Origin of the sequence: Acidovorax kalamii (assembly GCF_002245625.1) — a bacterium.
Classification (GTDB): Bacteria; Pseudomonadota; Gammaproteobacteria; order Burkholderiales; family Burkholderiaceae_C; genus Acidovorax; species Acidovorax kalamii.
Genome location: NZ_NOIG01000008.1, coordinates 227,035 through 339,390, shown reverse-complemented (window position 1 = coordinate 339,390; position 112,356 = coordinate 227,035). Strand labels below are relative to the sequence as shown.

Annotated in this window: 104 protein-coding genes (2 of these 104 cut by a window edge); 54 read left to right on the top strand and 50 right to left on the bottom strand. The window is 66.6% G+C overall.

Going from position 1 to position 112,356, the window contains the following annotated elements; all coding sequences use genetic code 11:
* Together CBY09_RS12915 and CBY09_RS12910 are read left to right on the top strand one after the other, a co-directional pair.
* Window positions 1-999, top strand: partial view of an acyl-CoA synthetase gene (locus CBY09_RS12915; protein WP_094290008.1) — the 3' portion only. 969 nt of this gene lie to the left of the window's left edge; only the last 999 of its 1,968 coding nucleotides appear in the window; its start codon lies beyond the left edge, outside the window; its stop codon occupies window positions 997-999.
* A 90-nt stretch (window positions 1,000-1,089) separates the two neighbouring features.
* The gene (locus tag CBY09_RS12910) at window positions 1,090-2,085 is read left to right on the top strand and encodes a Bug family tripartite tricarboxylate transporter substrate binding protein (protein WP_094290007.1); all 996 of its coding nucleotides are present in this window, start codon (window positions 1,090-1,092) and stop codon (window positions 2,083-2,085) included.
* A gap of 208 nt (window positions 2,086-2,293) precedes the next feature.
* Here CBY09_RS12910 and CBY09_RS12905 read toward each other — a convergent pair whose 3' ends face one another.
* Complete coding sequence (locus tag CBY09_RS12905) at window positions 2,294-4,369, bottom strand: acetoacetate--CoA ligase (protein WP_094290213.1); 2,076 nt, start codon at window positions 4,367-4,369, stop codon at window positions 2,294-2,296.
* Between the two features lie 107 nt (window positions 4,370-4,476).
* On the opposite strand from CBY09_RS12905, the gene CBY09_RS12900 reads away from it, so the two are divergent.
* The 5 genes from CBY09_RS12900 (at window position 4,477) to ubiM (ending at window position 10,587) form a co-directional block, all read left to right on the top strand.
* Entirely contained in the window at window positions 4,477-5,088 is a 612-nt protein-coding gene (locus tag CBY09_RS12900) for a TetR/AcrR family transcriptional regulator (RefSeq protein ID WP_094290006.1), read from the top strand.
* Window positions 5,089-5,488: 400 nt separating this feature from the next.
* Window positions 5,489-6,475, top strand: a complete 987-nt coding sequence (locus tag CBY09_RS12895; protein WP_240515710.1) for an alpha/beta fold hydrolase — start codon at window positions 5,489-5,491, stop codon at window positions 6,473-6,475.
* 471 nt (window positions 6,476-6,946) lie between these two features.
* Entirely contained in the window at window positions 6,947-8,482 is a 1,536-nt protein-coding gene (locus CBY09_RS12890; RefSeq protein ID WP_094290005.1) for a BCCT family transporter, read from the top strand.
* Between the two features lie 117 nt (window positions 8,483-8,599).
* On the top strand, window positions 8,600-9,031 hold the full coding sequence (locus tag CBY09_RS12885) for a hypothetical protein (RefSeq protein ID WP_094290004.1): 432 nt from the start codon (window positions 8,600-8,602) through the stop codon (window positions 9,029-9,031).
* Between the two features lie 236 nt (window positions 9,032-9,267).
* Window positions 9,268-10,587: a 5-demethoxyubiquinol-8 5-hydroxylase UbiM gene (gene ubiM, locus CBY09_RS12880; protein ID WP_094290003.1), complete on the top strand. Its 1,320-nt coding sequence runs from the start codon at window positions 9,268-9,270 to the stop codon at window positions 10,585-10,587.
* Between the two features lie 10 nt (window positions 10,588-10,597).
* Here ubiM and CBY09_RS12875 read toward each other — a convergent pair whose 3' ends face one another.
* The 4 genes from CBY09_RS12875 to CBY09_RS12865 all read right to left on the bottom strand — a co-directional run bounded on the left by CBY09_RS12875 (window position 10,598) and on the right by CBY09_RS12865 (window position 13,257).
* Window positions 10,598-11,518 (bottom strand): class I SAM-dependent methyltransferase, encoded by a 921-nt coding sequence (locus CBY09_RS12875; protein ID WP_094290002.1) that lies wholly within the window; start codon window positions 11,516-11,518, stop codon window positions 10,598-10,600.
* 191 nt (window positions 11,519-11,709) lie between these two features.
* Window positions 11,710-11,835, bottom strand: a complete 126-nt coding sequence (locus CBY09_RS24240; RefSeq protein WP_276208285.1) for a hypothetical protein — start codon at window positions 11,833-11,835, stop codon at window positions 11,710-11,712.
* Between the two features lie 17 nt (window positions 11,836-11,852).
* Complete coding sequence (locus CBY09_RS12870) at window positions 11,853-12,056, bottom strand: hypothetical protein (protein ID WP_094290001.1); 204 nt, start codon at window positions 12,054-12,056, stop codon at window positions 11,853-11,855.
* A gap of 457 nt (window positions 12,057-12,513) precedes the next feature.
* The gene (locus CBY09_RS12865) at window positions 12,514-13,257 is read right to left on the bottom strand and encodes a zf-TFIIB domain-containing protein (protein WP_094290000.1); all 744 of its coding nucleotides are present in this window, start codon (window positions 13,255-13,257) and stop codon (window positions 12,514-12,516) included.
* Window positions 13,258-13,404: 147 nt separating this feature from the next.
* On the opposite strand from CBY09_RS12865, the gene CBY09_RS12860 reads away from it, so the two are divergent.
* The 3 genes from CBY09_RS12860 to CBY09_RS12850 all read left to right on the top strand — a co-directional run bounded on the left by CBY09_RS12860 (window position 13,405) and on the right by CBY09_RS12850 (window position 17,664).
* Window positions 13,405-14,694: a solute carrier family 23 protein gene (locus CBY09_RS12860; RefSeq protein WP_094289999.1), complete on the top strand. Its 1,290-nt coding sequence runs from the start codon at window positions 13,405-13,407 to the stop codon at window positions 14,692-14,694.
* A 116-nt stretch (window positions 14,695-14,810) separates the two neighbouring features.
* On the top strand, window positions 14,811-16,361 hold the full coding sequence (locus tag CBY09_RS12855) for an acetyl-CoA hydrolase/transferase family protein (RefSeq protein WP_094290212.1): 1,551 nt from the start codon (window positions 14,811-14,813) through the stop codon (window positions 16,359-16,361).
* Window positions 16,362-16,512: 151 nt separating this feature from the next.
* On the top strand, window positions 16,513-17,664 hold the full coding sequence (locus CBY09_RS12850) for an ABC transporter substrate-binding protein (RefSeq protein WP_094289998.1): 1,152 nt from the start codon (window positions 16,513-16,515) through the stop codon (window positions 17,662-17,664).
* A gap of 42 nt (window positions 17,665-17,706) precedes the next feature.
* Here CBY09_RS12850 and CBY09_RS12845 read toward each other — a convergent pair whose 3' ends face one another.
* On the bottom strand, window positions 17,707-18,861 hold the full coding sequence (locus CBY09_RS12845; protein ID WP_094289997.1) for an ABC transporter substrate-binding protein: 1,155 nt from the start codon (window positions 18,859-18,861) through the stop codon (window positions 17,707-17,709).
* A 175-nt stretch (window positions 18,862-19,036) separates the two neighbouring features.
* Between CBY09_RS12845 and CBY09_RS12840 the strand changes: the two genes are divergently transcribed.
* On the top strand, window positions 19,037-19,459 hold the full coding sequence (locus CBY09_RS12840; protein WP_015011965.1) for a hotdog fold thioesterase: 423 nt from the start codon (window positions 19,037-19,039) through the stop codon (window positions 19,457-19,459).
* 198 nt (window positions 19,460-19,657) lie between these two features.
* Here CBY09_RS12840 and CBY09_RS12835 read toward each other — a convergent pair whose 3' ends face one another.
* Entirely contained in the window at window positions 19,658-20,227 is a 570-nt protein-coding gene (locus CBY09_RS12835) for a cob(I)yrinic acid a,c-diamide adenosyltransferase (RefSeq protein ID WP_094289996.1), read from the bottom strand.
* 245 nt (window positions 20,228-20,472) lie between these two features.
* Between CBY09_RS12835 and CBY09_RS12830 the strand changes: the two genes are divergently transcribed.
* Window positions 20,473-20,838, top strand: a complete 366-nt coding sequence (locus CBY09_RS12830; RefSeq protein WP_094289995.1) for an EF-hand domain-containing protein — start codon at window positions 20,473-20,475, stop codon at window positions 20,836-20,838.
* A gap of 147 nt (window positions 20,839-20,985) precedes the next feature.
* Here CBY09_RS12830 and CBY09_RS12825 read toward each other — a convergent pair whose 3' ends face one another.
* The 10 genes from CBY09_RS12825 to CBY09_RS12780 all read right to left on the bottom strand — a co-directional run bounded on the left by CBY09_RS12825 (window position 20,986) and on the right by CBY09_RS12780 (window position 29,433).
* The gene (locus tag CBY09_RS12825; RefSeq protein ID WP_094289994.1) at window positions 20,986-21,780 is read right to left on the bottom strand and encodes an amino acid ABC transporter ATP-binding protein; all 795 of its coding nucleotides are present in this window, start codon (window positions 21,778-21,780) and stop codon (window positions 20,986-20,988) included.
* A complete protein-coding gene (locus tag CBY09_RS12820; protein ID WP_094289993.1) occupies window positions 21,764-22,417 on the bottom strand; it encodes an amino acid ABC transporter permease in 654 nt (217 codons plus the stop codon). Before CBY09_RS12820 ends, CBY09_RS12825 begins: the two co-directional genes overlap by 17 nt.
* Window positions 22,418-22,420: 3 nt before the next feature.
* Window positions 22,421-23,095, bottom strand: coding sequence for an amino acid ABC transporter permease (locus CBY09_RS12815; protein ID WP_094289992.1), 675 nt, complete (start codon window positions 23,093-23,095; stop codon window positions 22,421-22,423).
* A gap of 68 nt (window positions 23,096-23,163) precedes the next feature.
* Window positions 23,164-23,985 carry a transporter substrate-binding domain-containing protein gene (locus CBY09_RS12810; RefSeq protein WP_094289991.1) on the bottom strand — a complete coding sequence of 274 codons (822 nt, stop codon included), beginning with the start codon at window positions 23,983-23,985 and terminating at the stop codon, window positions 23,164-23,166.
* Complete coding sequence (locus tag CBY09_RS12805) at window positions 23,982-24,779, bottom strand: GntR family transcriptional regulator (RefSeq protein WP_094289990.1); 798 nt, start codon at window positions 24,777-24,779, stop codon at window positions 23,982-23,984. The genes CBY09_RS12810 and CBY09_RS12805 overlap by 4 nt, the downstream gene beginning before the upstream one ends.
* A gap of 252 nt (window positions 24,780-25,031) precedes the next feature.
* On the bottom strand, window positions 25,032-25,454 hold the full coding sequence (locus tag CBY09_RS12800; RefSeq protein WP_240515709.1) for a DUF2752 domain-containing protein: 423 nt from the start codon (window positions 25,452-25,454) through the stop codon (window positions 25,032-25,034).
* Window positions 25,455-25,467: 13 nt separating this feature from the next.
* Window positions 25,468-26,040, bottom strand: a complete 573-nt coding sequence (locus CBY09_RS12795; RefSeq protein WP_094289988.1) for a hypothetical protein — start codon at window positions 26,038-26,040, stop codon at window positions 25,468-25,470.
* A gap of 100 nt (window positions 26,041-26,140) precedes the next feature.
* Window positions 26,141-27,670, bottom strand: coding sequence for a carboxylesterase/lipase family protein (locus tag CBY09_RS12790; protein WP_094289987.1), 1,530 nt, complete (start codon window positions 27,668-27,670; stop codon window positions 26,141-26,143).
* Window positions 27,667-28,665, bottom strand: a complete 999-nt coding sequence (locus CBY09_RS12785; RefSeq protein ID WP_094289986.1) for a Bug family tripartite tricarboxylate transporter substrate binding protein — start codon at window positions 28,663-28,665, stop codon at window positions 27,667-27,669. The genes CBY09_RS12790 and CBY09_RS12785 overlap by 4 nt, the downstream gene beginning before the upstream one ends.
* An 81-nt stretch (window positions 28,666-28,746) precedes the next feature.
* Window positions 28,747-29,433, bottom strand: a complete 687-nt coding sequence (locus CBY09_RS12780; RefSeq protein ID WP_094289985.1) for a TetR/AcrR family transcriptional regulator — start codon at window positions 29,431-29,433, stop codon at window positions 28,747-28,749.
* A gap of 170 nt (window positions 29,434-29,603) precedes the next feature.
* Here CBY09_RS12780 and CBY09_RS12775 point away from each other — a divergent pair, with 170 nt between their 5' ends.
* The 3 genes from CBY09_RS12775 to CBY09_RS12765 all read left to right on the top strand — a co-directional run bounded on the left by CBY09_RS12775 (window position 29,604) and on the right by CBY09_RS12765 (window position 32,402).
* Window positions 29,604-31,028, top strand: a complete 1,425-nt coding sequence (locus CBY09_RS12775; RefSeq protein ID WP_094289984.1) for an FAD-binding oxidoreductase — start codon at window positions 29,604-29,606, stop codon at window positions 31,026-31,028.
* Between the two features lie 177 nt (window positions 31,029-31,205).
* Window positions 31,206-31,574, top strand: a complete 369-nt coding sequence (locus tag CBY09_RS12770) for a DUF1801 domain-containing protein (protein WP_094289983.1) — start codon at window positions 31,206-31,208, stop codon at window positions 31,572-31,574.
* An 87-nt stretch (window positions 31,575-31,661) separates the two neighbouring features.
* Entirely contained in the window at window positions 31,662-32,402 is a 741-nt protein-coding gene (locus CBY09_RS12765) for a metallophosphoesterase family protein (protein WP_094289982.1), read from the top strand.
* A gap of 14 nt (window positions 32,403-32,416) precedes the next feature.
* Here the strand turns inward: CBY09_RS12765 and CBY09_RS12760 are convergent, their stop codons facing one another.
* Window positions 32,417-32,761: an antibiotic biosynthesis monooxygenase family protein gene (locus CBY09_RS12760; protein WP_094289981.1), complete on the bottom strand. Its 345-nt coding sequence runs from the start codon at window positions 32,759-32,761 to the stop codon at window positions 32,417-32,419.
* The gene (locus tag CBY09_RS12755; RefSeq protein WP_094289980.1) at window positions 32,758-33,102 is read right to left on the bottom strand and encodes an NIPSNAP family protein; all 345 of its coding nucleotides are present in this window, start codon (window positions 33,100-33,102) and stop codon (window positions 32,758-32,760) included. The genes CBY09_RS12760 and CBY09_RS12755 overlap by 4 nt, the downstream gene beginning before the upstream one ends.
* 79 nt (window positions 33,103-33,181) lie before the next feature.
* Here CBY09_RS12755 and CBY09_RS12750 point away from each other — a divergent pair, with 79 nt between their 5' ends.
* Both CBY09_RS12750 and CBY09_RS12745 read left to right on the top strand, forming a co-directional pair.
* The gene (locus CBY09_RS12750; RefSeq protein ID WP_094289979.1) at window positions 33,182-33,928 is read left to right on the top strand and encodes an ArsR/SmtB family transcription factor; all 747 of its coding nucleotides are present in this window, start codon (window positions 33,182-33,184) and stop codon (window positions 33,926-33,928) included.
* Window positions 33,925-34,248 carry a YnfA family protein gene (locus CBY09_RS12745; RefSeq protein ID WP_094289978.1) on the top strand — a complete coding sequence of 108 codons (324 nt, stop codon included), beginning with the start codon at window positions 33,925-33,927 and terminating at the stop codon, window positions 34,246-34,248. The genes CBY09_RS12750 and CBY09_RS12745 overlap by 4 nt, the downstream gene beginning before the upstream one ends.
* A gap of 95 nt (window positions 34,249-34,343) precedes the next feature.
* Here CBY09_RS12745 and CBY09_RS12740 read toward each other — a convergent pair whose 3' ends face one another.
* The gene (locus CBY09_RS12740; protein WP_240515728.1) at window positions 34,344-35,879 is read right to left on the bottom strand and encodes an ABC transporter substrate-binding protein; all 1,536 of its coding nucleotides are present in this window, start codon (window positions 35,877-35,879) and stop codon (window positions 34,344-34,346) included.
* Between CBY09_RS12740 and CBY09_RS24090 the strand changes: the two genes are divergently transcribed.
* Window positions 35,818-36,681 carry a hypothetical protein gene (locus tag CBY09_RS24090; RefSeq protein ID WP_240515732.1) on the top strand — a complete coding sequence of 288 codons (864 nt, stop codon included), beginning with the start codon at window positions 35,818-35,820 and terminating at the stop codon, window positions 36,679-36,681. The genes CBY09_RS12740 and CBY09_RS24090 overlap by 62 nt on opposite strands.
* A gap of 63 nt (window positions 36,682-36,744) precedes the next feature.
* Window positions 36,745-37,446 (top strand): hypothetical protein, encoded by a 702-nt coding sequence (locus CBY09_RS12730; RefSeq protein ID WP_094289975.1) that lies wholly within the window; start codon window positions 36,745-36,747, stop codon window positions 37,444-37,446.
* Between the two features lie 83 nt (window positions 37,447-37,529).
* On the opposite strand, the gene CBY09_RS12725 is transcribed toward CBY09_RS12730, so the two are convergent.
* On the bottom strand, window positions 37,530-38,057 hold the full coding sequence (locus CBY09_RS12725) for a BON domain-containing protein (protein ID WP_240515708.1): 528 nt from the start codon (window positions 38,055-38,057) through the stop codon (window positions 37,530-37,532).
* A gap of 207 nt (window positions 38,058-38,264) precedes the next feature.
* Between CBY09_RS12725 and CBY09_RS12720 the strand changes: the two genes are divergently transcribed.
* The 5 genes from CBY09_RS12720 to CBY09_RS12700 all read left to right on the top strand — a co-directional run bounded on the left by CBY09_RS12720 (window position 38,265) and on the right by CBY09_RS12700 (window position 46,998).
* Complete coding sequence (locus CBY09_RS12720; protein WP_094289974.1) at window positions 38,265-39,326, top strand: ligase-associated DNA damage response exonuclease; 1,062 nt, start codon at window positions 38,265-38,267, stop codon at window positions 39,324-39,326.
* On the top strand, window positions 39,323-41,020 hold the full coding sequence (locus tag CBY09_RS12715) for an ATP-dependent DNA ligase (RefSeq protein WP_094289973.1): 1,698 nt from the start codon (window positions 39,323-39,325) through the stop codon (window positions 41,018-41,020). Before CBY09_RS12720 ends, CBY09_RS12715 begins: the two co-directional genes overlap by 4 nt.
* Entirely contained in the window at window positions 41,017-43,809 is a 2,793-nt protein-coding gene (locus CBY09_RS12710) for a ligase-associated DNA damage response DEXH box helicase (RefSeq protein ID WP_094289972.1), read from the top strand. Before CBY09_RS12715 ends, CBY09_RS12710 begins: the two co-directional genes overlap by 4 nt.
* 5 nt (window positions 43,810-43,814) lie before the next feature.
* Window positions 43,815-44,522 (top strand): ligase-associated DNA damage response endonuclease PdeM, encoded by a 708-nt coding sequence (pdeM, locus tag CBY09_RS12705; protein ID WP_094289971.1) that lies wholly within the window; start codon window positions 43,815-43,817, stop codon window positions 44,520-44,522.
* A 241-nt stretch (window positions 44,523-44,763) separates the two neighbouring features.
* Complete coding sequence (locus tag CBY09_RS12700; protein ID WP_094289970.1) at window positions 44,764-46,998, top strand: NADP-dependent isocitrate dehydrogenase; 2,235 nt, start codon at window positions 44,764-44,766, stop codon at window positions 46,996-46,998.
* Between the two features lie 255 nt (window positions 46,999-47,253).
* Here CBY09_RS12700 and CBY09_RS12695 read toward each other — a convergent pair whose 3' ends face one another.
* Window positions 47,254-48,555 (bottom strand): hypothetical protein, encoded by a 1,302-nt coding sequence (locus tag CBY09_RS12695; RefSeq protein ID WP_338025252.1) that lies wholly within the window; start codon window positions 48,553-48,555, stop codon window positions 47,254-47,256.
* 260 nt (window positions 48,556-48,815) lie between these two features.
* On the opposite strand from CBY09_RS12695, the gene CBY09_RS12690 reads away from it, so the two are divergent.
* On the top strand, window positions 48,816-49,775 hold the full coding sequence (locus CBY09_RS12690; RefSeq protein WP_094289969.1) for a LysR family transcriptional regulator: 960 nt from the start codon (window positions 48,816-48,818) through the stop codon (window positions 49,773-49,775).
* Window positions 49,776-49,858: 83 nt separating this feature from the next.
* Here CBY09_RS12690 and ggt read toward each other — a convergent pair whose 3' ends face one another.
* A complete protein-coding gene (gene ggt / locus CBY09_RS12685; protein WP_094289968.1) occupies window positions 49,859-51,736 on the bottom strand; it encodes a gamma-glutamyltransferase in 1,878 nt (625 codons plus the stop codon).
* A gap of 229 nt (window positions 51,737-51,965) precedes the next feature.
* Between ggt and CBY09_RS12680 the strand changes: the two genes are divergently transcribed.
* On the top strand, window positions 51,966-52,427 hold the full coding sequence (locus tag CBY09_RS12680) for an Lrp/AsnC family transcriptional regulator (protein ID WP_063462278.1): 462 nt from the start codon (window positions 51,966-51,968) through the stop codon (window positions 52,425-52,427).
* Between the two features lie 37 nt (window positions 52,428-52,464).
* Here CBY09_RS12680 and CBY09_RS12675 read toward each other — a convergent pair whose 3' ends face one another.
* Together CBY09_RS12675 and CBY09_RS12670 are read right to left on the bottom strand one after the other, a co-directional pair.
* Window positions 52,465-52,977, bottom strand: coding sequence for a DUF1993 domain-containing protein (locus CBY09_RS12675; protein WP_094289967.1), 513 nt, complete (start codon window positions 52,975-52,977; stop codon window positions 52,465-52,467).
* 188 nt (window positions 52,978-53,165) lie between these two features.
* Entirely contained in the window at window positions 53,166-54,437 is a 1,272-nt protein-coding gene (locus CBY09_RS12670; protein WP_094289966.1) for an MFS transporter, read from the bottom strand.
* Window positions 54,438-54,502: 65 nt separating this feature from the next.
* Here CBY09_RS12670 and CBY09_RS12665 point away from each other — a divergent pair, with 65 nt between their 5' ends.
* The 3 genes from CBY09_RS12665 to CBY09_RS12655 all read left to right on the top strand — a co-directional run bounded on the left by CBY09_RS12665 (window position 54,503) and on the right by CBY09_RS12655 (window position 57,873).
* Complete coding sequence (locus CBY09_RS12665) at window positions 54,503-55,456, top strand: AraC family transcriptional regulator (protein WP_094289965.1); 954 nt, start codon at window positions 54,503-54,505, stop codon at window positions 55,454-55,456.
* 40 nt (window positions 55,457-55,496) lie between these two features.
* Window positions 55,497-57,080 (top strand): hypothetical protein, encoded by a 1,584-nt coding sequence (locus CBY09_RS12660; protein WP_133066285.1) that lies wholly within the window; start codon window positions 55,497-55,499, stop codon window positions 57,078-57,080.
* A 157-nt stretch (window positions 57,081-57,237) separates the two neighbouring features.
* Complete coding sequence (locus CBY09_RS12655; protein ID WP_094289963.1) at window positions 57,238-57,873, top strand: flavin reductase family protein; 636 nt, start codon at window positions 57,238-57,240, stop codon at window positions 57,871-57,873.
* On the opposite strand, the gene CBY09_RS12650 is transcribed toward CBY09_RS12655, so the two are convergent.
* From CBY09_RS12650 to mnmG, 15 genes are all read right to left on the bottom strand, one after another.
* Window positions 57,851-58,891 carry an alpha/beta hydrolase gene (locus tag CBY09_RS12650; protein WP_240515707.1) on the bottom strand — a complete coding sequence of 347 codons (1,041 nt, stop codon included), beginning with the start codon at window positions 58,889-58,891 and terminating at the stop codon, window positions 57,851-57,853. The two genes, CBY09_RS12655 and CBY09_RS12650, sit on opposite strands and share 23 nt — an antisense overlap.
* A 74-nt stretch (window positions 58,892-58,965) precedes the next feature.
* Window positions 58,966-59,928 carry a hypothetical protein gene (locus tag CBY09_RS12645; RefSeq protein ID WP_094289961.1) on the bottom strand — a complete coding sequence of 321 codons (963 nt, stop codon included), beginning with the start codon at window positions 59,926-59,928 and terminating at the stop codon, window positions 58,966-58,968.
* Window positions 59,929-60,126: 198 nt separating this feature from the next.
* Entirely contained in the window at window positions 60,127-60,744 is a 618-nt protein-coding gene (gene lpoB, locus CBY09_RS12640; RefSeq protein ID WP_094289960.1) for a penicillin-binding protein activator LpoB, read from the bottom strand.
* Window positions 60,745-60,786: 42 nt separating this feature from the next.
* Entirely contained in the window at window positions 60,787-61,200 is a 414-nt protein-coding gene (locus CBY09_RS12635) for a YcfL family putative periplasmic lipoprotein (protein WP_094289959.1), read from the bottom strand.
* Between the two features lie 35 nt (window positions 61,201-61,235).
* A complete protein-coding gene (locus CBY09_RS12630; RefSeq protein ID WP_094289958.1) occupies window positions 61,236-62,771 on the bottom strand; it encodes a COG3014 family protein in 1,536 nt (511 codons plus the stop codon).
* A gap of 343 nt (window positions 62,772-63,114) precedes the next feature.
* Window positions 63,115-63,861, bottom strand: a complete 747-nt coding sequence (locus CBY09_RS12625; RefSeq protein ID WP_094289957.1) for a class I SAM-dependent methyltransferase — start codon at window positions 63,859-63,861, stop codon at window positions 63,115-63,117.
* A gap of 20 nt (window positions 63,862-63,881) precedes the next feature.
* Window positions 63,882-65,240, bottom strand: a complete 1,359-nt coding sequence (locus CBY09_RS12620) for a hypothetical protein (RefSeq protein WP_094289956.1) — start codon at window positions 65,238-65,240, stop codon at window positions 63,882-63,884.
* A gap of 236 nt (window positions 65,241-65,476) precedes the next feature.
* Window positions 65,477-66,394, bottom strand: coding sequence for a ParB/RepB/Spo0J family partition protein (locus tag CBY09_RS12615; protein WP_094289955.1), 918 nt, complete (start codon window positions 66,392-66,394; stop codon window positions 65,477-65,479).
* Between the two features lie 42 nt (window positions 66,395-66,436).
* Window positions 66,437-66,733, bottom strand: coding sequence for a cupin domain-containing protein (locus CBY09_RS12610; RefSeq protein ID WP_094289954.1), 297 nt, complete (start codon window positions 66,731-66,733; stop codon window positions 66,437-66,439).
* A 25-nt stretch (window positions 66,734-66,758) separates the two neighbouring features.
* On the bottom strand, window positions 66,759-67,031 hold the full coding sequence (locus CBY09_RS12605) for a hypothetical protein (RefSeq protein ID WP_094289953.1): 273 nt from the start codon (window positions 67,029-67,031) through the stop codon (window positions 66,759-66,761).
* Window positions 67,028-67,573, bottom strand: coding sequence for an RBBP9/YdeN family alpha/beta hydrolase (locus CBY09_RS12600; RefSeq protein WP_094289952.1), 546 nt, complete (start codon window positions 67,571-67,573; stop codon window positions 67,028-67,030). The genes CBY09_RS12605 and CBY09_RS12600 overlap by 4 nt, the downstream gene beginning before the upstream one ends.
* Before the next feature lie 34 nt (window positions 67,574-67,607).
* A complete protein-coding gene (locus CBY09_RS12595; RefSeq protein WP_094289951.1) occupies window positions 67,608-68,420 on the bottom strand; it encodes a ParA family protein in 813 nt (270 codons plus the stop codon).
* A 24-nt stretch (window positions 68,421-68,444) separates the two neighbouring features.
* Window positions 68,445-69,059, bottom strand: a complete 615-nt coding sequence (locus tag CBY09_RS12590; RefSeq protein ID WP_094289950.1) for a LysE family transporter — start codon at window positions 69,057-69,059, stop codon at window positions 68,445-68,447.
* 117 nt (window positions 69,060-69,176) lie between these two features.
* A complete protein-coding gene (gene rsmG / locus CBY09_RS12585) occupies window positions 69,177-69,854 on the bottom strand; it encodes a 16S rRNA (guanine(527)-N(7))-methyltransferase RsmG (RefSeq protein WP_094289949.1) in 678 nt (225 codons plus the stop codon).
* Window positions 69,851-71,836, bottom strand: a complete 1,986-nt coding sequence (gene mnmG, locus CBY09_RS12580) for a tRNA uridine-5-carboxymethylaminomethyl(34) synthesis enzyme MnmG (protein WP_094289948.1) — start codon at window positions 71,834-71,836, stop codon at window positions 69,851-69,853. Before mnmG ends, rsmG begins: the two co-directional genes overlap by 4 nt.
* A gap of 150 nt (window positions 71,837-71,986) precedes the next feature.
* On the opposite strand from mnmG, the gene CBY09_RS12575 reads away from it, so the two are divergent.
* From CBY09_RS12575 to CBY09_RS12560, 4 genes are all read left to right on the top strand, one after another.
* Window positions 71,987-72,586 (top strand): Crp/Fnr family transcriptional regulator, encoded by a 600-nt coding sequence (locus CBY09_RS12575; protein ID WP_240515706.1) that lies wholly within the window; start codon window positions 71,987-71,989, stop codon window positions 72,584-72,586.
* A gap of 56 nt (window positions 72,587-72,642) precedes the next feature.
* Window positions 72,643-73,173 (top strand): anthrone oxygenase family protein, encoded by a 531-nt coding sequence (locus CBY09_RS12570; RefSeq protein ID WP_094290210.1) that lies wholly within the window; start codon window positions 72,643-72,645, stop codon window positions 73,171-73,173.
* 113 nt (window positions 73,174-73,286) lie between these two features.
* Window positions 73,287-73,904, top strand: coding sequence for an NADPH-dependent FMN reductase (locus CBY09_RS12565; RefSeq protein WP_094289946.1), 618 nt, complete (start codon window positions 73,287-73,289; stop codon window positions 73,902-73,904).
* Window positions 73,905-73,983: 79 nt separating this feature from the next.
* Entirely contained in the window at window positions 73,984-74,262 is a 279-nt protein-coding gene (locus CBY09_RS12560) for a YkgJ family cysteine cluster protein (RefSeq protein WP_094289945.1), read from the top strand.
* A gap of 37 nt (window positions 74,263-74,299) precedes the next feature.
* Here CBY09_RS12560 and CBY09_RS12555 read toward each other — a convergent pair whose 3' ends face one another.
* Both CBY09_RS12555 and CBY09_RS12550 read right to left on the bottom strand, forming a co-directional pair.
* The gene (locus CBY09_RS12555) at window positions 74,300-74,668 is read right to left on the bottom strand and encodes a VOC family protein (RefSeq protein ID WP_094289944.1); all 369 of its coding nucleotides are present in this window, start codon (window positions 74,666-74,668) and stop codon (window positions 74,300-74,302) included.
* Window positions 74,669-74,768: 100 nt separating this feature from the next.
* Window positions 74,769-75,185 carry a DUF4087 domain-containing protein gene (locus CBY09_RS12550; RefSeq protein ID WP_205734136.1) on the bottom strand — a complete coding sequence of 139 codons (417 nt, stop codon included), beginning with the start codon at window positions 75,183-75,185 and terminating at the stop codon, window positions 74,769-74,771.
* A gap of 184 nt (window positions 75,186-75,369) precedes the next feature.
* Between CBY09_RS12550 and CBY09_RS12545 the strand changes: the two genes are divergently transcribed.
* From CBY09_RS12545 to gstA, 4 genes are all read left to right on the top strand, one after another.
* A complete protein-coding gene (locus CBY09_RS12545; protein WP_094289943.1) occupies window positions 75,370-76,290 on the top strand; it encodes an RNA polymerase sigma-70 factor in 921 nt (306 codons plus the stop codon).
* 147 nt (window positions 76,291-76,437) lie between these two features.
* Window positions 76,438-76,899, top strand: a complete 462-nt coding sequence (locus tag CBY09_RS12540; protein ID WP_094289942.1) for a carboxymuconolactone decarboxylase family protein — start codon at window positions 76,438-76,440, stop codon at window positions 76,897-76,899.
* A gap of 173 nt (window positions 76,900-77,072) precedes the next feature.
* The gene (locus CBY09_RS12535) at window positions 77,073-77,846 is read left to right on the top strand and encodes a class II aldolase/adducin family protein (protein ID WP_094289941.1); all 774 of its coding nucleotides are present in this window, start codon (window positions 77,073-77,075) and stop codon (window positions 77,844-77,846) included.
* A 193-nt stretch (window positions 77,847-78,039) separates the two neighbouring features.
* Window positions 78,040-78,648, top strand: coding sequence for a glutathione transferase GstA (gstA, locus tag CBY09_RS12530; RefSeq protein WP_094289940.1), 609 nt, complete (start codon window positions 78,040-78,042; stop codon window positions 78,646-78,648).
* A 135-nt stretch (window positions 78,649-78,783) separates the two neighbouring features.
* Here the strand turns inward: gstA and CBY09_RS12525 are convergent, their stop codons facing one another.
* Window positions 78,784-80,019, bottom strand: a complete 1,236-nt coding sequence (locus tag CBY09_RS12525) for a YbfB/YjiJ family MFS transporter (RefSeq protein WP_094290208.1) — start codon at window positions 80,017-80,019, stop codon at window positions 78,784-78,786.
* Window positions 80,020-80,209: 190 nt separating this feature from the next.
* Between CBY09_RS12525 and CBY09_RS12520 the strand changes: the two genes are divergently transcribed.
* Window positions 80,210-81,313, top strand: a complete 1,104-nt coding sequence (locus CBY09_RS12520; protein ID WP_094289939.1) for an alkene reductase — start codon at window positions 80,210-80,212, stop codon at window positions 81,311-81,313.
* A 138-nt stretch (window positions 81,314-81,451) separates the two neighbouring features.
* On the opposite strand, the gene CBY09_RS12515 is transcribed toward CBY09_RS12520, so the two are convergent.
* The 3 genes from CBY09_RS12515 to CBY09_RS12505 all read right to left on the bottom strand — a co-directional run bounded on the left by CBY09_RS12515 (window position 81,452) and on the right by CBY09_RS12505 (window position 86,256).
* Complete coding sequence (locus CBY09_RS12515) at window positions 81,452-82,030, bottom strand: hemerythrin domain-containing protein (protein ID WP_094289938.1); 579 nt, start codon at window positions 82,028-82,030, stop codon at window positions 81,452-81,454.
* Between the two features lie 184 nt (window positions 82,031-82,214).
* Window positions 82,215-83,885 carry a methyl-accepting chemotaxis protein gene (locus CBY09_RS12510; RefSeq protein ID WP_094289937.1) on the bottom strand — a complete coding sequence of 557 codons (1,671 nt, stop codon included), beginning with the start codon at window positions 83,883-83,885 and terminating at the stop codon, window positions 82,215-82,217.
* A gap of 118 nt (window positions 83,886-84,003) precedes the next feature.
* Window positions 84,004-86,256, bottom strand: coding sequence for a heavy metal translocating P-type ATPase (locus tag CBY09_RS12505; protein ID WP_094289936.1), 2,253 nt, complete (start codon window positions 86,254-86,256; stop codon window positions 84,004-84,006).
* Between the two features lie 167 nt (window positions 86,257-86,423).
* Between CBY09_RS12505 and CBY09_RS12500 the strand changes: the two genes are divergently transcribed.
* From CBY09_RS12500 to CBY09_RS12485, 4 genes are all read left to right on the top strand, one after another.
* Window positions 86,424-86,627 carry a heavy-metal-associated domain-containing protein gene (locus tag CBY09_RS12500; protein WP_094289935.1) on the top strand — a complete coding sequence of 68 codons (204 nt, stop codon included), beginning with the start codon at window positions 86,424-86,426 and terminating at the stop codon, window positions 86,625-86,627.
* Between the two features lie 198 nt (window positions 86,628-86,825).
* The gene (gene cueR, locus CBY09_RS12495) at window positions 86,826-87,350 is read left to right on the top strand and encodes a Cu(I)-responsive transcriptional regulator (protein WP_240515705.1); all 525 of its coding nucleotides are present in this window, start codon (window positions 86,826-86,828) and stop codon (window positions 87,348-87,350) included.
* A gap of 136 nt (window positions 87,351-87,486) precedes the next feature.
* Entirely contained in the window at window positions 87,487-89,049 is a 1,563-nt protein-coding gene (locus CBY09_RS12490; protein WP_094289934.1) for a type I restriction-modification system subunit M, read from the top strand.
* Window positions 89,046-90,239, top strand: a complete 1,194-nt coding sequence (locus CBY09_RS12485; RefSeq protein WP_094289933.1) for a restriction endonuclease subunit S — start codon at window positions 89,046-89,048, stop codon at window positions 90,237-90,239. The genes CBY09_RS12490 and CBY09_RS12485 overlap by 4 nt, the downstream gene beginning before the upstream one ends.
* A 282-nt stretch (window positions 90,240-90,521) precedes the next feature.
* On the opposite strand, the gene CBY09_RS12480 is transcribed toward CBY09_RS12485, so the two are convergent.
* Window positions 90,522-91,985 (bottom strand): ATP-binding protein, encoded by a 1,464-nt coding sequence (locus tag CBY09_RS12480; RefSeq protein ID WP_094289932.1) that lies wholly within the window; start codon window positions 91,983-91,985, stop codon window positions 90,522-90,524.
* A 244-nt stretch (window positions 91,986-92,229) separates the two neighbouring features.
* Between CBY09_RS12480 and CBY09_RS12475 the strand changes: the two genes are divergently transcribed.
* Both CBY09_RS12475 and CBY09_RS12470 read left to right on the top strand, forming a co-directional pair.
* Complete coding sequence (locus CBY09_RS12475) at window positions 92,230-92,484, top strand: helix-turn-helix domain-containing protein (protein WP_094289931.1); 255 nt, start codon at window positions 92,230-92,232, stop codon at window positions 92,482-92,484.
* Window positions 92,481-95,951: a DEAD/DEAH box helicase family protein gene (locus CBY09_RS12470; protein ID WP_094289930.1), complete on the top strand. Its 3,471-nt coding sequence runs from the start codon at window positions 92,481-92,483 to the stop codon at window positions 95,949-95,951. Before CBY09_RS12475 ends, CBY09_RS12470 begins: the two co-directional genes overlap by 4 nt.
* Before the next feature lie 108 nt (window positions 95,952-96,059).
* Here CBY09_RS12470 and CBY09_RS12465 read toward each other — a convergent pair whose 3' ends face one another.
* Complete coding sequence (locus CBY09_RS12465; RefSeq protein ID WP_094289929.1) at window positions 96,060-96,902, bottom strand: TetR/AcrR family transcriptional regulator; 843 nt, start codon at window positions 96,900-96,902, stop codon at window positions 96,060-96,062.
* Window positions 96,903-97,058: 156 nt separating this feature from the next.
* Here CBY09_RS12465 and CBY09_RS12460 point away from each other — a divergent pair, with 156 nt between their 5' ends.
* The 9 genes from CBY09_RS12460 (at window position 97,059) to CBY09_RS12420 (ending at window position 106,389) form a co-directional block, all read left to right on the top strand.
* On the top strand, window positions 97,059-97,901 hold the full coding sequence (locus tag CBY09_RS12460) for an ABC transporter ATP-binding protein (protein WP_094289928.1): 843 nt from the start codon (window positions 97,059-97,061) through the stop codon (window positions 97,899-97,901).
* Window positions 97,898-98,788: a branched-chain amino acid ABC transporter permease gene (locus tag CBY09_RS12455; RefSeq protein WP_094289927.1), complete on the top strand. Its 891-nt coding sequence runs from the start codon at window positions 97,898-97,900 to the stop codon at window positions 98,786-98,788. The genes CBY09_RS12460 and CBY09_RS12455 overlap by 4 nt, the downstream gene beginning before the upstream one ends.
* Window positions 98,789-98,882: 94 nt before the next feature.
* On the top strand, window positions 98,883-99,920 hold the full coding sequence (locus tag CBY09_RS12450; protein WP_094289926.1) for a branched-chain amino acid ABC transporter permease: 1,038 nt from the start codon (window positions 98,883-98,885) through the stop codon (window positions 99,918-99,920).
* Window positions 99,921-99,937: 17 nt separating this feature from the next.
* On the top strand, window positions 99,938-101,119 hold the full coding sequence (locus CBY09_RS12445; protein WP_094289925.1) for an ABC transporter substrate-binding protein: 1,182 nt from the start codon (window positions 99,938-99,940) through the stop codon (window positions 101,117-101,119).
* 13 nt (window positions 101,120-101,132) lie between these two features.
* Window positions 101,133-101,951: an ABC transporter ATP-binding protein gene (locus CBY09_RS12440; protein WP_094289924.1), complete on the top strand. Its 819-nt coding sequence runs from the start codon at window positions 101,133-101,135 to the stop codon at window positions 101,949-101,951.
* The gene (locus tag CBY09_RS12435) at window positions 101,948-103,747 is read left to right on the top strand and encodes an AMP-dependent synthetase/ligase (RefSeq protein WP_205734135.1); all 1,800 of its coding nucleotides are present in this window, start codon (window positions 101,948-101,950) and stop codon (window positions 103,745-103,747) included. Before CBY09_RS12440 ends, CBY09_RS12435 begins: the two co-directional genes overlap by 4 nt.
* Before the next feature lie 107 nt (window positions 103,748-103,854).
* Window positions 103,855-104,655, top strand: coding sequence for an enoyl-CoA hydratase/isomerase family protein (locus CBY09_RS12430; RefSeq protein WP_094289922.1), 801 nt, complete (start codon window positions 103,855-103,857; stop codon window positions 104,653-104,655).
* A 218-nt stretch (window positions 104,656-104,873) separates the two neighbouring features.
* A complete protein-coding gene (locus tag CBY09_RS12425; protein ID WP_094289921.1) occupies window positions 104,874-105,623 on the top strand; it encodes a pirin family protein in 750 nt (249 codons plus the stop codon).
* Between the two features lie 16 nt (window positions 105,624-105,639).
* On the top strand, window positions 105,640-106,389 hold the full coding sequence (locus CBY09_RS12420) for a gamma-glutamylcyclotransferase (RefSeq protein WP_094289920.1): 750 nt from the start codon (window positions 105,640-105,642) through the stop codon (window positions 106,387-106,389).
* 51 nt (window positions 106,390-106,440) lie between these two features.
* Here CBY09_RS12420 and CBY09_RS12415 read toward each other — a convergent pair whose 3' ends face one another.
* Window positions 106,441-107,502, bottom strand: coding sequence for a recombination-associated protein RdgC (locus tag CBY09_RS12415; RefSeq protein ID WP_094289919.1), 1,062 nt, complete (start codon window positions 107,500-107,502; stop codon window positions 106,441-106,443).
* Between the two features lie 354 nt (window positions 107,503-107,856).
* Between CBY09_RS12415 and CBY09_RS12410 the strand changes: the two genes are divergently transcribed.
* Window positions 107,857-108,417, top strand: a complete 561-nt coding sequence (locus CBY09_RS12410) for a Spy/CpxP family protein refolding chaperone (RefSeq protein ID WP_094289918.1) — start codon at window positions 107,857-107,859, stop codon at window positions 108,415-108,417.
* A 1,047-nt stretch (window positions 108,418-109,464) separates the two neighbouring features.
* Here CBY09_RS12410 and CBY09_RS12405 read toward each other — a convergent pair.
* A protein-coding gene (locus tag CBY09_RS12405; RefSeq protein ID WP_094289917.1) for an EAL domain-containing protein crosses the window boundary here: on the bottom strand, window positions 109,465-112,356 show its 3' portion. Its footprint extends 1,992 nt past the window's final position; 2,892 of the gene's 4,884 nt are visible here — the last part of the coding sequence; its start codon lies off the right edge, out of view; it ends in the stop codon at window positions 109,465-109,467.

Below are 112,356 nucleotides of genomic sequence, written 5' to 3'. Positions count from 1 at the left end.
GCCGTGCCCACGGTGCTGGCTGCGCTGGCCAATGTGCCGCTGAACGGCGCCGACATTTCCACGCTGCGCTACTGCCGCACGGGCGCGGCCATCCTGGCGCCCGAGCTGGCGGCGCGGTTTGAGCGGCTGTTTGGACTGCACATCCACGAAAGCCTGGGCATGACGGAGATGGCGGGCATCTCCACCATCACCCCGCCCGGCGTCAACGCGCCCGCAGGCTGCGTGGGCTGGCGGCTGCCGTACACCCAGCTGCGTGTGGTGGCGCTGGATGCGCAGGGCAATGCGTCGGACCAGGACCTGCCACCCGGCCAGCCGGGCATGGTGCTGTTCCAGTCGCCCAACCTGTTCTCGGGTTTTCTGGACGCGGCTGACACGGCCAGGGCGTTCACGCCCGACGGCTGGCTGGCCACGGGCGACCTGGGCTTTGTGGACGACCAGGGCCGCCTGCACCTGAGCGGCCGCTCCAAGGACCTCATCATCCGCAGCGGTCATAACATCGACCCCAAGGTGATCGAAGACGCGCTGGGCGCCCACCCCGCCGTGCAGCTTGCTGCCGCCGTGGGTGCGCCCGACGCCTATGCGGGCGAGCTGCCCGTGGTCTACGCCACGCTGGTGCCCGGTGCACAGGCCGTGACCGAGGCCGAACTGCTGACCTTCACCGCCGAACGTGTGGACGAGGCCGTGGCCCGCCCGCGCTGGGTGCAGGTGCTGGAGACCATGCCCGTGACCAACGTGGGCAAGATCTACAAGCCCGAGCTGCGCCAGCGCGCCGCCTGCCACACGGTGCAGGCGCTGGTGGATGGCGTGTGTGCCGCCGAAGCCGCAGGCCAGCCCCGCCCCCAGGTGCAGCCCGAAGGCGACAACGCGGTGCGCGTGACCGTCCCCCCCGGTGCGCAGGCAGACGCACTGGCCGCCCGCCTGCGCGAGGTGCTTGCGCCTCTGCCCCTGACCGTGCGCATCACCACCGCCCCCGCCGCAGGGAGCCCCCAGACCGCATAAGCCCATGGCGTGACAGCCAGGCACCGGCCCGCCACCATGCATGCGGAGCCCGCTGAGTAAATTTTGATAACCATGACAGGAGACAAACCGATGCCCTTCCACCCCCTGATGTCCCGCCGCACCTGGCTCGGCGCCGCTGCACTGGCCGCTGCCTTCACCGGCACGTCGGCCTTTGCGCAGGCCTACCCCAACAAGCCCATCAAGATCGTGGTGCCCTTTGCCGCAGGTGGCGCCACCGATGTGCTGGCGCGGGTGCTGGCAGAAAAGATGGCCGTGGGCCTGGGCCAGCCCATGGTCATCGACAACAAGCCCGGCGCGGCCGGCATCATCGGCACCGACGCGGTGGCCAAGGCCGCGCCCGACGGCTACACCCTGCTGCTGGGCCTGAGCAACTCCATGCTCACCAACCAGTTCCTCTACACCAAGCTGCCCTACAGCCCCGAGAAGGACATTGCGCCCATCTACCAGATCGCGATTGCGCCGCTGGTGCTGGTGGCCCACCCCAGCGTGCCCGTATCCACCGGCCCCGAGCTGCTGAAGTACGTGGCCGCGAACAAGGGCAAGGTGGCCTATGGCTCGTACGGCACGGGCGCCTACCCGCACCTGGCCGGGGCGTACATGAGCCTCACGCAGAATGCCGACATGAGCCACGTGGCCTACCGGGGTGAGGCGCCCATGGTGCAGGACCTGCTGGGCGGCCAGATCCAGATCGCGTTTGCCAGCGCGCTGCAGGCCAAGCCCCACATCGAGGCGGGCAAGCTCAAGGCCATTGGCGTGAGCGGCGAGCGCCGCATGGGCACGCTGCCCAACGTGCCCAGCCTGGCCGAACAGGGCCTGAACGACGAGGCCTACCGCGTGGCGGGCTGGCTGGCGTTTGGCGCGCCCGCAGGCACACCGCCCGCCATCCTGGAGCGCATTGCCGACGAGGTGCGCAAGGCCACGCAGCTGCCCGATGTGGCCCAGCGCATTGCGGCCATGGGGTTCGATGTGCAGAGCAGCTCGCCCGCGCTCTTCGCCGCAGCGATTGCCAAGGAGCGGCCGGTGTGGGAGCGCTTGATCAAGGCGTCGGGGGCGAAGCTGGATTGACGGACGGTTGACAGACCGAGGGGCGGGGCAGCCGTCTACCGCCCCGCTCGGTCATGGCGCTCCTGAATACTCCCTCTCCCCTCGCGGGAGAGGAAGCCACACCGATGCGCCGCTGGTGCCCGAGTGGCTGGGGCCTGATTCAAAAGCGTGGCCATGCAAAAATTCAAGCAGAAATGGCCGTTACCGCGCGTCCAGCATGCCTGAATAGCTATGCATTTTGTAGCTTTTCAGCCCGCTGCGCCGCAAACGCCACATACCAGTCCAGACACCCCGGGTTGGCCATCGCGTCCTTGTTCACCACCTTTTCGATGGGCTGGCCCAGCAGCAGCTTCTTGATGGGCAGCTCCTGCTTCTTGCCGCTCAGCGTGCGCGGCACCTCGGCCACGGCAAAGATGTCGTCGGGCACAAAGCGTGGGCTCAAGGCCGTGCGCACGGCGCCGTTGATGCGGGCGCGCAGGGCATCGTCCAGCGCGTAGCCCGGGCGCAGCACCACAAACAGCGGCATGTAGCTTTCACGGCCCAGGTACTCCAGGTCCACCACCAGGCTGTCGAGCACTTCGGGCAGCGCCTCCACCGCGCTGTAGATCTCGCTCGTGCCCATGCGCAGGCCGTGGCGGTTGATGGTGGCGTCGCTGCGGCCGTAGATGACGCAGCCGCCATTGGCGCCGATCTTGAGCCAGTCGCCATGGCGCCAGACCGCACCCATCGCGGCGGGGCCGTCGCCACCGCCGGGCTGGCGGCCGTGGCCTGCGGGGTACATGTCGAAGTAGCTCGACAGGTAGCGGCTGCCATCCTTGTCGCCCCACAGAAACAAAGGCATCGACGGAATCGGCTGCGCGCAGACCAGCTCACCCACCGCGTCCTGCACGGGGCGGCCTTCCGCATCCCACGACTCCACTGCAGCGCCCAGCATGCGGCATTGCATCTCGCCGGGCACCTGCGGCATCTCTCGGTTGCCGCCGATGAATGCGCCGCAGAAGTCGGTGCCGCCCGAGATGTTGTTCCACCAGATATCGTGCGTACCAATGGCCTCGAACTGCCCCGTGCCCCATTCCTGCACCTCGGGCGACAGCGGCGAGCCCGTGGTGCCCAGCGCGCGGATGCGCGTCAAGTCGCCATAGTCCGCGAGCGTGATGCCCGCCTTCATGCAGTTGGCAAAAAACGCCGCGCCCGCGCCGAAGAAGGTCACCCCCGTCTCGGCCGCAAAGCGCCACAGCACGCCCCAGTCGGGGTTCTCCTTGCTGCCGCCGGGGTTGCCGTCGTAGATCACGCAGGTGGTGCCCGAGAGCAGGCCGCTGAGCTGCGCGTTCCACATCACCCAGCCGGTGGAGCTGTACCAGTGGTAGCGCTCGCCAAAGCTGTTGGGCTCGTAGCTGCAGCCGATGTCGTTGTGCAGCACCTTGAGTTGCAACGCCACCAGCACCGTGCCGCCGTGGCCGTGCACGATGGGTTTGGGCAGGCCGGTGGTGCCGCTGGAGTAGACGATCCACAGCGGGTGGTCAAACGGCAGCCACATGGGCTCGAACGCCGTGGTTTCAGCGTCATTTCGGGCCGTTGCGCCCGTCCAGCTTGCCCAACCAGCTATCGAAACAGAAGCATCCAGATTGCCCAGCAGCACCGCGTGCTGCACGCTGGGCAATGCCGCTCGCAGCTCGGCCAGCACAGCGGTTCGGTCGTGGTCGCGCCCCCCGTAGCTCACGCCGTCCACGCCAATCAGCACCTTGGGTGCGATCTGGCGGAAACGGTCGAGCACCGCATGCGTGCCCATGTCGGGTGCGCAGATGCTCCACACCCCGCCGATGCTGACCGTGGCCAGGAAGGCGACCATGGCCTCGGGCACGTTGGGCAGGTAGGCGGCCACGCGGTCGCCGGGTTCAAGCCCCTGCGCCTTGAGGTGCAGCGCCAGGGACGCGACCTGGCGGCGCAGCGCGGGCCAGGTCAGCTCGCGGTGGTTGCCCTTTTCATTGCGGCTGATGATGGCCGGCAGGCCCGCAGCGTGCGCCGCATCCACATGCCGCAGCGCCTGGCGCGCGTAGTTGACCTGGGCACCCGGGAACCACTGTGCACCGGGCATGGTGTTCTTGCCCAGAACGGCGGTGTGGGGCGTGGGCGACTCGATCCGGAAGTAGTCCCACACGCTTTGCCAGAACGCATCCAGCTCGGTGGTAGACCAGCGCCACAGCGCGTCGTAGCTGTCGAACTGCAGGCCGTGCTGGTCGCGCAGCCAGTTCTGGTACAGGCGGATCTGGGGGATGTAGGGCGGGGTTGTGTGTATTGTCTCCATGGCGACGCAGCGTACCAGTGGCACGGGGTGCAGGCCAGCCACCCCCGTCACCCGGTTGACAGCAGGGTGAAATGCGCATTTCGCACATTCGTGCTAAATTTCGCCCCATGGACGCCAAAACCCAGAAAGCAGAACTCACCCGCGCCGCCATTGTCGGCGCGGCGCTGGACTTGGCTGCGGCCGAGGGGCTGGAGTCGATCACGCTGCAGGCTGTGGCCGACCGCGTGGGGCTGTCCAAGAGCGGTGTGTTCTCACGTGCCGGCTCGCGCGAGGCGCTGCAGAAGGCGGTGATCGAAGAGTTTGGCCGCCGCTTTCTGGCCGATGTGTTTGTGCCCGCCATGCAGCACCCCAAGGGCCTGCCGCGCCTGCAGGAGATCATGCGCCGCTGGATTGCCCGCACGCGCGACGTGGAGGCTTTCACCGGCTGCATCTATACCGCTGGCGCGTTCGAGCTGGACGACCGCGAGGGCGAGCTGCGCGACCTGCTGCATTCCGAAATCACCCGTTGGCGCGCCGCCTTGCGCCGCACGGTGCTGCAGGCCATCGAGGCCGGGCACCTGCCCCCCGACACGCCGCCCGACCAGCTGGTGGCCGAGATGTATTCCCTGATCATGGGTCTGTTGCACGACGTTCGCTTCCTGCGCGATCCGCAGGCGGCGCAGCGCACCGAGGCGTCCTGGGCGCGCCTCGTCAAGAGTTACCTCCCCTCCCCCGCCTGAGAGACTGAGAGTCTTTTATCCATGTCCGCCTTGCACGCCAAAACACCCCAGCTCGTCGTTGCAAATGCTCGCCATAGCCCGAGCTATGGCTGCGCTTTGCGCCTAGAGCCGGGGTGTTTTGACGCACCTTTCGGGCACGGCTAAAAAACTCCCAGCCTCTGAGACGCGGTGGTGTGCCATGGAGACCTCTTGTTTTTTTATGCCCCAATTTCGCACAATCGTGCGAAGAAAGGAAACACCATGTTGATCATCCTGGGCATTGCCGCCATTGCGGCCGCAGCGGGCGCCATCCGGGCGCTGCGCAGCACCCTCACCAGCCTCCCGCGCAGCAACCGGGACTGGGTCTTTTTCTGAAGCGGGCGCCGCGCTCGCCCCACTCCATTCCTTCAGGAGCCCCACCATGAACACCTCCCCCTCCACCGCGCTGCAGGCCACGTCCAGCTTCTACGGCGAACACCCCGGCATGCGCCTGCTGCGCCTGGCGCTGGGCACCACCGAGCGCCTGTGGCCCGCGCTGGCCGTGCGCGTGGCCTCGCGCCTGTTTGGCACGCCGCTGCCCTTGCGCAAACCCGGCCGCCCTGCCGTGCCCCCCGGCCACTGGCGCACCGAGCGCCTGGCATTTGAAGACGCGGAGATCACGCTCTACCTGCCCCAGGCCCAGCCGCATGGCCCCACGGTGCTGCTGCTGCACGGCTGGGGCGGCCATGCGCGCCAGATGCTGCCGCTGGCCGATGCCCTGACCGCGCGCGGCCTGCGCCCGGTGCTGGTGGATCTGCCCGCCCACGGCGGCAGCCGGGGCCGCGTGAGCAACCTGCCGCAGTTCGCCCGCGCCATCGAATACACCACCGCCCGCCTGCACGCGCAGGACTCGGCGCCCCACGCCGTGGTGGCCCATTCGCTCGCGGCCAACGCTGCCGCGCACGCAGCCAGCCGGGGCCTGGCCACCGGGCGGCTGGTGCTGCTGGCGCCACCCGCCTCGCCGCACGAGTACACGCGCCTGTTCGCGCAGGTGTTTGGCCTGACCGAGCGCACCCGCGCGGCCATGCAGCGACGCATCGAGGCGCGCGAAGGCATCCTGATGCGCCAGTTCGAGCCCCCGGCCGTGGGCCCACGCATCGCCCTGCCCACGCTGGTGGTGCACGACCGGGGCGACCGCATCAACCGCTTTGCCGACGGCGAGGCCTACCGCGACCACATCGCGGGCGCCACGCTGCTGGCCACCGAGGGCCTGGGCCACCGCAAGATCCTGCAGCAGGCCGAAGTGCTGCAGGCCGTGGCGGACTTTGTGGCCGTGCCAGCGCTTGCAACAACGTTTGCACCAGCACATGCGCAGACACCCGCCAACGCAGGCCCCGCGCCATCACACCGCCCACAACCCCTGGCTTGACTGCGGTATTGCCGGTGCCGTAGCGCAGCCATTGCCTACACTGGCGCCCTTTTTCCCCGTTTGCGCCAACCCTCTGGCGCCGTCCACGGACGGTGCCGCGCAAACGCCCCGCCTTGCCGCGCCGCTGGCTCCCACGCGCGCATCGGCTCCGGGCCCGGCCTTCTCTTCATCCTTGCGATGCGGCGTTGTGGCAAGCCACCCCTGCGGTGGGCCTGCCATCCGCCAGGCCGGCCCGTCTTTCCTTCCGAGATGTGCAGCCACCGCTGCGGTCGGCACCTGCGTACCTGTGCTTCATTCGTGCATGGCGCACGGGTGCCACAGGCGCATTGACCGCCGGGCGTGCCCGGTGGCACGCTGCTGGAGCGCCAATGCGGCATGGCGTGTCTCGCACACCGCTCGCCGCACGCCAGGCAAAGCCCGGCACAAGGCTCCGCGCATCTCCTTGTCGATTCAGCAGAAGAAAGGTGATCCATGGAACTTCTCATCTCGGCGGGGCTGATCCTCGCCATCGTGCTCTGGGGCGTGGCGGCGCCGGACTCGCTCGGCGCCGTGTTCGACACGGCCCTGGCGGCCATCACGCGCAACTTCGGCTGGTTCTACCTGTGGGTGGTGCTGGGCCTGGTGGTGATGGCGCTCATCCTGGCGTTCAGCCGCTACGGCGACCTGAAGCTGGGCCAGGAGGACGACGAGCCCGAGTTCTCCATCGGCGCGTGGTTTGCCATGCTGTTTGCGGCGGGCATGGGCATTGGCCTGGTGTTCTGGGGCGTGGCCGAGCCCATCTCGCACTACGGCACGCCGCCGCCCGGCATCGCGCCGCACACGCCCGAAGCCGCCAACGCGGCCATGCGCTACAGCTTCTTCCACTGGGGGCTGCACCCCTGGGCGGTGTACAGCATCGTGGCGCTGGCGATTGCGTTCTTTCAGTTCCGCAAAGGCGGCTCGGCGCTGGTCAGCACCGCCGTGATGGCCCTGCCCTGGGCGCCGCTGCAGCGCATCGGCCCGGTAGTCAATGTGCTCGCGGTGATCGCCACTGCGTTCGGCGTGGCGGCATCGCTGGGCATGGGAGCGCTGCAGATCAACAGCGGCCTGGCCGCCACGATGGGCGTGCCGGTGAATGAAGCCTGGCAGGTGGGCATCATCGGGGTGACCACGGTGCTGTTCCTCGCCTCGGCGGTGTCGGGCGTGGCGCGCGGCATCAAGTGGCTGTCCACCTTCAACCTCATCATTGCGGCGCTGCTGGCGCTGGCGGTGTTCACGCTGGGGCCCACGGTGGTCATCATCGACACCTTTACCAACACGCTAGGCAGCTACCTGAGCGAGTTTGTGCGCATGAGCCTGCGCATGACGCCCTTCCGCGACAGCGGCTGGGTGAGCGGCTGGACGGTGTTCTACTGGGCCTGGTGGGTGAGCTGGTCGCCATTTGTGGGCCTGTTCATCGCACGCGTCTCGCGCGGGCGCAGCATCCGCGAATTCATCCTGGGCACGGTGCTGGCGCCCACGCTGGCGGCGTTTGTGTGGTTCTCGGTGTTTGGCGGCACAGCGCTGCACCTGCAGATCATGCAGGGCGTGCCCATTGCCGATGCGGTCAACGCCGATGTCTCCACCGCGCTGTTCTCGCTGTTCCACGCGCTGCCCTGGGGCGCGCTGATGTCGGGGGTGGCCACGGTGCTGGTGGTGGTGTTCTTCGTCACCTCGGGCGACTCGGCCGTGTTGGTGCTGGGCATGATGAGCACCCGGGGCAACGAGAACCCGTCCGCGCGCGTCAAGGTGGTCTGGGGCCTGCTGATCTCGGGCATTGCCGTGAGCCTGCTGCTGGCCGGGGGCGTGAAGGCAGTGCAGACCGCCACCATCGTGTTCGCCCTGCCCTTCACCGCGGTGATCCTGCTCATGGCGCTGGCGCTGTGGCGCGGCGTGAAAGCCGACTGGGAGGCCGAAGACCGCCGCGACCGCGCACTGCGCCGCCGCCTGCGCGAAATGGCGGGCCCGGCCACGCCGCCGCAGCCGTAGACGGGCACCATGGGCGCGAGGGGCGGTGTGCATGCGTCTATCATCCGCAGCCACACCCGCCCCAGCGTCCTTCTGTCTCCTCTTGTTGCTTCGCGGCTGATACCGGTACCGACTCCCATGCCCCTGCTCCTGTCCGCCTGGCCCGCCGTGGTCCTTGTGCTGCCCGCCCTGGTGCTGGTGTCGGCCATCGTTTTTCTGGCCAAGGGCAACCGCGGGGCGTTTGCGCAGCTGCTGGCCCTGGCCGCGTGTTTTCTGATCGGCGCACTGCTCATGGAGTTCTTCACCTTCATGGGCGCGCTCATGGCACGTTCGGGCAGCCAGCACACCACGCCCGAGGTGGGCACGGGCACACGCCAGCTGCTGGCGACCATTGCCAACCCGCGCTCCATCACCGCACCGCCGCTGTCGCTGGCCGCCTTTGCTGCGTACAGCATCCCCGCGTCCTATCTGTGGCTGCTGGTGACCTGGGGGCTGCACCTGCGCGGCAAGAAGGCAGGCACGGCCAAGAAGAAACCGGCCAGGGGCACGCGCAAGGTCGCCAAGGACTGAACGGCTGAGCGGTGGTGACGGTGGGGACGAGCCCACCTTGCGCAACGCAGGCCCGGGGTTCAGAAATTTGAAGGTTTTTGGGCCGCTACCGCGCACTGGCATTGCCCAGATAGCTATTATTTCAATAGCAATCACCTGCACGGCCGCTTGACCCAGGGCAAACCCCGCCGCACGGGCTGCGCCCACAATCGCAGGCGCTTGGGCTCTTGTTCGGCCCCGTTAGGTTTCCCCCTGCCATGACCACCACCCACCACAGCGACGTGCTCATCGTCGGCGCAGGCCCGGCGGGCCTGTCGCTGGCCATCTCCCTGGCCCAGGCCGGTTTCACCGCCACGGTGGTGGAGCAGCAGAGCGACAGCGCTCTGGCCCAGCCCGCGCCCGATGGCCGCGAGATCGCCCTCACCCACCCCAGCCGGGCCACGCTGCAGCGGCTGGGCACCTGGGCCCATCTGGCAGACCACGAAGTGGGCCAGATCGTGGAGGCCCAGGTGCACGACGGCCCGCTGGGCCGCCACAGTGCGCTGCAGCTGAATGCAGCCAGCGGCGCCCAGGGTGGCGCTTCTGGTGCCGCAGCCCCCGGCTCGCTGGGCTTTATCGTGCCCAACCACGCACTGCGCCGCACGGCCCACACCGTGGCGGCACACATGCCGGGCGTGCGCCTGCTCACCGGCACCCAGGTCACCCGCGTGGCCACACTGCCCGGCCATGCCGAGCTGGACTGCGTACCTGCCAGCACAGCCCCCGGCGACCCCACCACGCCCCAGCGCCTGACGGCACCGCTGCTGGTGGCCGCCGACAGCCGCTTCTCGGCCACACGCCGCCAGCTGGGCATCGGCGCACAGATGACCGACTTTGGCCGCACCGTCATCGTCTGCCGCATGCGCCACACGCAGCCCCACGGCGGCGTGGCGCACGAATGTTTTGGCTACGACCGCACCCTGGCCGTGCTGCCGCTGCCGGACGACCCACACGAAGGGCATGCGCTGTGCTCGGTGGTGGTTACGGCGGGTGCGGCCGACGCCGCCGCGCTGATGGCGCAGACCCCCGAGGCCTTCACCGCCCAGGTGCAGGCCCAGTTCAACAACCGGCTGGGCCCCATGGCCCTGGTGGGCGAACGCCATGCCTATCCGCTGGTCGCCGTGTATGCGCAGCGCTTTGCGGGCCACCGCTGTGCGCTGCTGGGCGACGCCGCCGTGGGCATGCACCCCGTGACGGCCCACGGCTACAACCTGGGCCTGGCCGGGGTGGAGCGGCTCACGGCCGCACTGGTCAGCGCGCGCCAGCGCGGGCAGGACATTGGCAACGCCGACGCACTCGCGCCCTACGCCCAGGGCCACCACCGCCACGCCTGGCCCATCTACCAGGGCACCAACGCCATCGTGCGCCTGTACACCGACGCCCGCCCGATGCCGCGCCTGCTGCGCCAGCTGGTGCTGCAGGGCGCGCGGCGCCTGCCCCCGCTGCAGGCGGCCATCGTGGGGCAGCTCACGGGCAAGGCCCCCGCGTGGATGCGGGTGCTGGCGCCCGGGCAGTTGGCAGAATTGCGAAAAAACTAGCTACTGCGGCTCAGGGGGCGCCATCCCCTACCGCCAGCGTTGCCACCCCATACGGCGGAGCCCCCAGCCAGTGCTGCCACAGCGCATCTAAACCGAGCCCCGCCCAACCGTAAGCCTCGGCCACGCTCTGCTCGCGCAGCAGACGCAGGCGCGGATGCGCAGCGGCCAGCTCGGCCATGCGGCCCACGCCCCAGCAGAATTCGGCCCCCGTGGGCCCCACGCTGGGGTGCCGGGCGGCCCGGCCCACGGCCTGGCGCGTCAGCACATCCAGCACCATGCGCGAGCCCGGGGGCGCGCACTGCGCAAACTCGGCCAGCACGGCCTGCACCTGCGCGGGCTGCAGGTACATCAGCACACCTTCGCACACCAGCAGCACCGGCTGTGCGTTGCTGCGCGACGGCAACCGCAGGCGCTGCCACCAGCCAGGCTGGGCAAGGTCCACATCGGCCTGCCGCATGCGCGGGCCTTGCACCGGCAGCAGTTGCTGGCGCAGCGCCATCACCTCGGGCAGGTCGGCATCCAGCCACCGGTTGGCACCCGCATCCAGCCACTGGAAATGCTGCGTGAGCCCACACCCCAGGTTGGCCCCCAGGCCCTGCGGGTGCGCCGCAAAAAAAGCGCGCCCCGCCGCCTTGACGGCCCCGGTGCGCCACAGCACCTGGAACACCGTAGGCAGGTCGTCCAGCAGCGCATCCACATCGGCGCCCAGGCGCTGCAGCAGCTCGCCCGCCACGGCATCGCGGCAGTCCAGCCACGGAAAGTAGCGCGCCCCCCGCGCCCGCGCCGCCAGCGGGATCAGCAGGGTGCTGGGCACGGGGTGCAGGTGGGCGCTCTGCAGCAGGTTGTTGGCAGGAGGGCGGCTGGCCGGGGCCACATGCGGCACGGGGCTGCGCGGCGGTCGAACACGGCGTCGGGCGGGGGTCTGCGGCACGGGCGCTCCTCCTGTGGCAGCGGGCGCCACGGTGGGGTGGGATGCGGGAGGCCCGGAATCTGGGCCCTTGAACGGCTTGCCACGCCATTCTGATCGCTCCGTTACGCAACGTGGCGAATGGCCGCAACACGCGCTGCGGTATGTCAAGACATTGTGGCCCACCAGTGCTCAGCGACTGACGGTGCAGCGCACTAGTCCTCCACCATCTTCACCAACGCCCACACCAGCGCTACGCCCGCCGCCACCAGGGCGTCGCCGATGTCCACGCTGCACTGCGCAGTGCCTTGAGCTTGAGCGCGCGCACTATCCCATGACACAACAGGGTGTACCGGCCTCAGCCGCGCACTGAAGCCGTGGCTTGTTCAAACACGAACCCCAGCGCGCGGATCTCGTCCTCGCTCATATGCACCTCTATCAGCTCTGGCTGCCTCGCTTCGACTGCGCGGCGGCGCTCGAAATTGGTGGGAGGGCCATTGTCGATCTGGCGGCGATCTTTGCCGCTGCGCCGCTCCGCGCCTCTTCTGTGTTCGACGGTCATGCTGCTGGTGGGTTGATTGGGATGAATGTTTGGATGTGTTTTGAGGACTCCCCATTGGGCCATCTGGCTGAACCCTATGCAACGCGTTGTCGCTTTTTGACTGCCTGCAAAGGATCGGGAAGTGCGATTTGAAAGATACCTCTGCCCAACACCTGTGAGAAGGAGGCATGACATTTGTTGACGATCTGCGCCGACGGAACGTGTCAGGGACGTGAAGGTAGCTGTCGCATCCCGAAGCGGAGGATGCACGCTGAAGTACAGCCCACTCCCAAGTGCGGGCTTGCGGCTCTCAGAAGCTCCTAAATTGATAGCTATCAGCGCTTACCCATCAGGCGGGGACGCCCAATTTGGCTCCAAACCCAGCAAGACCAGCGCGGCTGTGGGGCCGCCAGCGCATTCAGCCTCACACGCCCTGGTGCTGACCAGTCCCGGCTTGCATGCCAGGCCCTGGTGCCCACTAGTCCTTCACCAGCGCCCACACCAGCGCCACCCCCGCCGCCACCAGGTCGCCCGTGAATGAGCTGTCGGCAGCATCGCTGCTGCTGGTGAATGCACGCTTTTGCCGCTCGCGCTCGGCGCGGCTGCGGTCGCGCTCCAGGGCTACCAGGGCGTCGCCGATGTCCACCGAGGGGGTGGCGTGGGTGGTGCGCTCGCTGCTGGCCTTGGCGTAGCCCTCCATGGCTCGCACCACAGCGTCGGGGTCGATGAGGGAGAACGCGGCGCGGCAGTAGGGGCAGGCGTGGTCCTTGCGGATGTCCACGGGGGCGCCACAGCTGGTGCAGTAGATGGCGCCCACGCGTTTGGCCAGGTCGTCGATCTCGGGGCGCGTCATGTGGCGCACAAAGCCTTTTTCGACCATGAAGGACGAGAAGCTGCTGAAGCGGCCGTGCTGGCGCCCGCAGCGGTAGATCATGTAGCGGCCGCTGCGCACCACGTCAAAACCCTTGGCCAGGCTGGTGTTGCAGCGCGGGCAGGCCATGCGTTCTGCCAGGGGCTGGTGCTGGTCGGTGCGGTGTTCGTGCAACAGGCGGAACAGCTCGACCACCGACTGGGGCGCGAGCTTGAGGTTTTCGTGCCGGTCGAACCACAGGCCCTGGCAGGCAAAACAGATGTCCAGCTCCAGCACGTGCCCCTGGTTGCTGGTGAACCGGTGGGCCTCCATGGGCTGGCGGCAGGAGGGGCAGGACGGCAGAGGGTGCATGGCGGCGGTGCCTGTAGGAGGCAGAGCGGGGATTGGCGCAAATGCTAACCCGGCACAGGGCGGACGCCGGGCGCATGACGCGCAGGTTCACGGCAACGCCATGCCCATCCACTAGCATTCGCGCCTCAACAACAAGGAACCAACAAGATGGGATTCATGAACTGGCGCACAAAAAGCGCCGATGTGCTGCAACAAGGCGGGGTGATTGCGCCCGATGAGCGGCTGCCCTGGCCGCAGACGGCGGTGATGGGGGTGCAGCACGTGATTGCGATGTTTGGCGCCACGGTGCTGGCGCCCATCCTGATGGGCTTTGACCCCAACGTGGCGATCTTGATGAGCGGCATCGGCACGCTGATCTTCTTCCTGGTCACGGGCGGCAAGGTGCCCAGTTACCTGGGGTCGAGCTTTGCGTTCATTGGCGTGGTGATTGCGGCCACAGGCTATGCGGGCCAGGGGGCCAATGCCAACATTGCCGTGGCGCTGGGCGGCATCATCGCCTGCGGCTTGCTCTACACGCTGATTGGCGCGCTGGTGCAGGCGGTGGGCACGGGCTGGATCGAGCGCTTCATGCCGCCCGTGGTCACGGGCTCGGTGGTGGCGGTGATCGGCCTGAACCTGGCGGGCATCCCCATCAAGAACATGGCGGCCAGCAACTTCGACAGCTGGATGCAGGTGGTGACCTTTGTGAGCGTGGGCCTGGTGGCCGTGCTCACGCGCGGCATGGTGCAGCGCCTGCTGATTCTGGTGGGCTTGATCGTGGCGAGCATCATCTACGCGGTGCTGACCAACGGCCTGGGGCTGGGCAAGCCGATGGACTTCTCCATCCTCGCCAACGCCGCGTGGTTTGGTTTGCCCAACTTTGCCGCGCCGGTGTTCGAGGCCAACGCCATGCTGCTGATCGCGCCCGTGGCCATCATCCTGGTGGCCGAGAACCTGGGCCACATCAAGGCCGTGACGGCCATGACGGGCCAGGACCTGGACCGCTACATGGGCCGCGCGTTCATCGGCGACGGCGTGGCCACCATGGTGAGCGGCGGCGCGGGCGGCACGGGCGTAACGACCTATGCCGAGAACATTGGCGTGATGGCGGCGACCAAGATTTACTCCACCGCCGTGTTTTTGCTGGCGGGGGTGTTTGCGCTGGTGCTGGGCTTTTCCCCCAAGTTCGGCGCGCTGATCCAGACGATTCCGCTGCCGGTGATGGGCGGCGTGTCCATCGTGGTGTTTGGCCTGATCGCGGTGGCGGGGGCCAAGATCTGGGTGGACAACAAGGTGGATTTTTCGCAGAACAAGAACCTCATCGTGGCGGCCATCACCCTGATCCTGGGCACGGGCGACTTCACGCTCAAGTTCGGCCAGTTTGCGTTGGGCGGCATCGGCACGGCCACGTTTGGCGCGATCCTGCTGTATGCCTTGCTCAATCGCAAAGGCCAATGAACAATGTAAGGGTTAACCCTGATTCTGTAAGCAACGACCGCTAGCATCCTGGGTTTTGTCCACAGGGCCATCCGCTCACCGGGCGGGTGGCCTTTTTCTTTTTGCGGAGTTTGTTCATGTCCCTGGCCGATCGGGTGCTGTACCCCGACTTTCTCTCCCGCACGATGTCTGCCGACGAGGCGGCCGCCCTGATTCCTGCCGGTGCCCATGTGGGCATGAGCGGATTCACCGGCGCGGGCTACCCCAAGGCCGTGCCGGGCGCGCTGGCCCGCCGCATCGAGAGCCTGAACGCGCAGGGCCATGGTTTCAAGATCGGGCTGTGGACAGGGGCCAGCACCGCGCCCGAGCTGGACGGCGCGCTGGCCCAGGTGGACGGCATCGAGATGCGCCTGCCCTACCAATCCGACCCCACGGTGCGCCGCCAGATCAATGCGGGGCACATGCAGTATGTGGACATCCACCTGTCGCACGTGGCGCAGTTTGTGTGGTTTGGCTTTTTGGGCAAGCTGGATGTGGCGGTGGTCGAGGTGGCGGGCGTGTTGCCCGACGGGCGGCTGATCCCATCATCCTCGGTGGGCAACAACAAGACCTGGCTGGACCAGGCCGACAAGATCATCCTGGAAGTGAATGCCTGGCACAACCCGCAGCTCGAAGGCATGCACGACATCTACTACGGCACCGACCTGCCGCCGCACCGCAAGCCCATCCCCATGACGCGGCCTGACGAGCGCATTGGCGAACCTTATCTGCGCTGCGACCCGAACAAGGTGATTGCGGTGGTGATGACCAACCAGCCCGATCGCAACAGTGTGTATGCCGCGCCGGACGACACCTCCAACCGCATCGCGGGCCACATCATCGAGTTCTTGCAGCACGAGGTGAAGAAGGGCCGCCTGCCCAAAGACCTGCTGCCGCTGCAGTCGGGCGTGGGCAATATCGCCAATGCGGTGCTCGCGGGGCTGAACAACGGCCCGTTCGAGAACCTCACGGCCTACACCGAGGTGCTGCAGGACGGCATGCTGGACATGCTGCGCTCGGGCACGCTGGCCAGCGCCTCGGCCACGGCGCTGTCGCTCAGCCCCACGGCGATGCAAGACTTCAACGACCGCATCGACTACTACAAGCAGCGCATCGTGCTGCGCCCGCAGGAGATCAGCAACCACCCCGAGCTGATCCGCCGCATGGGCCTGATTGCGATGAACGGCATGATCGAGGCCGACATCTACGGCAACGTGAACAGCACGCACGTCATGGGCTCGGCCATCATGAACGGCATTGGCGGCTCGGGCGATTTTGCGCGCAATGCCTATTTGTCGATCTTCATGACGCCGTCGCTGGCCAAGAATGGCGCCATCTCGTGCATCGTGCCCATGGCCTCGCATGTGGACCACACCGAGCACGATGTGCAGATCCTTGTGACCGAGCAGGGTTTGGCCGACCTGCGCGGCCATTCGCCCTCGCAACGCGCCGAAATCATCATCGACCGCTGCGCACACCCCGATTTCCGCTCGGCTCTGCACGACTACGTGGCCCGCGCCAAACGGAGCGCCGTGGGCCAGCACACGCCGCACCTGCTGAACGAGGCGCTGTCATGGCACCAGCGGTATGTGGAGACGGGCAGCATGCGCGCGCCAGCGGGCCCTGCCAGCCCCGCCGGCCCGGCGTAAAGGTTGCCCCACGGCCCGCAGGCCTTTGACAGCCAAATGGCAGCTTGGGCAGATAAAATAAGGGTTAACCCTAGGCTTCACAACCTCCCCTGTTCAACTTCCACCAGCCCCTGCCCGGGGCTGGTGGTTTTTTTGCCTGTCCGTTTTCACCATGCAACGCCGTCAATTCACCCAATCCCTCGTGGCCGCCAGCACCGGCCTGCTGCTTGCCACATCGTCGCGCGCCGTGGGCGTGCAAGACCCCATGGACGCCAAGAGCGTGACCATTGGCTGCTCGCTGGGCACCAGCGGCGCCCTGGCCAGCCTGGGCAAGGAACTGAAGCAGGGGCTGGACGCAGGTTTTGCGCAGGCCAACGCCAAGGGCATCCACGGCCGCGAGATCAAGCTGCTGGCCATGGACGATGGCTACGACGCGGCGCGCTCCGAAGACAACGTGCGCAAGCTGATTGCCGACGCCAATGTGGTGTCGCTGATCTCCTGCATGGGCACGGCCAACAACCAGCGCATCCTGCCGCTGGTGGACGAGGCGCAGATCCCCTACGTGGCCCCGCAAAGCGGCGCCACGTCGCTGCGCAAGGCAGAGTACCGCTCGGTGTTCCACGTGCGCGCCAGCTACACCGACGAAGCCCAGCGCCTGGCGCAAAAGCTGGTGTCCATGGGCATCACCGAGCTGGCCGTCGTGTACCAGGACACGGCCTTTGGCCGCGAGTTTCTGGCCGACGTGAACAAGGCCATGGCAGCGGCCAAGCAGCCTGCGCCCAAGGCTTTCAAGCTCGACGCCCAAGGCGCGCAGACCGCCGAAGTGGTCAAGCAGGCGGTGGCCGCCAAGCCCAACACGGTGCTGCTGGGCACGGCGGGCGACATCACCGCCACCCTGGTCAACGAGTTCAAGAAGGTCTCGCCCAGCACGCCGCTGGCCGCCACCAGCGTGGCGCTGTCGGGTGACAACCTGCGCCAGCTGGGTGGCAAGGCATCGGGCATTGCGCTGTCGATGGTGCTGCCCGACGCGGCCCGCACGAGCTTTGCCGTGGTGCGCGACTACCAGAAGGCCATGCGCGCACTGGGCTACCAGGAGTTTTCGGCCCGCAGCTTTGAAGGCTATGTGAACGCCCGCGTGCTGGCCGAGGGCCTGGAGCGCGCCGGCCGCGAGCTGACGCGCGCCAAGCTGCGCAACGCCCTCGCAGGCATCCGCAGCAACGACCTGGGCGGCCTGTCCATCGACTACGCAGGCGGTGCGCCCTATGTGGGATCGCGTTTTCTGGACCTGGGCGTGATGGGCGCCAACGGTCGATTTATCGGCTGACCCGGTGCCATGCCCGCCGCCAGGCGGGCCATGGCTGCGGCATCAGCCCAGGAAACGGCCCGCGCCGTTGAGCACCCCGAGGTCGATGAAGCGCGAGCCCACATAGGGCGACTGGCCGCTGTAATCGACCACAAAACCGCCCATGTCCCAGTTGCGGATACCCGCCAATGCTGTGCGCAGCTTGGCGCGGCTGGGGTCCGAGCCTGCGCGCTCCAGGCCCTCGGCCAGCACGCGCATGTTGACGTAGGCCTCCAGGCTGCCCAGCGTGAAGTCCTGGTGGCCCTTGGCCCGCATGGCGGCCTGGTAGTCGCGCACCAGTTGCGTCTTGGCGCGGTTGGGGTCGGGCATGACCATGGTCACGGCAATGCCGCTGCCTGCATCGCCCAGCTGCTTGAGGCCGTCGCTGGTCAGCGTCACGCTCACACCGGCCATCAGCACGCCCGGCACGGTTTTCTTGACGCCGCGCACCAGCTCCACCGAGGCCGCACCCGCCGTGGCCAGCAGCACGGCGGCGGGCCGGGCTTCGGCCACCTTGGCCAGCACGTCGGCCAGGTTCTTGCCGTCGGTGGCCAGCGCAGCCTGCACGGTGGGTTGGATGTTCTGCTCAGCCAGCGAGCGCGTGGCGTCTTCCAGCATTTCGCGGCCGTAGCCGTTATCCAGGTACACCACGCCGATGCCCTTGAGCCCCATGCCCGCCAGGCGCTGCACCAGGCGGCGCACTTCGTCGGTGTAGCTGGCGCGCACATGGAACACGTTGCGCCCGCCCTTGCGCAGCGACGACGCGCCCGTGAGCGGCGCCACGTAAGGGATGCCCGCCTCTTCGATCAGCGGCAGGATGGCCGTGTTGTTGGGTGTGCCCACACACGACAGCAGCGCAAAGGCGCTGCCCTGGCCAATCATCTGCTTGACGTTGTCGGTGGTGCGCTGGGGCATGTAACCATCGTCCACCATGTTGAACTGCAGCGTGCGGCCATGCACGCCACCCCGGCTGTTGATGTGCGCGAGCGCCGCTTCGGCACCCTGCTTGATGTCCTGCCCAAAGCCCGCGAGCGGGCCGCTGAGTGCGGCCGAGCAGCCGATGGTCAGCGTCTTGCCGGTGATGCCGCCCTCTTGCGCCCAGGCATTGCGCATGAAGACGGGGGCAGCCAGGACGGCCGTGGTGTGGGAGGCAAGGGTGACAAACTGGCGACGCTGCATGATGGGAAACCGACTCCGGGAAAAAGCACAATGCACAACCCGGGTGTGCCAGTGAGACACTCACTGCACGCTGACCCGGCAAGCCGCCGACCCCCGGGGGAACCCGGCATTCTATGGAGCCCGCTTGCGGCGCAGTAGTGTGCTGACTCTACCCCGCCCCCTTTTCGAGACCACCATGCCTATCTGGAAAAAACCCATCGATCTGGCCCTGCTGAAGGCCGCCAACCGCAACACCGCCGTAGAGCACCTGGGCATCGAATTTGTCGAGGTGGGTGACGACTTTCTGCGCGCCCGGGTGCCGGTGGACCACCGCACCATCCAGCCTTTTGGCCTGCTGCACGGCGGCGTGAGCGTGGTGCTGGCCGAGTCCATGGGCTCCACCGGCGCCTACTACGCCCTGCCCGAGGGCTACCGCGCCGTGGGCCTGGACATCAACGCCAACCACCTTCGCTCTGCCACCAGCGGCTGGGTGACCGGCACAGCCAAGCCGGTACACATCGGCCGCACCACGCATGTGTGGCACATCGATCTGCACAACGAGGCGGGGGAGCTGACCTGTGTGTCGCGGCTGACGATGGCAATCCTCGCACCCCGGTAGAGGACTTCCCCCTGAGCGGCTGCGCCGCTTCCCCCTTCTCTCGAATCGCTGGCGCGATTCGGGAAGGGGGACGATGCCCTCGCTGCGGGGCGGCCCTTGCTCGGCATCCCTGGTCTGGGGCGCGCCGGTTTCAAACGGTTGCTGGAAACTCGAGTGGAATTAGCCGCTACCGCGCGATCATCATGCCTTAATAGCTATCTATTCAGCAGCATTCTGCTGCGCCAAGCGCTCGCTTTTCCAGTACACATCGTCGCCGCCGTCCATGCGGTTGAGCACGCGGGCGAGCACGAACATCAGGTCGGAGAGGCGGTTGAGGTACTGGCGTGGAGCGTCGTTCAGGGCCTCTTCGTTGCCCAGGGCGACCACGGCGCGTTCAGCGCGGCGGGCCACGGTGCGGCAGATGTGCGCTTGCGATGCAGCGCGCGTGCCCGCGGGCAGGATGAACTCCTGCAGGCGCGGCAGCGCGGCGTTGTGGTGGGCCAGGGCTTCGTCCAGTGCCAGCACCGCGTCGGCCTTGAGCAGTTCAAAGCCCGGAATCGACAGCTCGCCGCCCAGGTTGAAAAGCTGGTGCTGCACCTCGACCAGCAGGATGCGGACACCATCGGGCATGGGCTCGCACAGCAGCAGGCCGATGTGGGAATTGAGTTCATCCACATCCCCCATGGCGTGGATGCGCAAGCTGTTCTTGGGGACGCGCTGGTTGTTGCCCAGGCCCGTGGTGCCTGCGTCGCCGGTGCGCGTGGCGATCTGTGAGAGTCGGTTGGCCATGGCGGTGCCTTGCTGAAAACGTGGAAGAGAGAGAAGCGTGATTCTCCGCCAGCCGCGCCAGCACCACAGGACCGCTGAGCTACGTCTTGGCACATCCCGGCCACACAACCACACAAAGCGGGCCCCCACCGTTACATGGCGCAGGCAAATGTTGGCCCAGGCAACAGCAGGCAAGAGTGCTGGCGTGCAGGGCCCGGCTGCGGTGCAATGAAACCCTGTTCAATTTTGAAGGAGCTTCGCTTCCCATGAAAGCACTGCAACGACGCACTTATTCGTTCGATACCCGCAGCGTGATGCTTTTTGCGGCCCTCTCCCTGGGCGGCATGGGTGCATTGCATGCGCAGACTGCCACGTCTTCGTCTCCCCCGCAGTTCGGCCCACAGGGCAAGGGCACAACCCAGGCGGGCTCGGGTTTCACTGTCGGGCCCGGCAGCAGCGCTTCCACCACAGCTGCTGCGGCCTTTGAACGGGCCGACACCAACAAGGACGGTCAATTGAGTGCGCAGGAAGCCGCCACCCTGCCTGCCATCAGCCAGCGCTTCAAGGAGCTGGACACCGACAAAAACGGTGCGCTGTCGCGTGCCGAGTTCGACAAGGGCGTTCAATCCTGACCACTCTCCCCAGCCCGCGCTGAGCCGCGCACCAGCGCGGGTGCAACTACCTAACGCAAGGCCTGCCTGCGCCGGACCTCCAGGGCGTGGACAGGCCTTTGCGCTTTTCTCGCGTTTCTCGCGTTTCTCGCGTTCTGCGCAGCCCGGTCAATCGTGCAGCGACGACAAGAACTGCTGCAGCTCCGGCGTCTGCGGATTGCCAAACAGCGCGGCGGGCGCTCCGGTCTCGTGCACCCGCCCCTGGTGCATGAAGATCACGCGGTCGCTCACCTTGCGGGCAAACGCCATCTCGTGCGTGACCATCATCAGCGTCATGCCTTCCTGCGCCAGCGACTCCACCACGCGCAGCACTTCGCCCACCAGTTCGGGGTCCAGCGCCGAGGTGATCTCGTCGCACAGCAGCACCTGCGGCTCCATGGCCAGCGCGCGCGCAATGGCCACGCGCTGCTGCTGGCCGCCCGAGAGCTGGTCGGGCATGGCGTCAAACTTTTCGGCCAGGCCCACGCGGGCCAGCAGCTGGCGCGCCTGCGCCTCGGCCGCCTTGGCGTCACGCGCCTTCACCAGCGTGGGCGCCAGCATGATGTTGCGGCCCACAGAGAGGTGCGGAAACAGGTTGAAGCTCTGGAAGATCATGCCCACCTGCTGGCGCAGCGCGCGCATGGCCGTGGGGCTGTCGTGCAACAGCTTTTGGCCGTTGACGCTAAGCGCGCCTTCCTGGAACTCTTCCAGACCGTTCACGCAGCGCAGCAGCGTGCTTTTGCCCGAGCCGCTTTTGCCGATGATGGCAATCACCTCGCCGCGCTGCACCTTGAGGTCAATGCCCTTGAGCACCTCGTTACTGCCGTAGGACTTGCGCAAGGCCGTAATGTCCACGATGGGCGGATCACCCACCACGATGCCGTCGTGCGCGGGGACCGGGGTGGTTTCAACGGCGGTTGCCATGGAGTTTCCTTTCAAGCGATTGCGCCACCAGGCTCACGGGGAAGCACAGGGCAAAGTAGAGCAACGCCACGCAGGCGTAGACGAGGAAGGGCTGGTAGGTGGCGTTGGAGATCATGCTGCCCGCCTTGGTCAGTTCCACAAAGCCGATGACCGAGGCCAGCGCCGTGCCCTTGATGACCTGCACCAGAAAACCCACCGTGGGTGGCACCGCAATGCGCAGTGCCTGCGGCAGCACCACATGGCGCAGCTGCTCGCCAAAGTTGAGCGCCAGGCTCTGCGCGGCCTCCCACTGCCCCTTGGGGATGGAGGCCACACAGCCGCGCCAGATCTCGGTGAGGTAGGCGCTGGTATAGAGCGTGAGCGCCACGGCGGCGGCTGTCCACGGCGAGGTCTTGATGCCAAAGAGCGCAATGCCGAAGTACGCCAGGAACAGCTGCATGAGCAGCGGCGTGCCCTGGAACACCTGCACATAGGCGCCCACCGCGCGGTCCACGCCACGCACTTTGGACAGGCGCAGCACCAGCAGCACCAGGCCTACGAGGCCGCCACCGATGAAGGCGATGAGGGACAGGGACACCGTCCAGCGCGCTGCCAGCAGCAGGTTGCGCAGGATGTCCCACAAGGAAAAGTCCACCATGGCTTATCTCCCCACCAGAAAACGTGCGCCGATCCACATCAGCAATCGGCGCGTGGCCATGGACAGCACCAGGTACACCGCTGTGGCCAGGATGAAGGCCTCAAAAGCGCGGAAGGTGTTGCTGGAAATGAGGTTGGCCGCATAGCTCAGCTCGGGCGTGGAGATCTGCCCGCACACGGCCGAGCCCAGCATCACGATGATGATCTGGCTGACCATGGCGGGCCACACCTTTTGCAGCGCGGGCGGCAGCACCACACGCCGGAAGGTCTGGCCCGGCGTGAGCGCCAGGCTGTGCGCGGCTTCGATCTGGCCACGTGGCGTGGCCTCGATGCCCGCGCGGATGATCTCGGCCGAGTACGCGCCCAGGTTGATCACCATGGCCAGCACCGACGCGAACTCGGGCGTGAGCTTGAGCCCCAGCGCGGGCAGGCCAAAGAACAGGAAGAACAGCTGCACGATGAAGGGCGTGTTGCGCACCAACTCCACATAGCTGGCCACAGCCCAGCGCAGCGCAGTGGGCCGGTGGCCCAGGTTGCGCGCACGCGCCCAGGCGCAGGCCGTGCCCAGCAGCAGGCCCAGCACGGTGCCCACGATGGTGAGGCCAATGGTCCAGACCACGCCGCGCACCAGCAATGGCCACGACGCGAGGACGGCAGAAAAATCGAGCGCAATCAGCATGCTTGTGCCCTGCGCCGCTTGTCGCGCCGCAGGCCCTTGGGTTTCAGCAATTCATCCTGTGCACCGCATCACAGGGGCAGATCGCCCGCAGGGCGGCCCAGCCACTTGCTGGACATCTTGTCGATGTCGCCGGATTTGCGCGCCTCGGCAATGATTTCGTTCACGCGCAGGCGCAGCTTGTCTTCGCCCTTGGCCACGCCGATGAAGTTGGGGCTGTCCTTGAGCAGCAGCTTGTATTCGGTCTGCAGGTTGGGGTTCTTGACCATGATGGTCCCGGCCGTCGATGCGCTGGTGGCAATCGCCTGCGTCTGGCCCGACACGAAGGCCGCAATGCTGGCCGCGTGGTCTTCAAAACGCTTCACGTCCACGCCGGGAGGCGCGACCTTGGCCAGCTCCTGGTCTTCCATGGCGCCACGCGTCACGGCCACCGACTTGCCGGTCAAGTCGGCAAAGCTCTTGATGTTCAGGCTCTTGCTCGCAAACACGGCCTGGAAGAACGGTGCGTAGGCCGCAGTGAAGTCGATCACCTTCTCGCGCTCGGGGTTCTTGCCCAGCGTGGAGATCACCAGGTCGGCCTTCTGCGTTTGCAGGTAGGGGATGCGGTTGGCGCTGGTCACGGGGATCAGCTCGACCTTCACGCCCAGTTTGGCGCCGATGTAGTGGGCCATCTCCACGTCCAGGCCCTGGGGCTTGAGGTCGGTGCCGACAAAGCCGTAGGGCGGGTAGTCGGTGGGGATGGCGATCTTGATTTCCTTGGCCTTGAGGATGTTGTCCAGCGCGTTCTGCGCGTGGGCGGCGGGCGCCATCAATGCCGCTGCGAGGCCGGTGGCGGCGAGCACGCCCAGGGTCAGGCGGCGGGTGGACGAAGTGACGGTGCGGACGGTGGTCATAGCAGGGCTCCTAGGTAGGTGGATGCGTCGGCAGGCGCGTCTGGGTCAGACGCTGGGGGGGTGGAACTCTTGGGGGCAGCGCGGGGCTTGCGCGCGCGAGCCGGTGGGGTGGCTTGTGCGGGGCTCTTGCGCACCGGTGCCAGCGCATCGCGCAGCCCGGCCAGCGGATCGCTGCTGGCCTGCAGGCGCAGGGCCGACTGCACGGTGCCGATGTGTTCGGACATCAGCGCCTCGGCGCGGGCAATGTCGCCCGCCTCCAGCGCCTCGACGATGCGCACATGGTCGGCGCAGCTCTGCGCCGCATCGTGCGACGACTGGTAGAGCATGGCGATGAGCGTGGTGCGCGCCGTGAAATCGCGCAGCGTGTCGGCCAGCAGGCTGTTGCCTAGGCATTCGGCCAGGCACACATGAAAGTCGCCCAGCAAGAAGCTACGCATGCCCACATCAGTGCCCGCCAGCGCAGCCTTTTCGCGCTGCAGGTGGCTTTTGAGCTGGCGCAGCGCCGTCTTGTCCACCACCTTGAGCTGGTGCAGCAGGCCCAGTTCGATCACGCGGCGCGCCTCGAAGGCCTCGCGCGCTTCGTCTTGCGACGGCTCGATCACATACCAGCCGCGCCGGGCGCTGACGGTGACGATGCCGCGTGTGGCGAGCCGGGTGAGCGCCTCGCGCACGATGGTGCGGCTGCAGTCGAACAGCATGGCCAGCTGCTGCTCGCCCAGGCGGGAGCCGGGCGCGAGCTTTTGCGCCATCACGGCTTCGATGATGCGGTTGCTGATCTCGGTGGCGGTGGTCATTGCCTGCGGTATCGCAGGTTCCGTGCCAACTGGTATACAAGCCGAATGCACCAGCCTGGCGCACGGAGGCTGTGCACCATCGGGGGAGCCTGCCCCGCAACGATGCGCAGGGCCGACCCAAGGGGATGCTGGTGCATGGATGTGGTGCAGGCGTTGGCGGGCCGCTACATACGTGCGACGACCCGACGACCGCAGAAAGCTATCGCTTTTGCCTGGAGGGAAGCAACAAAGCCCTCCCGGGCTAACAAGCCGTTATGCAAGCCCAGCCAGGCGCAAGACCCAGAACAACAACAGCCCGCCTCCCACCGCCGCCAGCACTGTCGGATGCCACCACGGCCAGCGCGCCACGCGGCGGCGGCCCTGGGCGCCTTCGACCACCGCCTGGCCCGCCAGCAGCACCAGCCACAGCAGCAGCAACAGCGCGCCCGGGTTGGCGGCCCAGGCGGCCGCCCAATCGCCCTGGACCAGGGCTGCACACGCATGTGTGCCGCCGCACAGCGGGCAGGGCATGCCCGTCAGCGCGCGAAACCCGCAGCCCAGGCCCAGCCCATCCTGCCCCAGCCACCAGGGTGTGGCGGCCATGGCCAAAGGCCAGCCCAGGCCCCACGCCAGCCGCAGCCGCCGCGCGCTCCCGTCCAGCGGCTGCCAGGCGGGCGGGCTGCCCACTGGCGCCATCACCGGGCGTGGCTCAGAGGGGAGGGAGTGCCACCGGTTCATCGCCCACCAGCTGGCGCGCCATGTAGTAAGAGCCGATGGTGGACAGCGGCAGCGTCAGCAGCGCGCCCACCCCGCAGAGCAAAAAGCCCAGCGAACCCACGATGCCCAGCACCAGCGAACAGAAAAACGCCGAGCCCAGGTTCTTCGTCACGATGCCCCAGGCCTGGTTGAAGGCGGCAACACCATCGCGCTCGCCGCGCGCCACGAGGAACAGCGCCACCGGGGGCAGCGCCATGACCAGCAGGCCGGGAATGAAGCACAGCATGAAGCCCAGCGACACCACCAGCGAGCTGATGAGCCCCGCCACGAACGCGGGCACAAAGTCGTCAAAACCCCGGAAGATGTCGCCGATCTGCACCGCCTCACCGCGCGTCTCGCGATCGATCATGCGCATATAGCCCACCACCATGGGCCCGGCCAGCAGGCCCGCGCTGATGCTGGCCACCACCATCACCAGCAAGGTACACACCACATGGGTGATGGCGTTGTTCTTGAAGATGCCCCAGGCACCCGACAGGCAGTCCCCCACATTGGCTGAAGCCATGGCAACCCCCTCTGTTTGAAGTCGTCAACAAGACGCCGGACCAGTGTAGCGAGCTACCGCTTTGGCATCTACCTCTGCAGCCACCTCGGCGGCTACTTTGTCAGAGAAGACCGTCCCACAGCGAGAGCCGCACAGGCTCCGGGTGGGGCGCATACGCAGGCGACGCCACATCGAACCGCCGAACCAGCGGTTGTGCGCCCGCGGACGGCGCCCATCCGGGGTCGCCCCTTTGTGCAAACGCCACCCAGCCCTGGTGCATGGCCGCAGCCAGCGCGGTGGGTGGCTTGGGCCCTGTCAGTTCCTGCCCCGTGGTGGTGTGGAGGTTGCCGAACACAAATGGCAGCTCTACCCCATGCGCCGCCCCCAGGCGCCCCCGCCACTGCGGCGAAGGCCAGGCGAATTCGTAGGCATGGGCACTGCGGGCCCAGCGGCTGGCCAGCGCTGCAATGCGCTGGGCGGGCACGCGGTAGTAAAAGTCGGACTGCAGGGCACACAGCAGTTCGCCGGGCGTTTCATGTGTGGGCGGCAATGTGGCGCGCAGGGCATACACCGCGTGCGCGCCCAAACCCACCTCCTGCGCAAAGGCCAGCATCTGCGCCTCGGTCACGCGGTCCATCGCGCCGCCCGGCACGTGGTACAGGCGCATCTCCTCGGCATTGCTGCCCACCAGCACCTGCAAGTCTGGCGGGTGCGCTGCCCACTGCTGCGCCAGCGCCTGCAGCGGTGGCGCAACAAGCACCTGCCCGTCCACCACGGGCCGCAGGGGAAAGAAGTTGCGGATGCCCAGGCCGTGCTGCTGCCGCAGGGCCGGGTCTGCCGCGAGGCGGTGCACCGCGTGCAGCACGGCAGGCCGGGCTGCCGCACCCAGCGCAGCCAGGGTGGGCGCCACCCCCACCAGCGCAGCCACGGCGCGGCGTGCAGCGGCGGCCTCTTGCAGCGTCTGGCAGGCCACGCTGGGGCTTTGCAAGATGGCGCGTAACAAGAGCCCACGCGATGCGGGCATGCCCAGCACACAGGCCAGTGCGCCCGCACCGGCCGACTGACCGAACACCGTGACCTGCGACGGGTCGCCGCCCCAGGCGGAGATATGCTCGCGCACCCATTGCAGCGCGGCCAACAGGTCCAGCAGGCCGCGATTGGCGGGCGCTGCGCCGCCCCGCGAACCAGCCTCACCCTCGTCCTCGAAATGCAGGAAGCCGTCGATGCCCAAGCGGTACTGCAGCGACACAAACACCACGCCCTGGCGCGCAAACGACGCCCCGTCGTACAACAGCTCGCTGGCCGCGCCGCGAAAGAACCCGCCGCCATGCACCCAGACCATCACGGGCAGACGGGCGCCGGGCTCGGCAGGCGGGGCCCATACGTTCACGGCCAGGCAGTCTTCGCCACCCAGCATGGGCGCATCTGCACGCGCGGTGCGGGCCAGCTGCGGTGCCATCGGCGCAAACCCGGTGGCATCGCGCACGCCAGGCCACGGTAGCGCTGGCACCGGCGCCGCAAAGCGCAAAGTGCCGCTCGGCGCCTGCGCATATGGCACACCCCGGAACACACGCACACCCTGCTCCCACAGGCCGCGCAGCTGCCCGCCGTGAGGCAGCGTGACCAGCGGCGCCGCTGTGCTCGCACTCATTCCGTGGCCAGGCCCAGCTTGTCGATCAGCGGGCGCCACACGGCCGCATCGCGGGCCGCCCAGGTGCGGGCATCGCCGGGTGTGGAAGTGGTCAGTGTGACGTTCATGGCTTCCAGGCGGGACTTGTACTGCGCATCACCACCACGGCATTTTTCGGTGACGGCATTGAGCCGGTGCAGCAGCTCGGGCGGCGTGCCTGCCTTGGCCACCACCGCAATCCACGCGGGGCGCGCCAGATCGCTGGCGGCGGGCAGGGCCTCGGCGATGGTGGGCACATCGGGCAGCAGCGCCGAGCGCTGCGCACCAAACAGCGCCAGCGGCACCAGCTTGCCCGCCTTGACCTGCGCCGCCGCCGTGCCAATGACCAGCGTCATCGCATGGATCTGCTGGCCCATGAGCGCAGTCAGGCCCGCACCCTCGCCCACGAAGGGCACATGGGTGCCGGGCACACCCAGCTTGTCCACCAGCGCCGAGGTGAGCAGGTGCGCAGGGCTGCCTTTGCCCGGTGAGCCAAAGTTGATGCCGCCGGGCGTGGACCGCGCCAGCTTCTGCAGGTCAGCCAGGCTGGCAATGCCCATGCCGGGCGGCACGGCCAGCACCAGGGGCGAGGTGCCCAGCACGGCCACACCGTCAAAGTCGTGTTGCGGGTCATACGGCGGCTGCTTGTAGACATAGGGCGTGATCGTCATCTGCGACATGCCGATGCTCAGCAGGCTGTAGCCGTCGGCCGGCTGGGACTTGAGGTAGTTGATGGCCAGGATGCCATTGGCCCCGGGCTTGTTCTGCACCACCACGGCCTGGCCCAGCTCGCGCGCAGCGCAGTCGGCCCACACGCGCGTCATCGCGTCCGAGCCACTGCCGGGCGGTTGCTGGGCGATGAGCTGGATGGGCTTGGCCGGGTAGGCCGCAGACTGCTGTGCCAGGGCGCTGCCAGCAGCGCAGGCCAGTGCGGCGAGCGCGAGGAGGCGCGGAGCGCGCGTGGAAGCCGAAGTCATGGTGTGTCTCCTGGTGATGTTTTAGGCGAGGGATGCCTGATCGGCGCGGCGTGCAGGCAAATAGGGGTCAGCAAAGACGGGTCAGCGGCGGCGCGTGCGCACCTTCGTGGGCGTGCCCGCAGAGGCTGCTGCGGCCTCGCACCGGGTGGCAATCCAGTCGGCCAGGCAGGCCAGCTGCGCCTGATGGACGGCATCGGGCGCTGATGGCTGTGCGGGCGCAAACAGCTGCAGCAGCCCCAGCCCGCGCAGCGACGACAGCACCAGGCCCAGCAGGCCGTCGCGGTCGGGCTCTGCCGCCAGCTCGGGGAAGGCCGTGAAGAAGCCTTCGTGCATGCGCGCCTGCACACTCTGGCGCAGCTCGGCAATGTGGCCCAGCACCTCGGGCTGGTTGCGGCAGCCCAGGTAGATGTTCCAGGCCACGATGAAGCGCGGCTGCGCATAGACCAGGCCCCACACCGCCTGCACAAACTTCGCAGCGCGCTCGCGCGCGGGCAGCGCGGGGCTGGGCCAGAGTTCGCCCGAGCGCACGGTGGACTCGATCAGCTCGCTCAGCACATTCATCATCAGCACCGCCTTCGACTCGAAGTGGTGCTGCACCGCGCCCGAGGTCATGCCCGCCGACTTGGCCAGCTCGTGGATGGACATCTCCTCCAGGCTGCGGTGCTGGATCACGTCGATGGCGGTGGCGATCAGGTGCTGGCGCGTGGCGGCGCTGCGCTCGGCATGGGTGCGGCGCACCCCGGCCTTGGGGGAAACACGGTGGTTCATGGCGCTTTCACAATATACATTTCGAACGTAATGTATTTATGCATGCGCCGACCAACAAGCCCGTGAATACCCGCATCCCCGCACAGGCCCAAGTTGGATCACCCAGAGCCCTTGCACGGGGCCGAACCTAGAATGCTTCTCACTGACCGCACCCACCGGAGACACACACCATGAACGCCCCCACCGCTGCCGCCCACCTGCTGCCCGAAATCAAGCTGCGCGACGTACCCCAGGCCCTCATCGATGCGCTGCAGGCCCGCTTTGGCGCGCAGTGCTCGCTGGCCCAGGCCGTGCGCGAGCAGCACGGGCGCGACGAAGGCTCGCTGCAGGCCCCGCCGCCCAGCGCCGTGGTGTTTGCCGAAAGCACGCAGGATGTGGCCGATGCGGTGAAGCTGGCCAGCCAGTACGAAGTGCCTGTGATCCCCTACGGCGCGGGCTCGTCGCTCGAAGGCCACCTGCTGGCCGTGCAGGGCGGCATCAGCATCGACGTGAGCCGCATGAACCAGGTGCTGAGCATCAACGCCGAAGACCTCACGGTGACGGTGCAGCCTGGCATCACGCGCAAGGCGCTTAACGACGCCATCAAGGACACCGGCCTTTTCTTCCCCATCGACCCCGGTGCCGACGCCAGCATCGGCGGCATGTGCGCCACACGCGCCAGCGGCACCAACGCCGTGCGCTACGGCACCATGCGCGAAAACGTGCTGGCGCTGGAGGTGGTGACGGCCAGCGGCGAAGTCATCCACACCGGCACGCGCGCCAAGAAAAGCAGCGCGGGCTACGACCTGACCCGCCTGATGGTGGGCAGCGAAGGCACGCTGGGCGTCATGACCGAGATCACCGTGCGCCTGTACCCGCTGCCCGAGGCGGTGAGCGCCGCGATCTGCTCGTTCCCGAGCATCGAGGCCGCAGTGCGCACCACCATCCAGACCATCCAGATCGGCGTGCCGATTGCCCGCGTGGAACTGATCGACCACCACACGGTGCGCATGGTGAACGCACACAGCAAGCTCAATCTGCGCGAAGAACCCATGCTGCTCATGGAGTTCCACGGCTCACCCGCCAGCGTGAAGGAGCAGGCCGAGATGGTGCAGGACATTGCCAGCGAATTTGGCGGCCAGGCTTTTGAATGGGCCAGCACACCCGAAGAGCGCACCCGCCTGTGGACGGCCCGGCACAACGCCTACTTCGCCGCCGTGCAAAGCCGCCCTGGCTGCCGCGCCATCAGCACCGACACCTGCGTGCCCATCAGCCGCCTGGCCGACTGCCTGCTTGAATCCGTGGACGAAGTCGAAGCCAGCGGCATCCCCTACTTCCTCGTCGGCCACGTGGGCGACGGCAACTTCCACTTCGGCTACCTCATCGACCCCAACAGCGCCGAAGAACGCACCAAGGCCGAAGCGATGAACCACACGCTGGTGGCCCGCGCCCTCAGCATGGGCGGCACCTGCACGGGCGAGCATGGCGTGGGCGTGCACAAGATGGGCTTTTTGCTGGACGAGACCGGCACGGGCGCGGTGGACATGATGCGCGCGATCAAGCGGGCACTGGACCCGAAGAACATCCTGAATCCGGGGAAGATCTTCGCCCTTTAATTGCTGCTATATCGATAGCAAAAAGTCTAATACCAACAGGCGGAAGCGGCCATTTTTATTGAGGTTCTGACAGGGTTCTGCGGGAGCGGAGTGCTTTGGCGTGCGCCCGCTGCTGCCACCCCCTTGTCAGCAACTTCGCCTACGCTGCGCCCTGTCCGCAGCCCGCACACGCACCCCATGGCCACACGCTCTGTCCCCGCATTGCTCGAAGACATCCGTTTCCTCGGAGAGACCCAGTACGCCATCGTGCAGGCCGTGCGCGCCCTGTTGCTGCAGCCGCCTTTTGAGGCGCCCACGGAAGAGGTGAAATACGGCGGCATCCTGTTTGCCGCGCAGGGGGTGTCGTTCTGCGGCGTGTTCGCCTACCAGGCGCATGTGTCGGTGGAGTTCGGACAGGGTGCGCGCATCAGCGACCCCTTCGGCCACCTGGAGGGCGCGGGCAAGGGGCGCAGGCACCTCAAACTGCGCTCCATCGACGACCTGGCGCACAAGCAGCTGGCACAGTACCTGCCGCTGGCGCTGGAAGCCGCGCGAGCAAACACATAGGATGAGGACGCTGCTGCACGCTTGCAGCGGTACAGGCGGCAGCACATCGGCGTGCCAACCCATCAACCACCCACACACGGCTTTCCCATGCGCATCGCTTTTGTCTCCGACATCCACGGCAACCTCGCGGCCCTTGAAGCTGTGGCGGCCGACATCGCCCTGCACGGTGCCGACCGCGTGGTGAACCTGGGCGACAACCTCTCGGGCCCGCTGCTGCCCCGCGAGACGGCGCAGTGGCTCATGGCCTCGGACTGGCTCTCGCTGGCGGGCAACCACGAGCGCCAGGTGCTGCAGCTGCGCCCTGGCCACGGCGGCCCATCGGACCAGTACGCGCATGCGCAGCTCACCGAGGCGGAGTTCACCTGGATGCGCAGCCTGACGCACACCCTGCGCCTGGACGAAGACGTGCTGCTGTGCCACGGCTCGCCGCGCAGCGACCATGAGTACCTGCTCGAAACGCTGGACGGCCCCACGGTGCGCGCTGCCACAACGGCCGAGATCGACGAGCGCCTGGCAGGCCACTATGCGCCGCTGGTGGCCTGCGGCCACACCCATGTGCCGCGGCAGGTGCGGCTGGGGGCAGGCATCTTGCTGATCAACCCCGGCAGCGTGGGCCTGCAGGCCTATGGCGACGACCACCCTGTGGCGCACAAGGTAGAGAACGGCACGCCGGATGCGTGCTACGCCATTGCGGAGCGCACAGCCCAGGGCTGGCAGGTGGCGCACCACCGGGTGCCTTACAACCACGAGCCCATGGCAGTGCTGGCGCAAAAGAATGGCAGACCGGAGTGGGCCCACGCGCTGCGCACGGGACTCATGCCTGTGTGAAGAGTTGCGCGCGGTCAGCCGTGCAGCGCACGGGAATCAGCGGGCGCCTGCGCCCGGTTGTTCATGCCGTAGTCACGCACCACCCCCGCCACGCGCAGCCGGTAGTCGGCAAACACATGGTCGCGCCCAGCCGCCTGGGTGCTGCGGTGCGCCTCCTGCTGGCGCCAGCGGGCCAAGGCCTCCTCGTCGCGCCAGAAGGACAGCGACAGCAGCTTGCCAGGCGCGCTCAGGCTCTCGAAGCGCTCGATGGAAACAAAGCCGTCGATCTGCGCCAGCAGCGGCTTGAGCGCTGCGGCTGCATCCAGATAGGCACTGCGCTGGCCCGGCGCGGGCGTCACCTCGAAGATCACGGCCATCATGTGGCGGCCCCTTGCGGATGGGCAGGCAGGCCCAGCGTGCCTTCCACGGCCTGGGTGAAGGTGCGCTCCTCGCGCAGGATGAAGCGTTTCTCCTGCGCCATCGCAAAGTTGGCGCGGCCTTCGGGGTCGGCGCGCAGGCGGGCGCGGTAGGCCTCGTAGGCGGCCAGCGAATCAAAGCCGATCAGGCCCCAGGCCTCGTAGTTGCTGCCTTCGTGCGGCAGGAAGTAGCCCAGCAGGTGGCCGCCGCAGCGGGGAATGATCTGGCCCCAGCGGCGTGCGTATTCGGCAAATGCCTCGCGCTGGAAGGGATCGATGTCGTAGCGGATGAAGCAGGTGATCATGGTGTTCCAAAGTCTGGTGTTGGCAAGGGCTTCACGATAGGCCGTTGACGGGCACAGATGGTTCGCCCAAGATCGAACCATGAAAGACGGCCCCCACATCGCGCGTATTGCCGCGCTCATCGGCGACAGCGCACGCGCCGAAGTCCTCACCGCACTGATGGCCGACCGCGCACTCACGGCCACCGAACTGGCCGACATCGCGGGCGTGACCAAACAGACCATCAGCGCCCACCTGGCCAAGCTGCTCGATGCCGGTTTGCTGGCGGTGGAAAACCAGGGCCGGCACCGCTACTTCCGGCTGGCAGGCCGTGATGTGGCGCAGCTGCTGGAGTCCCTGATGAACGTGGCCTTCCGCGCCGGTGCCGTGCGCCTGCGCGCCAGCCCGCGCGAGCCGGCCCTGCGGCGTGCCCGCGTGTGCTACGACCACCTGGCAGGCGAGGTGGGCGTGCAGTTGCACGAGGCGCTGCTGCGCCAGGGCTACCTGCACGCTGCCGACGAGGGCCTGGCCGTGACGCCAGCGGGCGCCGAGTGGTTCGCCCACCAGGGCATCGACACCACCGCAGCCGCACGCCAGCGGCGCATGCTGTGCCGCCCCTGCCTGGACTGGAGCGAGCGGCGCCACCACCTGGGCGGCGCCTTGGGCGCGGCATTGCTGCAGCGCCTGCTGGAGCGCGGCTGGGCACGGCGCGACAAGGATTCGCGGGTGCTGCATTTCTCCGCCGAGGGCGAGCTGGCCCTGCGCGCCTGGCTCGCGCCCGCTGCGGGCGAGGCCGCCAGCAATGAACCACCCCGCCCCCTTGCGGCGCGAGGCCGGTCCGGCCGATGAAAACCTTGGCACTTTTTCTGGCCACCGCCCTGGCCGAGATCGTGGGCTGCTATCTGCCGTGGCTCTGGCTGCGCCAGGGCAAGCCGGTGTGGCTGCTGCTGCCTGCGGCTGTGAGCCTGGCGCTGTTTGCCTGGCTGCTCACGCTGCACGACACCGCCGGGGCAGGCCGCGTGTATGCGGCCTATGGCGGCGTCTACGTCGGCGTGGCGCTGGCGTGGCTGTGGGCCGTGGATGGCATCCGGCCCACACCGTGGGATGTGGCGGGCGTGCTGGTGGCGCTGGCGGGCATGGCGATCATCATGTTCCAACCCATGGAGTGAACACCCCCTGAGTCGCCTTCGGCGCCTCCGCCCCGCCTGCGGGAGAGGGCACGGGCCTGCACCGCGCCAGTCTCGAATGCTGCAGCACCCGGGCCTCAGTTCACCTTGATAAGGCGCCAGTCAATGCGGTTGTCCGGCCGCTGCACCAGCTCCACGTTTTTCTTCATGGCCCAGGCCAACATCTGGTTGTGCAGGGGGATGTGGGCCACGGTGTCGTTCTGCAGCTGCAGGCCTTCGGTCAGCAGGCGGTTGCGCACGGGCTGGTCGGTTTCGGTCTTCACGCGGTCCACGATGTAGTCCATGCGCTCGTTGCTGTAGCGACCCAGGTTGTAGTTGCCGTCACCGCCGGTGGTCTTGGTGCGGACGAGGGACTGCAGGGTGTACAGCGCGTCGAAGGTGGGCACCCCCCAGCTGAGCAGTGCAATGCTGGCCTCGTGCCGCTGGGCCATGGGGTAGTAGGTGACCGCTGGCAGCGTGCGCAGCTTGGCCTTCACGCCGATGCGCGACCACATGGAGGTGATCGCCTGGCACAGCTCTTCGTCCTGCACGATGGCGTTGTTGCTGCAGGCAAAGTCCACCTCGAAGCCGTCCTTGTAGCCCGCCTCGGCCAGCAAGGCCTTCGCGGCATTGGCGTCAAAGGGCAGACGCTTGTCCACGGCTTCCGTCCAGCCATTGACCAGCGGCGACACCATGGCCCCGGTGGGCTTGGACATGCCGCGCATGGTCACGCGCTGCAGGGTGGCACTGTCGATGGCCTGGTAGAGCGCCTTGCGCACGCGCAGGTCCTTGAGCGGGTTCTTGCCCTTGATGTTGCTGCCCACCAGCTCGTCGCGGAACTGGTCCATGGCGAGGTACACGGTGCGGTTCTCCACCATCTCCATGACCTTGAGATTGGGGTTGGCCTTGATGCGGGCCAGGTCCTGGATGCTGGTGTCACGCACCATGTCCACCTCGCCCGACAGCAGCGCGGCGATGCGCGTGGCTTCGGACTTGATGGGGGTGTAGGTGATCTCTGTGACGTTGCCCTCGGCCTTGCCCGCATTCCACCAGTGGGGGTTGGCCGTGAACACGAGCTTCTGGTCGGGCACCCATTCCTTGAGCACAAAGGGCCCGGTGCCCATGGCATTGCGGTGGGAGAAGGTTTCCTCCTTGGCCTTGATGTCCTTGGGCTCCACCGAGTTGTTCTTCTCCGCCCAGGCCTTGCTCATCACGCGCAGCTCGGTGAGCTGGTTCAGGATGACCGGGTTGGGGTTCTTCAGGAAGATGTCGATGGTCTCGCCGTCCACCTTGGCGATGCGGTCCATGCCCTGGGTGTAGATGGAGTACGTGGAGGTCCGGCTCATCGCGCGCTGCAGCGAATAGACCACGTCATCGGCCGTCATGGCCGAGCCGTCGCTGAACTTCACCCCCTGGCGCAGCTTCACGCGCAACTGCGTGGGGCTGACCTGCTGCCACGAGGTGGCCAGCAGCGGCTCGACCTTGAGGGTGCGGCTGTTGAACATCACCAGCGACTCGTACACCGCCGCATGGATGCCGTTGCCCAAGGCGCTGTTCTGCGAATGGATGTCCATGGTCTGGATGTCGCTGGAGCCTGCCCACTTGAACGGTTTTGCCGACCCTATGGCGGGCATCATGCACACCAGGGCTGCCACCAGTGCGGGGGCAGATAGCAGTGAGGAAAAATCAAAACGCAAGGGCATACAAGGCTCCAAAATGTTAGTAGCACGCAATGTGCAATATCTCTCCTCTCCTGCAGATATGGAAATCCCTCGGTTGGTGCTACCTGGTGAGGGTGGAAGGGTCTCTGGTGGCATCTACATGCCCTCAACCAACGCGCCATACGGCCCATTACATCTCTTACACCCTGACCAAGGGGTTTCACGGCCAGAATCGCCGCTCCTCCCGCCGCACGACCTCAACCCCACCATGCCTGGGCATCCCCTCCGCACTGTCTTTCGATTGACCGCCATTGCGGCCGCCGCACTTCTTCTTGCTGGGATTGCCACGCTGGGCTACCTCTTCTCCGAGGAGGACTACGTGACAAGGCCTGGCTCGCCTGTTTACTACCTGGGAATCTCTTCGCTGGTCCGCGACATACAGGTGCCGGATGGCGCTCAGAGCCGCGAGTATTTCGGCTCTGTCGGCGACGGGAACAAGCCAGCCCAATCACAGCTGAGCTTCAAGGTACAGCCTGAAGCCGCCGACGCGGTCTGGGACCAGATGACTCAGCAACTACAGAAGCTGGCACTGCATTCCGTGAGTACGGCGGGCAATGAATCAACGGCTGTTGTCAACAACAAGAACACCGTCTCCCCGGGAATCCGGGAAGCACAGTACACCTCCGAAAAGCATGACCTGATCTTGCTGACCACCTACCAGGACAACGATGCAGGCACACCATCGATCCGCTTTGAAATCACTCACTTTGATTGATTCGCTCTAGACGCAGGTGACACGCGGCACCCCTCTTCCCTTTTACCTCCTCGTTGAACATCCATGTCATCTCGATCGGACATTCCCAATCGCCTCATCTATACGTGCAATTGCGGCTGGATCGACATAGGTCACCTGGTTTCGGTCGAGAAACCGGCGAACCGCCATGCGAGTGCAAGCTATCTTTGGAAGGACGTCTCGCTCGAGCGAGGCCTGCAGGTCGCAGGCCGGCCGGATCACCATCTCGTGATGTACCGGCAGGGAATGCGAAAGTTCGGCCTCTCTCGCGACTTCACGAAGTTCTACTTCATCCGCAAGGGTCTGCCGCTGGCCACCCAGCGCTCGGTGGCGCTGGCCATCTTCAAAGAAGTGTCGATGGGATTCGAGGATGTCCAGGCCTCGCTCTCTGCCTTTACAGACAGTGGTTTCAGCGAAGAGGATCTGGTGTCAAACCTTCTTGGCTTCTATGTGGCTGTCTTGGGCAATGTGGATTGGCGCAACCATTGCAAGCCAGTGTCGGCAGAAGCTTCCCGCGTCGTCTGGGACACCCTGGGGCCCGTGGGTTCACGCAAGAACCGCCAGTTTGTTCCCAAGCTACATGCCTGCGAAGAGTGCAAGACCAAGCACCACATCACCCAGCCTCAGTTTCCGCCCATTTTTTCGTCCATTCGTCCAGCCCAGCAAGGCGCGGACTTCTTCGAAGCAACGGAGGCCACGCCCGGCCTGCCTGTGCCGGTGCACATGCTGTCTACTTTGTTTGTCTGAAGGGTCATGGTGCCTGGTCGCGCTGCGCCACGCCCCGTCGTGCTCCATCGCCACGATTGCGCTGTCCAGCCCTACCGCCAGCACTACGGCGGTAAGACCGGGTAACGCACGCCATCGCGCTCAGCGCCCACCTGCAGCAGGTTGATCACCCCCATCACGTCGTCCACCAGCCACACGGCTTTCTCCAGCGCCTCGGCCTGCGCCTGCGACTGCACACAACCCATCAGCGTCACCAGCCGCCGCTCGCCCAGCACCCACACGCTGGTGTCGTCAAAGCGGCCATCCTGCTGGATGTAGCGCTGCACGCGCGGGATGATCTCGGCGTCGTACAGGTAGGAGTTGGGCAGGCGGCAGCGCCCCACGCGGTGGCAGCTGCCGCCGTGCTGTGATCGCACATGGGCGAGCTCACGCACCTCGGCCTCGGTGTAGAGCGGGCCTTCGGGCACGGGGCAGTGCGGGATGGCGCGGGTGACCTGCACGAAGGGGTCGTTGAAGGCGTTGGTGCGCGCCTGCACAGCAGCGCCATGCTGGGCACTGGCCGACGACACAGCGAGAACAGTCAGCAGGGACAGGAGCGCACCCCGCAACCCGCCCGATTCGACACTGTGCATGCAGAGCCCTCCTCCCATCGTGAACCGCCCAACGATGCACCGCGCGCCCGGCCAGCAAGACTGCGGCGCAAAATGCTATTGAATAAATAGCAAATAAGCAAAAAAGGACGCGTGGAGACGGCCATTTTCTTCCATATTTTTGCCGGTGCGCCACAGATATCCCAAGTGGCACCTCGGCTTTGGCGGGGCGCCTACGATCCCACCCACATGCACCGCAACGACCTCATCGTCCACCGCCCCGAAGGCCTGTATTGCCCGCCCGGCGACTTCTACATCGACCCCTGGCGGCCGGTGGAGCGGGCCGTGATCACGCATGCCCATTCAGACCACGCACGCATGGGCTCGGCCCGCTACCTGGCGCACGAGGGCAGCGCAGGCACGCTGCGCAACCGGCTGGGGGCGGACATCGCGCTGCAGACGCTGGCCTATGGCGAGGCCATCGACCACCATGGCGTGCGCGTTTCGCTGCACCCGGCCGGGCATGTGCTGGGGTCGGCCCAGGTGCGCGTGGAACATGGCGGCCAGGTGTGGGTGGCCTCGGGCGACTACAAGCTGGAAGACGATGGCACCTGCCCGCCGTTCGAGCCCGTGCGCTGCCACACCTTCATTACCGAATCCACCTTCGGCCTGCCTATCTACCGCTGGCCGTCGCAACCCGTGCTGTTCGCCGACATCAATGCCTGGTGGGCTGCCAATGCAGCGGCGGGCAAGGCCAGCGTGCTGTATGCCTACGCCTTCGGCAAAGCGCAGCGGCTGCTGCATGGCGTGGACGCCAGCATCGGGCCCATCGTGGTGCATGGGGCGGTGGAGCCGCTCAACGCCGTGTACCGCGCGGCGGGCGTGGACCTGCCGCCCACGCTGCGCGTGACGGACCCGGGCCTGACCAAGGCCGACCTGAAACGCGCGCTCGTGCTGGCCCCGCCCTCGGCAGCGGGCACGCCGTGGCTCAAGCGGTTTGGCGAACACTCCGACGCGTTTGCCAGCGGCTGGATGCTGGTGCGCGGCGCACGCCGCCGCCGGGGCGTGGACCGGGGCTTTGTGATGAGCGACCACGCCGACTGGCCCAGCTTGCAGAAAGCCATTGGCGCCACGGGCGCGGAGCGCATCATCGTGACCCATGGCAGCACAACGGTGATGGTTCGCTGGCTGTGCGAGCAGGGGCTGGACGCCCAGGTGTTCGCGACCGAATACGGTGCCGATGACAACGAAGACGATGCAGGGGCTGCACCCGAGCCAGACAGCGAACCCGCACCCGAGGGGACGGCATGAAGGCCTTTGCCCAGCTGTTCCAGGCGCTGGACGCCACCACCGCGCAGTCGGCCAAGCTCGCGGCGCTGGTGGCTTACCTGCGCGTGGCGCCGCCCGCCGATGCGGCCTGGGCCACCTACTTTCTCTCAGGCGGCAAGCCCCGCCAGATGGTGCCCACGAAGCGCCTGAAGGCGCTGGCGCAAGAGGCTGCAGGCCTGCCCGAGTGGCTGTTTGAAGAGAGCTACCAGGCCGTGGGCGACCTGGCCGAAACCCTGGCGTTGCTGCTGCCACCGCCCGCCCAGCCCACCGAACTGACGCTGGCCGAATGGATGGCCCAGCTGCTGCCCCTGCGCGCCCTGCCGCCCGATGAGGCCGACGCCCGCCTGCGCACGCAGTGGGACAGGCTGGCGCCCGAGCAGCGCTTTGTGTACTTCAAGCTCATCACCGGCAACTTCCGCGTGGGGGTGTCGCGCCTGCAGGTGACACAAGCGCTGGCCACGGTGAGCGCGCTGGACCCCAAGCGCATCGCCCACCGGCTGATGGGCTACACGCAGATCGGCCGGCAGCCGCAGGCCAGCGACTACCAGGCGCTGATCGCGCCGGTGGACGACGATGCCAGTACGCAAGATGCTGCCGATACAGGCCAGCCCTACCCGTTCTTCCTGGCCCACCCGTTCAACCAGCCTGTGGCTGAGATGCCCGCACTGCTGGGCACGCCCGGCGACTGGCTGGTGGAGTGGAAGTGGGACGGCATCCGCGCGCAGATCGTGCGGCGTGCGGGCGCGGTGTGGATCTGGTCGCGCGGCGAGGAACTGGTGACCGACCGCTTCCCCGAACTGGCCGAGGCCGCGATGGAGCAGCTCCCTGACGGCACAGTGGTCGATGGCGAGATCCTGGTGTGGCTGCCGGGCGAGCCCCAGCCCCGCCCCTTTGCCGACCTGCAAAAGCGCCTGGGTCGCAAGACGCTGACCCCCAAGCTGCTGCGCGAGCTGCCCGTGGTGCTGGTGGCCTACGACCTGCTCGAACACGCCGGGCAGGACCTGCGCCAAGAGCCGCAGCAGGCCCGCCGTACGCTGCTGGAGGCCACGCTGCAACAGCCTGATGACACCACCATCGCACCCGCACCGCACCAGGCCCTGCGCCTGAGCGAGTTGCTGCAGGGCGCCGACTGGCACAACCTGGCACGCCAACGCGAGGCCGCGCGCAGCATGGGCACCGAGGGCTTCATGCTCAAGCACCGCAGCGCGCAGTACGGTGTGGGCCGCACCAAGGATGTGGGCGTGTGGTGGAAGTGGAAGATCGACCCCATGAGCGTGGACGCCGTGCTCATCTACGCCCAGCGCGGCCACGGCCGCCGTGCGAGCCTCTACACCGACTACACCTTTGCCGTGTGGACCGGGCCGCAGGACGACCCGCAGCGGCAACTGGTGCCTTTTGCCAAGGCCTATTCGGGCCTGACGGATGCCGAGATTGCGCAGGTGGACGCCATCATCCGCAAGACCACGCGCGAGAGCTTCGGGCCCGTGCGCAGCGTGGACGCGACGCTGGTGTTTGAGCTGGGCTTTGAAGGCATTGCGAAGAGCCCGCGCCACAAGAGCGGCATTGCGGTGCGCTTTCCGCGCATGCTGCGCTGGCGACAGGACAAGCCCGTGGCCGAGGCCGATACCCTGCAAACGCTGATGGCGTTGTTGCCAGGGCAGGACGTTGCGGCATGAGCACCACCCGCCGCCCGCGCAAGCCCCTGCCCCCGGTGGCACCGAGTGCCGCAGCCGCCTGGATGGCGGCGCGGGGCTGGCAGCCCTTTGGCTTCCAGCAAGACGTGTGGCGCGCGATGGGCGAGGGCCGCTCGGGTCTGCTGCATGCCACCACGGGCGCGGGCAAGACCTATGCGGTGTGGCTGGGCGCGCTGCAGCATTGGGCGCCCCTCCTACCCGTTCGGGCTGAGCCTGTCGAAGCCGGGGCACCCTCGGAAACAAGCCCTTCGACAGGCTCAGGGCGATCGGCTGAACGAGCGCTACGGGCTCCAGCGGCGACCTTCAGTGCCCGAACGCGCCGCGCTGCGGCACCACCCCTCACGGTGCTCTGGATCACGCCCATGCGCGCATTGGCGGCTGATTCGCTGCGCGCCCTGCAGGTCCCACTGCCCGATCTAGCCCCCACCTGGAGCAGCGGGCTGCGCACGGGCGACACCGCCAGCGGCGAGCGCGCTGCGCAAGACCGCCGTCTGCCCACGCTGCTGGTGACCACGCCCGAAAGCGTGTCGCTGCTACTGGCGCGCGCCGATGCGCGTGAGCGCCTGGCCAGCGTGCGGCTGGTGGTGGTGGACGAGTGGCACGAGCTGGTGGGCAACAAACGCGGCGTGCAGGTGCAGCTGGCGCTTGCGCGCCTGTCGGGCTGGAACCCAGCGCTGCAGGTGTGGGGCATGTCGGCCACGCTGGGCAACCTGGAGGAGGCCCTGCACACCTTGCTGCCGCAGCCCGTGCCCAGCGCGGCGGGTGCGCCACAGCCACCGCCCGCCGTGCTGGTGCAGGGCCGCATCGACAAACGGCTGGAGGTGCAGGTGATGCTGCCCGCGCGAGCCGACCGCTTTGCGTGGGCGGGCCACATGGGGCTGAGCCTGCTGCCGCAGGTGGTGCAGTCGATCGAAGCGGCGGCGTCCACCTTGGTGTTCACCAACACCCGGTCGCAAGCGGAGCGGTGGTACCAGGCGCTGCTGGAGGCACGGCCCGACTGGGCCGGCACCATCGCACTGCACCACGGGTCGCTGGGGCATGAGGTGCGCGACTGGGTGGAGCAAGGCCTCAAGGCCGGGCAGCTCAAGGCCGTGGTGTGCACATCGAGCCTGGACCTGGGCGTGGACTTTTTGCCGGTGGAGCAGGTGCTGCAGATCGGTTCGGCCAAGGGCGTGGCGCGGCTGGTGCAGCGTGCGGGCCGCTCGGGCCATGCGCCGGGGCGCAGCTCCAGCATCACGCTGGTGCCCACGCACAGCCTGGAGCTGGTGGAGGCAGCCGCTGCGCGCCACGCACTGGCGCAGGGCCGCATTGAGGACCGGCACACGCCGCGTGCGCCGCTCGATGTGCTGGTGCAGCACCTGGTGACCATGGCGCTGGGCGGCGGCTTTGTGCCCGATGTGCTGCTGGCCGAAGTGCGCCGCGCCCCGGCCTACGCTGCCTTGGCCGACAGCGACTGGCAGTGGGCGCTGCAGTTCGTGCGCCAGGGCGGCGCATCGCTGGCCACCTACCCGGACTTTCACCGCGTGGTGCCGGACGACGAGGGCGTGTGGCGCGTGCCCGATGCGCGCCTGGCGCGCCGCCACCGCAGCAACATCGGCACCATCGTGAGCGACGCCGCCATGCAGGTGCAGTTTGTGAGCGGTGGGCGCCTGGGCTCGGTCGAAGAGAGTTTCATCGCGCGGCTGCGCAAGGGCGATGTGTTCATGTTTGCAGGCCGGCTGCTGGAGCTGGTGCGCACCCAGCAGATGACGGCCTATGTGCGCATCGCCCCCAAGGGCAGCGCCGCCCTGCCGCGCTGGAGCGGCGGGCGCATGCCGCTGTCGAACACGCTGGCCGATGCGATGCTGGAGCAGCTGGCGCAGGCCGAGCGCGGCGAGTTCTCCACGCCCGAGATGCGCAGCGCCCAGCCGCTGCTGGCGCTGCAGCAGGCCTGGTCGGCCCTGCCCACACCCAGCCGCCTGGTGGCCGAGACCCTGCACACGCGCGAGGGCTGGCACCTGTACCTGTACCCGCTGGCGGGGCGCCTGGTGCACCTGGGCCTGGCCGGGCTGCTGGGCTGGCGCGCGTCGCAGCAGGTTCCCAACACCTTCTCCATCGCGGTCAATGACTACGGTCTGGAGCTGCTGTCGGCCAAGCCCGTGGACTGGCCCACGCTGCTGCCGCGCCTGATCGGCGAGGGCACGCACACCACGATTGGTAGCGGGCTCGAAGAGGAAGTGCTGGCCAGCCTGAACGCGACCGAGATGGCGCGCCGGCGCTTTCGCGAGATCGCGCGCATTGCCGGGCTCATCTTTCAAAGCCACCCGGGCGAGCAGCGCAGCAGCCGCCAGCTGCAGGCCTCGTCGTCGCTGTACTACGACGTGTTTGCGCAGTACGACCCGGGCAACCTGCTGCTGGCCCAGGCCCGTGCCGAGCTGCTGACCAACGAACTGGACATGGACCGCCTGGCGCACACGCTGCGCGGCATGCAGGCACAGACCCTGTCCATCCACGCGCTGGAACGCCCCACCCCATTCGCCCTGCCGCTGATGGTGGAGCGCTTTCGCGAGCGGCTGAGCACCGAGACCCTGGCCGACCGGCTGGCGCGCATGGTGCAGGCGCTGGAGCAGGCGGCCGACGCCACCACGGGCACCCACCTGGCGCAGCACCCTGTGCAATCCACGGACATGGCGTGGGACCTCCCTGAAGGCTCCGCCACCTCGGCACGGCGCACGCGCCGAGACCCGGCCGGGGACAGCCCTCGCCGCACCCGCAGACGCCACGGATTCTGAGCCCCATGACCTCGCTGGCCCTCCCCATACCCCCCGCCGGTGCGCACGCCATCACCCTGCCCTGCGGCACCGCCCTGCAGCTGCTGCCCCAGCGTGCGCTGTGGTGGCCCGCGGCGCGCATGGTGATGGTGGCGGATGTGCATTTCGGCAAGGCGGCCACCTTCCGCCGCGCGGGCCAGCCCGTGCCACACGGCACCACGGCCGACAACCTGGCGCGGCTGGATGCGGTGCTCGCTGCCACCGGTGCCGACCACCTGGTGTTTCTGGGCGACTTTCTGCACGCGCGCAGCGGCGCGGCCGATGCGCTGTGGCAGCAGTTGCTGCCCTGGCGCCAACGCCATGCGCATGTGGCGATGACCCTGGTGCGCGGCAACCACGACCAGCACGCGGGCGACCCGCCGGCCGCGCTGGCTCTGGCGCTGGTCAACGAGCCCTGGTTGCCCTGTGCCGATGCGCCGGTGCTGGCCTGCCACCACCCGCAGGCGGTGGCAGGGCACACGGTGATCGCCGGGCACCTGCACCCCACGCTGCGGCTGCGCGGCCCGGCGCGGGATGCGCTGCGGGCGCCCTGCTTTGGCTGGGGAGATGGGCAGTTGGTCCTGCCCGCCTTCGGGGCCTTCACCGGCACGGCGCCCGATACGCTGCCCACGCGCTGGGCGCGGTTTGCCGTCCTGCCTGGCCGCGTGGTGGCTGTTCCAGGGGGCCTTTCATAGGGTGTACAGGGGGTGGCGCGCTGCCGCCAACGCGGTCAAACTGCAGAGCGCCGCAGGGTGATTACCACCTATTTGGTGAAAAAAAGTGCCCCGGGCTTATGATAATTTTGCATTGTGAGATTCGATTGCAAAAACAGGGGTTCCAGACAGCCCCGAGCAAGGAGAATCAGAGAGCATCCGCGTTTGGCCCCGCTGTGACCCAGCCGGGGGCATTTACATACTCTGTTTCGTGAGACAAGCCATGACGACCCAGCAACCCACCATCATCTACACCCTGACCGACGAAGCCCCCCGTCTGGCCACGGCTTCCTTCCTGCCCCTGATCCGCACGTTTGCCGCGCCAGCGGGCATCAACGTGGTGGAGTCCGACATCTCGGTGGCCGCCCGTGTGCTGGGTGAATTCCCCGAGTTCCTAAAGGAAGATCAGCGCGTGCCCAACACCCTGGCCGAGCTGGGCAAGAAGACGCTGCAGCCCGATGCCAACATCATCAAGCTGCCCAACATCAGCGCATCTGTCTCGCAGCTCAAGGCGGCCATCGCCGAACTGCAGGCCAAGGGCTATGCCCTGCCCGACTACCCCGATCAGCCCAAGGACGACAAGGAAAAGGAAATCAAGGCGCGCTACGGCAAGTGCATCGGCTCCGCCGTGAACCCCGTGCTGCGCGAAGGCAACTCCGACCGCCGCGCCCCCAAGGCCGTGAAGGAATACGCACGCAAGAACCCGCACAGCATGGCCGAGTGGAGCCAGGCATCGCGCTCGCATGTGTCGCACATGCACGCGGGCGACTTCTACCACGGCGAAAAGTCCATGACGCTGGACCGCGCCCGTGACGTGAAGATGGAGCTGATCACCAAGAGCGGCAAGACCATCATCCTCAAGCCCAAGGTCAGCCTGCTCGACCGCGAAGTGATCGACAGCATGTTCATGAGCAAGAAGGCGCTGCTGGCCTTCTACGAAAAGGAGATCGAAGACGCGCGCAAGACCGGCGTGATGTTCTCGCTGCACGTGAAGGCCACGATGATGAAGGTGTCGCACCCCATCGTGTTCGGCCACTGCGTGCGCATCTTCTACAAGGATGCGTTCGCCAAACACGCCAAGACCTTTGAGGAGCTGGGCGTGAACGTGAACAACGGCATGGTCGATCTGTACAGCAAGATCGAAACGCTGCCCCAAAGCCAGCGCGACGAGATCAAGCGCGACCTGCACGCCTGCCACGAGCACCGCCCCGAGCTGGCCATGGTCGATTCCGCCAAGGGCATCACCAACTTCCACTCGCCCAACGACATCATCGTGGACGCCTCCATGCCCGCGATGATCCGCAACGGCGGCAAGATGTGGGACGCCAACGGCCGCCTGAAGGATGTGAAGGCCGTGATGCCCGAATCCACCTTCGCCCGCATCTACCAGGAGATCATCAACTTCTGCAAGTGGCACGGCGCGTTCGACCCCAAGACCATGGGCACGGTGCCCAACGTGGGCCTGATGGCGCAGCAGGCCGAAGAGTACGGTTCGCACGACAAGACCTTCGAGATCCCCGAAGACGGCGTGGCCAACATCACCGACCTGGCCACGGGCGAAGTGCTGCTGAGCCAGAACGTGGAGCAAGGCGACATCTGGCGCATGTGCCAGGTGAAGGACGCCGCGATCCGCGACTGGGTGAAGCTGGCCGTGAACCGCGCGCGCAACTCCGGCATGCCCGTGGTGTTCTGGCTCGACTCGTACCGTCCGCACGAAGCGCAGCTGATCACCAAGGTCAAGATGTACCTGCACGAGCACAACACCACCGGCCTGGACATCCAGATCATGAGCCAGGTGCGTGCAATGCGCTACACGCTGGAGCGCGTGATCCGTGGCCTGGACACTATCAGCGCCACCGGCAACATCCTGCGCGACTACCTGACCGACCTGTTCCCCATCATGGAACTGGGCACCTCGGCCAAGATGCTGTCCATCGTGCCGCTGATGGCCGGTGGCGGCATGTACGAAACGGGTGCGGGCGGCTCGGCCCCCAAGCATGTGCAGCAGCTGGTGGAAGAAAACCACCTGCGCTGGGATTCGCTGGGTGAGTTCCTCGCGCTGGCCGTGTCGCTGGAAGACCTGGGCCTGAAAACGGGCAACGCCAAGGCCAAGATCCTCGCCCAGACGCTGGACGCCGCCACGGGCAAGCTGCTCGACAACAACAAGAACCCCTCGCCCAAGACCGGCCAGCTGGACAACCGGGGCAGCCAGTTCTACCTGGCCATGTACTGGGCCCAGGAACTGGCCGCGCAAACGGCAGATGCTGACCTGGCCGCCAAGTTCGCGCCCCTGGCCAAGCTGCTCACCGCGAACGAGCAGAAGATCGTGGACGAGCTGAACGCCGTGCAGGGCCAGCCCACCGACATCGGTGGCTACTACATGCCCGATGTCACCAAGCTGGACGCCGTGATGCGCCCCAGCAAGACGCTGAACGAGGCGCTCAACACGGTGAAGTGAGCGGTGGCGTGAGCCGCTGGGTTGCTGGGCGCCTGGGCTTGCCGGAGGCGCTCAGCAACAGCGCAAGGGGTCCGCTGGTGGGTTTCAGGCATCAAAATGGCCCCCACCGCGCGACCACATTGCCCATATAGCTATATATTCAATAGCAAACAACAAAAGGGCCCCGCCGCAATGCGGGGCCCCTTTCTTTTGGGTGGCACCGATGGGGTCGTTGGCACCGTTGCGGCCACCGGTCGGCCCTTTAGGCCGGAGGCGTCACGGCCGGTCGCGGTCCACCACCCGGCTGGCCAGCGGCGCTGGCACATAGGCAGGCAAGAAGGCGCAGCCCTTGCCAAATTCGGCCTCGTAGGCAGGGCATTGCTGGGCGATGCCTGCGGGCGTGGGCTTGGCGCCCTCGCCTTCATTTACCCAGCGCAGCAGCGCCGCCATCAGCGTGGGATAGGTGGGGTCGCTCAGGTAGCTGTGGCCGCTGTGGCGCGTGAAGGTCTGCACCAGGCGCGCGCCGCTGCCCGCCTTGTCCATCGTGGCCTTGAACTGCGCATCCAGCTCGACAAAGGCCGTGGGGTCGTCCACGCCTTTCACGGTGAGCACGGGCACGGGGATCTGGCCCGTCGGGTCCGTGTCTGCGGCAAAACGCGCCACGGCCTGCGGGTCGGCGCGGTAGCGCAGCACACCCGCATTGAGCGCCGCATCGTCCGGCGAGCCCTTGTAGACCGCTCCCACATTGCCAAACGGACTCGCGCCCCCGGTGCGGTGCTGCACCACGTCGCGGTAGTGGAAGGTCGCCCAGTTCATGTGGCCCGGGATGGAACTGGCCGGGATGCGGATCACATCGACGAGGGTCTGCACCCTGCGCTGCTGCTCGGACGTGCGCTCGGCCACGGGCTTGTTCAGCGCCAGGCATTCGTTGATGCGCGCCGCCAGGTCAGCCTGGGTCATTGCGGCATCGCGCGGCAGGCCGGTGTTCAGCGGGTACTGCGCCTCGGTGGGCCGCGGGTGGTTGTTGCAGAGGTACTGGTAGACCACGCGCAGGTCGGTGCGGAAGTCGTACGAGCGCGTGCCGCCCGCGAGCACGCCGCTGGTCAGCAGCACGGCGTCGTAGGGGCGTTTTCCATCGGCCGTGCGCTGGAACATCTCGGCCCCTTTGGCCGCCACACTGGCGCCCCACGACTGGCCGTGCAAAACGGTGCGCTGCGGCTGGGCCACATGCTGCACAAAGATCTGGCGCAGGCGCTCGGTGTCCTCGGCAGCGGAACGCACTTCCACCCCGCCCTGGCGGAAGGTGCTGCCCGCCCAGGCATACCCCGCGCGGACCATGATGGACCAACGCTCCAGGTCCTCCACCGCACGCTCGGCCTTGGGCGCGCCCAGCGTGGGCCCGCCGTGCGCGTGCAGCACCAGGTGGCCGTTCCACTTCTGCGGAATGGCGATGAGGTAGTAGGCCCCGGCCGAGTCCTGGCCCGCAAGGCAGCGGGCGATGGCAGCCACATCCTTGGGGCAGGCCGCCGCCACGGGCGCTGCCTCGGCTGTGGTGGCAGGCGGGGGGGTGGTGGCCATGGGTGCGCAGGCCGCCATCGCCAGGCAGGCCAGGCCCGCGAGGGCCCAGCGGGGCCCTCGGGGCAAAAGAGGCAAAAGGGGTGGCAGGGAATGGGGCTGCAGTGCAGTCATGGCGGGGGTGTCTCCTGAAAAGTTCTTGGGGTGCGAGCCGGATGCCGCTGCATCGTAGAAACCGGCTTCCAATACGTCAAATAGGCAAAAATGGCCCTGGCGATACGATTTGCATATGACCACCCTCCCAGCCACCCGCAGGCACTGACATGGACATCCGCCAGTTGCGCTACTTTCTGGCCGTGGCCGAGGCCGGGCACATGACCCGTGCGGCCGAGCTGCTGGGCATGGCCCAGCCGCCGCTGAGCCAACAGATCAAGGCCCTGGAAAACACGGTGGGCCTGGTGCTGTTCAAGCGCCACGCCAAGGGCGTCACCCTGACCGAGGCCGGGCATGCCCTCCAGGCGGATGCCGCCCGACTGGTGCATGACTTCGACGCACTGCAAAGCCGCATGCAGCTGCTGGCCGAGGGCAAGACCGGGCGGCTCGTGATCGCCTTCACCAGCTCGGCCGCCGCCCATGAATTCACCCCGTTCGCCCTGCGGGAGTGCCGCGCGCGCCACCCCGGCCTCGTATTGGAGATTGGCGAAAACAACGCCGCCGAAATCACCGAGGCCGTGGCCGATGGCCGCCTGCACTGTGGCCTGCTGCGCGTGCCCGTGGCGCGGCCTGCGGGCCTGGTGTTCGAGACCCTGCAGCACGAGCCCGCCATGGTGGCCCTGCCCATCGATCACCCACTGGCACAACGCCAGCGACGCGGAAAACCGCTGCCTGTTGAGATTGCCGACCTGGAGGGCGAGCCCATGATCCTGGTGCGCCGCCCGGGCGCGCCCGGCCTGTATGCCAACCTGCTGGCGCTGTGTGCCGAGCAAGGCGTGCGCCCCCGCGTGGTGGCCGAGGTGGCGCGCATGCTGACCAACCTGAACCTGGTGGCGGCAGGCACGGGCATCTCCGTGGTGCCGTCGTCCATGCTGGGCGTGCACCGGCATGCGATTGCCTACCGGCCGCTGGTGGATGGCGGGCGACTGGATGTGCCGCTGACCCTGGTCTACCGCGCCGAGGACAACGTGGGCCCCACGGCGACGTTCACCACCCTGCTGCGCGCACTGGCAGGCGAACCACACCCGGTGGCGGTCACGGAGCCTCCACAAAAAAAGGCTGCCCGGTAGTCCACCCGGCAGCCTCTTCCTGCATCGGCGCTGCACCGGTTCGGGTGCGGCCGCCAATCATCACAACATCACCACAGCGCGGGTCAGTTGTTGCCCTGCGCAATCCCCTCGCGGCGGGGGTCGGCGCCACCGGCATAGGTGCCTGCACCTGGGTTGCGCGACAGCAGGCCCGCATTGCCATTGGACCGCAGGCCGTTGAACACCGCGCCATGCAGGCCGCTGGTGAAGGTGTCGGTCTGCGCCACGGTGTGGCCGCGCGCCTTCAGGCCGTCGCGGATGGCGGCGGTGTCGATCACCGAGCCCTTTTCGACGGATGTGGTGGCATTGGTCTGCGCGCCAAAGTTGGGCAGGTTGATGGCTTGCTGCACATTCAGGCCCCAGTCCGTCATGCCCAGGATGGTCTTGGTGGTGTACTGGATGATGGCGCTGCCGCCGGGCGAGCCAACCACACCCTCCAGATCACCTGTAGCGGCATTGAAGATGATGGTGGGCGCCATGGAGCTGCGCGGGCGCTTGCCGGGCTGCACGCTGTTGGCAATGGGGTTGCCCGCCGCATCGGTGGCCGTGAACGAGAAGTCGGTGAGCTGGTTGTTCAACAAGAAGCCGCGCACCATCTGCAGGCTGCCAAAGCCGTTTTCGATCGTGGTGGTCATGGACACCGCATTGCCTGCGTTGTCGATGATGGACAGGTGGGTGGTCGATGGCAGGGCCAGCGAGTTGTCCCGCCCCTTGGCGCCACTCACACCCGGTGGTGTGCCCGCCACGGGCGTGCCGATGCTCTTGCTCATGCTGATGAGCTTGGCGCGCTCCTTGAGGTAGTCGGCGTTGATCAGGCCGGCCTGGGGCACGCTCACGAAGTCGGGGTCGGCCACATACAGCGCGCGGTCGGCATAGGCCAGGCGATAGGCCTCGGACACCAGGTGCACCGAGTCCAGCGTGTTGGGCTTCATGGCCGCCAGGTCAAAGCCCTGCAGCAGGCCCAGGGTCTGCAGCACCGCAATGCCGCCCGAGCTGGGCGCGGGCATGCCACACACGCGGTATTGCACGCGGTAGACGCCGCACACGGGCTCGCGCACCTTGGGGGTGTAGCCGCTCAGGTCATCGAGCGCGAGCTTGCCGGGGTTGGTGGGGTGGCCGCTGACCTTGGCCACGATGTCCTTGGCAATATCGCCCTTGTAGAACGCGTCGGCACCGCCCGCTGCAATGGCCCGGAGGGTGGCCGCGAGTTCGGGGTTCTTGAGCAAGGTGCCCGCCGCCTTGGCCGTGCCGTCGGCGTTGAGGAAGTAGCTCGCACCGGGCTCGCCCTGGGCCTTGATGCGCGCTGCCGACCCGGCAATCGACACGCTCATGCGCGGCGAGATCGCAAAGCCTTCTTCGCTGAGCTTGATGGCGGGCTCGAACAGGTCCTTCCACGGCAGCTTGCCATGGGCCTTGTGGGCGGCTTCGAGCATGCGCAGCACACCCGGCGTGCCCACCGACAGGCCACCGTCCACCGCCGCCAGAAACGCCAGCGGCTTCCCATCGGCGCCGATGAAGAGGTTGGGCGTGGCGGCCTTGGGGGCGGTCTCGCGGCCATCGTAGGCCAGCAGCTTGTTGGCGCCCTTGTCAAAGTGCAGCATGAAGGCGCCGCCCCCAATGCCCGACGACTGCGGCTCCACCAGGTTCAGCACCATCTGCACGGCAATCGCAGCGTCGGTGGCCGTGCCGCCCTTGGCCAGGATGTCCACGCCCGCCTTCACCGCCAGCGGGTTCGCCGCCGCCACCATGTCCTTGTTGGCATAGCTGATGGCCTTGGGCGTGTAGCCCGAGGGCGGCTCGGGCGGCACGTACTGCTCGACGGGTTCGGGCGTCGCCACCGGCGTGTTGGGGCCATCGCTGCCGCCACAGGCCGCCAGCACCGCCAGTGCGGCGATGCTCAGGCCCAGGGCATAGGGTTTGCGTCGAAAAACAGAAGCCGTCATGGATGAAGTCCTTGGAAGAAAAGGAAGGGGAGGGGAACACGGGCCATCGGGCGCAAAACACGCCGCACCACGGTGGATGCAGGCCCCGGAGCTGCAGGCACAGACCGCAGATTCCGTGCCAGAAACGCCCGTCCAGTATGTGACACAGGCATGAAAATCATTTTGCTTTTATGCCCCGTATATCGCCAAATACGAGAAACGATTTTTCTTATTTGCCGTGAAACAGAATCTGGATTCCATTGACCGCCAGCTGCTGGCGATGCTGCAGCAGAACGCCGAGACGCCGCTGGCCGAGTTGGCCGATGCCGTGCACCTTTCCAACACACCCTGCTGGCGGCGCATCCAGTGGCTGCGGGAGAAGGGCTATATCACCCGCCATGTGGCCCTGGTGGACCCGCGCAAGGTGAATGTGGGCGTGACGGTATTTGTGGCCGTGAAAACCAGCCAACACCACCAGCAGTGGTTCGACACCCTGCGCGACGTGGTGATGGGCATCCCCGAGATCGTGGAGTTCTACCGCATGAGCGGCGACGTGGACTACCTGCTGCGCGTGGTGGTGCCCGACATCCGCGCCTACGACGCGGTCTACAAGCGGCTCACGCAGGCGGTGGCGCTGTCGGACGTGAGTTCGAGTTTTGCGATGGAGGAAATCAAGTTCACCACCGCGCTGCCGCTGAACTACGCGCAGTAGCCACACCGGGTCGTGGCCGCCTGCGCGATGGCCCGGATCAATACTGGCCCATGTAGTCGCGCTTGCCCAGTTCCACGCCGTTATGCCGCGCAATGGCGTAGGTCGCGTTCACGTGGAAGAAGAACTGCGGCAGGCCGTAGTGCAGCAGGTAGTGCTCGCCCACAAACTGCTTTTCGCGCGGCGTGCCGGGCTGGATGGTGATGGCGCGCGTGGCGGCATCGGCAAATGCAGCCTGCGGCAGGCCTTCGATGAACGCCAGCACGGTGGCGATGCGCTCATTCAGCTCGGCAAAACCGGGGCGCTCGGCGTCGGGGAAGGACGGCACCTCCACCCCGGCCAGGCGCGCGGCCACGCCCTTGGCGAAGTCGCAGGCAATCAGCACCTGGCGCGCCAGGGGGAACATGTCGGGGAACAGCCGCGCCTGCAGCAAGGCATCGGGCTCGATCTTGCGCGCCGTGGCATGGGCCTCGGTCTTGGCCAGGATGTCTTTGAGCGAGCCCAGCATCTGGCGGAACACGGGAATGCTGGCGTTGTAGAGGGGTGAGGTCATGGGGGGTCCTGGAAGTGGTGTGAGGGCTGCGCGTTGCAGGCCATGCAAAGGCCCCCGCGCAGTCGCAGCGATTGCAACACAAGCCCGCCAAGCCTGTTGGCGCGCACGCAGAAGCCCCGGCACACCCGGCCCATTGATGGATGCCCCACCGACGATCCACCAACGAGAGAGCGCTTCACCTCTCCCGATCAGGCAGCGGTTGCCAAGGGCCGCGCGGCCCGTGCCGCCACGCCCACACCCACCAGCGCTGCCGACACCACACTCAGCACCAGCGTGAAGGCCGAGCCGTAGAAGATGCCCGAGGTCATGCCATGGTCCAGCATGGCGCCAAACGCGGGGGCTGCGAGGCAAAAGCCCAGGTCCAGGCCCGAATACACCGTGCCATACACCCGGCCCGTGGCGCCGGGCGGGGCAGCGCGCTTGATGAGCATGTCGCGCGAGGGGCCCGCCAGGCCCGTGCCCAGCCCGGCCACCGAGGCCACCACCACCGCCGCCATGCCGGGCAGGAAGCCCAGGGCCACCAGCACCAGCAGCGCGGCCGAGCCCAGCAGGCACACCGAGATGATCTTCTCCAGCCGCTGCACACGCCCCACCAGGAACCCACCCACCAGCATGCCGGCCGCGCCACACAGCATGTAGCCCGTGACCACCATGGCCGTGATGTTGAGCGGCAGGCCGTACATGGACTGCAGCGCGGGGCTGGCGAAACTCTGGATGGCGCTCAGCGCGCAGGTGCTCCAGAAAAAGAACGAGAAACACAGCCACACCGAAGGCAGCTTGAGGAAGGCCATGGGGTGCTCGGGCTTGGCCGCCCCTGCCCCGCCTTTGCCCTGGTGCGCCCAGACACCCTGGCGGTCGTCCAGCGCATCGCGGTTCCAGACCATGATGGCCAGCACCACCAGGGCGAACAGCCCCCCGCACAGGCAGGCCGTGCGCCACGAGCCCGTGGCCGTGGCAATGCCCGCCATGAACACCGGCGCCGTGGCCCAGCCCAGGTTGCCGCTGATGCCGTGCACCGAAAAGCCGTGCCCCAGGCGCTGGGGCGACACGCGTTTGTTCAGGATCGTGAAGTCCACCGGGTGGAACGGCGCGTTGCCCAGCCCAGCCAGCGCGGCCGCCAGCAGCAGCCCCCAGTAGCCCTGCGCCGTGCCCGCCGCAAGGCCTGCCGCCGCAAAACTCGACAGCGCAAAAAACATCACCGGCCGCGCGCCCACGCGGTCCACGATGAAGCCTGACAGCGCCTGGCCCACGCCCGAGATCACAAAAAACACCGACACCAGCAGGCCCAGCTCGGAGTAGCTGAAGCCGAACTCGCCGATCAGCCACGGAAACAGCGGCGGAAGCAGCATGTGGAAGAAATGCGAGCTGCCATGGGCCAGGCCGACGAGGCCGATGGTGCGGGCGTCCTGTCGCAACGGGACAGGGTTGGCGAGGGTGCCAGAGGAAGAGGAAGCGGTCATGGGGCTGATCTTAGGCAGGGTGGCCCCGGCAGGTTTACGATAGGCAGACAACTTTTGTCGCAAACATGCCAAACCCGCGCACCCGACCCGCCGTGCCTACGGCGCCCACCGAACCGACGGTGGAACACTTTGCCGCCCAGGTCGTGCCGCGTGCGCAGGCCGGAAAGCCGCGCGGCCTGTCGTATGTGGACTCGCTCACGCCCGAGCTGTTTGTGCCCACCGCAGCGCGCCCGGTGCGCGCCAAGCTGCGCTGGCTGGCCGCCGACACGCAGGTGATGCCGCACAGCCACCCCTGGGCGCAGGTGGCGATATCGACCACGGGTGTGATCCGGCTCACGGTGAACCACGGCACCTACATAGTGCCGCCTTCGCGCGCGCTGTGGATTCCGCCCGGCGTGGAACATGCCGTGACCATGGTCGAAGACGCCGACCTGCGCACGCTGTACTTCCACCAGCCCCGGGGTCGCTGCGGCCCCGGCGTGCCGCGCGACCAGGAAGACGCCTGGCGCCAGTGCCGCGTGCTGGAGGTGTCCGACCTGCTGCGCGCCCTGGTGCGCGAGATGCCCACCGCGCCCGACGGCGGCCCCGCGATCAGCCCCGCCGACCTGCGGCGTGAACAGCATTTGAGCGCCCTGGTCAGGGGCGAACTGGCCCGCGCCGCCGCCGTGAAGCTGGGCGTGGACCTGCCCCAGGACAAGCGCCTGCGCCACCTGTGCGAGGCCGTGCTGGCCGACCCCACGCGCCACGAAACCCTGGCCGACTGGGCGCAGGACACGGGTGCCAGCCCGCGTACCGTGGCGCGGCTGTTCCGCTCCGAACTGGGCAGCACCTTCACCCAGTGGCGCCAGCAGGTCATTTTGGCCAAGGCCGTGTCGCTGGCCGCCGGGCGCATGCCCATGGGCCAGATCGCCGCCGAGCTGGGCTACAGCGCGAGCGCCTTCAGCGCCATGGTGCGCAAGTCGGTGGGGCAGCCGCCGGGGCGGTTTCTGGGGCAGCAGCACCCGGGGCCGGCGCCATAACCTGGGCAAAGCGTGCCGACGCCGATACGATGCGTTGAGCATGACGAACCACCGCAACCCACGCCCCCATCTTTCAGCTCTGCTGGCCGCACTGGGGTGCGTAGCGGCTTCGCTGGCCCACGCCGCGCCACTGGACGTGACGCCCGACACGCTGATCGAGCGCGCCAACCTCCTGCGCGACGCACGCGAGCGCCCCTGGGACCCTGACACCGGCCGACTGGGAAACTTGCGGCACGTGCACATCATCGCCAACGACTGCACGGTGCGCGTGGTGTCCGGCGCGGAGAACCGGCTGTTCCTGGGCAGTGGCACCTTTCGGGCAGCCGACAGCACCTATAGCGGGGACCGCCAGCGCACTGCCAGGCTGCGGCCGTACGACGTGACGATCAGCGCCGCGCAGGGCGCGTCGGCCATCCCGCGCGTGGGCGCTGACAACGCAGCCGTGTGCTTCACGCTGCAGCTGGCCACGGCCCACGAACTGTTGCTGCGCGGGGACAACCTCAAAGTGCTGTTTGACCGGGTGGACTTGCCGGTGCTGCGCATGTACGTCAACCCCAGCCATGGCGTGAAGCTGTGGTTTCACGACGTGCGCCTGGGCCTGCTGAGCGTGAGCTCGAACGCATCGGTCGTGGCGGGTGGCACGGGCCAGGTGCAGTGGCTGCAGCTGGCCAGCTCGCAAAGAAACACAGCGCTGCTGTTCCACGACATGGACGTGCGCCACGCGGGCGTGACCGCCACCACCACCCGGGCACGGTTTTCCATCCGCATTGGCGCAGAGACAGACGCAGGCTACTACCAACCGGCCAGCGCGCCGGGCAAGATCGCACTGGAGTACCCGATCTGGATCGACGGCCCCGTCAGCGCGCTCAAAGTGCCTGCGGGCCGCGTGAACCCCATGCCCCTGACCAGCGCCCTGCGCGATGAAACCCGCGCGCTGCAGCAGGACGTGATGGGCCTTGCGGGCCGTCGACCGGTGCTGCCAGCGCCTGACCCGGGCTCTGCGCCGCCCCCAGGGGCGCAGGCTGCCAGCGGTGAGCCCGTCTCGCCGCGCCAGCGGGTCAGCAATGTGCTGCAGCCGCTGCTGCCCAGCGGCATGACCCTGGGCAAGATCGACCTGTGGAAGGACGGCGCAGCGCTGGAGGGCCGAGCGCCCGACGACGCGGCCGTGCGCCAGTGGGTGCAGGTGCTGGAGCGCTCGGGCGAAGTCCGCAACCCGCAGGTGGCCTGGGTCCGGCGCGAGGGTGAGCAGGTGGCCTACCGCGTGCTCGTCAACTTTCTGTGCGCGGCGCCGGGCGAGCGCAGCGTGTGCCTGCCAGCCACGGGCAGCGCCTACACCCAACAGCAGGTGGAAGACGCTCTGCGCCCGGTGCTGGGCAACGGGGTGACCCTGACCAAGCTGGTGCTGCGCGACGGCAAGCGCGGCCAGCTTGTCGAGCTGGAGGGAGGCGGCAGCGAGGCAGAGGTCCGCGCGGCGCTGGAGCGCGTGCGCCAGCAGATACCCTGGTTGACGGCATCGAGCTATGGCATTGGCCAGGGCTCGTTCTCTGCCCTGCTGCGCATGGTGTGTGCGGTGCCTCCGCCCGCCACCCCCGGCATTTGCGCTACGCCCAGCCCGCCCCGCTGAGCCAAGGGACGGTGCTTCAGCACTCCAACAACCCCTCCCCGCGCATCCAATAAGCTTGAACAGCTATTAAAAAGTGAGCGTTTTGATACCCCCGTGACCGCAGCGTGCTGCGTCTGCCGCTAAGGTGCTGGCTGTCTGCTCCTGCCCGCAAAGCCCCATGACCACCCCACAGCCCCCGCGCACCTTCCACAGCTACGAACCCCGCCTGGGCCATGGCCTGCCGCACGACCCGTTCAACGCCATCGTGGGGCCGCGCCCCATCGGCTGGATTTCCACACAGAACGCCACAGGCACCACCAACCTGGCGCCCTACAGCTTCTTCAACGCGTTCAACTACGTGCCGCCCATCGTGGGATTTGCCAGCATCGGCTTCAAAGACACAGTGCGCAACGTGCAGGCCACAGGCGAGTTTGTGTGGAACCTGGCCACGCGCGACCTGGCCGAGGTGATGAACCAGAGCTGCGCCGCTGTGCCCCCCGAAGTGAGCGAGTTCGACCTGACCGGCCTCACCCCCCTGCCCTCCACCCGCGTGCGCCCCCCGCGTGTGGCCGAAAGCCCGGTCACCTTTGAATGCCGCAGCACGCAGAGCCTGCAGTTGCAGGGGGTGGATGGCGCGCAGGTGGACACCTGGCTGGTGCTGGGCGAGGTGGTGGCCGTGCACATCGACACCGCACTGCTGAAAAACGGCGTGTACGACACCGCCAACGCTGGCCACATCCTGCGCGGCGGCGGCCCGGCGGACTATTTCACGGTGGGGCCGGAGCAGTTGTTCAGGATGTTCCGGCCGCGCTAGGAGCCTGCTGCTGCTCTCGCAACAGTCGCAACGGAGCACACAGCCCGGCGGCCGGTTGACGGGCCCATTGCTCGGTCCAGACCCACACCTGCTGCACGCCGTCCACGCCCGATGCGGGGCGCTGCAGGCCGTGGTCGGCACCCTCCATGCGTCGCGCGCAATAGGGCGCGGTGCGCAAGGCCGCCAGCGCTTCAAACCGCGTGTAGGCCACGGCGGGCACCAGCGCATCGTCGCTGCCCCACACCTGCAGCAGCGGCCAGGGGCTGCGCAGCAGGGGCAGGGTCAGGGGCCAGTTCCACAGGTCGCGCCAGTAGCCCAGGCTGCGCCCCTGCACCACCACGCTGTCGTGCGGAGCACCCGCCACGATCTGCGCCAGCGCGGCCCAGTCGTCCTGCACGCCCAGGCGGCGGGCCTGCAGGGCCCCGGCCTCTTGCGGATCCAACCCGCTGGAGCCGATGAGCACCAGGCCGGCGAGCTGGGGCACCTCGGGCGCCAGCGCGGGCAGCAGTTCTGCCCCTTCGGAGATGCCCACAAGCAGCTGCGGCAGCGCGGGCTGCCCCTGGCGTTGCAGGGCATCGGCACGCAGGGCCGCGCGGGCGTGCGCGAGCCAGGTGGAATGCCGATCGCGCGACACAAAACTGTGCGGGCAGTCGGCGGGGGCGGTGCGGTCGCCAGGGCTCACCCCGGGCTTGTGCAGTACCAGCACCTGGGCGTGCAGCAGTCCGGCAAAGTAGCGGTCAGCAAACGATCCCAGGCCCGCACAGCCAGAGCCGGGCACCACAATCACCCGGTAGCGCAGGGGCGGCACCCGTTCGCTGCGCTGCAGGGCTTGCAGCACTACGCCGCGCTCGCCGGGCAAAACCAGGGGCTCAAAGCGGCCCGAGGGGGCCGCGTGCGGAGGCTCGGCCAGCACCGGAGACAGCGGCGAGTCCGTGGGCTGGGCCGCAACCGCCCCGAAGGCAGCGGCCAGAACCGCCCCTGTGGCCCACCGCCGTGCGCCCACCAAAAAGGCCAGCACGCGGCTGGCCTGGCGCGATGGGGGTACAGCGACGAAGCAGTGCGCCACGGCGTATCACCCCCAAAGAGCTGTGTTTACTTGAGGATCAGCACCTGCTCGGGCTGCTGGGGCTGCGGCACGGGCATAGGCTGGCCACCCTGCTGGTACACCGGCGGCGGGCGCACGCCGCGCGCCAGGTTGGCGTCGGTGTAGCCCAGTTGCCCGGCGAGCTGGTGGTACACGTCCTGCGCCAGCGACAGCGAGGTCTCGCGCATCACCTTGGCGCGGTTGGGCGGCGCGATGTCACCACGGACCGACAGGATCTTGGTGTCGTTGCCTTCGCCCTGGGCGGAGAACGCGGCCTTGATCTCGTAGGTTTTGGTGTTGATGAGCGAGAAGTCGGCCAGCAGCTGCAGGCCGTACTGGCGCGTGGCACTGGTCGTGCCTTGCAGGGGCGAGAGCGCGTCGGTGAAGTCGATGCTCGACACCACGCCAAACAGCACGTAGTCGGCGCCGTTGAACTCGCCCTTCTTGATGCGGCTGATCACATCGGCCACCTGGGGCTGCGCCTGCGGCGTGGCCATCTTGCCGCCCTGCACCTGGTTGAGCACCTGCTCGGCCTTGCTGGGCTGGGGCTTGCCTGCGTCGAAGCCCTTGCCCTGGATCAGGCGGAAGTAGGTGCCCTGCAGGATGGCGCCCTTGATGTCGTTGGTGTAGCCACCGAGCTCGCGCTGCTCGATGTAGCTGTAGCGCCCGGCCACATAGGTGCCGCTGGCCTGCTCGGAGGCCTGCATCGAGTGGCTGCCCGAGTGCGAGCCGCCGCCGCCATAGGGGCCGTGGCTGTAGCCGCCGCTGTGGCTGCCGCCCGCGCTCATCTGGCTGCTGCGCTGGTAGGTGCCGGCCATGAAGTATTCGGACACGCGCTGGGCATAGGCCAGGTCGGTCACGGCAATCTTGGGCGCCGCGCCCGGCTGCTGCGCCTGCGCGCCCGTGTCCCAGGCCAGCGTGGTGGCCGCGATCACGGCCAGGGCCGTGTGCAATGTGGTTCTGCGTTGCATGTGATGCTCCTTGTGAGCTAACGGGAATTCATGAATCAATCGACCGGCCCAAGCAGCGGCTCATGCCGGTAAAAACTGGCGCGCCCGAAGGCGAGGGACGCCGAGCAAGGGCCGCCCCGCAGCGAGGGCGTCGTCCCCCTTCCCGGCGAAGCCGAGAGAAGGGGGAAGGCGCGCAGCGCCTCAGGGGGATGTCCTGCTTCAGCGCTTGCTGGTCTTCCGGATTTCCTTTTCGTCCTGCCACTCGATCGTGCCTTCCTGCACATCAAACAGCTTGAGCGTGAACTTGTAGTACACGTCCTTGGTGTTGTTGTTCTGCTTGACGATGCTGGTCAGCTCGCCTTCCATGCTGTACTTGGCGGCCGTCATCTGGCCGACCTTGGCGGTGGTGCCTTGCTTGTACAGGCCGCTCTGGTTCTGACGCTGCAGCTCGTCCACACCGGCCTGCATCTCGTTGATGGAGCGCACAAAACGCACCTTGCCCGACTTGACCAGCGCGGTCTGGATCGAGTTCATCACGTTGGTAGTGTCGATGTACTCGCTCGTCTTGTTCTTGACAGTGGAGATCGTCACCGTGGGGCGGCCCTGGAAGATGCCGGTTTCGAGCAAGCCGCCGGTCATCTTCTCGGCAATCATCTGCAGGTCGGTGGAGCCGAACTCGTTGGTCACCAGCTCGACGGCCTTGGCATCGCCGTAGTTGACCTGGCGGTCAAAACGCACGGTGGGCGAGGACAGGTTCTGGCAGGCCGACAGGGCCAGGGTGCTGGCCGCAAAGGCCAGGACCAGCGCGCTGCGCTGGATGCGGTTCTTGGTGTTCATGTTGGTTTACTCCTCACTCAAACAGGGATTGGTGCGGCGCGATCAGCGCGGCTCCACATTCATTTCCAGGCGCAGGTCCACGGCGGCGCTGGTGGGCGCCACGCTTTTCACGGTCTGCTGGCCCAGGCCGAGCACACTCATCTGCTTCCAGGACTCGCCATCGCCCACCTGGTTGCCCACGTTGTCCAGCCACTTGAAGCGGTAGAACACGGTGCGGTCGGTGCGGCCCATGTTGGCCATGTCGGCCTGCACGACGAGGATGTCGTTCTTGCGCACGATGCGCATCTCGCGCACGGCGATGCTGTTGGCCTCGCCACGCAGGGCGACCTTGGCGGCCACGGCCAGCGGAGTGGCCGGGTCGTGCAGCTGGGCCTGGGCCGCGGAGGCCAGGGTCATCGCGAGGACGGCACACGCAGCGGCGGGTGCGGCGGCGGCAAGGGCAAAACGGGTTCTCATGCCAGAGGCTCCTTGAAAATGGGACAGGTTCGGTTTCAGTTCTTGGCGGCCGGCGCGGTGGACGTGGACTTGACCGCTGCCTTGGGCACCACACGCGTGCGGCTGGTGGTGGTTGTCGTCGTCGTCGTGCGCACGGTGGCGGCGGGTTCGGCGGCGGCGGGCTGCGGTGCAGCGGCCACGGTGGGCAGCTGGCCCAGCATGGCCACGTCGCCGGTCAGCACGCTGTTGTCGTACATGCGCAGGGGCACCAGGGCGTACTGGCCGTCGATCTTGATCGGCTGGGGCAGTTGGCGGCCGTTCACGCTCACCAGGTGTTCACCGGGTGGCAGGTAGCCACGGGCCACGTACACACGGCCGGGCAGCATGCGCCACATGCGGTCATCGGCCTGCTCGGTGGCCACCGAGGCGGCCGCGCCGATGATGCCGCCGATCAGGCCGCCGCGCTTTTGCAGCTCGTTCTGCAGCACGCCCTTGGCCACGGCACGAGTGAAGCCACGCAGCACCATGCCGGGCATTTCATCCTTGAGCGCGCGGCGCGCCATCACGTTCACGTCCACCACTTTTTCGAGCTTGAGGTCGGTGCCCGCAGCAGAAATGGTGGTCAGCAACGCGTCCTTGGACGGCTCGATCACGGGGTAGGAGATGCTGGCGGTGACCATGCCCCGGCCGGTGGGCACGGGGATGGTGAAGGCCTTGGGCTTGCGTGCAGGCGCGTCACCGGCCTCGACGATAAAGAGCACGTCGGTCATGCGCTGGCGGCGCTTCCAGGTGAAACCGGTGCGGTTGTCCAGGCCGCGCAGGCCTTCTTCCAGCACGGGGGTGTCGGGCTTGAGCTCGATGGCCTTGCGGTAGCCGGGCGCAGCCAGGCCAGGCTCGTTGAGCATTTCGTACAGGAAGCCAGCCAGGTAGTGGGACAGCGCGTTGGAGTAGCCGTTCTTGAGGGCCAGCACTTCGGGGTCGTTGAGCGTTTCGACCGGGTAGCCATTCAGCTCCTTGCCGCCCGATGTGGCGCCCTTGGACTTGGCCTCTTCTTCGGCCGCCAGGGTTTCCTTGGCGCGGAACTCGGCAATGATGGCTTCGCGCTCGTGCGTGCGCTTGATGTCCACACGGGCGTTTTCAAAATCGCCCACGGCCATGCGGTTCAGGGCCAGGCGCGTGGTCACCCACACCTTTTCGTAATCCTGGCCTTCGTAGACCTTCAGGCGTTCGCTGATCAGCGCGGCGCCCACGGTGCCCATGAGTTTGCTGGGGTTGGTCTTGGCGGTTTCTTCCCATTCCTTGACCTTGTTGTCGGCCAGCAGGAAGGCGTTGGTGCTGTCGGGGTAGCGGCGGTCCATGCGCAGCAGCTCGCCGCGTTCCATGTTGTAGAGCAGCGCGGTTTTTTCTTCTTCGGTCTTGGCCGTGCTTTCGAGCTGGGCGATGGCGGCAGGAATGCCGCCACTGCGCCCGGCCGTCTGCATGTCGGTGGCCAGCTTGTCGTGGCTTTGCATGGTGGCGCAGCCGGTCAGGGCGGCGCTCAGCGTCAGCACCCACAGCAGGCGGGGACGGAAACGGGACAGGGGGGTGGTCATGGATGCTCCTTGCACGACGATCGGTTAGGCACCAGAAAAACCCCGGCGTGGCCCACGCACCCTGCGGCTGCCGGGCCTGTTGGCCAGCAGCAAGGCAACACACCGTGTCTGCAGCGCTGCAGGGTGTGGCGTAGGAAGTCCGGACAAGGAAGTTGCCGACAGCCCGCCTGCATCCCTCCCGATGCGCAGCGGCGCTCTGTGCGTCCCCCTCTGGCTGTGAGTTTCTTGGTTCTTGTGTATGGGGTTGTAGCCAGGGGCGCAATGTAGCAAAAGCTTGTATCTTTTCTGTAACCGTTCGGGGCCTCTGACACAGGCAGACACACAAAGCCGAGCGCGGTGCATGTCATGCCTCCACCCGGTTCTGCGGCATGCGGTACAGCCACACCACCCGCCCACCGGGCGCGCGCAGCTGGGCGCTGGGCAACCAGCCGGGCACGGCAAACTCCAGGCTCACCAGCCAGGCACCCGGGGCCAGTTCCGCCTGGGCCTTGGCAGCGGCGCGGGCCATGCTTTCGGGGCGTTGAAACAAATAGACCATGCGGTAGGGGCTCCAGTCGGCCTTCCACATGTCGGCGCGCCGCACCTGGGCCCAGGGGCACAGCGCAGCGCAGGCCAGGCGCAGCGGCCAGCTCCACTCCAGCCCTTCGAGCTGGGCCGCAGGGTAGGCGTGGCGCAGGGCCTTGAGGCCATCGCCCAGGCCACAGCCCGCATCAAGCACGCGCGCGCCCAGCGGCAGCGGTGCCTGCACGGCCAGGGCCTGCAGCGCATGGCGCGGGGTGGGGAACAGCGGCGCATCGCGCCAGGCATTGAGCGGGTACACCAGCAGCAGCAGCGCCAGCGGCACCAGCCACGCCCAAGTGGGCAGGCTGGCCGCGCCCAGCAGCGCCAGCGACAAAGGGAACCCCGCCGCAATCAACCCGCGCCGCCACCAGCTGCCGCCCAGCACACTGGCGGCCGTGCCCAACAGGCAGGCGACCAGCAAGGCCCCCACGGGCGGCACGGCGGCGCGTTGCAGCGCCACAAATACCAGCCACGCGCCCGCCCACGCCATCAACGCGGGCAAGGGCCAGGGCATGCGCAGAGCGAGCATGGGGTGTCTTATCTCTCGGCTCAGCGACCGAACAGGCCGCGCAGCAGGTTCACGGGGTTCACCACCTCGCCGGGGGTGGCCGTATCTGGCGGTGTGCCGCCCGAAGACTGGCCGCTGTTGCCCATGCCACTCGAATAGGCCCCGCCACCGGTGCCAGTGCCTGCCGGGGTCGCAGCGCCCATGCCCCCGCGCTGCCCTTGCATCTCCTCGCCCAGCATGGCCATGGTGTGCGACTTCACACGCACGCGCACCGACCATTCAGGCTCCCACGCGGCCTTGGGGTCGGCCGGGCGCGGAGGGTGCACGATGTGGCTTTCACCGCCGTAGGCCATCATGCGCAGCATGGGCGTGGCATCGCGCCCGCCGCCCGCAAAAATGCCCTGGGGGATGGCGCACTGTGTGGTCTCGGGCTGCAGAAGCACCCGCTCCTTGAGCCAGCGGTCGATGGTGGCGGGCGACAGGTAGTCGAACAGGCCCATGCCCGTGTCGGGCGTTTCGGCGCTGGACCACATGATGAGGTCGTCCCCGCTCTGTGACATGGCATGCAGGTAGTAGGCACGCGCGTTGCGCACGGGCTGCCAGCTCGTGCCCATGCTGTCCTGCGGCTTGCCGCTGGTGCGCAGGTCGATGGCGGGCATCAAATCTTGCGCGGCACCCAGCGTGAACTTCATGGAGGCGGGCACGCCGTCGCCACGCACCTGGTGCTCGCCCACCACCGAGCTGTCCCGCGACAGGCTCACCTGGTTGCGTTCGTTGGGGTACAGCGCATAGGCCGGGCCCACACGCGGGCCCCGGTCGGGCACGGCGCGGCCGGCAAAGGCCTGGGCGTAGTCGGAGGGCTTGGCACGCGCCAGATCGATCACGCGGGGCTGGCCCGCACGCACCGTGGCACTGCAGCCCCAGTACAGCAGGATGCGGCCCTTGGGCTGGTGCTGCTGGTATTCCTGGGGCACCTCGCCCGGCTCGGTCTGGGTGGGCTGCGCACGCGGCGGGATCAGCGGCAGGGATTCGCCCATGCGCATGCCAGCCGGAATGGCCTGGCTGGCCTCCACGCCGGGGCGCAGGCTGTTGTGCAAGGCGAGGTCGATGACACGCGGGGGCATGATGGACATGGCGCGGGCGTGGCCATAGGCCGTGTTGCCGCTGCCCGCCCTGCCCTGCGCGGCGCCGCCACCCATACCGCCCATGAGGCCGCCGAGCAAACCGCCGCCACCGGGCAGGCTGTCCATCTCGGGCATGCCCGCCATGGTGCCGGTGGACAGGTCCATCCACAGCTGGACCTTGGGGGTTTTGGTGTTCTGGGCCTGGGCGCCCAGGCTGGCGATGCTCAGGCCAACGGCCAGGCAGGCGGGGGTCAGGACAAAGCGCAAAGGAGTCATGGTGGTCTGTTCCAGGAGATACAGGAATCACCCGGCAAACCATCGTGGGCCGCAGCGCAGCATTACATGCTCGCTGCCAAGGCCTTGCGGTCAACCCGGGTGTGTTGAACGCAGCGCAGTGTAGGCCCCGCACTGACGCATTTTGCCTGCGCAAGTTACGGCTGGAAACCGTTTCTGTGCGCTATTTCACGCATGTTTGCGCGGCGACAGCACCGCGCCCCGCCCCCGGCGGTGGATCAGCCGCGCAGGCGGTCGATCAACCCGTTCAGGGCCTCCAGCGAGCCGAACTGAATCGCCAGCTCTCCCATGTCTTCCACGCGGCCATGGCGTTTGACGCGTTTTTTGACGCGCACCTCGACCTCGGCCATGAGCAGGTCCGAGAGTTCCTCCTCCACGCGCTTGAGGTCGCGCGACTTTTCCTTCTTGGGCTTCTGGGGCACCAGGCTGAACTCGGCGCTGAGCTTTTTCACCAGCGCCTCGGCTTCGCGCACCGACAGCTTCTTGGCCGCGATCTGGTTGCCCGCAGTGATCTGCGCGGCGCGGTCCAGCGCCAGCAGGGCCCGCGCGTGGCCCATGTCGATGTCGCCCGCCATCAGCATGGTCTGCACCGGCTCGGCCAGGTTCAAGAGGCGCAGCAGGTTGCTGGCGGCGCTGCGCGAGCGGCCCACGGCCTGCGCGGCCAGCTCGTGCGTGAGGCCGAACTCGCGCACCAGACGCTGCAGGCCCTGGGCTTCTTCCAGCGGGTTCAGGTCTTCGCGCTGGATGTTCTCGATGAGCGCCATGGCAGCAGCGGACTCGTTGGGCACGTCGCGCACCAGCACCGGCACCTCGGCCAGGCCCGCCAGGCGCGACGCCCGAAAGCGCCGCTCGCCCGCAATGATTTCGTACTTGCCCGCGTGCTCGCCATCCACCAGGCGCCGTACCAGGATGGGTTGCATGATGCCCTGGGCCTTGATGGACTCGGCCAGCTCGTACAGCGCGCCTTCGTCCATGCGCGTGCGCGGCTGGTACACGCCGGGCACCAGTTCGCTCAGCGGCAGGCTGCTGGGCAAGCCCGCCTCGGCGGCCTGGGCCTGCTCCACTTTGTCTTCGACCTTGGGGCCCAGCAGGGCTTCCAGGCCTCGGCCGAGGCCCTTGGGTTTTTTGGTGACCATGCGATGTCTTCTTCTCGAAAATGAATGGGGAGAGGGAAATCTTCAGCGGTCGATGATGACCAGCGTGCCGTGGCTGCCAGGCGCCACGGCATGGGGCACACCCGCCGGGACGATGAACACCTCGCCCGCATTCACCTCGGTGACCTGCCCTTGCAGGTCCAGGCGCATGCAGCCGTCCAGCACCAGCAGCGCCTCGTCAAAGTCGTGCGATTCGTCGGGGTAGGCCGCGTCGTCCATGCGCAGCACCTTGAGGTTGGCGCCTGCGGCCCGGCCCACCACCGTGGAGTTCCAGGCGCGGGGCAGTTGGTCGGCAATGGCAGTGAGAGGGATTTTGGACATGGATGCGAAACGGAACAGAGGGTTATCAACGCGGGGTATGGCCGCCCGCAGCGCGGCCCATGGCGCGGCGCTTCTTGCGGCTGCGCCACAGGCGCAACCACACACCGAACGCCACCATCAGCAGCACCAGGGCCAGCATGAACTGCCCCAGCGCGCCCACCACCACCGCACCGCCCGGCAGGAACCAGGAGAGCATGGTGAGCGGCGCCTCGATCCAGACGGGATCGAGCCTTCGCGGCGGTGGTGCTGCGAGCGGCTCAGCCGATGCGGGATTGCGCCAGAACGCCCGCAGCTTCATGCGGCATCACCCGCCAGTTCGCGCAGCCAGGCGTGGCCTTCGACCCACTCGCCCAGACCAGATTCAGCGTTGATGTGGCCGCGCTCGCCGTAATCGATGAAGCGCGTGCCCCAGGCCTGCGCCAGCCCTTCGGCGCGCTCGAAGCTGCAGTACGGATCATTGCGGCTGCCCACCAGCACGGCGGGGAACGGAAGCGGCTGGCGCGCAAGGGGCACCCAGCCATGGATCTGCGCCGCCAGGTCAGGCCGCTCCACATCGCCCGGCGCCACCAGCAGCGCGCCACGCACCTTGGCCGCATGGCGGGTGTGCGCCGCCCACCAGGCGGTGAGGATGCAGCCCAGGCTGTGCGCTGCCAGCACCACCGGGCCATCGGCGTCAAGCACGGTTTCTTCGAGGCGGGCCGACCAGTCGCCACGCAGCGGGCGCATCCAGTCGTGCTGCTCCACGCGGTGGTAGCCATGCGCGGCCTCCCACAGGCTTTGCCAGTGGTCGGGGCCGGAGTTCTGCCAGCCGGGCAGCAGCAAGACGTTGGAAGCCTTCATTACTATCAATTTAATAGCTATTGACGCTTACCCATCAGGCGGAAGCAGGCATTTTTGCCATGGAAGAGGCCGCAGCGGGCATGTTCTTCACACGCGCAACCATCTCCTCGGCAAACTCGACGAAAGCCTGGCTGCCCTTGGCGGCCGGGTCAAACACCACACCGGGCAGCCCGTAGCTGGGCGCCTCGGCCAGGCGCACGTTGCGCGGGATCACGCTGTTGAACACCTTGTCGCCAAAGTGGCCCTTGAGCTGGTCGCTCACCTGCTGCTGCAGCGTGATGCGGGGGTCGAACATCACGCGCAGCAGGCCGATGATCTGCAGGTCGGCATTGAGGTTGGCGTGCACCTGCTTGATGGTGTTGACCAGATCGGTCAGGCCTTCCAGCGCAAAGTACTCGCACTGCATGGGCACGATCACGCCGTGGGCGCTGCACAGGCCGTTGAGGGTGAGCATGCTCAAGGACGGCGGGCAGTCGATGAGCACGAAGTCGAAGTCGGCATCCGCCTCGGCCAGCGCGGCCTTGAGGCGCTTTTCGCGGTGCTCCAAAGTCACCAGCTCCACCTCAGCCCCGGCCAGTTCACGGTTGGCGCCCAGCACCCAGTAGCCACATTTGTCCGACAGCACGGCCGCCTCTTTGACCGAAGCGGATTCGAGCAGCACGTCGTACACCGACAGCTGAAGACTGCGCTTGTCCACCCCCGAGCCCATGGTGGCGTTGCCCTGCGGGTCCAGGTCCACCATCAGCACGCGCTGGCCGATCTTGGCCAGGCCGGCAGCGAGGTTGACGGTGGTGGTGGTCTTGCCCACCCCACCCTTTTGATTGGCAACGCAAAAGATCTTGGCCATGTGGGTGCTGCAGTTCGTGTGGTGTTATTTGGAGATGGCCAGCTTGATGCCAAAGCCGATCAGGAAGACGCCCGCGATCTTTTCCAGCACGCGGCCGATGCGCGGGTTGGCGCGCATGCGCTCGGCCAGGTGGTGCGTGAGCAGCACGGCGACCAGGCCATAGAGAAACGTCAATGCCGCCACCGTCGCCGCCATCACGCCAAAAGTCAGCATGCCCTGGTGCCGGGCCGGGTCCACAAACAGCGGGAAGAACGCCATGTAGAACACGATGGCCTTGGGGTTGAGCAAGGTGATGAGCCCGGCCTGCTTGAAGTAGTGGCGCGGCTCGATGTTCAGGATGGGCTGGGCGCCCGGCTTGGCCGTGACCATCTTGAAGCCCAGCCACGCGAGGTAGGCCGCGCCCAGCCACTGCACCGCATTGAAGGCTGCCGGGTAGGTGGCCAGCAGCGCGGCCACACCGGCCACCGCCGCCCACATCAGCACCTGGTCGCCCGCAATCACACCCATGGTGGCCGCCATGCCACCGCGCACGCCACCCTTGCTGGTGGAGGTGATGAGCGCCAGATTGCCAGGGCCCGGAATGAGCAGGAACAACACGATGGCGGCGACAAAGGCGCCGTAGTCTGCGATGCCGAACATGGTTTCTCCTGGTGCGCGGGGAGGGTGCGATGGGAAGATGCACCCGGGTGAGGAGCCGAGTTTACGCGAGCCCCCTGCCCCACCCGCCGAGAAGTCGGTGCACTGAGGACAGAGCCATCAGGCGGGCTTCATCCAAATGATGCAGCGCTCCGCGTCCAGACCCGGCACCGTGAGCTGTTCCACGTGAAACACCGCCACATCCGCAGGCAGGGCGGCGATTTCGTCCTCGGGGTGTTTGCCCTTCATGGCCAGCCACGCGCCATGGGGCGCGGCCAGTGCGCTGCGGGACCAGTTCACAAAGTCTGGCAACGAGGCAAACGCGCGACAGCTGATGATGTCGAACGGCGTGGTCAGCGTCTCGACCCGCGCGTGCACGCCATGCAGGTTACGCAGCTTCAGCGCCACCGCTGCCTGCTGAATGAACGCCGCCTTCTTGCCCACGGTGTCTACGCAGCTCACATCCACATCCGGGCAGCAGATGGCGAACACCACGCCGGGCAGGCCACCGCCCGACCCAACATCCAGCAGCTTCACCGCCGCCGCCCCACCCTGCTGCAGGCCCGCCACATGCCTGCGCAGCGGCGCCACGGCGGCCAGGCTGTCCAGCAAATGGTGCGTCATCATCTCCTGCGGGTCGCGCACGGCCGTCAGGTTGTAGACCTTGTTCCACTTCTGCAGCAGCGCCAGAAAATCCATCAACAGGGAGACCTGTGCGTCGCTCAGGCCCAGCGCCAGCGCGTCGGCCCCGGCTTGCAGTTGCTGGCGCAGGCTGTCGTTGCTCACGGTCATCGTCATGCTGCCACTTCGCCTTCTGCCTTGGTGGGCGTTGCCGGTGCCACGGCAAACTCCTTGAACCCACCCTTCTTCAGATGCACCATCAGCAGCGAGATCGACGCAGGCGTGATGCCCGTGATGCGCGAGGCATGGCCCAGAGTCTCCGGACGGTGGCGGTTCAGAACCTGTCGGGCCTCGATGCTCAGTGCCGTCACCTGCATGTAGTCCAGGTCGGGCGGCAGGCGCAGCTTCTCGAAGTGCGCAGCGCGCTCCACCTCGCCCTTCTGGCGGTCGATGTAGCCTGCGTACTTGGCGGCAATCTCCACCTGCTCCAGCACAGGGTCGCTCAGGTCACCAAGGGTTTCACGTGAAACATCGGCCGATGCGTACTTGCCGCCGTCCATCGACACCAGGTTGGCGTAGTTCACATCGGGGCGGCGCAGCAGCTCGAACAGGTTGTATTCATGCTCGATGCTCTTGCCCAGCACGCGCTCCGATTCCGCCGCAGGCAGGTTGCGGGGGTTCACCCAGGTGGCCTTCAGGCGTTCTGTTTCACGTGAAACCGCATCGCGCTTGCGGCTGAAGGCATCCCAGCGCGCGTCGTCTACCAGGCCCATCTGGCGCCCCACTTCCGTCAGGCGCATGTCTGCGTTGTCCTCGCGCAGCTGCAGGCGGAACTCGGCGCGGCTGGTGAACATGCGGTAGGGCTCGGTCACGCCCTTGGTGATCAGGTCATCCACCAGCACACCCAGGTAAGCCTCGTCGCGGCCGGGCAGCCAGGGCGCATCGCCCCGGCACTGCAGCGCGGCGTTGATGCCGGCAAACAGACCCTGGGCCGCCGCCTCTTCATAACCAGTGGTGCCGTTGATCTGGCCGGCAAAGAACAGACCCTGGATCTGGCGCGTCTCGAAGCTGCTCTTGAGCGAGCGCGGGTCGAAGTAGTCGTATTCGATGGCGTAGCCGGGGCGCAGGATGTGCGCGTTCTCCAGCCCCGGCATGCTGCGCACCAGGTCGTACTGGATGTCGAACGGCAGGCTGGTACTGATGCCGTTGGGGTAGAACTCGTGCGTGGTCAGGCCTTCGGGCTCCAGAAAGATCTGGTGGCTGTCCTTGTCCGCAAAGCGGTTGATCTTGTCTTCCACACTCGGGCAGTAGCGCGGGCCCACGCCCTCGATCTTGCCGGTGAACATGGGGCTGCGGTCGAAGCCGCTGCGGATGATCTCGTGCGTGCGTTCGTTGGTGTGGGTGATCCAGCAGGGCACCTGCTGGGGGTGCATCTGCGCATTGCCCATGAAGCTGAACACCGGCACCGTGCCCTCGTTCACGCCACCGGGCATGCCGTCGCCGGGCTGCTCGGTGCACTTCGAGAAGTCGATGCTGCGCCCGTCGATGCGGGGCGGCGTGCCGGTCTTGAGGCGCCCCTGGGGCAGCTTCAGCTCCTTCAGGCGCGCCGACAGCGACACCGCCGGTGGGTCCCCCGCCCGGCCCGCCGCGTAGTTGTTCAGCCCCACGTGGATCTTGCCGTCGAGGAAGGTGCCCGCCGTCAGCACCACGGTGCGGCTGCGGAAGCGGATACCCACCTGCGTCACGGCGCCCACCACGCGGTCGCCTTCCACCATCAGGTCGTCCACCGCCTGTTGGAACAACCAGAGGTTCGGCTGGTTCTCCAGCATGCGGCGGATGGCGGCCTTGTACAGAATGCGGTCGGCCTGCGCCCGCGTAGCACGCACCGCAGGGCCTTTGGAGCTGTTGAGGATGCGGAACTGGATGCCGCCCTCGTCCGTGGCCAGCGCCATGGCGCCGCCGAGCGCATCCACCTCTTTCACCAGGTGGCCCTTGCCGATGCCACCGATGCTGGGGTTACAGCTCATCTGCCCCAGCGTCTCGATGTTGTGGGTCAGCAGCAGCGTTTTGCTGCCCATGCGCGCAGCGGCCAGCGCGGCCTCGGTGCCTGCATGGCCACCGCCGACAACGATCACATCAAATTCCTGGGGATACAACATGGGGACACTCCGGGGCCTGGCGGGCCCGATAATCAAAACACCCGGTACACGCGGGCACCCTGTCAAAGGCGCCGCATACCGGCCCTGCTGGTGGCGGGCGCACTTGGCGCCCCAGCAGGCAACCCGCGATTTTCCCACTTTGCGCAGGCCGTGTCTGTTTCTAGCCCCCTCACCCTCTTCCTGACCGAGTTGCTTGGCGCCCCGCCCCCAGCCATAGAGGCCTGGTGGGCACACGCCGAGCGGCGCGTGCTGGAGCGTGGTCAGCCCCTGCTGCGTGCAGGCGAACACTGGCGGCACCTGTGGTGGGTGGAGCGCGGCGCGCTGCGGCTGTATTACCTGGACCGCGACGGCGCAGAGTCCAACAAGAACTTCTTTTTGGACAGCGCCCTGTGCTGGCCCATCACCCCCTCACTGCGTCAGCAACCGGTGATGTTTCACGTGGAACCATTGGAAGACAGCGTGGTGTGGGCGCTGCCCTTGCCCGTCGACCCCGGTGCGCCGCTGCCCAGCGCGGGCTGGGCACCCTGGGCCGCGCTGGAGCACCGGGTGCTCGGCGCCCTGCTCGACGGCAAGATGCAGCGCGAGCAGGAGTTCCTGCAGCTCAGCGCCCGCCAGCGCTACGCCCGCTTGCTGGAGCAACACCCGGCCTGGGCCGAACGCATCGCACTCAGGCATCTCGCGTCCTATCTTGGCGTGACCGATGTGTCGCTATCGCGCCTGCGCAGCGAGATGGGGCTTATCAAAGGATAAGGCGCTGGGGGCGGCTCATCGGCAGACTGCGGGCATCTCACCAAATGCCCGCGCCCATGACAACTGCCCTACGTGCCCAACCCACGCCCGCCCCGCTCGCCCTGATCCCCCACACACTCGCCGTGCTCTGGCTCGGCCTCATGGCCGGGTTTTTCGGCACCTACAGCGCCAACGTCAACCTGGCCCTGCTGCAGATGGACGGCGCGACCTACGCCACCGTGCAGTCCGCCTTCAACCGCAACGTGCGGCACGCCCTGTTCTTTGGTCTGTTCTTTGGCCCGCCCTTGTGGTGTGCGCTCGCCATAGGCACGGCCTGGCGTGAACACCGCAGGCTGTGGTGGCGCCTGCTGGCCCTGGTCGGTGTGGCCTACCTGCTGGGCATCGTGTTCTTCACCCAGCAGGTCAACCTGCCCCTAAACCACACGACAGAAGCCTGGAACCCCCAGGCCCTGCCCGCCGACTGGAGCCGGGTGCGCGACCAGTGGAATGCCGCCAACCTGTGGCGGGCGTGGCTCAGCCTGGGGTGTTTTGCGGCGGCGCTGGGCACGCTGGTGGGGCGCCTGGCCGGTCGCCGCATGCCGGGCTGACGTGGTCAGCGGTGGCCGCCGTCATCCCCCGCGCAGCACCGAGCCAAAAAACCGCACCGCGCTCCCCGCATGCAGGATTCCTGCCGCCCGCCTGTGATTCAATCGAAGGCACCATGCCCAACACCACCACCCCCTCCTCCCTCCTCGTCTTTGCCGGCAGCACGCGCCAGCAATCCTTCAACCGCAAACTGGCCCATGCCACCGCCGCCATCGCGCGCGATGCGGGTGCCAGCGTCACGCTGCTGGAGCTGTCCGACTTCGACATCCCGCTGTACAACGCCGACCTCGAAGCCCAGGGCACACCCGCCGACGTGATCCGCCTCAAGGAAATCCTGTGGCAGCACCCGGCCTGGGTGATCTGCTCTCCCGAATACAACGGCAGCTACACCGCCCTGCTCAAAAACACCATCGACTGGGCCTCCAGCCCGGTCAAGGGCAACCCCGACTGGCAAGACGGCGGCAAGAGCTTTCGCGGCAAGGTCGTGGGCATGCTCAGCGCCTCGCCCGGCGCCCTGGGCGGCCTGCGCTCGCAAAGCCACCTGGCACCCCTGCTGATCAACGCCGAATGCTGGCTCGCGCCCAAGGCGTTTGCGCTGGGCTCGGCGGGCAGCGCGTTCGACGACAGCGGCGCCTTGATCCAGCAAACCCACCGCGACCGCGTGCGCGCCGTGGTGGACCAGGTGCTGTGGGCATCGACCCGGCTGAATGCTGAGGCGGCCACAGGCCAGTGAGCATAAAAACAAGAGTCAAAATAAGCCCTTGCGCGCACCCCGTATGCCTCGATAGCTATACAAACAAGAGCAAACACCCATGGACTGCCGCCCCGGCTGCGGCGCCTGCTGCACCGCCCCCTCCATCAGTTCGCCCATCCCGGGCATGCCCCAGGGCAAACCGGCGGGGGTGCGCTGCATCCAGCTGGGGGAGGATGCACGCTGCCTTATTTTTGGGCAACTCGAGCGCCCGGCGGTGTGCGGCGGGTTGATGCCTTCCACTGAAATGTGCGGCGCCAGCAACGAGCAAGCGCTGGTGTATCTGACGCGGCTGGAGCGACTGACTCAACCGGGAAGTGTGGGCGAACCGGTGGCATAGCCGGTCTTCCTCCTCTTACCGCCTGACCAGGTGACTGCTACTTCATCGAGTGCAGACCTACCTTGTTGCCCTCGGTGTCCACAAAGTGGGCAAAAAACCCGAAGTCACTCCCAATCTCCGTCTTGGGCACCACCACCTGGCCACCGGCCTGCGCCACACGCGCCAGCAGGGGGGCCAGGTCATCGCCGCCGTTCAGGTACACCATGGTCCCGTTCTGCGACGGCACGCCGCCCTCGCCCTGCACAATGGCACCGCCCACGGCCTCAGGGTCGGTGGACAACATGCCCATCATGGTCGGGCCCATGGCCATGGGCGTGATGGTGACGCCCAGCACCGTCTCGTAGAAGGCCTTGGCGCGGGCAAAGTCAGTCACGGGGATTTCGAACCAGTTCAGGGTGTGGGGCATGGGTGGCTCCTGGAATGGGTGGAAGAAAAGAAAACCTGCCGATGTTGACCCAGCTTCGAGCTGCAAACAAGACCGTCACCAAACCTGTGCCTGCGCCGATTCACGGCCTCGGCAACGCCCGATCCTCCCGGCACGCCTTCAGCGGCTTGGCCGTGGCCGACGCAATGCGCAGCACCCGCTGCTCGCTGCGGTCCACCACCACCTTCATGCAGGCGCAGCCGTGGCCATAGTGGCCGTTGGTCTTTTTCCATTGCGCGTCGGTGAACACGGGCCAGTCGCCCTCGGCGCTGGCGCCGCCTTGGGTGGAGATCACCCACTCGCCGTCGCGGTCGGTCAGGGTGGCATTGCCGGGGGTGGGGTTGTGGAACCAGCCGCAGCGGTTTTCGAGCGGGGCGGCGCGGCTGGTCGATGGCACAGCAGTGTTTTGGGCCATGGCGGCCACGGCGCAAGCCAGCAGCGTGGCGCCCAGCGCCAGAGGGCGGGCGTGGCGCCGCAGCGGGGTGGAGATGGGTGGCATGGGTGGTTCTCTCTGAATTGGAAGAAAAATGGGCTCTTCGGCGCTTCCATCATGCCCTGATAGCTATCAAAACAGAAGCGCTTGATACTCTGGTGTCACACAGCGGCGGCCCCGCGCGTCTATGCCCAGGCCCCGCCCGATTTGGTGCTTTGGGCGCACACTCTACCTCCCTCGCTCCGCTGCCATGACGCTTTCTGCCCCCGCCCCCGCCGACCCCTTCACCACCCTGCGGCCGCGCCTGTTCGGCATTGCCTATCGCATGCTGGGCGTGCGCGCCGATGCCGAGGATGTGCTGCAGGACGCCTGGCTGCGCTGGAGCCGCCAGGACCCCACCGCGCTGCAGTCGGCCGAGGCCTGGCTGGTGACGGTGGTTACGCGCCTGTCCATCGACCGGCTGCGCGCACTCAAGGCCGAGCGTGAGGCCTATGTGGGCTGGTGGTTGCCCGAGCCGCTGGTGCAACTGCACGACCCCAGCACCGGCGACGCGCAGCACCACCACACGCCCGAGGCCGCTGCCGAGCTGGCGGGCGAGCTGTCGGTGGCCTTCTTGTATGTGCTGGAGCGCCTGGGGCCCGAGGAACGCGCGGCGTTTTTGCTGCGCCAGGTGTTCGACTACGACTACCCCGAGATCGCCGCGCAGCTGGGCAAGACCGAGGCCGCCTGCCGCCAGATGGTGCACCGCGCGAGCGAGCGCGTGCAGCAGTCGCGCACGCGTTTTGAGGTGCCACGCAACGTGCACCACCAGCTGCTGCAGCGCTTCATGCTGGCCGCGAAAAGTGGCGACCGCAATGCCATCGAAGCGCTGCTGAGCGAAGACGCGCAGCTCATTGGCGATGGTGGCGGCAAGGTGCCTTCGTTCCCCAAGCCGCTGGTGGGGCCGTTCCGCATTGCCAACCTGTACTGGGCGCTGTTCCGCCGCCTGGGCACGCAGGTGGCCTACCGCATGGCGCTCATCAACGGCGAGCCCGGGCTGCTGCGCTATGTGAACGGCCGCATCGAGTCGGCCCAGGCGTTGGTGACGGACGGCGAGCGGATCGTGGCGATCTATGCGGTGCGCAACCCGGACAAGCTGGTGGGGGTGCCGGCGGTGCTGGACCAACGCTGAGGCCAAAGAAGCGACGGTTTTGCGGGCCAATCTGTCACAACCACGCACCGCGCACCGTCTTGAAGGGTATGGAAGGCAGCAGCAACCCGTTCAGTGCGGCTTCTTCCAGAGCAGTTTGTTTTCTTTCCACCCCTTCAGGAGTTTTCCATGTCCCAGCACACCGCCCGCCTCCCCTACCACCAGCTGTCGTCCAAGGCCTTCATGGGCCTTGTGAGCCTGTCCGAAACCATCAAGAAGGGCCCGCTGGGCCTGCGCCTGACCGAGCTGGTGTTTTTGCGCGTCTCGCAGATCAACGGCTGCGCCTACTGCATGGACATGCACTGGCATGTGCTGGTGAAGGACGGCGTGGCGCCGCGCCACCTGAACGCGGTGGCGGGCTGGCGCGAGGCGCCGTTTTTCAGCGAGCGCGAGCGCGCCGCGCTGCGCTGGGCCGAGATCATCACCGCCACACCCCACAGCGATGCAAGCGACGCAGAATTCGCCCAGCTGAAGGACGTGTTCAGCGATGCGGAAATCTCCGACCTGGGTTTCGCCATTGCGGTCATCAACGGCTGGAACCTGATCAATGCAGGCATGCGCGCGCCGATTCCGGAGACACCAGCGGTGTAATTTCAAGCAAAAAAGGCCGTTACCGCGCGACTGTATTGCCCCAATAGCTATTATTTATATAGCACACCTGTACCAGACCACACCCCGCCTGTGTAGCCTGGCTGACAGTCACCCGCGCGCAGGCGGCCTACAGTGGTGCCTCCCAAAACCCACTACAGCGGAGACACCACCCCATGCTCACCATCCCCTCGCTGCAAGACAGCGTCAGCCCCGAAGAATGGCAGCTGCGCTGCGACCTGGCCGCCTGCTACCGGCTCGTGGCGCTGTACGGCTGGAGCGACCTGGTCTTCACCCACATCAGCGCCAAGCTGCCCGAGTCGGTATCGGGCCCGGGCGAGCACCATTTCCTCATCAACCCCTACGGCCTGATGTTCGACGAGATCACGGCGTCCAGCCTGATCAAGGTGGACATGGCGTGCAACAAGCTGCACGACTCGCCCTTCCCCGTGAACCCGGCGGGCTTTGTGATCCACAGCGCCGTGCACGAGGCGCGGCCCGAGGCGGGCTGCGTGCTGCACACCCACACGCGCGCGGGCGTGGCCGTGAGCGCGCAGCAAGGCGGCGTGTTGCCCATCAGCCAGCAAAGCACCTTCGTGCTGGGCTCGCTGGCGTACCACGAGTACGAGGGCGTGGCCTTCCGCGACGAGGAAAAGCCGCGCCTGCAGGCCGACCTGGGCGACGCCAACTTCCTCATGCTGCGCAACCACGGGCTGCTGACGGTGGGCAAGACGATTGCCGACGCCTTCCTGTCGATGTACACCTTCGAGAACACCTGCCGCATCCAGATCGACGCCCAGGCCGGCGGCGCACTGACGAACGTGAATCCCCAGATCGTGAGCGGCGTGGCCCAGGCCATGCGCGTGCAGACCGGCGGCCTGGGCGGCGCGTTTGCCTGGCCTGCGCTGCTGCGCAAGGTGCAGCGCGAAATGCCAGGCTACGACACCTAACCCCCCTGTGTCGCCTTCGGCGCCCTCCCCCCAGGGGGACGCCGCCCGTGCGGCGGGGCGGCCCTTGCATGGCGGCACTGACTTGGGCCGTGCCAGTTTCCGCCTCCGGCGGCCTGTGCAGCGTAGGCGGCCAGCAAGAAAGCTGCGCAGCGCATAGGATCAGCGATTCCCGACTGTTTTCAAGGACCGATCCATGAAGCTGTACTACTCCCCCGGCGCCTGCTCCCTCTCCCCCCACATCGCCCTGCAAGAGGCCGGCCTGGCCTACACCCCCGTGCTGGCCAGCACCAAGAGCCACAAGCTGCAGGACGGCACCGACTACTACACCATCAACCCGCTGGGCTATGTGCCCCTGCTGGAGCTGGACAGCGGCGAGCGCCTGCGCGAAGGTCCGGCCATCGTGCAGTACATCGCCGACCAGGTGCCCGACAAGCAGCTGGCCCCCGCCAACGGCACCCTGGCGCGCTACCGCCTGCAAGAGTGGCTGACCTTCATCGGCACCGAGCTGCACAAGGGCTTCAGCCCCCTGTTCAACCCCGCCACGCCCGACGACTACAAGCCCCTGGTGCGCGAGCGGCTGCTGCAGCGCCTGCAGTGGGTGGATGGCCAGCTCGCTGGCAAGCAATACCTGACGGGCGACCAGTTCACGGTGGCCGACGGCTACCTGTTCACCGTGACCAACTGGGCCAAGCCGACCAACCTGGACATCTCCGGCCTGGCGAACCTGGCGGCCTACCGCGAACGCGTGGGTGCCCGCCCCGCAGTACAGGCGGCCATGAAGGCCGAAGGGCTGCTGAAATAGGGACACCCTCCTGAGGCGCTGCGCGTCTTCCCCCCGCCCTCACTGTGGGGCGGCCCTTGCTCGGCGTTCCTGGCCTGGGCCGCGCCAGTATCGATTGGGAGCGCGTAGCTCCACGCGGCCAAAACTTCAGATGCGCTACAGCGGCTTCTGCCGCCACGCCACCAGCGCCCCCACCCACAGCGCGCAGGCCGAGAACACCAGCCCGCGCGCCAGGCCTCCGGGCCCATCGGCGATCCAGCCCACCACCGTGGGCCCCACGATCTGCCCGGCCGCAAACACGATGGTGAACGCGCTGATGCCGCTGGCCCACAGCGCCTGCGGCAGGTTGTGGCGCACCAGCGCTGTGGTGGATGCCACCACCGACAGAAACACCCCGCCAAACAGCAGCCCCGAGGCCAGCACCACCGGCCAGGCGCCCGTGACGGCAGGCAGCACCGTGGCCAGGCCCAGCAGCGCATTGAGCCGCGCCAGCGCCTCGCCGCCCCGGCTGCGGTCCAGCAGCCCGGCCCAGATGCGCGACGACAGCACCACGGCCAGACCCAGCAGCGCATAAAAGGCCGTGATCGCCCCCCCGCTGGCGCCCTGCTCGCGCAGCAGCGCCACCACAAAGGTCATGTAGCCGATGTAGCCCACGCCAAACAGCCCGTAGCCCAGCAGCGCAGGGGCCAGGGCCCGCCAGCGCAGCCTGGCGGGCGGCGGCGTAATGTTGAATGCTGTGGGGCTGACCGGTGGCGGCGCCAGCACCTGCAGCGCCTGCGCGGGCCACCACAACACCGCCGTGGCCGCTGCACAGGCCAGCGCCAGCGCCCACCAGGCCCATGCCCAGGGGTGCGGCATGGGCCCCGCTGCCGCCAGCACGCCCGGCACCAGCAGCGCCGACAGGCTGATGCCCCAGCCCGTGCCCCCGTAGTACAGCCCCAGCAGCAGGCCGCTGCGCCCCGGCTCGTGCGCGCCCAGCCGCGCGGCCAGCAGCCCCCCGGCGATGAAAACGAGCGCACTGGCCACCCCCGCCAGCAGGCGCTGCAGCAGCAGCCAGGGCGCGGCGGTAAAAAACCCGCTGAGCCCCATGAACACCGAGGCCAGCACCGCCCCCACCAGCAGCACCTGGCCCGGCGCCACCCGCCGCAGCAGCAGCGGCGTGACCAGCGCGCCCAGCAGGTAGCCCAGCGCATTGGCCGTGTTCATGCCCCCGGCCAGGGTGTACGACCAGCCCAGGTCCTCGCGCATGGGCGGCAGCAGCAAGGCATAGGAAAAGCGCGTAATGCCCAGCGAAATCGCCGCCCCCATGGACAGCGCCGCGGCCAGCCACAGGGCGGGAAGGGGCGCGGTGGGGGCGACGGAAACGTCAAGGGAGGCGGGGCGTGTGGGCATGGCGTTTTGATTCTGCCGCAGCCCGGCAGAGCGTGCCGGGGCCTGCGCCCGGCCCGCCAACCTGGCCGTGCGGCTATCACAAAAACAGAAGCCTTGTTGACGCATGTGCGCTGCAGATTTTGCGCTGCAGCATTACGCTTGCGCCCGTTCCATCGTTGGTCTGCAACCCTTTTTCCGAAAGCCTCGACCCATGCCTTTTCTGTCTGACCCCGTCCAAGCCGGTGACCTGCAACTGGCCAACCGCATCGCCATGGCGCCGCTCACGCGCAACCGTTCGCCCAACGCCATCCCCACCGACCTGGTCGCCACCTACTACACCCAACGCGCTAGTGCGGGCCTGATCATTTCAGAGGCCACGGCCATCAGCCACCAGGGCCAGGGCTATGCCGACGTGCCCGGCCTGTATGCGCCCGAGCAGATCGCGGGCTGGAAGAAGGTGACGTCCTCCGTGCACGCCGCAGGCGGCAAGATCGTGGTGCAGCTGTGGCATGTGGGCCGCGTCTCGCACACTGACCTGCAGCCCGGCAACGCTGCACCCGTGGCGCCCTCGGCCATCCAGGCCAACACCAAGACCGTGCTCATCAAGGACGGCGTGCCCACCTTCACGCCCACCTCCATGCCCCGCGCGCTGGAGCTGGCCGAGATCCCCGGCATCGTGGCCGACTACCGCCGCGCAGCCCGCGCCGCCATCGAGGCGGGTTTTGACGGCGTCGAGATCCACGCCGCCAACGGCTACCTCATCGACCAGTTCCTCAAGACCGGCGCCAACCAGCGCACCGACGCCTATGGCGGCAGCATCGAGAACCGCGCCCGCCTGCTGCTGGAAGTGACCCGCGCCATCACCTCCGACATCGGCGGCGGCCGCACCGGCATCCGCCTCTCGCCCGTCACGCCCGCCAACGACATCGTCGATGCCGACCCGCAACCGCTGTTCGACTACGTGGTGCACCAGCTCGGTCCCCTGGGCCTGTCTTATCTCCACCTCATCGAAGGCGCCACCGGCGGCCCGCGCGAAGTGGAAGGCCGCCCGTTTGACTACGCTGCCCTCAAGGCCGCCTACCGCGCAGCGGGCGGCCAGGGTGCGTGGATGGTCAACAACGCCTACACCCGTGAGCTGGCCGACACCGCCCTGGCCCACGGCGCCGACATCGTGGCCTTTGGCCGCCCCTTCATCGCCAACCCCGACCTGGTGGCGCGCCTGCACGCCAACGCACCGCTCAACGAGGTGAACCGGGCCACGCTGTACGGTGGTGGGGCCGAGGGGTATACGGACTACCCCGCGCTGAGCGCCTGAGATCGCGTCGCGGGGCGCAGCCATGTGCCCTCGCGCTCCGCCCTTCCCGACCGTTCGGGCTGAGCCAGTCGAAGCCTCGCGCAGCGCTTCGACAAGCTCAGCGTGAACGGTTTTGCATTGGCGGCGTGCGCAGTCAACTCACCCCAACCCTATCGGACTGGGAGCCCGCATCACGATGCGGGTAAACAGCCTGTCATACGCCGCATCGCGCGGCTTGCCGGGGGCCAGCGGGTTGGTGTTGCTGGCAAAGGCCGCGTCGATGGCCACCCAGTCGCCCGGCTGCAGGCATTCCTGGGCCGCAGGCAACACCACGGATTCTTCCAGCCGCATGTGGTCCAGGTAGAAGCGGACGTACTTCTGCAGCGCCTGGGCAAACACCTCACGCCGCGCATCGCCCATCAGTTCCCAGCCCAGCAGCAGGTGCTGCAGTTCACGCACGGCCGCCTCGCCGCCCGCGTGTTCGCGCTCCAGCTGCGCAATGGCTTCGGCGGCCTGGGGCGAGCGCTCGGCCACCCGGGGGAACAGCCACTGCGATTCCTTGGGGTGGTGCTGTCGCTCGGGAAACTCGTCGATGTAGAACAGCATCGCCCGCATCACATCAAAAAAAGCGGCGGGCTCGTCGCCCGGGCCCTGGTCCAGCATCAGGCGCAGGGAGTGGAGCATGGCCGACAGCGACGCATGCTCTTCGCGAATGGTTCGCAGGCTGATCGATGGCATGGCGCGCGCTCCAGAATAAACAACGGGAAGCCAAGGGTGCCACGGCAGGGTGGCTGCGCCCATGACGCAGGTCAACAAACCCGGTGCATGGCGGCGCGGCGCAACCCGCCCAAAACAAAGGCCCCGCAAGCCAAGCCTGCGGGGCCTTGGGCGCACAGGGCGCCAGGGGGATGGGTGGGCGGACTCAGCGCGTCAGCCGGGCCTGGGCAGGGCCCGCCGCCAGTGCCTGGGGCTCTTCCTGGTACGGCGCGGCCACGCTGCGGGAGGCGTGGTGCTGGCCATGCCCCATGGCCTCGGCCAGGCGGAACTGCTGCACCACCTGCGACAAGCGCGCGGCCTGCTCACGCAGCGACTCGGCGGCGGCGGCAGACTCTTCCACCAGCGCGGCGTTTTGCTGCGTCATGCGGTCGATCTCGCCCACCGAGCTGTTCACCTGGCCGATGCCGGCCGACTGCTCGGACGCAGCCGCCGTGATCTCCCCAATGATGTCGCCCACGCGCTGCACGCTGCTCACGATGTCCTTCATGGCCGTGCCCGCTTCTTCCACATGGCGCACGCCGCCATCCACCGCCGTCACGCTGCTCTGGATCAGGCCCTTGATGTCGCTGGCCGCTGCGGCACTGCGCTGCGCCAGGCTGCGCACCTCGCTGGCCACCACGGCAAAGCCCCGGCCCTGCTCGCCTGCGCGGGCGGCCTCCACGGCCGCGTTCAGCGCCAGGATGTTGGTCTGGAAAGCAATGGAGTCGATCAGGCCGATGATGTCGCCGATCTTGCGGCTCGATGCCGAGATTTCATGCATGCTGGCCACGGCCTGCTGCACCACACCGCCGCCGTGTGTGGCGATCTGTGAGGCCGATGCTGCCAGCTGGTTGGCCATCTGCGACGACGATGCGGTTTGTTGCACGGTGGAGGTCAGCTGCGACAGCGAGGCCACGGCCTCCTGCGCGTTGCTGGCTGTCTGTTCGGTGCGCTGCGACAGGTCCTGGTTGCCCGTGGCGATCTCCTGGCTGGCCGTGGCGATGTTGCCGCTGGCATCGCGCACTTGCGCCACCAGCGCGCCCAGACCCTGCTGCATCTCGCGCAGTGCGCGCTGCAGGTCGGCCACTTCGTCCTTGCCCTCAGCCGCAATGTGCTGCGACAGGTCACCGCCCGCAATGGCCTGCGCCATCTTGCGCGCTTCTTCCAGGGGCTTGCAGATGGAGTTCATGTTCATCAGCGTGGTAGGCACCACCACCACCACCGTGATCAGCACGGCCAGCACAAACAGCCACTTGGTCTGGTTGGACACCTCACCCTGCTGCGCCACCGATTGCGTGACCTCGTTGCGCAACACCGTGTCCAGCTCCAGCATCAGCTTGTCCGCCTGATCGAACTCGGCCACGGCCTTGCCGCTCATGCGGTTGGCAATGGTGGCCGTGTCGTAGCCGCTGGCTTCGAGCTGGCGCGCCACATGGGCAAACAGGTCCTTGTAGCTGTCGAGTTTGGTGATGATGTTGCGCACCACCACGTTGTCGGCATCCTCGCCCCCTTCCAGGAACTTGCCCGCAATCTTCTTGGCCTTGTCGTGGCTGGCCAGCCACTTGGTGTGGGCGGCCTTCACGGCTTCGGGCTTCTCGTAACCAATGATCATGTCCTTCTCATACTGGCGGATGGCGCCCATCTCGCCGCGCAGCTCGGCCATGTTGCTCACCTTGGCGAACGAGTTGTCCATGAAGTTCTGGCTCATGTCATGGATGCGGAACATGCCCAGCATGCCCGCGCCCCCCAGCAGCCCCAGCAGCCCCAGAACCACGCCAATGGCGCCCAGCATGCGCAAACGTATGGTGAACTGCCGCATGAGCGAGAAGAGATTCATGATCTGTCGTCCTTGATATAGCTATGCCAATGCGGTCGCCGCACCTCCCCCGAGGCCACGGATATGCAACAAAACGTTGCAGTTTGCCAGACATCGATGACCGTGCTGTACGTATTTATCACATGCGCCACCGCTTGAGTAAGAGGGCATTCGCCATGACGCTGACCGAGCTGAGCGCCATGGCCGCCCCTGCCACCACCGGGTTCAGATACCCCAGCGCCGCCAGCGGAATGCCCGCCACGTTGTAGGCAAAGGCCCAGAACAGGTTCTGGCGGATCTTCATCACCGTTCGGTGCGAAATATCCAGCGCCGCCGCCACCAGCATCGGATCGCCACGCATCAGCGTGATGCCCGCTGCATGCATGGCCACATCGGTTCCGTTGCCCATGGCCATGCCCACATCCGCTGCAGCCAATGCCGGGGCATCGTTAACGCCGTCGCCCACCATCGCAACATGATGGCGCTTGCCGTCGCTCCCCTGTTGCAACGCAGCCACCTTGGCCGCCTTGTCCCCCGGCAGCACCTCGGCCATCACCTCGCCCGCCGCCGGGTCCAAGCCCAGTCTGCGCGCCATGGCCTCGGCCGCGCCCCGGTTGTCGCCCGACACCATCACCGTGCGGATGCCGCGCGCCTTCAGTGCCGCCAGCGCCTCGCGCGCGCCAGGTTTGGGTTCGTCGCCAAAGGCCATGACCGCGCGCAATGCCAATCCCTCAGCCACACGCTGGGCCACGGCGGACACCGTGGCGCCTTCGCGTTGCAACGCCTCCGCGCGGTCAGACAGCGGGCCCAGGCCCACCCCCAGCTCCTGCATCCAGCGCAGGCTGCCCACCAGGTAGCTCTGGCCGTCCACCTCGCCCTCGGTGCCGCGCCCGGGCACAGCGCGCACGTCCTGCGCGGTGGCCACGTGGATCTGCCGCTCGCCCGCAGCCGCCACCACCGCGCGCGCCAGCGGGTGCTCGCTGCCACTTTGCACCGCCGCCACAGCCGCCATCACCGCAGCGTCGTCCAGGCCAGGCACCACCTCAAACGCCGTGAGCCGGGGCTGGCCCACGGTCAGCGTGCCGGTCTTGTCAAAGGCCACCGTGTCCACCTTGTGCGCCAGCTCCAGCGCCTGCACGTCCTTGATCAGGATGCCGTTCTTGGCCGCCACCCCCGTGCCCGCCATGATGGCCGCCGGCGTGGCCAGCCCCAGCGCACAGGGGCACGCAATCACCATCACCGCCACCGCGTGGATCAGCGCCGCCTCCAGCCCTGCGCCCATGGCCAGCCAGCCCGCCAGGGTCACCAGCGCCACCACCAGCACCACCGGCACAAAAATGGCCGACACCTGGTCCACCAGCCGCTGGATGGGCGCCTTGGCGGCCTGGGCGTCCTCCACCAGCCGGATGATCTGGGCCAGTACCGTCTCGGCGCCCACGGCCGTTACCGCCATCACGATGCGGCCATCGCCGTTGATCGAGCCACCCGTCAGCGCCGCGCCCGCATCACGCGCCACGGGCAGCGGCTCGCCGGTCAGCATGGATTCATCCACCTGCGTATGGCCCTCGTGCACCCGGCCATCCACGGGAATGCGCTCACCCGGCCGCACCACCAGCTGGTCGCCCACCAGCACCTCGGCCACCGGCACATCCACCTCGCCCTGCTTGGTGAGCAAATGCACCACATCCGGCCGCAGCGCATGCAGCGCACGGATGGCCGCCGTGGTCTGGCGCTTGGCGCGCGCCTCCAGCCACTTGCCCAGCAGCACCAGCGTGACCACCACGGCCGAGGCCTCGAAGTACAGGTGCGGCACATGCCCCGGATGGTCCGTGGGCGCCGTCAGCCACAACCACATCGACAGGCCCCAGCCCGCGCTGGTGCCCAGTGCCACCAGCAAATCCATGTTGCCGCTCAACGCCTTGGCCGCATGCCACCCCGCCTTGTAAAACCGCGCCCCCAGGATGAACTGCACCGGCGTGGCCAGCATGAACTGCACCCAGGCGGGCAGCATCCAGTGCTGGCCGAACAGGTCACCGATCATGGGCAGCACCAGCGGCACCGACAGCAGCAGGCCAATGCCCACGGGCATGAAGCCCGCCCAGGGTGACAAGTCCTCGGGCGCGTCCTCCTGCCCCACCGCACGCGGCTCGTAGCCCGCGTTGCGCACCGCGCGGCGCAGCACCGCCTCCATGGCGGCAGCATCAGCGCCCACCTGCGTGACAAAGGCAATGCGCGCAGACTCGGTCGCCAGGTTGACCGAGGCCTCCTGCACGCCCTGCACCTTGCGCAGCGCACGCTCCACGCGGCCCACGCAGCTTGCGCAGGTCATGCCGGAGATACCGAGGTCCAGCGAATGGACTGCCTCTGAGGAATTGAGAGTTGGAGTGTTCATGGCCGGGATGCTGATCCTTGACGTGATGGCAAGGTCAAGCATTGACATTGATCAACCCTCACATCATGAGTGTCTTGAACGGCGTTTGACTCTGCCACGATGTCAAGCTTCAACATTCACTTGGGTCGCTTCAACGGCCCTCTTGAAAACCAACCCGAGGACACCCCATGACAACCACCACAACTTTCCAAGTGCAGGGCATGACCTGCGGCCACTGCGAACGCGCCGTCACCCAGGCATTGCAGCAGGTAGACCCCGACGCCCAGGTCCGCATCGACCGCGCCAGCGGCAAGGTGGACGTGGACAGCACCGCCCCCCGCGAGGCCCTGGCTGCCGCCATTGCCGAAGAAGGCTACACCGTCGCGGCTTGAGAGGCTGAGAGTCTTTTGCCTATGCCCGCCTTGCACGCCATAACACCGCTGCTCGTCGTTGCAAATGCGCGCCATAGCCCGAGCTATGGCTGTGCTTTGCGCCTCGATCAGCGGCGTTTTGGCGCACCTTTCGGGCACTGGCAAAAAACTCTCAGCCTCTGAGCGCCACGCCACCACACACCCAGCAAGGGCCACACCATGACCACGCCCCACTCCCCCCATGCCTCGCATGTGGCGCCAACCGCGCGCGCCAAGGCCGCTGCACCCCGCGCCACCACCTGGCCCGTGCCCATTGGCGTCGCCGCCCGGCGCGCTGGCATCTCGGCGCGCATGGTGCGGCACTACGAATCGCTGGGCCTCATCAACGGCGTGGCGCGCACCGACAGCGGCTACCGCCAGTACACCGAGGCCGACGTGCACGCCCTGCACTTCATCCGCCGCAGCCGCGACCTGGGTTTCTCGATGGAAGAAATCGCCGAACTGCTGGGCCTGTGGCACGACCGCAGCCGCGCCAGCAGCCAGGTCAAGCGCATCGCGCAGCAACACATCGACGACCTGAGCGAACGCATCGCCCAGATGCAGGCCATGCAGCGCAGCCTGCAAACGCTGGTCTCCTGCTGCAAAGGCAACGACCGGCCGGACTGCCCCATCCTGGACGACCTGGCGGCGGGGCACAGCGAGTCCGGCAGCCCAGCACCACGCAAAACGCTATCAAATAAATAGCTGCAAAGGCATATCCATCGCGCGGCAGGGGCCAGAAAACCTTCAAACTCCTGCCCACCACGCGGCCCGCACCTCTGCGGCAAGCACCCCATGGCAGACTCTCAGGCTTTCTCACAGCCTGCTACTGCCTGCCCCCATGCTCACCGGTGACCTGCGCAACAAAGTCGATCAAGTCTGGAACGCCTTCTGGTCCGGCGGCATCGCCAACCCCATTGAAGTCATCGAGCAGATCACCTACCTGCTCTTTCTGCGCGCCCTCGACAGCGACCAGACCCGCGAAGACAACAAGGCCCTGCGCCTTAAGACAGCGCCAGTGCGCATCATCCCCACGGGGCTGGACCCCAACGGCAGGCCGCTGGAAGACATGCGCTGGTCGCGCTTCAAGAACATGGCACCCGCCGAGATGTTCGACGTGCTCAGCAACCAGGTCTTCCCCTTCCTGCGCGGCTTGCAGATGTCCGGTGGCCCTGCTGCCGAAACCGCCTTTGCGCACCACATGCGCGACGCCCGCTTCACCATCCCCACGCCCGGCCTGCTGGCCAAAGTGGTCGATTTGCTCGACACCATTCCCCTGGACGACCGCGACACCAAGGGCGATCTGTACGAATACATGCTCGGCAAGATCGCCTCTGCCGGGCAAAACGGCCAGTTCCGCACCCCGCGCCACATCATCGACCTGATGGTGGCCCTCACAGCCCCCACACCGCAAGACACCATTTGCGACCCCGCATCGGGCACCTGCGGATTTTTGGTGGCCGCAGGCGAATACCTGCGCCGCACCTACCCCGACATGCTGCGCGTGCCCGCGCAAAACACGCACTTCCACCACGGCATGTTCCACGGGTATGACTTTGACAACACCATGCTGCGCATCGGCAGCATGAACATGGTGCTGCACGGCGTAGAGCACCCCGCCATTGAATACCGCGACTCGCTGGCCGAAGGCGCGGCAGGCGATGCCGAGGCCTACAGCCTCATCCTGGCCAACCCGCCCTTTGCGGGCAGCCTGGACTACGAAAACACCGCCAAGGATCTGCAGCAGACCGTCAAGACCAAGAAGACCGAGCTGCTCTTCCTCGCCCTGTTCCTGCGCCTGCTCAAAACCGGCGGGCGCGCCGCCGTCATCGTCCCCGATGGCGTGCTCTTTGGCAGCAGCAAGGCCCACAAGGAACTGCGCCGCAAGCTGGTCGAAGAGCAAAAACTCGACGCCGTCATCAGCCTGCCCGGCGGCGTGTTCAAGCCCTACGCGGGCGTCAGCACCGCCATCCTGCTCTTCACCAAAACCATGAGCGGCGGCACGGATAACGTGTGGTTCTACGACATGCAAGCCGACGGCTGGAGCCTGGACGACAAACGCCAGCCCCTGCTGGATGCAAGCCTTTTAGGCCTGCAGCGCTTTACTGGCGGGCGCAGCCAGCTATCAGAATCAGAGCACACCAAAAACAACCTGCCCGACGTGCTGGAACGCTGGGGGCAGAGGAGCGGCAGCGAACGCGAGCGCCCCCGCACCGCGCAGAGCTTTTGTGTGCCCAAGGCCGACATTGAGGCCAATGGGTATGACCTGAGCATCAACCGCTACAAGGAAGTGGTGCATGAGCAGGTGCAGCACCGCGCGCCGGGGGAGATATTGGCGGAGCTGCGGGCGCTGGAAGACGAGATTGCGCGGGGGATGGATTCGTTGGAAGGGATGTTGAAGTGACTTGGCCCGTAGTTCCACTCGAAAACGCGCTTAATTCGGCCCTCGTTTTCGTTGATGGGGACTGGGTCGAGTCCAAAGACCAAGACCCGGACGGCGATGTTCGCCTCATTCAACTTGCAGACATTGGTGACGGCTACTACGTTAACAAGTCAAACAGGTTTTTGACCTCCGACGCTGCGCGAAGGCTCAAATGCACTTTTCTTGAGACAGGCGATTTACTCATTGCCCGAATGCCAGACCCACTGGGGCGCGCGTGCATTTTCCCCGGTGACTCAAAACGAACAGTGACTGTTGTTGACGTCTGCATCATCCGCCCTGATTCGAATACCGTTCACCCGCCTTGGTTGATGCATTGCATTAACTCACCCCAAAGCAGAAATCAGATTGACGAGTACACGACTGGCACTACGCGGCAGCGTATTTCTAGAGGCAATTTGGCGAAGATAAAGATCGCACTTCCACCGCTGGAAGAACAACGCCGCATCGCCGCCATCCTCGACCAAGCCGAAACCCTCCGAACCCAACGCCGCACCGCCCTGGCCCTGCTCGACGGCCTCACCCAGTCCCTCTTTCTCGATATGTTTGGGGACCCGGTGGTAAATCCGAAGGGGTGGGAAAAGCACGCGCTACAAACCATTTGCGAGGCAATCAACGACTGTCCTCACTCAACCCCGGAGTGGACAGAATCAGGCATGGTATGCCTGAGAACATCAAACCTCACAGCGGGCGATTGGGACTGGAGAGACACGCGTTATGTCTCAGAAGATACGTTCCATGAACGATCGAAACGAGGTTACCTACGCCCTGGTGACATCGTTCTCAGTCGCGAAGGAACTGTTGGTATTGCGGCAATAGTGCAAACCGGAATGGCGCTGTGCATGGGTCAAAGGCTGGTACAGCTCCGGCCCGACGCTGAGGTACTTGCACCTGGATACCTGCTGAGACATCTGCTGTACGTCCTCTCCCCTTCAAGGATTAGCCAGCTTATGGTCGGATCAACGTCACAACATCTGAACGTGAAGGAGTTGCGCGCGCTTCAGATACCCCTGCCCCCCCTCCCCCTCCAACAAACCTTCGCTACCCGCATCGCCTGCATCGAAGCCCTCAAAGCCTCCCACCGCCACGCCCTGACCGCGCTGGATGCGCTCTTTGCCTCGCTGCAGCAGCGAGCGTTTGCGGGGCAGTTGTGAAGGACGGCCACGACCTACGGTAAAGGGAAAATCCCTGACTTTCCAATAGATTCAATGACTTAGCCGGTGGTGCCCTCATTCGTGAGGGCACCAAAGCTTGGCCTTTTTAGTGTTGGGCAGGGACAGCAGCAGGCGCAACACGCCCAGCGCTCCGGACGAGCAATGGGCACCTCCATCAAGTACCCGTCAAATAAGCAGCTTTTGCTAACTTGTTGTCAATAAAGGGAATTTTTGAAAAAAGCGCTTCGGTGACGCCCTTTCATCAAATACCCATCAAACAAATCAGGCCCAGTGCGGCACATAGCGGCGCAGCTTGGGCGCCGCAGCTTCATCCTCCAGGCGGATGACGCCAGCCGCCAGCGCATCCTTGAGCAAACGGGAGGCTATGGCGCTGTTTTTGGGGTCAATGCCAAAGCGCTGGCGCAGCGTGGTGTTGGTCATGTATTCACGCTGCACATAGCGCAGGCAAGCGTGCAGATAAACGGCGCGCACCCGGTCCTCCCGATCCATGCCCGCCAGGGGGCGGGGAGCAAACAGGGTGGCGCGAGTGGATTCGCCCACCACGTCAAACGCAGGGGCAGGGAGTTGGTACAGCTCGGCCTCAGACACCACCTTGTCCACACCGCTGCCGCGCTCCTCACAAATGCCCACCAATCGCATGATGGAGGCCAGGCTCTCATTGCGCGACCGGGGCGGGTGATCGAGCATGCGCTGGGGCTCCATGAGCGGCTTGCCCGGGTTGGTGATTTCCATGCGGTCATCAAAAATTTCGACCATGGGGCCACTGCCCGTAACGCTCAAGTCCTGATGGATCAGTGCGTTGGCAACCAGTTCACGAATGGCCAATTCGGGGTACATACGCACCGACTTGCGCAATGCCTGACCGATCACTTCATTGATGGGCAGCAGGTTGTTCACAAATCCCACCAACCCTTCAAAGCCCGCCGCGTAGCCGCGCATGCCTTCTTGCTCCCGCAGGGTTTTGACGCGCCCGGTCCCTTCGTAAACCACCACGCGCACGGCCTTGCGTTGCAGGCGCGGAAAGTCAGCCAAGCGCTTGGCAAATAGCAATGCCCCAAGATTGAAGATGCGCCAATGACCGCCACCCATGGGTTCCACTAAGCGATGTGCTTGCAAACCGGCCAGCATGCCGTCGCGGTGATTGGGAACTGGTTTGTCCAGCAACTCAAAAAATGCCGGGTAGTCGATGAGTTTCAAAACTTCATCGGCGCTGAGCTTCTCAGCGGCAGCCAACATCTCGAACGGTGTGGCGTCCAGCATCCGCCATAACGTGCGCTCTTTTTCAGGAAAGTCCTTGAGTGGCTTCTTGTAAGTGCCGACTCTGATGTACTCCACCCCTTGAAATTTCACTGGGTGCCGAAACGCAGAATCAATCTCCAGCAAAACGACCGAACGCCCATCGATCTCAATGTTGTGGAAATGAAACCCGATGCGCGGACTCAACAGCCGCAACAACCAGCTTTCCAGCTCTTCGTTACCTTGCCGAGCAGTTCGCGGGTCAAAACTCGTACCCACGATGGCGTGCCCGTCGTCGGCAACGCCCCAAAGCATGTAAGCATGGGCCCTGCCTTCCAAAGCAGCACTGTTGGCCAGTGCAGAGATGTACTCGCCAATGTCTTGCGGTTCGGCCTTGTTTTCCTTGAACTCCAGCCAGCCCGTTTCAGATGGCATGGCCGCAAACTCAAGTACCAAACTGCGCAAGTAATTTTGGTCTCGCAAGTTCATCTCTCTCCACAGTTTCCAGATTGCATATTCGGTCGCCAATTCTTGAGATGGGACCACAGCGCAGTATGGCAGCAGCCTTCATGAAACCGACACAAGCACTGAGCGTTGTCACCGGGTGAGCCTTCGCAACAAAAAAACTACCCATGGCTTGTGAAGCAAGCCCATCACTTAAAGTGTCCTCATAAGAGCAAAAGCGACCAAAAAAAGCTGATTCGGTGTTGAGATTGCTCTCATAGGGACAAAAATGAACCTCACGCCTACCAACTCTGCCCAACTGGCCCAAGCCCTTGCCACTGAACGCAAGCGCCAAGGCATGACACGTTCACAAACAGCCGCCGTGTGCAATGTCAGCCCGTCGTTCATTCGTGATGCAGAGAGCCACCCAGAAAGTTGTTCGCTGCAAAAATTGGTTTTGCTGGTGTGCGGGCTGGGGTTGACGCTGAACATCGAGGGTTGGTCTAAACCACCCGCAAACAACGAACAGGGAGAGAGTGCATGAGCACAGTGCCATCCAACTTCACCTTCCTGCAACCCGACTGGCCCGACCTGCTGGCAGAAGCCCGCCGCGCCGAGGCCGCTGCCCACAGCGACCCGCGCACCGCCTGCTTTTACGCCCGCCGCACGCTGGAGCTTGCGGTGGCCTGGCTCTACCAGGCCGAAGGCGGCCGCAGTGGCAGCCTGCGCATGCCGTACAAGGCGGATTTGTCGGCGTTTTTGTTTGAACCCAGCTTTCAGCAACTGGTAGGCACGGCGGTGCACGCCAAGATGGATGTGATTCGCCGACTGGGCAACCAGGCCGTGCACCACGCCCGCCCGGTGCCGCCGCAAGATGCGCTGGCCGCGTTGCGCGAGCTGTTCCATGTGGCCTTCTGGCTGGCGCAGCACTATGCGCGCCGCGTGGGCGACCGGCCTGCTGCGGGGCTGCAGTTTCGTGTGGACCTGTTGCCCAAGCCAACTGCTATCGACACCACTGCAGAGCAAGCCGCCAGCCGCGCCGCCCAAGTGGCAGCCCAAGAGGCTCTGGCCAAGCAAGCTCAAGCCCTTGCAGAGCGCGACGCTGCGCTGCGCGAGGCCGCCGCCCGCAATGCCGCGCTGGACGCCGAACTAGCCCGCTACCGCGCCGAGATTGCCGCAGCCAAGGCCGCCAACGCAGCGCAGCCCGCCACCGCGCACGACTACAACGAGGCCGCCACGCGCGACCTGTTCATTGACCTGCTGCTCAAAGAAGCTGGCTGGGCGCTGGACCAGAAGCGCGACCGCGAGTTTGCAGTGCAAGGCATGCCCAACAACGAAGGCAAAGGTTTTGTGGACTATGTGCTGTGGAGCGGCGAGCGGCCCTTGGCCCTGGTGGAAGCCAAGCGCACCCACCGCAGCGCCCAAGAGGGCCAGCAGCAAGCCCGCCTGTATGCCGACTGCCTGGAAAAAAGCACCGGCCACCGCCCGGTGATCTATGGCACCAATGGCTACGAGCACTGGATGTGGGACGACACCACCAGCCCACCACGCCCGGTGCAAGGCTTTCATACGCGAGACGAGCTGGAGCTGATGGCGCAGCGCCGCACCACGCGCAAGCCGCTGGCCAGCCTGCCGATTGCGGCGGGCATTGTGGAGCGCCACTACCAGCAGCGCGCCATCCGCCGCATTGCCGAAACCTTTGAACGCGACCAGCACCGCAAGGCCCTGGTGGTGATGGCCACGGGCGCAGGCAAAACCCGAACGGTGATTGCGCTGGTGGACTTGCTCATGCGCGCAGGCTGGGCCAAGCGCGTGCTGTTTCTGGCCGACCGCGTGGCACTGGTGAACCAGGCCATCAACGCCTTCAAGGCCCACCTGCCCGACGCCGCCCCGGTGAACCTGGTGACCGACCGCGCCACCGAGGGGCGGGTGTATGTGTCCACCTACCCGACGATGATGGGGCTTATCAATGAAGCCGCAGGCAGCGGACAGCGCCGCTTTGGCGTGGGGTACTTTGATTTGATTGTGGTGGACGAGGCGCACCGCTCCATCTACCAAAAGTACCGCGCCATCTTCAGCTACTTTGACGCGCTGCTGGTGGGCCTGACTGCCACGCCCAAGGACGAGATCGACCGCAACACCTACAGCCTGTTTGGCCTGGAAAGCGGCGTGCCCACGGATGCGTATGGCCTGGACGATGCGATTGCCGAGGGCTACCTGGCCCCGCCCCGCGCGGTGTCGGTGCCGCTGAAGTTCCAGCGCCAGGGCATTCGCTACGACGAGCTGAGCGATGACGAAAAAGACCAGTGGGACGCACTGGAGTGGGACGAAGAAGGCGGTGAGGCCCCCGACGAAGTGAGCGCCGAGGCAGTGAACCAGTGGCTGTTCAACATCGACACGGTCGACAAGATGCTGGCCCTGCTGATGGAGCGCGGCCACAAGGTGGCGGGCTGCGACCGACTGGGCAAGACCATCATCTTTGCCAAGAACCAGCGGCACGCCGAGTTCATCCAGCAGCGCTTTGACGCGAACTACCCCGAATACAAAGGCCTGTTCGCGCGCACCATCACCTTCAAGACGGAGTACGTGCAGTCGCTCATCGATGACTTCTCCAAAAAGAACGATGCCCCGCACATCGCCATCTCGGTGGACATGCTGGACACCGGCATTGACGTGCCCGAGGTGGTGAATCTGGTGTTCTTCAAGATCGTGCGCTCCAAGGCCAAGTTCTGGCAGATGGTGGGGCGCGGCACGCGGTTGTGCCCTGAGCTGTACGGGCCGGGGCAGGACAAGAAAGACTTTTTCATCTTCGACTTCTGCCAGAACCTGGAGTTTTTCAGCCAGGAGCTGGAGGGCAGTGAAGGCGCGGTGGCTCAGCCACTGTCACAGCGCCTGTTCAATGCGCGGCTGGAGTTGCTTGAAGTGCTGGACAAGCGTTTGAGCAGCAACGGCGTGGCCGATGAGGCACAGCAATCGCCCGTGCTGACCGAGGCCGCCATTCGCCGCGACACCGCTGATCTGCTGCACAGCATGGTGGCGGGCATGTCGCTCGACAACTTTGTGGTGCGCCCGCAGCGCCGCTGGGTAGAGGCGTGGGCGCAGCCGGATGCATGGAAGCGCCCCAGCCCCGAACAACTGGCCGAGGTGTCCACGCACCTGTCGGGCCTGCCCACCGCCGTACGCGACGATGACGAAGACGCCAAACGCTTTGATGCCCTGCTGCTAAACACCGAGTTGGCCCTGCTGCGCAGCGAACCAGCCCTGGCGCGGCTACAAACCAAGGTGCAGCAAGTTGCCAATGGCTTGCTGGAGAAAGCCAACATCCCGGTGGTGCGCGAGCACCTGCTGCTGATCGAGGCCGTGGCGGGCGATGAGTGGTGGCAAGACGTGACCCTGCCCATGCTGGAACAGGCGCGGCGCAAGCTGCGCAGCCTGATCAAACTCATCGAAAAAAGCAGCCGCAAGGTGGTCTACACCGACTTTGAAGACGCCATCGGCGAAACCGCCGAAGTCGATTTGCCCCTGGTCGCCAGTGCGGTGGACTTTGATCGCTTTCGCGCCAAGGCCAAGGTCTTTCTGCGCGCCCACGAAGACCGACTGGCGCTACACAAGCTGCGCCGCAACCAGCCCCTAACGGCCGCCGACCTGCAAGAGCTGGAAGCCCTGCTCCACGAGGCCGGCGGTACCAATGGCGACATTGAGCGTGCGCGTACGCTGCACACCAGCCTGCCGGTGTTTGTGCGCTCGCTGGTCGGGCTGGACCGCGAGGCGGCCATGGCAGCGTTCTCGACTCTGATTGGCGCGGGCCAGGCTAGCGCCAGCCAGTTGCAGTTCATCGAAGAAATCGTGCAGCACCTGACCGAGCACGGCGCCATGCCCGCTGCGCGGCTGTATGAGTCACCGTTCACCGATATCCATGCCCAAGGGCCGGATGGCGTGTTTGATGGCAACAAGGTAGAGCAACTTTTCCAGGCGCTGCAGGGTCTGGAACTGCAGCAGGCTGCAGCTTAAGTACAGCGCACCAAACGCCATCAATCACTATCAAAGATATAGCTGCTAGCGCCTGATCATCGGGCGCTAGCGGCCAATTTCACTTCGCTTCTGGACTAAGGCGAAATATCAGCTTTCGGTAGGCCGGGCAGCGTTCTTAGCTGTGCCTCTCGCCGCCCTGGGCTTGGGGGCGGGCACGGCAGCGGCGTCCAGCGCAGTGCTGTCAGCTGGCCGTCGCAACACCCCGTCACACAGCGTCGCAATGCACTGCTGCGCGACCTGCTCGGCCGTGTACTCGCCGCCGGGCTGGTACCAGCGGCCGATCCAGCTGAGCGCACCTGCAATCACAAAGGCCGTGATCTTGGGGTCGCAGGGCTGGATCGAGCCCTCGGCCACGCCCTCAGCCACCAGGCGGCGGAACTCCTGGTCGATGGCGGATTTGAGGCGGCGCAGCTCTTTGCGGCTTTCGGGGGGCACCTGCTCGTCGCCCACGCGGATCAGGCACATGCCGAAGTCCATGGTGACGATGCGCGCATACACCTGCATGCAGGTCATGAGCTGGTCGATGGCCTTGCCGCCTGCGGCGCGGGATGCGTCGATGCCTTCGAGCATCATCGCCAGCCCCTTGCCCACGCACTGCAACAGGATCTCGTCCTTGTTCTTCACGTAGTAGTACAGCGTGGGCTTGGTCACGTTCAGGCGCGCGGCGATGTCGTCGAGCGAGGTGGCGTGAAAGCCGCGCTCGTTGAACAGCTGGGCGGCAGCCTGCAACACCGCGTTGCGCTTGGCTTCGCGCTGTCGCTCACGGTGCGACACAGGGGCCCACGGTGAGGAGGCGGCATCGGGGGCGTCTTCGGGCCCAGCTGTCGCGACTGCGGAAGAGGGCTTGGGGGCCGCGCGCTGGCGGCTGCTGCCGCTGCTCGTGCTGCTATTGCTGCTGCGTCGGGTCGATGCCGCTTTGGCCTGGGGCATGGGGGGCGATTCCTCGGGAAAGTACGGATGCTGAACGGGGTGGCGGCTTCCAGAATCTACTCACGAGTAAACAGTTTACGCACAAGTAGGAATTTTCTGCAGGGTCTGCAAGAAATTTCTGCTCAGAAGCTGCGAACAACCCGTATTAGAAAGCCAATGGAGACAACCCCTTCCGGCCCCGCTGCTGCCACGCCCCTGCTGCAGGTGCAGGGCGTAACCCTGGCGTTCGGTGGCGTCAAGGCGCTGACCGGCGTAGGGTTTGATGTGTTGCCCGGTTCGATCACCGCCGTCATCGGCCCCAACGGTGCGGGCAAGACCTCGCTGTTCAACACCATCTCGGGCTTTTACCGGCCCAGCCAGGGCTCCATCCGCTTTCAGGGGCAAGACATCACCCGCGTGCCTGCACCGCAGCGCGCCAAGCTGGGCCTGGGCCGCAGCTTTCAGAACATTGCGCTGTTTCGCGGCATGACGGTGCTGGACAACATCAAGCTCGGCCGCCACGCACACCTCAAGACCAACGTGCTCGACGCGCTGTTCTACCTGGGCCGCGCCCGCCGCGAAGAGGCCGAACTGCGCCGTGACATCGAGGAGCGCATCATCGACTTTCTCGAAATCGACCACATCCGCCACGCCCCAGTTTCGGCCCTGCCCTACGGCCTGCAAAAGCGCGTGGAGATGGCGCGCGCGCTCGCCATGCAGCCGCAGATCCTGATGCTGGACGAGCCCGTGGCCGGCATGAACCGTGAAGAGACCGAAGACATGGCGCGCTTCATCCTCGATGTGCGCGAGGAATGGGGCGCGACGGTGCTGATGGTGGAGCACGACATGGGCATGGTGATGGACCTGTCGGACCACGTAGTGGTGCTCAACTTCGGCCAGGTCATCGCCCAGGGTACGCCCGCCGCTGTGCAGGCCAATCCCGAAGTCATCCGCGCCTACCTGGGCGCGGGCGACGTGGGCGACCTGCGTGCCAAGCTGCAGGGAGTGACCACCGCATGACCGGCAACTTCGACTGGGCCTACCTGTTTGAGGTCAGCCTCACCGGCATCGCCGGGGGCGGGCTGTATGCGCTGGCCGCACTGGCTTTCGTCATGGTCTACAAGGCCACCCGCGTAGTCAACATTGCCATTGGCGAGCTGCTGATGGTGGGCGCCTACCTGTTCTTCACCTTTGCATCGATGTTCGCGCTGCCGCTGTGGCTGGCCATCCCCGCCGCCGTGCTGGGCACGGGCCTGCTGGGCGCGGTGATCGAGCGCACCATGATCCGCCCGCTGCTGGGCGAGCCGCCGATCTCGGTCTTCATGGTCACCGTGGGCCTGGCCTCGGTGCTGGTGGGCCTGGTGGAGATGATCTGGACGGCCGACCAGCGCCGCCTGCCAGACTTCATGCCCACGCAGCCCATCATGGTGGGCGATGCCTTCCTCGCGCCCAAGGTGTTCTGGGGCGCCGTGATTGCCATCGTGTTCATTGCAGCGGTGCTGGTGGTGTTCCGCTTCTGGCGCGGCGGCGTGGCCCTGCGTGCCACGGCCAGCGACCAGGCCGCCGCGTATTCGGTGGGCATCAACGTGCCGCGTGTGTTCTCGCTGGCCTGGGTGGCCTCTGCCATGCTGGCAGCCATCTCCGGGATCATCGTCGGCTCGATTGGCGGCATCTCTTCCAGCATGGGCGTGTTCGGACTGTCGGTGCTGGTGGTGGTCATCGTGGGCGGGCTCGACAGCGTGCTGGGCGCGCTCGTCGGCGGCATCCTCATCGGCCTGATCGAGGCGCTGGCCGGGGCCTACCTGGGCGGCGAATACAAGCTGCTGGCCACGTTCATCGTGCTGGTGGCCGTGCTGCTGGTGCGGCCTTACGGCCTGTTCGGCACCCACGAAATCGAGAGACTGTAAAAACATGAACCCCCACGTTCATCACCTCGTGTATTCACTGCCCCCCAAGGGGGCGCAGGCCTCCCTTGGGGCGGCCCGGCGGCAGGCCTGACCCATGCGCATCGGAACCCTCAAGGAAACCTACATCGCCGACGCGGCGCTGTTCGACTCGCGCACGCAAAAAGTGTGGCTGGCCGTGGGCGCTGCGCTGCTGGTGTTGTTCCCCTTCATGGCCAGCGACTACTGGCTCTACCTGGCCTGCCTGGTCAGCATCAATGTGGCCAGTGCCACGGGGCTCAACATCCTCACAGGCTACACGGGGCTGGTCAGCCTGGGGCAGGCGGCCTTCATGGGCCTGGGGGCTTACACGGTGGCCGTGCTGGAAACCAAGGTGGGCACGCCCTTTGTGCTCAACCTGCTGGCAGGTGGCTTTGTCGCCATGCTGGGCGGCATCGTGGTGGGCATTCCTTCGCTGCGCGTGAAAGGGCTGTACTTGGCCATTGCCACCATTGCCGCATCGTTCATCGCGCACTTCATCTTTGCCAACTGGAAGTTCACCGGCGGCACTGGGGGCCTGAGCGTGCCGCCCGCCAAGCTGTTTGGCATGGCGCTCGACACCTCGTTCCGCCTGTACTGGCTCATCGTGCCCGTCACCATCCTCATGCTGCTGGGTGCAGCCAACCTGTTCCGCACGCGCGTGGGCCGCGCGTTCATCGCCATCCGCGACCGCGACATCTCGGCCGAGGTGCTGGGCATACCGCTGCTGCGCTACAAGCTGCTGTCGTTTGGGCTGTCGTCGTTCTATGCGGGGGTGGCAGGCGGGCTGTGGGCGTACTTCTTTCGCGTGGTCACGCCCGAGAGCTTTCCGCTGCTCATGTCCATCTTCTTCCTCGCGGCCATCATCGTCGGCGGCATGGGCTCCATCCTGGGCGGCATCCTGGGCGCCGTGTTCATGACCATGGTGCCCGAGCTGCTCAAGCTCGTGGTGGACATGCTGCCCGGCGGCAGCGAACTCACCGTGTTTCTCTCGCCCGTGCGCACGGTCATCTTTGGCCTGCTCATCATCGGTTTTCTCGTCTTCGAGCCCCATGGCCTGGCCGAAGTGTGGCGGCGCGTCCGTCGTTTCTTCCATCTCTGGCCTTTCCGCAACTAAACCTATAGGAGACAACCATGGACACACAACGCACTTCCTTCCAGCGCCGCCAACTCTTGCTCGGAGCCGCTGGCGCCGCTGCCCTCACCAGCCCGCTGTCGGTACTGGCCCAAGGCGCTGAAGAGATCGTGATCGGCGGCTCCATCCCGCTCACCGGCGTGTTCGCGTTTGCGGGGGTTGGCATCAACGCTGGCATGGGCGACTACGTGAAGATGCTCAACGACGCGGGCGGCATCAAGGGCCGCAAGGTCAAGTACGTGCCCGAAGACACGGGCTACAAGGTCGATGTGTCGGTGGCTGCGTTCAAGAAGATCACCAGCCAGAACAAGGTCAACCTGTACTACGGCGACTCCACCGGCTTCTCCAAAACCATCAACCCCGAGCTGGACCGCAACGGCAACATCCTGATGGCGGGCGCATCGTTTGCCACCGAACTCAACGACCCCAAGAAGTACCCCAACCAGTTCCTCGTGGGCCCCGACTACACCGAGATGTTCGGCATCCTGCTCAAGCACATCGCCAAGGAAAAGCCTGGTGCCAAGGTGGCCTTCGTGTACTCCGATTCGGAATTCGGCCGCGACCCCATCGAGTCCAGCGAAGCCATGGCCAAGAAGCTCGGCCTGTCGGTGCCCATCAAGATCATGACGCCCGCTGGCAGCGTGGACGTGTCGGGCGAAGTCATCAAGCTGCGCCGCGCAGCGCCCGACTACACCATCTTCCACGGCTACATCCTCGCGCCCATCCCCGAGTTCATCACCCAGGGCAAACAGCAGGGCATGACCAGCAAGTGGATGGGCACCTTCTGGACCATGGACAGCTCCACCGTCATGAAGATGGGCGAGGCCGCCGACGGCTTCATGGGCGTGATGCCCTACCGCTACTACTACGACACCGAGAAAGCGCCCATGCTGGAGAAGATCCGTGCCCTGCGCCCCGAGTACCAGAGCACGGCCTACATCCAGGGCTTTCTGGCCGCCATGCTGTTCACCGAATCGGCCAAGCGCTGCCTGGATGCAGGCAAACCGCTCACCGGCCCCAACCTCAAGGCCGCGCTCAACTCCATCAAGGACTTCGACACGGGCGGCCTGATTGGTGTGCCGATCACCATCAGCGGCAATTCGATCCCCGTGGGCCGCGTGTACCGCGCCGACATGAAGGCCCAGAAGATGGTCGCCGCCTCCGACTGGATCAAGCTCTGACCCTGCTGCTGCCATGACCCAGCCAACCCCGGCCCACGTCCTCGAAGTCAACAACATCGAGGTCATCTACAACAAGGTGGTGCAGGCCCTGCGCGGCCTGTCGCTGGCCGTTCCGCGGGGGCAGATCGTGGCGCTGCTGGGCAGCAACGGGGCAGGCAAAAGCACCACGCTCAAGGCCATCTCGGGCCTGCTGGCGCTGGAGGATGGTGTGGTGGAAAGCGGCAGCATCCACTTCAACGGCCAGCCCACGGCCGCCGTGGCACCGCAGCAGCTGGTGCGCAACGGCCTGAGCCATGTGATGGAAGGCCGCCGCGTGTTCGAAGACCTCACGGTCGAAGAGAACCTGGTGGCAGCGACCTATGCGCTCACAGGACGCAAGGATGCGACGCCGGACTTCGACCTGGTCTACAGCTACTTCCCGCGTCTGCATGAGCGGCGCAAGGGCCTGGCGGGGTATCTGTCGGGCGGTGAGCAGCAGATGCTGGCCATTGGCCGCGCGCTCATCGCGCAGCCCCAGCTCATCCTGCTCGACGAGCCCTCGCTGGGCTTATCTCCCAAGCTGGTCGAAGACATCTTCACCATCATCGCGCGCATCAACGCCGAGCGGGGCACCAGCATGCTGCTGGTGGAGCAGAACGCCACCGTGGCGCTGGCCGTGGCGCACCGGGGCTACATCATGGAGAACGGCAAGATCGTGATCGACGGCACGGCCGAACGCCTGGCCAATGACCCGGACGTGCGCGAGTTCTACCTCGGCATGGGCGGTGGTGGCGAGGCGAAAAGCTTCAAGGACATCAAGCACTACAAGCGCCGCAAAAGATGGCTGTCATGACGCTCCCCGACCTCACCCTGCCCCAGATGCTGCGCGAGCGCGCGCGCACCGACGCGCAGCGCATCGCCATCCGGCAAAAGGACTTCGGCATCTGGAAGCCTTTCACCTGGGCGCAGTACCACCAGCGCGCCAGCCACTTTGGCCTGGGCCTCAAGGCACTGGGCCTGCCTGCGGGCGGGCATGTGGGCGTGATCGCCGAGAACCGCATCGAATGGGTGCTGGCCCAGATGGGCGCAGGCCTGGTGGGCGCCGTGACGGTGGGCGTGTACCCCACCAGCCCCACCAACGAGGTGGCCTATGTGGTGGGCCATGCCGACATCGAGATCATGGTCTGCGAAGACCAGGAGCAGACCGACAAGCTGCTGGCCGCGCTGCCCGATCTGCCACGTCTGAAAAAGATCGTGGTCATGGAGACCAAGGGCCTGCGCAGCTTTGCGCACGAGGTGCGGCAGTTCATCACCACCTTTGACGAGGTCGAGCAGCTGGGCGCGGCGTCGGGCCAACAATCCATCATCGACGAAGCCCTCGCACGCCAGCGGCTGGATGACGTGGGCCTGATGATCTACACCTCGGGCTCCACCGGCAAGCCCAAGGGCGCGATGATTTCGTACCGCAACATCCGGGGCGTGGTGCCCGGCATCGTGGACCGGCTGGAACTGTCGCAAGGTACCACCCACCTGTCGTACCTGCCGCTGTGCCATGTGGCCGAGCAGATGCTGACCAGCTTTGTGCCCGTGTACATCGGCTCGCAGGTGAACTTTGGCGAGTCCATCCGCACCGTGCAGGAGGACCTGCGCGAAGTCGCACCCACCATGTTCCTGGGCGTGCCCCGCATCTGGGAGAAGCTGCACGCGGCCATCCACATCAAGCTGCAGGAAACGGGTGGCCTGCGCCGCGCGCTGTTCCACAAGGCCTACAACGCCTGCAAGCCGCTGGCCGAGAAGCCGCGCAGTGCCTGGAGCGTGGGCGACAAGCTCACTTATGCCGCGAGCTACTGGCTGGTGTTCCGCGCGCTGCAGAACTTCATCGGCCTGCGCAATGCGCAGGTGGCGCTCACCGGTGCCGCGCCCATTCCGCCCGATGTGGTGCGCTTCTTCCGCGTGCTGGGCGTGCCACTCATCGAGGTGTATGGCCTGACGGAATCCACCGGCATGGTCACGGGCCACCGGTTGGACCATGTAGTGGTGGGCACGGTGGGCGTGCCCACGCTGGGCGTGGAGCACCGCATTGCCGACAACGGCGAACTGCAGCTCAAAGGCGACATGGTGTTTGCGGGCTACTACAAGAACCCCGAAGCCACGGCCAGCAGCATCGTGGGCGGCTGGCTGCACACGGGCGACGTGGTGCGCGAAGAGCAAGGCCAGATCAAGATCGTGGACCGCCTCAAGGACATCATGATCACCGCCGGCGGCAAGAACCTCACGCCGTCCGAGATCGAGAACACGATGAAGGGCAGCCCCTTCATCAAGGAATGCATCATCGTCGCCGAGGCGCGCAAGTTTGTGGGCGCGCTGGTGATGATCGACTACGAGACCGTGGGCAAATGGGCCGAGGCGCGGCGCATACCGTTCACGCACTTTCGCTCGCTGGTGGAACACCCCGAGGTGCGCGGCCTCATCGATGCCGAAATCAACCAGGGCAACCAGCGCCTCGCGCAGGTGTCGCAGATCCGCAAGTTCCACCTGCTCACCAAGGAGCTGGACCACGACGACGGCGAGGTGACAGCGACCATGAAGGTGCGCCGCGCAAGCATCTACAAGACCTACGCGGCCGAGATCGAGGCGCTGTACCACTGAGAGTTCTTGAGGCGATCCGAATCGCTTTGGCAGCCCCACCCAGGCCATTCACTATAAAAACAAGAGCTAAAAACGCTTTACTGTTGCGCGCAGAGGGCCAAATTGACATGAAAAACACCGCCACCCACCCTGCCACACAGCCCCTGCTGATGGAGCGCAACGGCGCCATCGCCACCCTGCGCTTCAACCGGCCCGAAGCACTCAACGCCATCGACGTGCCCATGGCCAACGCCTTCCTCGCCGCCGTGCAGGCCATCGCCGCCGACCCGGGTGTGCGCGCCGTGGTGCTGGCCGGCAACGGCCGGGGCTTCATGGCCGGAGGCGACCTGGCCACGCTGCGCGCTGCGCCCGTGCAGGGCGCCATCGACATCCTCACGCCGCTGAACCAGGCCCTGCTGCTGCTCACGCAGATGAACGCCCCCGTCATCGCGCAGGTGCACGGCGCGGCCGCCGGTGCAGGTTTGAGTTTGCTGCTCATGGCCGACTACGTGATCGCTGCCGAAGGCACACGCTTCAACCTGGCCTACATCCACCTGGGCACCAGCTGCGATGTGGGTGCCTCATGGGCGCTGCCGCGCATCGTGGGCCTGCGCCAGGCGCTGGAGATTGCGCTGCTGGGCGATGCCTTCACCGCTGACGACGCGCTGCGCCTGGGCCTCATCAACCGCGTGGTGCGCGCCGCCGAGCTGGAGAGCAGCACCACGGCCCTGGCCCAGCGTCTGGCTTCTGGACCCACCCTGGCCTACGGCGCGATGAAGCGCCTGATGCGCGACTCGATGGAGCGCACCCTGCCCGAACAGCTGGCGGCCGAAAAAGACGCCTTTGTGCAGTGCGCGGGCACGGAGGACTTTCGTGCGGGGGTGGAGGCGTTTCACCAGCGCCAGAGCCCGTCATTCGCGGGGCGGTAGCGCCTGGTGTCCTGAATTGACAACTCGTTCTACACAAAATTTCCAACGCAGGACACGCGCCAGCTTGCGCACCATTCTCACGGGCCCCTATTAGCCCCGTTTACGGAACACTCCGTTTGCATGCGGCCCGTTTATCCGGGCCGCTCCGCCCTCTACAGTGGGTGCATGCCATCGCCCGATGTGCACAACCCTTTCTCCAACAGCAGGACACCTTCACTGTGATCACCGTCCGCGCAGCCGCAGACCGGGGCCGCTCCTCCACCGGCTGGCTGCACAGCGCCCACAGCTTCTCGTTTGGCAGCTACTTTGACCTGCGCCACCAGGGCCATGGCAACCTGCTGGTACTCAACGACGACACGGTGGCCCCCGGCCAGGGCTTTGGCAGCCACGGCCACCGCGACATGGAGATCGTGAGCTATGTGCTCAGCGGCGCATTGGCCCACCAGGACAACCTGCCGCAGCGCAGCCATCCGGACGGCGCCCCCCCTGCGCCAACACCCCCCACCGGCATCCTGCGCCCCGGCGATGTGCAGCGCATGAGCGCAGGCTGGGGCGTTCAGCACAGCGAATTCAACGCGTTGCAGGATCAGGACACCCACTTCCTGCAGATCTGGTTCAAACCCTTGTTCACCGGCATCCGCCCCAGCTACGAACAAAAGCACTTTCCGGCCGCAGACCGGCGGGGCCGGCTGGTGCGCCTTGCGTCGCGCAAAGGGGTCGATGGTTCACTCAGCATGAATGCCGACGCCACCCTCTGGGCAGGCCTGTTCGACGGCGATGCCGAAACCGCCACGCAGGCCCTCTACCCCCAGCGCCTGGCGTATGTGCATGTGGCACAGGGCACTGTGCTGGTCAACGGCGTGCCACTGGCCGCAGGCGACGGTGCGCTGCTGGAGGATGAAAACCAGCTGACCCTGCAACATGGCACCGGCGCCGACGTGCTGGTGTTCGACCTGGCCCGCCGGTAAGCTGCAACCCGCCACCATGCCCCGCCCCAACGCCTTCCTCCACCTGCCCGAGCTGCAAGGCCGGCTCACCCCGGCCCACGACTCGGGCCTGCGCCTGACCGATGAGGCCTTGGCCGAATGGGACGCCCAGGCCCGCAGCCAGGGCCTGCCTGCCCACTGGCGCCTGCCCGACAGCGAGGTAGAACGCTCGCGCCGCGAGGTGCTCGCCACCATCACCGCGCACTCGCTTGACCTGTGGGTGTTTGCCTATGGTTCGCTGATGTGGAACCCGGGTTTTCATTTCGACGAAGTGCGCCGGGCCTGCCTGCCCGGGTATGGGCGCCGCTTCGCCCTCGGCACCACCATTGGCCGGGGCACGCCCGACTGCCCCGGGCTGGTGCTGACGCTGGAGCCGGACGCCAGCCAGATCTGCGAAGGCCTGGCGTTCCGGATCCCCGCCCCGCTGGTCGATGCCGAATCCCGCCTGCTCTGGCGCCGCGAGATGATCACCGGCGCCTACTGCCCACAACTGCTTGCACTGCCCACACCCCAGGGTGATGTGCAGGCGCTGGTTCTGGTGGCCAACACCACCCACCCCCTCTACCGGGGCGACCTGTCGATGCAGGCCACCGCAGCGACCATTGCAACGGCCTGCGGGCGCGTTGGCAGCAACCGGGACTATCTGGAGCAGCTGGTGCGGCAGTGCGAGGTGCTGGGGATCAGGGATGGGTATGTGCACGAGCTGGCAGCGCTGGTGCGTGCCATGGCCTGCAGCGATGCCCTCTGAACCCTGCACCTGAGCGCCTGCCGGGCATACCTTGCTGCGGACGTGATCAACTCAAAACGGCGCCGCCCCCGGATCCGTATCCACCGGGGCCTCCCGGGGCCCGGTCACCACGCCGCCGCCCGCTGATTTGCGTGCAGGTGCGATGGGCGCAGAAGGTGCCGCAGCCCGTGGCGCGGCCGTGGCTGGGGCAGCGGCTGCCACGGCATCGGCCGCGCTGGCCACCCCACTCTCCGCCTCGCCCCCCAGTGCCTCGATCAGATCGGGGATCAGCTTCACCAGCTCGCCCGTGGCAATCGCCACGTCGGTGTCAAAACCGCCGTCGTCGGCCTTGGTGCCTTCGAACACGGTGTCAAGAAACGACACCTTCTTGATCTGCAGGCCTTCGGTGAGCATGAAGCTCACGCGGTCGTCCCAGGTGAGGGCGAGTTTGGTGGGCAGCTTGCCCGCGTCGATGTGGGCCCGCACCTCCTCGATGTCCAGCGGGTGGCGGGCGTAGCGCACCACCGCTTTTTCTTCGTTGGCGCTTTTGAGTTCGCACTCGCGGTCCACCGTGAAGCCCACGGGCGGCTCCTGTTCCTTGAGCCAGTGGGACATGGCCGCCTGCGGGCTGGTCTGGGTGTTGATGAGCGACACCGACAGGCCGGGCAGGGATTCGACCAGCAGGGTGACCACCTCGTCGGCGCGGCCCTGGCTGGAGGTGTCCAGCACCAGCAGGCGCGAGGCGGTGTCGATCCACACCCACATCGAGCCCTGCTTGGTGAAGGCCATGGGCAGCAGGTCCAGTTTGGCCTCGTCTTTGAGCTCCTTGCTTTCCTTCTTGCCGGGCTTGCGGCCGGTTTCCTGTTCGATGCGTTCGGCTTTTTCCTTGACCTTGCGCGCCAGCACGCTGCCGGGCAGCACCTTGGATTCGACCATGAAGCGCAGGATCCACTGGCCCCCGACCGACTCGGCCAACGGGCCATGCGGTTCGCCGCGCGGCGGCACCCAGCCCAGGGATTTTTCCTGCGTGGCGCCACATTCCATAAAGGGTGCCTTGGCCAGCGCCTCTTCGACCTGCGTCAATTCCACCTGCCATTGCGGAGCAATGCGGTACACGATCATGTTCTTGAACACGGAAAACCTTTTGTTGGGGGCGTTGGTGAATAAAAAACAAGCCAACGGGCTCGGAACCCGCCATTGTCGGCGGTCGCCACCCCGGGCCAGTCGCCCGCCTGCGGGGGCGGCAGCTTGACGCTTGTCAAAAGCTATTAGTTTGATAGCTATAAAGACTTACCCATAGAGCGGGAGGCGGCATTTTTACCATGATTGGCCAGGGGAAGAAGCCGCCCACCGATGGAGCTTCTTGTCACAACTTTACACAGCCTCATCCAACACGCACGGCGGCGTTACATGCGGGGCAGACACTGGCCCTCAATCGCTGAAACGGTCGTTGCAGCGAGCCAACCCCCCCATGAAAGGACTCCCACCATGGCATCCCCCTTCCAACGCCGCTTTGCAGCCACCGCCCTTCTGGCGGCCATGGCCCTGCCCGTTCTGGCGCAGCAACCACCCGCTACACCACCGGCCGCTTCGGCGAAGGCCCCCGAAGGCGGGCACGAGCGCCGCCACGGCGACCACGCCCAGCGCCATGCCAAGCATCTGGCCGAACTCAAGGCCCAGCTCAAGCTGACCGCCGCCCAGGAACCCGCCTGGACCACCTTCACCACTGCGATGCAGCCCGGCGAGCGCCCCGCGCGCCTGGACCGCCAGGACATGGACAAGCTCACCACCCCCGAGCGCATCGACCGCATGCGGGCCCTGCGCGCCCAGCATGCCGCCGAGGCCGACCGCCGGGGCGAGGCCACCAAGGCCTTCTACGCCGCGCTGACGCCCGAGCAGCAAAAGACCTTTGACGCCCAGGCGCACCGAGGACACCGCATGGGTGACATGAAGGGGGGCGAAGGCCGCCACCATGGCGGTCACGGTGGCCCTGGCGAACGCCACCACGGCGGCGCGGGCGGCAAGCCCGGCCCGGCACCCGCCCAGTAAGACACGAATCAGCGGCCAGCCGCTGCATCCCCACCCGCCCGGCGTCTTTCCGCAGACGCCGGGCTTTTTTTCGCCCTGCAGACGCCTCTCAGGTCCCGGGAGCCCCAAAAAAATCGAGGCCAGCACCCCGGATTGTGGATAAGTCTGGGAAGAGTTCTGGCACAACCGGGCAGTTATCCACACGAACAGCCGCTGCCGAAAAGTTGTTGTACCTGGGCCCCGCGCTTTGTGCAGCCCGCCGCACAGACTTTGCGGCGACGCAAGCCCGCGCCAGCATTCAGGAAAAAGCGCTTGTCCACAGAAAGGGGGCGACTCTATTACTACTGCTATTTATATATAGAGCTATCAAAGAATAACCAGAACCCCGACTCCGGGGCCCCTCGGACATCCCTGCACATGGGAAGGCAGCAGTGCCCGCCGACTGGTGGCGAAAAAAGCGGGAACGGGTTCCGCCGGCAATCCGATTGGTGGGGAGCCGATCAGGGAGACGGAAGCCTGGCCCGGTCGAATGCGTGGTGTTCCGCTGCGCAAGAAACTCTAATAGCTATCAAATAGATAGCTTAAAGCGCTTATCCATTGAGCGCGGAAGGCCGTTTTGAGTAGGTTTTTTGCCACCCCGGCACCCGGTGCGTAAAACTGGGGATAGTTCTGGCACAAGCGCAGGGTTATCCACAGAAAAAGGCGACGGCTGGCTTTTGTCCCCGTTGCCGTGACAGCAGGAGCAGGGATCGGTGCACAGAGTTGGCAGATGGCTAAGTGCGCGCCCAGGCTGCAGAAAAACCAGTTGTCCACAGCAAGGGCCACCCCTTACTACTACGACTATGTATTTATAAAAGATATAAGAAGAAAGACAGGGAACAACTCCCGGGCCGCTCGGGAGGTGCTGTGTGGGCCCAACCCAAGGGCCTTCGCAGCCCATGGATGGTCGGCCGTCGGCCTGGCGATGGCCCCGGCGCCCTCGGAAAACAAAAAACCACAGCCTTGGCTGTGGTTTTGTCCAGTTTGTAAAAAAGGAAAAGTGAGGGGACTGCCCCGAGGGCAGGCCACCTAAGCGGCCGGAGTGCGCAGGAAGGCGTCTAGGAGGTCCACCGACAGGGGGCGGCTGAACAGGTAGCCCTGGTAGAGCTGGCAGCCTGCGCGGGCCAGCAGCTCGCGCTGCTCGGTGCTTTCCACGCCCTCGGCGATCACTTCCAGGCCCAGGCTGCGCGACAGGCCGATGATGGTGTCCACAATCGCGGCATCGTTGGGGTCGGTGAGCAGGTCGCGCACAAAACTCTGGTCGATCTTGAGCTGGTTCAGCGGCATGCGCTTCAGGTAGCTCAGGCTCGAATAGCCCGTGCCGAAGTCGTCCAGCGAGAAACCCACGCCGTAGCTGCGCAGCGCCTCCATGGTGGCGATGGTGGTTTCCATGTCCTCCACCAGCACACTTTCGGTCAGCTCCAGCTTGAGCTGGCCCGACGGCGCACCCGTGATGGCCAGCACCCGGGCCACGTCGTCCACAAAACTGGCGTGGCGGAACTGGCGCGAACTCACGTTCACGGCCATGGTCAGGTGGGCCAGGGCCGGGTCCTGCTGCCAGCTGGCCAGCAGCTGGCAGGCGTTGTGCAGCACCCAGCGGCCCAGGGGCAGGATGAGCCCGGTTTCTTCGGCCAGCGGAATGAACTGCGCGGGCGAGACCATGCCGCGCTGCGGATGGGCCCAGCGCACCAGCGCCTCCACCCCCACACACTGGCCGGTGTGGCGCATCTGCGGCTGGAAGTGCAGCAAAAATTCTTCCTGCGCCAGGGCCGAGCGCAGGTCGGCCTCCAGCGCGGCGCGGGCCGTGACCACGGCCTGCATGTCGGGGTCGAAAAAGCGCAGCGTGTTGCGCCCGGCGGTCTTGGCCTGGTACATGGCCAGGTCGGCCTGCTTGAGCAGTTCGCCCACGCTGGTCAGCTCGCCCGCAAACGGCGCAATGCCGATGCTGGGTGTGCTGCGGTACTGGTAGCCTGCCAGCGCATAGGGCACGGCCAGCATGGTCAGGATCTTTTCACCCACGCTGCGGGCATGCATGGCCAGTTCGTGCGGCTTGGGGCTGAGTTCTTCGAGCATCACCACAAACTCGTCGCCGCCCAGGCGCGCCACGGTGTCCACCGCCCGCACGCAGGTGTTCAGGCGCTGCGCCACCTGCTGCAGCAGCAGGTCGCCCTGATCGTGACCCAGGGTGTCGTTGAGCTGCTTGAAGTTGTCCAGGTCGATGAACAGCAGCGCCCCACCCTGGTGGCGCCGCTGCGCCGTGGCCAGGGCCTGGTGCATGCGGTCCATGAGCAGCATGCGGTTGGGCAGGCCGGTGAGCGCGTCGTAAAACGCCAGGCGCTGGATCTCGCGCTCGTTGGCCTTGCGCTGGCTGATGTCGGTGTTGATGGCCAGGATGGACTGCGGGCGGCCGTCGTCGCCGCGCACCAGGGTCCAGCGGCCCTCGACCTCGATGGTGCCGCCGTTGCGGTGGCGCTGCACCAGCTCACCCGTCCACTCGCCCTGCTCCAGCACCGTCTGCGTGGCGTGGCGGAAATGGGTGGGGTCGTCGTAGAGCAGGGTCTCGATGGACTGGCCCAGCGCCTGCAGCTGCGACCAGCCGTACAGGCGCTCGGCGCTTTTGTTCCAGAAGATCACGCGGTGCTCCAGGTCGCGCACCACGATGGCGTCCTGCGCCTTGTCCAGCAGCGAGGCCTGGTGGCGGATGCGGGCATCGGCCAGTTGGCGTTCGATCTCGGCCGAGGCGCGCGAGGCAAAGATCTGCAGCGTGGAGGTGATGAAGTCGGTCTCGGCGATCGCCTGGCGGAACAGCACGAACACGATGCCCACCACCTCGCCATCGGCATTGCACAGCTGCTGGCCCGCATAGGCCTGCGCGCCCACCTTGGCGAGGATGGGCGCCTCGGGGTAGAGCTGCTGCGCCTTGTCGGTCACTACATGGGTGCGCTGCGACATCAGCAGCAGGCTGGGGGTGCCGGCCAGGGTGTATTCGTCGTTCGGCAGCATCTGGCCATCGAGCACAGCCGCCAGCGTCACCACGCGGGGGGCCTGGTCCCGCGCCGTGGCAGGCAGCAGCCGCACCACGCAGCCCCCTTGGGCATCGAGGGCGTCGGCCATGTTGCGCACCAGCTGCACAAAAAACTCGGTGCCGGTGCTGGCCGACACGGCCGCCGCCACCTTGAGCACCGAGGCCTGCAGCCGCTGCTGCGCCTTGTGCGCGCGCAGGCTGGTGATGCCAAAGGCCAGGTCGCTGGCCAGCTCCTGCAGCAGCGCGGCTTCCTCGGGGCTGATCTGCAGGATGTCGGGCGCGTACAGGTAGAGCAGGCCAAACGCGCGGTCCTGGTCGCGGTGCTGCAGGGGCAGGCAGATCACGCCATGGAAACCATGGCCCAGCATGCGTTCGGTCCAGTCGGCAAAGTCGCCTTCGGTGCGGATGTCCTGCACGATCACCGGCTGGCCCGAGCGGATGGCCATGCCCGCCGGGCCGCGCCCGTAGGGGTCGTCGGCCGACCAGGACAGGTGCAGGTTCTCCAGGTAGTTCTCGTTGTAGCCCGCGTGGGCCACGGGCTGGATGGACTTGCGTTCATCGTCCAGCGCCAGCCCCACCCAGCCCATGCGGTAGCCGCCGATGTCCACCGCAATCTGGCAGACAGCCTGCAGCAGGGCGGTTTCGGAGGTGGCGCGCACCAGGGTTTCGTTGCAGGCGCTCAAGAGGCGCTGCGCGCGCCCCATGCGTGCGAGCTCGCGCTCGGTGCGCAGGCGCTCGGTCACGTCGGTGGCCAGCACCTGCCGCGCCGGGCGGCCGTTGAAGCTGATGCTGCCCGCCGTGATCTCCACGTCCATGAACGTGCCGTCCTTCTTGACATGGCGGCTGATCACCGGCTTGTTGCGCTGGCTCATGGGGATGGCGTCGATGGACGCGCG

Excerpts from the sequence above, each read along its gene's own strand:
- CBY09_RS12910 (WP_094290007.1), top strand. The coding sequence starts at position 1,090 with ATGCCCTTCCACCCCCTGATGTCCCGCCGCACCTGGCTCGGCGCCGCT.
- CBY09_RS12905 (WP_094290213.1), bottom strand. The coding sequence starts at position 4,369 with ATGGAGACAATACACACAACCCCGCCCTACATCCCCCAGATCCGCCTG.
- CBY09_RS12900 (WP_094290006.1), top strand. The coding sequence starts at position 4,477 with ATGGACGCCAAAACCCAGAAAGCAGAACTCACCCGCGCCGCCATTGTC.
- CBY09_RS12895 (WP_240515710.1), top strand. The coding sequence starts at position 5,489 with ATGAACACCTCCCCCTCCACCGCGCTGCAGGCCACGTCCAGCTTCTAC.
- CBY09_RS12890 (WP_094290005.1), top strand. The coding sequence starts at position 6,947 with ATGGAACTTCTCATCTCGGCGGGGCTGATCCTCGCCATCGTGCTCTGG.
- CBY09_RS12885 (WP_094290004.1), top strand. The coding sequence starts at position 8,600 with ATGCCCCTGCTCCTGTCCGCCTGGCCCGCCGTGGTCCTTGTGCTGCCC.
- ubiM (WP_094290003.1), top strand. The coding sequence starts at position 9,268 with ATGACCACCACCCACCACAGCGACGTGCTCATCGTCGGCGCAGGCCCG.
- CBY09_RS12870 (WP_094290001.1), bottom strand. The coding sequence starts at position 12,056 with ATGACCGTCGAACACAGAAGAGGCGCGGAGCGGCGCAGCGGCAAAGAT.
- CBY09_RS12865 (WP_094290000.1), bottom strand. The coding sequence starts at position 13,257 with ATGCACCCTCTGCCGTCCTGCCCCTCCTGCCGCCAGCCCATGGAGGCC.
- CBY09_RS12860 (WP_094289999.1), top strand. The coding sequence starts at position 13,405 with ATGGGATTCATGAACTGGCGCACAAAAAGCGCCGATGTGCTGCAACAA.
- CBY09_RS12855 (WP_094290212.1), top strand. The coding sequence starts at position 14,811 with ATGTCCCTGGCCGATCGGGTGCTGTACCCCGACTTTCTCTCCCGCACG.
- CBY09_RS12850 (WP_094289998.1), top strand. The coding sequence starts at position 16,513 with ATGCAACGCCGTCAATTCACCCAATCCCTCGTGGCCGCCAGCACCGGC.
- CBY09_RS12845 (WP_094289997.1), bottom strand. The coding sequence starts at position 18,861 with ATGCAGCGTCGCCAGTTTGTCACCCTTGCCTCCCACACCACGGCCGTC.
- CBY09_RS12840 (WP_015011965.1), top strand. The coding sequence starts at position 19,037 with ATGCCTATCTGGAAAAAACCCATCGATCTGGCCCTGCTGAAGGCCGCC.
- CBY09_RS12835 (WP_094289996.1), bottom strand. The coding sequence starts at position 20,227 with ATGGCCAACCGACTCTCACAGATCGCCACGCGCACCGGCGACGCAGGC.
- CBY09_RS12830 (WP_094289995.1), top strand. The coding sequence starts at position 20,473 with ATGAAAGCACTGCAACGACGCACTTATTCGTTCGATACCCGCAGCGTG.
- CBY09_RS12825 (WP_094289994.1), bottom strand. The coding sequence starts at position 21,780 with ATGGCAACCGCCGTTGAAACCACCCCGGTCCCCGCGCACGACGGCATC.
- CBY09_RS12820 (WP_094289993.1), bottom strand. The coding sequence starts at position 22,417 with ATGGTGGACTTTTCCTTGTGGGACATCCTGCGCAACCTGCTGCTGGCA.
- CBY09_RS12815 (WP_094289992.1), bottom strand. The coding sequence starts at position 23,095 with ATGCTGATTGCGCTCGATTTTTCTGCCGTCCTCGCGTCGTGGCCATTG.
- CBY09_RS12810 (WP_094289991.1), bottom strand. The coding sequence starts at position 23,985 with ATGACCACCGTCCGCACCGTCACTTCGTCCACCCGCCGCCTGACCCTG.
- CBY09_RS12805 (WP_094289990.1), bottom strand. The coding sequence starts at position 24,779 with ATGACCACCGCCACCGAGATCAGCAACCGCATCATCGAAGCCGTGATG.
- CBY09_RS12800 (WP_240515709.1), bottom strand. The coding sequence starts at position 25,454 with ATGGCGCCAGTGGGCAGCCCGCCCGCCTGGCAGCCGCTGGACGGGAGC.
- CBY09_RS12795 (WP_094289988.1), bottom strand. The coding sequence starts at position 26,040 with ATGGCTTCAGCCAATGTGGGGGACTGCCTGTCGGGTGCCTGGGGCATC.
- CBY09_RS12790 (WP_094289987.1), bottom strand. The coding sequence starts at position 27,670 with ATGAGTGCGAGCACAGCGGCGCCGCTGGTCACGCTGCCTCACGGCGGG.
- CBY09_RS12785 (WP_094289986.1), bottom strand. The coding sequence starts at position 28,665 with ATGACTTCGGCTTCCACGCGCGCTCCGCGCCTCCTCGCGCTCGCCGCA.
- CBY09_RS12780 (WP_094289985.1), bottom strand. The coding sequence starts at position 29,433 with ATGAACCACCGTGTTTCCCCCAAGGCCGGGGTGCGCCGCACCCATGCC.
- CBY09_RS12775 (WP_094289984.1), top strand. The coding sequence starts at position 29,604 with ATGAACGCCCCCACCGCTGCCGCCCACCTGCTGCCCGAAATCAAGCTG.
- CBY09_RS12770 (WP_094289983.1), top strand. The coding sequence starts at position 31,206 with ATGGCCACACGCTCTGTCCCCGCATTGCTCGAAGACATCCGTTTCCTC.
- CBY09_RS12765 (WP_094289982.1), top strand. The coding sequence starts at position 31,662 with ATGCGCATCGCTTTTGTCTCCGACATCCACGGCAACCTCGCGGCCCTT.
- CBY09_RS12760 (WP_094289981.1), bottom strand. The coding sequence starts at position 32,761 with ATGATGGCCGTGATCTTCGAGGTGACGCCCGCGCCGGGCCAGCGCAGT.
- CBY09_RS12755 (WP_094289980.1), bottom strand. The coding sequence starts at position 33,102 with ATGATCACCTGCTTCATCCGCTACGACATCGATCCCTTCCAGCGCGAG.
- CBY09_RS12750 (WP_094289979.1), top strand. The coding sequence starts at position 33,182 with ATGAAAGACGGCCCCCACATCGCGCGTATTGCCGCGCTCATCGGCGAC.
- CBY09_RS12745 (WP_094289978.1), top strand. The coding sequence starts at position 33,925 with ATGAAAACCTTGGCACTTTTTCTGGCCACCGCCCTGGCCGAGATCGTG.
- CBY09_RS24090 (WP_240515732.1), top strand. The coding sequence starts at position 35,818 with ATGGTCTGGATGTCGCTGGAGCCTGCCCACTTGAACGGTTTTGCCGAC.
- CBY09_RS12740 (WP_240515728.1), bottom strand. The coding sequence starts at position 35,879 with ATGCCCGCCATAGGGTCGGCAAAACCGTTCAAGTGGGCAGGCTCCAGC.
- CBY09_RS12730 (WP_094289975.1), top strand. The coding sequence starts at position 36,745 with ATGTCATCTCGATCGGACATTCCCAATCGCCTCATCTATACGTGCAAT.
- CBY09_RS12725 (WP_240515708.1), bottom strand. The coding sequence starts at position 38,057 with ATGCACAGTGTCGAATCGGGCGGGTTGCGGGGTGCGCTCCTGTCCCTG.
- CBY09_RS12720 (WP_094289974.1), top strand. The coding sequence starts at position 38,265 with ATGCACCGCAACGACCTCATCGTCCACCGCCCCGAAGGCCTGTATTGC.
- CBY09_RS12715 (WP_094289973.1), top strand. The coding sequence starts at position 39,323 with ATGAAGGCCTTTGCCCAGCTGTTCCAGGCGCTGGACGCCACCACCGCG.
- CBY09_RS12710 (WP_094289972.1), top strand. The coding sequence starts at position 41,017 with ATGAGCACCACCCGCCGCCCGCGCAAGCCCCTGCCCCCGGTGGCACCG.
- pdeM (WP_094289971.1), top strand. The coding sequence starts at position 43,815 with ATGACCTCGCTGGCCCTCCCCATACCCCCCGCCGGTGCGCACGCCATC.
- CBY09_RS12700 (WP_094289970.1), top strand. The coding sequence starts at position 44,764 with ATGACGACCCAGCAACCCACCATCATCTACACCCTGACCGACGAAGCC.
- CBY09_RS12695 (WP_338025252.1), bottom strand. The coding sequence starts at position 48,555 with ATGGCCACCACCCCCCCGCCTGCCACCACAGCCGAGGCAGCGCCCGTG.
- CBY09_RS12690 (WP_094289969.1), top strand. The coding sequence starts at position 48,816 with ATGGACATCCGCCAGTTGCGCTACTTTCTGGCCGTGGCCGAGGCCGGG.
- ggt (WP_094289968.1), bottom strand. The coding sequence starts at position 51,736 with ATGACGGCTTCTGTTTTTCGACGCAAACCCTATGCCCTGGGCCTGAGC.
- CBY09_RS12675 (WP_094289967.1), bottom strand. The coding sequence starts at position 52,977 with ATGACCTCACCCCTCTACAACGCCAGCATTCCCGTGTTCCGCCAGATG.
- CBY09_RS12670 (WP_094289966.1), bottom strand. The coding sequence starts at position 54,437 with ATGACCGCTTCCTCTTCCTCTGGCACCCTCGCCAACCCTGTCCCGTTG.
- CBY09_RS12665 (WP_094289965.1), top strand. The coding sequence starts at position 54,503 with ATGCCAAACCCGCGCACCCGACCCGCCGTGCCTACGGCGCCCACCGAA.
- CBY09_RS12660 (WP_133066285.1), top strand. The coding sequence starts at position 55,497 with ATGACGAACCACCGCAACCCACGCCCCCATCTTTCAGCTCTGCTGGCC.
- CBY09_RS12655 (WP_094289963.1), top strand. The coding sequence starts at position 57,238 with ATGACCACCCCACAGCCCCCGCGCACCTTCCACAGCTACGAACCCCGC.
- CBY09_RS12645 (WP_094289961.1), bottom strand. The coding sequence starts at position 59,928 with ATGCAACGCAGAACCACATTGCACACGGCCCTGGCCGTGATCGCGGCC.
- lpoB (WP_094289960.1), bottom strand. The coding sequence starts at position 60,744 with ATGAACACCAAGAACCGCATCCAGCGCAGCGCGCTGGTCCTGGCCTTT.
- CBY09_RS12635 (WP_094289959.1), bottom strand. The coding sequence starts at position 61,200 with ATGAGAACCCGTTTTGCCCTTGCCGCCGCCGCACCCGCCGCTGCGTGT.
- CBY09_RS12630 (WP_094289958.1), bottom strand. The coding sequence starts at position 62,771 with ATGACCACCCCCCTGTCCCGTTTCCGTCCCCGCCTGCTGTGGGTGCTG.
- CBY09_RS12625 (WP_094289957.1), bottom strand. The coding sequence starts at position 63,861 with ATGCTCGCTCTGCGCATGCCCTGGCCCTTGCCCGCGTTGATGGCGTGG.
- CBY09_RS12620 (WP_094289956.1), bottom strand. The coding sequence starts at position 65,240 with ATGACTCCTTTGCGCTTTGTCCTGACCCCCGCCTGCCTGGCCGTTGGC.
- CBY09_RS12615 (WP_094289955.1), bottom strand. The coding sequence starts at position 66,394 with ATGGTCACCAAAAAACCCAAGGGCCTCGGCCGAGGCCTGGAAGCCCTG.
- CBY09_RS12610 (WP_094289954.1), bottom strand. The coding sequence starts at position 66,733 with ATGTCCAAAATCCCTCTCACTGCCATTGCCGACCAACTGCCCCGCGCC.
- CBY09_RS12605 (WP_094289953.1), bottom strand. The coding sequence starts at position 67,031 with ATGAAGCTGCGGGCGTTCTGGCGCAATCCCGCATCGGCTGAGCCGCTC.
- CBY09_RS12600 (WP_094289952.1), bottom strand. The coding sequence starts at position 67,573 with ATGAAGGCTTCCAACGTCTTGCTGCTGCCCGGCTGGCAGAACTCCGGC.
- CBY09_RS12595 (WP_094289951.1), bottom strand. The coding sequence starts at position 68,420 with ATGGCCAAGATCTTTTGCGTTGCCAATCAAAAGGGTGGGGTGGGCAAG.
- CBY09_RS12590 (WP_094289950.1), bottom strand. The coding sequence starts at position 69,059 with ATGTTCGGCATCGCAGACTACGGCGCCTTTGTCGCCGCCATCGTGTTG.
- rsmG (WP_094289949.1), bottom strand. The coding sequence starts at position 69,854 with ATGACGATGACCGTGAGCAACGACAGCCTGCGCCAGCAACTGCAAGCC.
- mnmG (WP_094289948.1), bottom strand. The coding sequence starts at position 71,836 with ATGTTGTATCCCCAGGAATTTGATGTGATCGTTGTCGGCGGTGGCCAT.
- CBY09_RS12570 (WP_094290210.1), top strand. The coding sequence starts at position 72,643 with ATGACAACTGCCCTACGTGCCCAACCCACGCCCGCCCCGCTCGCCCTG.
- CBY09_RS12565 (WP_094289946.1), top strand. The coding sequence starts at position 73,287 with ATGCCCAACACCACCACCCCCTCCTCCCTCCTCGTCTTTGCCGGCAGC.
- CBY09_RS12560 (WP_094289945.1), top strand. The coding sequence starts at position 73,984 with ATGGACTGCCGCCCCGGCTGCGGCGCCTGCTGCACCGCCCCCTCCATC.
- CBY09_RS12555 (WP_094289944.1), bottom strand. The coding sequence starts at position 74,668 with ATGCCCCACACCCTGAACTGGTTCGAAATCCCCGTGACTGACTTTGCC.
- CBY09_RS12550 (WP_205734136.1), bottom strand. The coding sequence starts at position 75,185 with ATGCCACCCATCTCCACCCCGCTGCGGCGCCACGCCCGCCCTCTGGCG.
- CBY09_RS12545 (WP_094289943.1), top strand. The coding sequence starts at position 75,370 with ATGACGCTTTCTGCCCCCGCCCCCGCCGACCCCTTCACCACCCTGCGG.
- CBY09_RS12540 (WP_094289942.1), top strand. The coding sequence starts at position 76,438 with ATGTCCCAGCACACCGCCCGCCTCCCCTACCACCAGCTGTCGTCCAAG.
- CBY09_RS12535 (WP_094289941.1), top strand. The coding sequence starts at position 77,073 with ATGCTCACCATCCCCTCGCTGCAAGACAGCGTCAGCCCCGAAGAATGG.
- gstA (WP_094289940.1), top strand. The coding sequence starts at position 78,040 with ATGAAGCTGTACTACTCCCCCGGCGCCTGCTCCCTCTCCCCCCACATC.
- CBY09_RS12525 (WP_094290208.1), bottom strand. The coding sequence starts at position 80,019 with ATGCCCACACGCCCCGCCTCCCTTGACGTTTCCGTCGCCCCCACCGCG.
- CBY09_RS12520 (WP_094289939.1), top strand. The coding sequence starts at position 80,210 with ATGCCTTTTCTGTCTGACCCCGTCCAAGCCGGTGACCTGCAACTGGCC.
- CBY09_RS12515 (WP_094289938.1), bottom strand. The coding sequence starts at position 82,030 with ATGCCATCGATCAGCCTGCGAACCATTCGCGAAGAGCATGCGTCGCTG.
- CBY09_RS12510 (WP_094289937.1), bottom strand. The coding sequence starts at position 83,885 with ATGAATCTCTTCTCGCTCATGCGGCAGTTCACCATACGTTTGCGCATG.
- CBY09_RS12505 (WP_094289936.1), bottom strand. The coding sequence starts at position 86,256 with ATGAACACTCCAACTCTCAATTCCTCAGAGGCAGTCCATTCGCTGGAC.
- CBY09_RS12500 (WP_094289935.1), top strand. The coding sequence starts at position 86,424 with ATGACAACCACCACAACTTTCCAAGTGCAGGGCATGACCTGCGGCCAC.
- cueR (WP_240515705.1), top strand. The coding sequence starts at position 86,826 with ATGACCACGCCCCACTCCCCCCATGCCTCGCATGTGGCGCCAACCGCG.
- CBY09_RS12490 (WP_094289934.1), top strand. The coding sequence starts at position 87,487 with ATGCTCACCGGTGACCTGCGCAACAAAGTCGATCAAGTCTGGAACGCC.
- CBY09_RS12480 (WP_094289932.1), bottom strand. The coding sequence starts at position 91,985 with ATGAACTTGCGAGACCAAAATTACTTGCGCAGTTTGGTACTTGAGTTT.
- CBY09_RS12475 (WP_094289931.1), top strand. The coding sequence starts at position 92,230 with ATGAACCTCACGCCTACCAACTCTGCCCAACTGGCCCAAGCCCTTGCC.
- CBY09_RS12470 (WP_094289930.1), top strand. The coding sequence starts at position 92,481 with ATGAGCACAGTGCCATCCAACTTCACCTTCCTGCAACCCGACTGGCCC.
- CBY09_RS12465 (WP_094289929.1), bottom strand. The coding sequence starts at position 96,902 with ATGCCCCAGGCCAAAGCGGCATCGACCCGACGCAGCAGCAATAGCAGC.
- CBY09_RS12460 (WP_094289928.1), top strand. The coding sequence starts at position 97,059 with ATGGAGACAACCCCTTCCGGCCCCGCTGCTGCCACGCCCCTGCTGCAG.
- CBY09_RS12455 (WP_094289927.1), top strand. The coding sequence starts at position 97,898 with ATGACCGGCAACTTCGACTGGGCCTACCTGTTTGAGGTCAGCCTCACC.
- CBY09_RS12450 (WP_094289926.1), top strand. The coding sequence starts at position 98,883 with ATGCGCATCGGAACCCTCAAGGAAACCTACATCGCCGACGCGGCGCTG.
- CBY09_RS12445 (WP_094289925.1), top strand. The coding sequence starts at position 99,938 with ATGGACACACAACGCACTTCCTTCCAGCGCCGCCAACTCTTGCTCGGA.
- CBY09_RS12440 (WP_094289924.1), top strand. The coding sequence starts at position 101,133 with ATGACCCAGCCAACCCCGGCCCACGTCCTCGAAGTCAACAACATCGAG.
- CBY09_RS12435 (WP_205734135.1), top strand. The coding sequence starts at position 101,948 with ATGACGCTCCCCGACCTCACCCTGCCCCAGATGCTGCGCGAGCGCGCG.
- CBY09_RS12430 (WP_094289922.1), top strand. The coding sequence starts at position 103,855 with ATGAAAAACACCGCCACCCACCCTGCCACACAGCCCCTGCTGATGGAG.
- CBY09_RS12420 (WP_094289920.1), top strand. The coding sequence starts at position 105,640 with ATGCCCCGCCCCAACGCCTTCCTCCACCTGCCCGAGCTGCAAGGCCGG.
- CBY09_RS12410 (WP_094289918.1), top strand. The coding sequence starts at position 107,857 with ATGGCATCCCCCTTCCAACGCCGCTTTGCAGCCACCGCCCTTCTGGCG.